Origin of the sequence: Pseudomonas gingeri, from assembly GCF_013385635.1 — a bacterium.
Taxonomy (GTDB): domain Bacteria; phylum Pseudomonadota; class Gammaproteobacteria; order Pseudomonadales; family Pseudomonadaceae; genus Aquipseudomonas; species Aquipseudomonas gingeri_A.
The window spans coordinates 1-115343 of the sequence record NZ_JACAPR010000032.1; the positions used below are offsets into that span (position 1 = coordinate 1).

104 protein-coding genes and 1 pseudogene (1 of these 105 running past the window's edge) are annotated in these 115343 nt (G+C 61.9%); 48 read left to right on the forward strand and 57 right to left on the reverse strand.

What is annotated here, in order from left to right:
* Positions 1-191: 191 nt before the first annotated feature.
* Positions 192-1304 (reverse strand): enoyl-CoA hydratase/isomerase DspII, encoded by a 1113-nt coding sequence (gene dspII / locus HX851_RS30665; RefSeq protein WP_177066445.1) that lies wholly within the window; start codon positions 1302-1304, stop codon positions 192-194.
* 134 nt (positions 1305-1438) lie between these two features.
* On the opposite strand from dspII, the gene ung reads away from it, so the two are divergent.
* The 4 genes from ung to HX851_RS30685 all read left to right on the forward strand — a co-directional run bounded on the left by ung (position 1439) and on the right by HX851_RS30685 (position 9215).
* Positions 1439-2131 (forward strand): uracil-DNA glycosylase, encoded by a 693-nt coding sequence (ung, locus tag HX851_RS30670; RefSeq protein WP_017125966.1) that lies wholly within the window; start codon positions 1439-1441, stop codon positions 2129-2131.
* 264 nt (positions 2132-2395) lie between these two features.
* Positions 2396-4357, forward strand: coding sequence for a hypothetical protein (locus HX851_RS30675; RefSeq protein ID WP_177066447.1), 1962 nt, complete (start codon positions 2396-2398; stop codon positions 4355-4357).
* Between the two features lie 429 nt (positions 4358-4786).
* Positions 4787-6730, forward strand: coding sequence for a hypothetical protein (locus tag HX851_RS30680; RefSeq protein ID WP_177066449.1), 1944 nt, complete (start codon positions 4787-4789; stop codon positions 6728-6730).
* Between the two features lie 298 nt (positions 6731-7028).
* Positions 7029-9215, forward strand: a complete 2187-nt coding sequence (locus HX851_RS30685; protein ID WP_177066451.1) for an autotransporter outer membrane beta-barrel domain-containing protein — start codon at positions 7029-7031, stop codon at positions 9213-9215.
* 78 nt (positions 9216-9293) lie between these two features.
* Here HX851_RS30685 and HX851_RS30690 read toward each other — a convergent pair whose 3' ends face one another.
* The 6 genes from HX851_RS30690 to HX851_RS30715 all read right to left on the reverse strand — a co-directional run bounded on the left by HX851_RS30690 (position 9294) and on the right by HX851_RS30715 (position 18392).
* The gene (locus tag HX851_RS30690) at positions 9294-12692 is read right to left on the reverse strand and encodes a hypothetical protein (RefSeq protein ID WP_177066453.1); all 3399 of its coding nucleotides are present in this window, start codon (positions 12690-12692) and stop codon (positions 9294-9296) included.
* Between the two features lie 336 nt (positions 12693-13028).
* On the reverse strand, positions 13029-14057 hold the full coding sequence (locus HX851_RS30695; protein ID WP_017127574.1) for an AbrB family transcriptional regulator: 1029 nt from the start codon (positions 14055-14057) through the stop codon (positions 13029-13031).
* The gene (locus HX851_RS30700) at positions 14050-15564 is read right to left on the reverse strand and encodes a tripartite tricarboxylate transporter permease (protein ID WP_017127575.1); all 1515 of its coding nucleotides are present in this window, start codon (positions 15562-15564) and stop codon (positions 14050-14052) included. The genes HX851_RS30695 and HX851_RS30700 overlap by 8 nt, the downstream gene beginning before the upstream one ends.
* Before the next feature lies 1 nt (position 15565).
* Positions 15566-16024, reverse strand: a complete 459-nt coding sequence (locus tag HX851_RS30705; protein WP_017127576.1) for a tripartite tricarboxylate transporter TctB family protein — start codon at positions 16022-16024, stop codon at positions 15566-15568.
* Between the two features lie 56 nt (positions 16025-16080).
* The gene (locus HX851_RS30710) at positions 16081-17061 is read right to left on the reverse strand and encodes a Bug family tripartite tricarboxylate transporter substrate binding protein (protein ID WP_017127577.1); all 981 of its coding nucleotides are present in this window, start codon (positions 17059-17061) and stop codon (positions 16081-16083) included.
* Positions 17062-17099: 38 nt separating this feature from the next.
* Complete coding sequence (locus tag HX851_RS30715; protein ID WP_177063348.1) at positions 17100-18392, reverse strand: OprD family porin; 1293 nt, start codon at positions 18390-18392, stop codon at positions 17100-17102.
* Between the two features lie 268 nt (positions 18393-18660).
* On the opposite strand from HX851_RS30715, the gene tctD reads away from it, so the two are divergent.
* A complete protein-coding gene (gene tctD, locus HX851_RS30720; RefSeq protein ID WP_177063349.1) occupies positions 18661-19332 on the forward strand; it encodes a response regulator in 672 nt (223 codons plus the stop codon).
* Positions 19325-20710 (forward strand): sensor histidine kinase, encoded by a 1386-nt coding sequence (tctE, locus tag HX851_RS30725; protein WP_177066455.1) that lies wholly within the window; start codon positions 19325-19327, stop codon positions 20708-20710. The genes tctD and tctE overlap by 8 nt, the downstream gene beginning before the upstream one ends.
* Positions 20711-20849: 139 nt before the next feature.
* Here tctE and HX851_RS30730 read toward each other — a convergent pair whose 3' ends face one another.
* Together HX851_RS30730 and ygfZ are read right to left on the reverse strand one after the other, a co-directional pair.
* The gene (locus HX851_RS30730; RefSeq protein WP_177063351.1) at positions 20850-21671 is read right to left on the reverse strand and encodes an HDOD domain-containing protein; all 822 of its coding nucleotides are present in this window, start codon (positions 21669-21671) and stop codon (positions 20850-20852) included.
* A gap of 23 nt (positions 21672-21694) precedes the next feature.
* The gene (gene ygfZ / locus HX851_RS30735) at positions 21695-22636 is read right to left on the reverse strand and encodes a CAF17-like 4Fe-4S cluster assembly/insertion protein YgfZ (protein ID WP_177063352.1); all 942 of its coding nucleotides are present in this window, start codon (positions 22634-22636) and stop codon (positions 21695-21697) included.
* Between the two features lie 151 nt (positions 22637-22787).
* Between ygfZ and HX851_RS30740 the strand changes: the two genes are divergently transcribed.
* Both HX851_RS30740 and HX851_RS30745 read left to right on the forward strand, forming a co-directional pair.
* Complete coding sequence (locus tag HX851_RS30740) at positions 22788-23042, forward strand: FAD assembly factor SdhE (protein ID WP_017127583.1); 255 nt, start codon at positions 22788-22790, stop codon at positions 23040-23042.
* Complete coding sequence (locus tag HX851_RS30745) at positions 23026-23478, forward strand: protein YgfX (protein ID WP_177063353.1); 453 nt, start codon at positions 23026-23028, stop codon at positions 23476-23478. The genes HX851_RS30740 and HX851_RS30745 overlap by 17 nt, the downstream gene beginning before the upstream one ends.
* On the opposite strand, the gene nadB is transcribed toward HX851_RS30745, so the two are convergent.
* A complete protein-coding gene (gene nadB, locus HX851_RS30750; RefSeq protein ID WP_177063354.1) occupies positions 23447-25063 on the reverse strand; it encodes an L-aspartate oxidase in 1617 nt (538 codons plus the stop codon). The two genes, HX851_RS30745 and nadB, sit on opposite strands and share 32 nt — an antisense overlap.
* Positions 25064-25600: 537 nt before the next feature.
* Here nadB and rpoE point away from each other — a divergent pair.
* The 4 genes from rpoE (at position 25601) to HX851_RS30770 (ending at position 29473) form a co-directional block, all read left to right on the forward strand.
* The gene (gene rpoE / locus HX851_RS30755) at positions 25601-26182 is read left to right on the forward strand and encodes an RNA polymerase sigma factor RpoE/AlgU (RefSeq protein ID WP_017127586.1); all 582 of its coding nucleotides are present in this window, start codon (positions 25601-25603) and stop codon (positions 26180-26182) included.
* Between the two features lie 31 nt (positions 26183-26213).
* Positions 26214-26801 (forward strand): sigma-E factor negative regulatory protein, encoded by a 588-nt coding sequence (locus tag HX851_RS30760; protein WP_177063355.1) that lies wholly within the window; start codon positions 26214-26216, stop codon positions 26799-26801.
* 12 nt (positions 26802-26813) lie between these two features.
* Entirely contained in the window at positions 26814-27794 is a 981-nt protein-coding gene (locus tag HX851_RS30765; protein ID WP_177063356.1) for a MucB/RseB C-terminal domain-containing protein, read from the forward strand.
* 245 nt (positions 27795-28039) lie between these two features.
* Entirely contained in the window at positions 28040-29473 is a 1434-nt protein-coding gene (locus HX851_RS30770; protein WP_177063357.1) for a DegQ family serine endoprotease, read from the forward strand.
* A gap of 68 nt (positions 29474-29541) precedes the next feature.
* Here HX851_RS30770 and HX851_RS30775 read toward each other — a convergent pair whose 3' ends face one another.
* The 12 genes from HX851_RS30775 to arcD (HX851_RS30830) form a co-directional block, all read right to left on the reverse strand.
* Complete coding sequence (locus HX851_RS30775) at positions 29542-30030, reverse strand: RDD family protein (RefSeq protein WP_177063358.1); 489 nt, start codon at positions 30028-30030, stop codon at positions 29542-29544.
* Positions 30031-30131: 101 nt separating this feature from the next.
* Positions 30132-30344, reverse strand: a complete 213-nt coding sequence (locus HX851_RS30780) for a cold-shock protein (RefSeq protein WP_010220199.1) — start codon at positions 30342-30344, stop codon at positions 30132-30134.
* A gap of 410 nt (positions 30345-30754) precedes the next feature.
* Positions 30755-31879 (reverse strand): glycine cleavage system aminomethyltransferase GcvT, encoded by a 1125-nt coding sequence (gene gcvT / locus HX851_RS30785; RefSeq protein WP_177066458.1) that lies wholly within the window; start codon positions 31877-31879, stop codon positions 30755-30757.
* 49 nt (positions 31880-31928) lie between these two features.
* Positions 31929-33305: an L-serine ammonia-lyase gene (locus HX851_RS30790; protein WP_177063360.1), complete on the reverse strand. Its 1377-nt coding sequence runs from the start codon at positions 33303-33305 to the stop codon at positions 31929-31931.
* A 181-nt stretch (positions 33306-33486) separates the two neighbouring features.
* Positions 33487-36336: an aminomethyl-transferring glycine dehydrogenase gene (gcvP, locus tag HX851_RS30795; RefSeq protein ID WP_177066460.1), complete on the reverse strand. Its 2850-nt coding sequence runs from the start codon at positions 36334-36336 to the stop codon at positions 33487-33489.
* A gap of 9 nt (positions 36337-36345) precedes the next feature.
* The gene (gene gcvH / locus HX851_RS30800) at positions 36346-36729 is read right to left on the reverse strand and encodes a glycine cleavage system protein GcvH (RefSeq protein ID WP_177066462.1); all 384 of its coding nucleotides are present in this window, start codon (positions 36727-36729) and stop codon (positions 36346-36348) included.
* A gap of 422 nt (positions 36730-37151) precedes the next feature.
* The gene (gene gcsR, locus HX851_RS30805) at positions 37152-38660 is read right to left on the reverse strand and encodes a transcriptional regulator GcsR (RefSeq protein WP_177063363.1); all 1509 of its coding nucleotides are present in this window, start codon (positions 38658-38660) and stop codon (positions 37152-37154) included.
* 227 nt (positions 38661-38887) lie between these two features.
* Positions 38888-39247, reverse strand: a complete 360-nt coding sequence (locus HX851_RS30810; protein ID WP_177063364.1) for a DUF5064 family protein — start codon at positions 39245-39247, stop codon at positions 38888-38890.
* 70 nt (positions 39248-39317) lie between these two features.
* Positions 39318-40247, reverse strand: coding sequence for a carbamate kinase (gene arcC / locus HX851_RS30815; protein ID WP_177063365.1), 930 nt, complete (start codon positions 40245-40247; stop codon positions 39318-39320).
* Between the two features lie 213 nt (positions 40248-40460).
* Complete coding sequence (locus tag HX851_RS30820; protein ID WP_177063366.1) at positions 40461-41471, reverse strand: ornithine carbamoyltransferase; 1011 nt, start codon at positions 41469-41471, stop codon at positions 40461-40463.
* A gap of 20 nt (positions 41472-41491) precedes the next feature.
* On the reverse strand, positions 41492-42748 hold the full coding sequence (gene arcA / locus HX851_RS30825; RefSeq protein WP_177063367.1) for an arginine deiminase: 1257 nt from the start codon (positions 42746-42748) through the stop codon (positions 41492-41494).
* Positions 42749-42779: 31 nt separating this feature from the next.
* The gene (arcD, locus tag HX851_RS30830) at positions 42780-44207 is read right to left on the reverse strand and encodes an arginine-ornithine antiporter (RefSeq protein WP_177063368.1); all 1428 of its coding nucleotides are present in this window, start codon (positions 44205-44207) and stop codon (positions 42780-42782) included.
* A 448-nt stretch (positions 44208-44655) separates the two neighbouring features.
* Between arcD (HX851_RS30830) and arcD (HX851_RS30835) the strand changes: the two genes are divergently transcribed.
* Positions 44656-46083, forward strand: coding sequence for an arginine-ornithine antiporter (gene arcD / locus HX851_RS30835; RefSeq protein ID WP_177066464.1), 1428 nt, complete (start codon positions 44656-44658; stop codon positions 46081-46083).
* Between the two features lie 211 nt (positions 46084-46294).
* On the opposite strand, the gene HX851_RS30840 is transcribed toward arcD (HX851_RS30835), so the two are convergent.
* The 10 genes and pseudogenes from HX851_RS30840 to mutS form a co-directional block, all read right to left on the reverse strand.
* Positions 46295-47647 (reverse strand): CoA transferase, encoded by a 1353-nt coding sequence (locus HX851_RS30840; RefSeq protein WP_177066466.1) that lies wholly within the window; start codon positions 47645-47647, stop codon positions 46295-46297.
* Positions 47648-47865: 218 nt separating this feature from the next.
* A complete protein-coding gene (locus tag HX851_RS45630) occupies positions 47866-48621 on the reverse strand; it encodes a methyl-accepting chemotaxis protein (protein ID WP_370590368.1) in 756 nt (251 codons plus the stop codon).
* A 102-nt stretch (positions 48622-48723) separates the two neighbouring features.
* Positions 48724-50004: pseudogene (locus HX851_RS45635) on the reverse strand (methyl-accepting chemotaxis protein); the annotation flags it as partial.
* 189 nt (positions 50005-50193) lie between these two features.
* The gene (locus HX851_RS30850) at positions 50194-50601 is read right to left on the reverse strand and encodes a YbaN family protein (RefSeq protein ID WP_177066471.1); all 408 of its coding nucleotides are present in this window, start codon (positions 50599-50601) and stop codon (positions 50194-50196) included.
* 261 nt (positions 50602-50862) lie between these two features.
* A complete protein-coding gene (locus HX851_RS30855; RefSeq protein ID WP_177066472.1) occupies positions 50863-51471 on the reverse strand; it encodes a biliverdin-producing heme oxygenase in 609 nt (202 codons plus the stop codon).
* A gap of 142 nt (positions 51472-51613) precedes the next feature.
* Positions 51614-54214 (reverse strand): TonB-dependent receptor, encoded by a 2601-nt coding sequence (locus HX851_RS30860; RefSeq protein ID WP_177066473.1) that lies wholly within the window; start codon positions 54212-54214, stop codon positions 51614-51616.
* A 115-nt stretch (positions 54215-54329) separates the two neighbouring features.
* Complete coding sequence (locus HX851_RS30865; RefSeq protein ID WP_177063375.1) at positions 54330-55298, reverse strand: FecR family protein; 969 nt, start codon at positions 55296-55298, stop codon at positions 54330-54332.
* Between the two features lie 85 nt (positions 55299-55383).
* Positions 55384-55902 carry an RNA polymerase sigma factor gene (locus tag HX851_RS30870; RefSeq protein ID WP_177063376.1) on the reverse strand — a complete coding sequence of 173 codons (519 nt, stop codon included), beginning with the start codon at positions 55900-55902 and terminating at the stop codon, positions 55384-55386.
* Positions 55903-56468: 566 nt separating this feature from the next.
* Positions 56469-56792, reverse strand: coding sequence for a ferredoxin FdxA (fdxA, locus tag HX851_RS30875; RefSeq protein WP_003222178.1), 324 nt, complete (start codon positions 56790-56792; stop codon positions 56469-56471).
* Between the two features lie 142 nt (positions 56793-56934).
* The gene (mutS, locus tag HX851_RS30880; RefSeq protein WP_177066474.1) at positions 56935-59514 is read right to left on the reverse strand and encodes a DNA mismatch repair protein MutS; all 2580 of its coding nucleotides are present in this window, start codon (positions 59512-59514) and stop codon (positions 56935-56937) included.
* 187 nt (positions 59515-59701) lie between these two features.
* Here mutS and HX851_RS30885 point away from each other — a divergent pair, with 187 nt between their 5' ends.
* From HX851_RS30885 to recX, 24 genes are all read left to right on the forward strand, one after another.
* Positions 59702-60445, forward strand: a complete 744-nt coding sequence (locus HX851_RS30885; RefSeq protein ID WP_177066475.1) for a LexA family transcriptional regulator — start codon at positions 59702-59704, stop codon at positions 60443-60445.
* Between the two features lie 706 nt (positions 60446-61151).
* Positions 61152-61499 (forward strand): phage holin family protein, encoded by a 348-nt coding sequence (locus tag HX851_RS30890; RefSeq protein ID WP_177063379.1) that lies wholly within the window; start codon positions 61152-61154, stop codon positions 61497-61499.
* 163 nt (positions 61500-61662) lie between these two features.
* Positions 61663-62247, forward strand: coding sequence for a phage tail terminator protein (locus tag HX851_RS30895; protein ID WP_177063380.1), 585 nt, complete (start codon positions 61663-61665; stop codon positions 62245-62247).
* Complete coding sequence (locus HX851_RS30900) at positions 62244-62426, forward strand: DUF2635 domain-containing protein (protein ID WP_177063381.1); 183 nt, start codon at positions 62244-62246, stop codon at positions 62424-62426. Before HX851_RS30895 ends, HX851_RS30900 begins: the two co-directional genes overlap by 4 nt.
* Positions 62426-63922, forward strand: a complete 1497-nt coding sequence (locus HX851_RS30905) for a phage tail sheath subtilisin-like domain-containing protein (protein ID WP_177063382.1) — start codon at positions 62426-62428, stop codon at positions 63920-63922. The genes HX851_RS30900 and HX851_RS30905 overlap by 1 nt, the downstream gene beginning before the upstream one ends.
* Before the next feature lie 34 nt (positions 63923-63956).
* Complete coding sequence (locus HX851_RS30910; protein WP_177066476.1) at positions 63957-64538, forward strand: DUF642 domain-containing protein; 582 nt, start codon at positions 63957-63959, stop codon at positions 64536-64538.
* Positions 64539-64623: 85 nt separating this feature from the next.
* Positions 64624-64971, forward strand: coding sequence for a phage tail tube protein (locus HX851_RS30915; protein WP_017127630.1), 348 nt, complete (start codon positions 64624-64626; stop codon positions 64969-64971).
* Positions 64968-65264, forward strand: a complete 297-nt coding sequence (locus HX851_RS30920) for a phage tail assembly protein (RefSeq protein ID WP_177063383.1) — start codon at positions 64968-64970, stop codon at positions 65262-65264. The genes HX851_RS30915 and HX851_RS30920 overlap by 4 nt, the downstream gene beginning before the upstream one ends.
* A gap of 130 nt (positions 65265-65394) precedes the next feature.
* The gene (locus HX851_RS30925) at positions 65395-67023 is read left to right on the forward strand and encodes a hypothetical protein (RefSeq protein ID WP_256262807.1); all 1629 of its coding nucleotides are present in this window, start codon (positions 65395-65397) and stop codon (positions 67021-67023) included.
* The gene (locus tag HX851_RS30930) at positions 67004-68290 is read left to right on the forward strand and encodes a DNA circularization protein (protein ID WP_177066477.1); all 1287 of its coding nucleotides are present in this window, start codon (positions 67004-67006) and stop codon (positions 68288-68290) included. The genes HX851_RS30925 and HX851_RS30930 overlap by 20 nt, the downstream gene beginning before the upstream one ends.
* Before the next feature lie 3 nt (positions 68291-68293).
* A complete protein-coding gene (locus HX851_RS30935) occupies positions 68294-69334 on the forward strand; it encodes a phage baseplate assembly protein (protein ID WP_177063385.1) in 1041 nt (346 codons plus the stop codon).
* Between the two features lie 18 nt (positions 69335-69352).
* Entirely contained in the window at positions 69353-69862 is a 510-nt protein-coding gene (locus tag HX851_RS30940) for a phage baseplate assembly protein V (protein ID WP_177063386.1), read from the forward strand.
* On the forward strand, positions 69862-70260 hold the full coding sequence (locus HX851_RS30945) for a phage GP46 family protein (protein WP_177063387.1): 399 nt from the start codon (positions 69862-69864) through the stop codon (positions 70258-70260). Before HX851_RS30940 ends, HX851_RS30945 begins: the two co-directional genes overlap by 1 nt.
* Positions 70250-71290 (forward strand): baseplate J/gp47 family protein, encoded by a 1041-nt coding sequence (locus tag HX851_RS30950; protein WP_177066478.1) that lies wholly within the window; start codon positions 70250-70252, stop codon positions 71288-71290. The genes HX851_RS30945 and HX851_RS30950 overlap by 11 nt, the downstream gene beginning before the upstream one ends.
* Complete coding sequence (locus tag HX851_RS30955; protein WP_177066480.1) at positions 71278-71877, forward strand: YmfQ family protein; 600 nt, start codon at positions 71278-71280, stop codon at positions 71875-71877. The genes HX851_RS30950 and HX851_RS30955 overlap by 13 nt, the downstream gene beginning before the upstream one ends.
* An 11-nt stretch (positions 71878-71888) precedes the next feature.
* Positions 71889-73460: a phage tail protein gene (locus HX851_RS30960; protein ID WP_177066482.1), complete on the forward strand. Its 1572-nt coding sequence runs from the start codon at positions 71889-71891 to the stop codon at positions 73458-73460.
* The gene (locus HX851_RS30965; protein WP_177066484.1) at positions 73457-73825 is read left to right on the forward strand and encodes a tail fiber assembly protein; all 369 of its coding nucleotides are present in this window, start codon (positions 73457-73459) and stop codon (positions 73823-73825) included. Before HX851_RS30960 ends, HX851_RS30965 begins: the two co-directional genes overlap by 4 nt.
* 334 nt (positions 73826-74159) lie before the next feature.
* Entirely contained in the window at positions 74160-75461 is a 1302-nt protein-coding gene (locus HX851_RS45230; RefSeq protein WP_246356521.1) for a hypothetical protein, read from the forward strand.
* Positions 75462-75471: 10 nt separating this feature from the next.
* A complete protein-coding gene (locus tag HX851_RS30975) occupies positions 75472-75834 on the forward strand; it encodes a tail fiber assembly protein (protein WP_177066486.1) in 363 nt (120 codons plus the stop codon).
* Between the two features lie 46 nt (positions 75835-75880).
* Positions 75881-76444 carry a glycoside hydrolase family 19 protein gene (locus HX851_RS30980; RefSeq protein ID WP_177066489.1) on the forward strand — a complete coding sequence of 188 codons (564 nt, stop codon included), beginning with the start codon at positions 75881-75883 and terminating at the stop codon, positions 76442-76444.
* On the forward strand, positions 76426-76962 hold the full coding sequence (locus HX851_RS30985; RefSeq protein ID WP_177066491.1) for a lysis system spanin subunit: 537 nt from the start codon (positions 76426-76428) through the stop codon (positions 76960-76962). The genes HX851_RS30980 and HX851_RS30985 overlap by 19 nt, the downstream gene beginning before the upstream one ends.
* 442 nt (positions 76963-77404) lie before the next feature.
* Positions 77405-77905, forward strand: a complete 501-nt coding sequence (locus HX851_RS30990) for a CinA family protein (RefSeq protein WP_177066492.1) — start codon at positions 77405-77407, stop codon at positions 77903-77905.
* Positions 77906-77988: 83 nt separating this feature from the next.
* Complete coding sequence (gene recA / locus HX851_RS30995; protein ID WP_017127646.1) at positions 77989-79050, forward strand: recombinase RecA; 1062 nt, start codon at positions 77989-77991, stop codon at positions 79048-79050.
* A gap of 8 nt (positions 79051-79058) precedes the next feature.
* Positions 79059-79526 (forward strand): recombination regulator RecX, encoded by a 468-nt coding sequence (recX, locus tag HX851_RS31000; protein ID WP_177066493.1) that lies wholly within the window; start codon positions 79059-79061, stop codon positions 79524-79526.
* Positions 79527-79680: 154 nt separating this feature from the next.
* On the opposite strand, the gene HX851_RS31005 is transcribed toward recX, so the two are convergent.
* A complete protein-coding gene (locus HX851_RS31005; protein ID WP_177063394.1) occupies positions 79681-80799 on the reverse strand; it encodes an LOG family protein in 1119 nt (372 codons plus the stop codon).
* A 323-nt stretch (positions 80800-81122) separates the two neighbouring features.
* On the opposite strand from HX851_RS31005, the gene HX851_RS31010 reads away from it, so the two are divergent.
* Positions 81123-81317 (forward strand): hypothetical protein, encoded by a 195-nt coding sequence (locus tag HX851_RS31010; protein ID WP_177063395.1) that lies wholly within the window; start codon positions 81123-81125, stop codon positions 81315-81317.
* Here the strand turns inward: HX851_RS31010 and HX851_RS31015 are convergent, their stop codons facing one another.
* Complete coding sequence (locus HX851_RS31015) at positions 81318-81743, reverse strand: PA3611 family quorum-sensing-regulated virulence factor (RefSeq protein ID WP_177063396.1); 426 nt, start codon at positions 81741-81743, stop codon at positions 81318-81320.
* Between the two features lie 229 nt (positions 81744-81972).
* Here HX851_RS31015 and HX851_RS31020 point away from each other — a divergent pair, with 229 nt between their 5' ends.
* The gene (locus HX851_RS31020; protein WP_177063397.1) at positions 81973-82692 is read left to right on the forward strand and encodes a tRNA-uridine aminocarboxypropyltransferase; all 720 of its coding nucleotides are present in this window, start codon (positions 81973-81975) and stop codon (positions 82690-82692) included.
* Here HX851_RS31020 and HX851_RS31025 read toward each other — a convergent pair.
* Entirely contained in the window at positions 82667-83569 is a 903-nt protein-coding gene (locus HX851_RS31025; RefSeq protein WP_177063398.1) for a DMT family transporter, read from the reverse strand. The two genes, HX851_RS31020 and HX851_RS31025, sit on opposite strands and share 26 nt — an antisense overlap.
* Positions 83570-83810: 241 nt before the next feature.
* Here HX851_RS31025 and erdR point away from each other — a divergent pair, with 241 nt between their 5' ends.
* Both erdR and HX851_RS31035 read left to right on the forward strand, forming a co-directional pair.
* The gene (gene erdR, locus HX851_RS31030; RefSeq protein WP_017127653.1) at positions 83811-84461 is read left to right on the forward strand and encodes a response regulator transcription factor ErdR; all 651 of its coding nucleotides are present in this window, start codon (positions 83811-83813) and stop codon (positions 84459-84461) included.
* Positions 84462-84535: 74 nt separating this feature from the next.
* A complete protein-coding gene (locus tag HX851_RS31035) occupies positions 84536-84901 on the forward strand; it encodes a diacylglycerol kinase (RefSeq protein ID WP_017127654.1) in 366 nt (121 codons plus the stop codon).
* Here HX851_RS31035 and HX851_RS31040 read toward each other — a convergent pair.
* Positions 84898-85827 (reverse strand): LysR family transcriptional regulator, encoded by a 930-nt coding sequence (locus HX851_RS31040; protein WP_177063399.1) that lies wholly within the window; start codon positions 85825-85827, stop codon positions 84898-84900. The two genes, HX851_RS31035 and HX851_RS31040, sit on opposite strands and share 4 nt — an antisense overlap.
* 136 nt (positions 85828-85963) lie before the next feature.
* Here HX851_RS31040 and fpr point away from each other — a divergent pair, with 136 nt between their 5' ends.
* Complete coding sequence (gene fpr, locus HX851_RS31045) at positions 85964-86743, forward strand: ferredoxin-NADP reductase (RefSeq protein ID WP_003443014.1); 780 nt, start codon at positions 85964-85966, stop codon at positions 86741-86743.
* 89 nt (positions 86744-86832) lie between these two features.
* Here fpr and tsaA read toward each other — a convergent pair whose 3' ends face one another.
* The 4 genes from tsaA to HX851_RS31065 all read right to left on the reverse strand — a co-directional run bounded on the left by tsaA (position 86833) and on the right by HX851_RS31065 (position 90721).
* Positions 86833-87528: a tRNA (N6-threonylcarbamoyladenosine(37)-N6)-methyltransferase TrmO gene (tsaA, locus tag HX851_RS31050; protein WP_177066494.1), complete on the reverse strand. Its 696-nt coding sequence runs from the start codon at positions 87526-87528 to the stop codon at positions 86833-86835.
* An 11-nt stretch (positions 87529-87539) separates the two neighbouring features.
* Entirely contained in the window at positions 87540-89153 is a 1614-nt protein-coding gene (locus tag HX851_RS31055) for an NAD(P)/FAD-dependent oxidoreductase (protein ID WP_177066495.1), read from the reverse strand.
* Positions 89154-89261: 108 nt separating this feature from the next.
* The gene (locus HX851_RS31060; RefSeq protein ID WP_177063402.1) at positions 89262-89933 is read right to left on the reverse strand and encodes a COG3650 family protein; all 672 of its coding nucleotides are present in this window, start codon (positions 89931-89933) and stop codon (positions 89262-89264) included.
* Positions 89934-90121: 188 nt separating this feature from the next.
* Complete coding sequence (locus tag HX851_RS31065) at positions 90122-90721, reverse strand: short chain dehydrogenase (protein WP_177063403.1); 600 nt, start codon at positions 90719-90721, stop codon at positions 90122-90124.
* Positions 90722-90825: 104 nt separating this feature from the next.
* On the opposite strand from HX851_RS31065, the gene HX851_RS31070 reads away from it, so the two are divergent.
* On the forward strand, positions 90826-91740 hold the full coding sequence (locus HX851_RS31070; RefSeq protein ID WP_177063404.1) for a LysR family transcriptional regulator: 915 nt from the start codon (positions 90826-90828) through the stop codon (positions 91738-91740).
* Here the strand turns inward: HX851_RS31070 and HX851_RS31075 are convergent.
* The 9 genes from HX851_RS31075 to HX851_RS31115 all read right to left on the reverse strand — a co-directional run bounded on the left by HX851_RS31075 (position 91731) and on the right by HX851_RS31115 (position 99443).
* Positions 91731-92234: a DoxX family protein gene (locus HX851_RS31075; RefSeq protein ID WP_177063405.1), complete on the reverse strand. Its 504-nt coding sequence runs from the start codon at positions 92232-92234 to the stop codon at positions 91731-91733. The genes HX851_RS31070 and HX851_RS31075 overlap by 10 nt on opposite strands.
* A complete protein-coding gene (locus HX851_RS31080; protein ID WP_177063406.1) occupies positions 92231-93007 on the reverse strand; it encodes an HvfC/BufC N-terminal domain-containing protein in 777 nt (258 codons plus the stop codon). The genes HX851_RS31075 and HX851_RS31080 overlap by 4 nt, the downstream gene beginning before the upstream one ends.
* Positions 93004-93894 (reverse strand): MNIO family bufferin maturase, encoded by an 891-nt coding sequence (bufB, locus tag HX851_RS31085; protein WP_177066496.1) that lies wholly within the window; start codon positions 93892-93894, stop codon positions 93004-93006. Before bufB ends, HX851_RS31080 begins: the two co-directional genes overlap by 4 nt.
* Before the next feature lie 26 nt (positions 93895-93920).
* On the reverse strand, positions 93921-94220 hold the full coding sequence (locus tag HX851_RS31090; RefSeq protein WP_177063408.1) for a BufA1 family periplasmic bufferin-type metallophore: 300 nt from the start codon (positions 94218-94220) through the stop codon (positions 93921-93923).
* A gap of 226 nt (positions 94221-94446) precedes the next feature.
* The gene (locus HX851_RS31095) at positions 94447-95148 is read right to left on the reverse strand and encodes an ABC transporter ATP-binding protein (RefSeq protein WP_177063409.1); all 702 of its coding nucleotides are present in this window, start codon (positions 95146-95148) and stop codon (positions 94447-94449) included.
* Positions 95149-95916 (reverse strand): high-affinity branched-chain amino acid ABC transporter ATP-binding protein LivG, encoded by a 768-nt coding sequence (livG, locus tag HX851_RS31100; protein WP_177063410.1) that lies wholly within the window; start codon positions 95914-95916, stop codon positions 95149-95151.
* Positions 95913-97178 (reverse strand): high-affinity branched-chain amino acid ABC transporter permease LivM, encoded by a 1266-nt coding sequence (locus HX851_RS31105; protein ID WP_177063411.1) that lies wholly within the window; start codon positions 97176-97178, stop codon positions 95913-95915. Before HX851_RS31105 ends, livG begins: the two co-directional genes overlap by 4 nt.
* Complete coding sequence (livH, locus tag HX851_RS31110) at positions 97175-98098, reverse strand: high-affinity branched-chain amino acid ABC transporter permease LivH (RefSeq protein ID WP_177063412.1); 924 nt, start codon at positions 98096-98098, stop codon at positions 97175-97177. The genes HX851_RS31105 and livH overlap by 4 nt, the downstream gene beginning before the upstream one ends.
* A 226-nt stretch (positions 98099-98324) precedes the next feature.
* Complete coding sequence (locus tag HX851_RS31115; protein ID WP_177063413.1) at positions 98325-99443, reverse strand: branched-chain amino acid ABC transporter substrate-binding protein; 1119 nt, start codon at positions 99441-99443, stop codon at positions 98325-98327.
* A gap of 348 nt (positions 99444-99791) precedes the next feature.
* Here HX851_RS31115 and HX851_RS31120 point away from each other — a divergent pair, with 348 nt between their 5' ends.
* The gene (locus HX851_RS31120) at positions 99792-100097 is read left to right on the forward strand and encodes a DUF2288 domain-containing protein (protein ID WP_177066497.1); all 306 of its coding nucleotides are present in this window, start codon (positions 99792-99794) and stop codon (positions 100095-100097) included.
* Positions 100098-100266: 169 nt separating this feature from the next.
* Here HX851_RS31120 and HX851_RS31125 read toward each other — a convergent pair whose 3' ends face one another.
* The 3 genes from HX851_RS31125 to HX851_RS31135 form a co-directional block, all read right to left on the reverse strand.
* Positions 100267-102441, reverse strand: a complete 2175-nt coding sequence (locus HX851_RS31125; RefSeq protein WP_177063415.1) for a hypothetical protein — start codon at positions 102439-102441, stop codon at positions 100267-100269.
* Between the two features lie 274 nt (positions 102442-102715).
* Positions 102716-104980: a putative bifunctional diguanylate cyclase/phosphodiesterase gene (locus HX851_RS31130; RefSeq protein WP_177066498.1), complete on the reverse strand. Its 2265-nt coding sequence runs from the start codon at positions 104978-104980 to the stop codon at positions 102716-102718.
* A gap of 126 nt (positions 104981-105106) precedes the next feature.
* Positions 105107-105475, reverse strand: coding sequence for a YkgJ family cysteine cluster protein (locus HX851_RS31135; protein WP_177066499.1), 369 nt, complete (start codon positions 105473-105475; stop codon positions 105107-105109).
* A gap of 223 nt (positions 105476-105698) precedes the next feature.
* Here HX851_RS31135 and HX851_RS31140 point away from each other — a divergent pair, with 223 nt between their 5' ends.
* Complete coding sequence (locus HX851_RS31140) at positions 105699-107045, forward strand: spinster family MFS transporter (RefSeq protein ID WP_177063418.1); 1347 nt, start codon at positions 105699-105701, stop codon at positions 107043-107045.
* 168 nt (positions 107046-107213) lie between these two features.
* Here the strand turns inward: HX851_RS31140 and rapA are convergent, their stop codons facing one another.
* The gene (gene rapA / locus HX851_RS31145; RefSeq protein WP_177063419.1) at positions 107214-110060 is read right to left on the reverse strand and encodes an RNA polymerase-associated protein RapA; all 2847 of its coding nucleotides are present in this window, start codon (positions 110058-110060) and stop codon (positions 107214-107216) included.
* Between the two features lie 255 nt (positions 110061-110315).
* On the opposite strand from rapA, the gene HX851_RS31150 reads away from it, so the two are divergent.
* Positions 110316-110657, forward strand: coding sequence for an aspartate-semialdehyde dehydrogenase (locus tag HX851_RS31150; protein WP_177063420.1), 342 nt, complete (start codon positions 110316-110318; stop codon positions 110655-110657).
* On the opposite strand, the gene HX851_RS31155 is transcribed toward HX851_RS31150, so the two are convergent.
* From HX851_RS31155 to HX851_RS31165, 3 genes are all read right to left on the reverse strand, one after another.
* Positions 110627-111871, reverse strand: coding sequence for an aminotransferase class V-fold PLP-dependent enzyme (locus HX851_RS31155; protein WP_177066500.1), 1245 nt, complete (start codon positions 111869-111871; stop codon positions 110627-110629). The genes HX851_RS31150 and HX851_RS31155 overlap by 31 nt on opposite strands.
* The gene (locus HX851_RS31160) at positions 111868-112338 is read right to left on the reverse strand and encodes a RidA family protein (protein ID WP_177063422.1); all 471 of its coding nucleotides are present in this window, start codon (positions 112336-112338) and stop codon (positions 111868-111870) included. Before HX851_RS31160 ends, HX851_RS31155 begins: the two co-directional genes overlap by 4 nt.
* 88 nt (positions 112339-112426) lie before the next feature.
* Positions 112427-113305, reverse strand: coding sequence for a LysR substrate-binding domain-containing protein (locus HX851_RS31165; protein WP_177066501.1), 879 nt, complete (start codon positions 113303-113305; stop codon positions 112427-112429).
* A gap of 187 nt (positions 113306-113492) precedes the next feature.
* On the opposite strand from HX851_RS31165, the gene HX851_RS31170 reads away from it, so the two are divergent.
* Together HX851_RS31170 and ccoM are read left to right on the forward strand one after the other, a co-directional pair.
* Entirely contained in the window at positions 113493-113654 is a 162-nt protein-coding gene (locus HX851_RS31170) for a hypothetical protein (RefSeq protein ID WP_177063424.1), read from the forward strand.
* A 144-nt stretch (positions 113655-113798) separates the two neighbouring features.
* Positions 113799-113915, forward strand: a complete 117-nt coding sequence (gene ccoM, locus HX851_RS45315) for a cytochrome c oxidase subunit CcoM (protein ID WP_017127681.1) — start codon at positions 113799-113801, stop codon at positions 113913-113915.
* A 138-nt stretch (positions 113916-114053) separates the two neighbouring features.
* On the opposite strand, the gene HX851_RS31175 is transcribed toward ccoM, so the two are convergent.
* A protein-coding gene (locus HX851_RS31175; protein ID WP_017127682.1) for an inorganic phosphate transporter crosses the window boundary here: on the reverse strand, positions 114054-115343 show its 3' portion. 186 nt of this gene lie beyond the right edge of the window; 1290 of the gene's 1476 nt are visible here — the last part of the coding sequence; its start codon lies beyond the right edge, outside the window; its stop codon occupies positions 114054-114056.

Below are 115343 nucleotides of genomic sequence, written 5' to 3' on the forward strand. Positions count from 1 at the left end.
CTTGACCAGTTCAGCTTGCCCACGAAGAGGCCCGTGAAGCTTGCATCGCCCTTACAGCCGCCTTCGCTGGCAAGCCAGCTCCCACAGGGTTCGTGCCGTAGCGCAGCACTGTGTCCGACGCAAACCCTGTGGGAGTGGGCTTGCCCACGAAGAGGCCGGTAAGGCTGATCGAAGACCCGGATCCGTGTGCTTCAGTAATTGGACAGGTCCGCCAGCGGGTGCCGGCCTTCCCAGGCCTTGTGGAAGTGCGCCTCGACCACCGCCCGCGGCACCGCCGTGACATCCGGCCAATGCCAGCGCGGTTGCTGGTCCTTGTCGATCAGGCGGGCCCGCACCCCTTCGCTGAATTCCGGGTGACGGCAGCAGTTCAGGCTCAAGGCATATTCCATCTGGAACACTTGGGCCAGCGACAGGTGCCGCGCCCGGCTGATCTGCTCCCACACCAGGTGAGCCGTCAGCGGACAACCGTCCTTGAGGTTCTTCGCCGCCCGGGCCAGGAGGTCGTCGGGGTCCTCGGTGCGCTGGGCCAGCATCCTCCAGGCACAGGCCACGTCACCGACGTCCAGCAGCGCGTCGATGGTTTCCCGGCGTGGCAGCCACTGCGCCGGCGGACGCTGCTCGCGTGCCTGGTGCTCCAGCGCCTTGAGCAGGCTGTTGAGTTGCACCGCCGTCTGTTCCTGCCAGTTGAGCCGCAGCAGGCCATCGATCAATTCGTCCTGCTGGTCGTCGCGCAACATCCGGTCGGCCAGGCCGAGGTCAAGCGCATCGCGGGCATTCATCCGCGCGCCGGTCAAGCCGAGGAACAACCCCAGCTTGCCGGGCAGGCGCGAGAGGAACCAACTGCCGCCGACATCCGGGTACAGGCCGATGCCGATTTCCGGCATCGCCAACTGGCTGCCGGGCGTGACGATGCGGATGCTGGCGGCCTGCAGCAAGCCCAGGCCACCGCCCAGCACATAGCCGTGGCCCCAGCAGATCAGCGGTTTGGGATAGGTGTGCAGGTGGTAATCAAGGCGGTATTCCGCGGCGAAAAATGCTGCCGCCAGCGGCGGAACCTCACCCGGTCGGGCGCGGCATTCCTGGGCCAGGCTACGCACCTCGCCGCCGGCGCAAAAGGCCTTGGCCCCGTTGCCGCGCAACAGTACGCAAGCGATCTGTGGATCCTTGGCCCAGGCCTCGAGCCGCTCATGAAGGGCCGTGATCATCGGCAGCGAAAGGGCGTTGAGCGTGTGTTCGGCATCCAGGCTGGCGACGCCGATTCGTGCGCCATCCGTGCCGATGAGTTCTTCGAAGTGCAGATTCATCGCGACCTCAAACTGCGGATTGAATGCTCAGTATGATCCCTGTGTGGGAAACTGCCGGTAATGCGTCGGATCAATTGACAAGCGTGGTCGGCTTTCCTAGTGTCCGCCCCATTGCTCATTCAGGACAGGATCTCATGACCGACGACGACCGCATCAAACTCGAACCGAGCTGGAAACACGCCCTGCGTGACGAGTTCGACAAGCCCTACATGGCCGAGTTGCGCGAGTTCCTGCGCCAGGAACATGCCGCCGGCAAGCAGATCTACCCGCCGGGCCCGCTGATCTTCAATGCATTGAACAGCACCCCGCTGGACCAGGTGAAAGTGGTGATCCTCGGCCAGGACCCGTACCACGGCCCGGGCCAGGCCCACGGCCTGTGCTTCTCGGTGCAACCGGGCGTGCCGGCGCCGCCGTCGCTGGTCAATATCTACAAGGAATTGCAGCGCGACCTGAACATCGACGTTCCCAACCACGGCTACCTGCAAAGCTGGGCCGAGCAGGGCGTGCTGTTGCTCAACACCACCATGACCGTGGAGCGGGGCAATGCCGCTTCCCATGCCAACCGGGGCTGGCAGTTCTTCACCGACCGCATCATCGAAGTGGTCAGCGAGCGCCAGGACAAACTGGTGTTCCTGTTGTGGGGCGCCCATGCCCAGGGCAAGCAGAAACTGATCGACGCCACCAAGCACCTGGTGCTCAAGTCGGTGCATCCGTCGCCCCTTTCGGCCTATCGCGGCTTTATCGGTTGCGGGCATTTCAGCCGGACCAACAAGTTCCTCGAGCAGAACGGCCTGGCGCCGATCGAGTGGACCCTGCCGCCGCTGTAAGCCCCGCCGCAACCACCCTTGTGTAGGAGCTGGCTTGTCAGCGAAGAGGCCCTCGAGGCCTCCAGAAAACTCCCAGGAAGTCCCCCGATCAGCCACCCCCGGTGCCTGCACTTTTCAGACGTAAGGCCCCGCGACCTGTCATTTCTGACAGTATCCGCCCCGGGCCTTTGCGCATTAAATGTTCTCCACGGCCTTGTCGGTTGGTCATGTGCCAACCCGGTGGTCAACGGCCGCTTCGTTGATCATTTCCCAAGGAGAATGCAAATGTCCGAATCCAAACCCGTGAGGGTTGCCTCCGTGGGGGCGCCTACCGATGGACGGTCTCGACCTGCCGAGGAGATCGAGTCGCCCCGTACATTGGACGCCCCGGCCTTTCCTGACGTGCTGGAGCGTGTATGGGGTGAAACCAGTTTCACATTGCCGATATATTTTCACCCATTGCCCTTGCGGGTCGTCATTGAACACCCATGGCCATACACCGCACACGAGGAGGAGGAACAGGAAACATGGGTCTATTTCATTCTGGATAATCAAGATATTCCAGAGTTGACGCTCTCCATCATCGGGGCCTACGAGCTCGACGATGTATTCCCCATTGAGGTGGATATACCTCCTGAGCTGCTGGGGCCAGGTGTGCACCGGGTATCTTATCGGGTCGTTGGCAACTTCATCGGCACCAATCCCTCTTTCGTCGCGGCCATCAACTACGATCAGACACAACCTAACCAGGGTAACCCCGGCGGTGAGCTGATTTTCGATGACGAAGTGAGCCTGTATGGTATTACCGAGGCCTATCTGAACACCCATCAGGGCGCGACAGCCCTGGTGCCCCGTTGGTCGGACGTCAGTGTGGAAGATGAGGTCTACTACTACTGGTCGCCAACGGCACACCTGGGGCGTGTGGGTGTTCTGCCGATCACGCAGGCGCAGGCGATGGGCGCGCCGATCGAGATCACCTTTTCCGAGTCGGACATTCGCACCCACGGTTCAGGCATCCGCTATGCCTCCTACCGTCTCGCGGACCGAGCCGGCAATATCGGGCCCTTTTGTGATCCGCCTTCGGAAATCAACGTGTCGCTGGTTGCGCTGCCCATCCGTTTGCCGCGACCCGAAGTGCCGCTTGCCGATAGTGACGGGCTGATCGATCTTGCCGATGCCCGCGCGCCCACGGTGGTGGTTATTCAGGAAATCGTCGATGCCGAAATCGGCGATATCGTACGTATCTACTGGAACATCCATGAGCTGGCCTCTTTCACTGTGGAGGGGCCGATCCCGGTATGGCCGGTTTCCCGACCCATTTCCTGGGATATCGTTTCTTCCGGTGGTTTTGATGCGCGGGTGCCCGCCGTGGTGTTTTATCGCCTTTATCGGGGCGTACCATTCGTCCCTTCCCCAAACAATTTTTTTGACGTCGACCTGACTGTCGCCGGTCCCGACCCCGAAGGCCCGGACCCGATCAATCGCCTGCTGCCCCTGGTAACCGTCAAGGGCATTACCGCTGATAACGTCATCACCCTGGCCGACCGCGACACCACCATACGGGTGGTGGTCCCGCTTTACGCGAGTGCGCAACCGGGCGAGCGGTTGGAGTTGATGTGGGGCGATGACAGCAAGCTGGCATCTTTTTATACCGTTCGCGCGGGTGACACGGAGGCTGTCTTTTTCGTGCCCTGGGAGTTTGTCGAAGCCAACGGCAGTCACTTGGCGCTGCCCGTCTACTACTGGACCGACAATGGCGTGAATCGCCAGCGTTCCGGGCCTACGTCGGTGCGTGTGGCTATCGATCGGATCACGGGGCTGAAGCCACCGCTGTTCACCCATGGCAACGATCGCTTCATCAACTGCAATACCTTGCCGCCCCCCTGGTTGGGCGTCCATGTAGAGATCCCCGGGGATTCGAGCCGCCTGGCGACAGGGGACGAGATTGTCCTGCACTGGAAAAGCTACCCAACTCCGAACACCACTGGAGAGCCTTTTCCCGAGACGGTGAAGTCTTTCCGACATGTTCTGGCGGACAATGAAGCGGCGAACGGTTATACCTTCATTATCCCATTCAGCCCTTACATCACCTTGCCAGGGTTGACTCCATCCTTTGGCTCGGCGGACACCTACTATGACCTGAACAAGGCCGACGGTGGTTTTGGCGGATCGGAAGACTCATGGATCCGTATCGATCTCACCCGATCCGGCTCGCCTCCCTGCCTGGGCGACGATGCTGTCGGTTGAATGGCATCGCGATAGATGCCACTGCTCAAAACGGGAGGGCTGGATGCCCTGCCGTTTTTATTTTTGAACAGCATGGAACCCAGTCCCGGTGCATAGCCATTAAGAAGAGAATGGTGGGTTTTTATTACTGAAAGTGATAATCACCGGCTAGGTTTTTTTGCAATGAAGGACCTGTTTATTATTCTCGGACTCAGCACCGGATGGCTGTTTTAGCGCAGTTTCCGGCGATGCATATTTTTCGGTTTTGCGCACCTGTCAAAGTTGACAGGATGTAATTTCTGCCAAAGCGCTTTTTAATGAGCTTCCCCCACTGTCGTATCACCGACGGATTTTCAGTACCAGCGAGTGGTAGCGGGTTCGATCCCTTACCGGCAGGTGTTCGGCGCGGCTAGCGCCTGATCACCTCCCCACTGCCCTGGAGTCATCGACATGCGGACACCCCAAAAAAATCTGGAGGCCGAACTGCAACGTGCTGAAGTTCGGAGTGCGGCCAATGCGCGCGCGCCCAAAAGTGGTCCCCAGGCGATCATCGACGCGCCTGATATTCACAATGCACTTCCGAACAGGGATGACGGTCAGCCGAATCTTATACATAAGGATGAACTATTGGCAAACGGAGTAAGCATCAGTCTACCTGGTTGGGACAACGCCGCACCGGACGGTGATTTTCCCGGAGAATTTTTCGACTCAGTGACGATATTTCTCAATGGCGTCATATTCGATGAATTTATTTTGAATGGACCCGTTGACCCCCTGTTTCCGATAGAGCGTACTTATACTGAGGATAGGTTTGGTAATAACGGCACGAATATATTCCGTTATGAAGTCGAAAGATGGGATGCACAGAAAGATATTTCCCGCGACTTGACGTTCACGATTGACCGCGTCAACCCCACGGGAGGCAGTCCGGCTGATCCGGTGGAGCTTCCCGGCTGGATCACCGAGGGCACGATCACCCCGGAAACACTGGCCGCCAATGACGATGAGGTGGTTCTTACCATTCCCCCATGGGCGGATCGCAAACCTTACGATATCGTCAAGGTCTATTGGAGTTTCTTCGATACTGTTCCTATTGCCACCATGGAGCTGACCAGCGCTACGGGTAACGTTCAGATTGCCATCCCTGCCGACGTGATCATTGACGCCGGGGAAGGTAACAAGTTGATCACCTATACGCTGGAGGATCGGGCGGGCAATGTCAGCCAGAAAACTACACACGTTACGGAGCTTCTGGTCTTATTGCATCCGCGGCCGGAAAATCTGCGGGCTCCTGTTGTGCCTTTGGCTCCCATTGATCGGGATGACGCCAACGTCCCGCCGCAAATCGAGATTGCCTATGACAAGGCCTATCCTGGGGACCGGCTCGAGATAGACTTTGGTGGTTATGTCTTTTTCCATGATATTCCCCGGCTCAGTCCGATTTATTATGTGGACCTGACATGGGCGGCGCTGACGTCGGGTGGTCTGCTGGCGCCATACACTGCTGTATTACGATACAGGGTGCATCGCGGTGACTATATGACGGATTGGAGTCCAACCCTCGATGTGGATGTTGATCTGTTCGTGCCCGGCGGCGATGACGAGACACCGGGGCCGGTCAACCCCGATCTTCCTATTCCCGTCATCGAGTCCACGGTCACCGGCGAACTCAACAAGTTGGGTCCATCGGACAGGGACGTAGATGCCCTTGTACATTTTCCCGTTCCCTCGGATGTGCTGGCCGGACACTTTGTCCAGGTGTATTGGGGCACTCATGAGGTTTTCGCAACGCCACATGAGGTGACTCCTGCGGAGGTCGCCGGCGGGACTTTCACCTTCGATGTGCCCTGGGATCTGATCGAACTGGAAAAAAACGGCTTGATTCCGGTCTACTACGAGTTCAGCAGTTCCAGCAACGCCAACCGTGCGCAATCAAATCCACAGGAAGTCAGGGTCAGTATTTTCGAACTCGTGGATCTGGCGTTACCGACATTTCGCAATGCACAGAATGCGATCGTTTCCGTCCTCAATTGTGACGACAAGCCCGAACTCGGTGTTCGGATCAATATCCTTGATCCGAAAAACATAAGGGCTGGTGACAAGTTGTTCTTGAACTGGGTTGTATGGGAACCGGTCAGTAACGGTGCCCCGGTGGAAGCTTCCCGAGGGGAAGATATACCGCTGCCGATTGTCACAGCCAATCATGATATTCCGGGACACCCGGGTGAAGCCTACCTGGTTCCTTATGATCCTTATATCTCGACAGTCATTGTCGGCAGGGCGGTCATTTTCTACCGACTGGAATCGGCTGACGAACTCAATGGCGGCCGTTCCGGCGAAAGGAGGGCCATCTTGAGTCGCCTCAACGGTGATAGTTCAGTCTGTTCGGCTTGAGGGAAGAGATTGTCAATCGAAAAATCTCCATTAAACAGAGGCCGTAGGAGGCCTCTGTTTTTTTATGAAATAAACTTAAAAGTACAATTATTCCTTCGCTGCAATGAGAAAAATCCTACATTTTAATTCGGAACCTCTCTGTACTTTATGCACCTCTGAAAGCCAAGCCCGTTATCGGTGGACTGTATTGGCTTTTATAGCCAGTAAAGCACTTGGAGGTTAATTTTAAATGTCCTGTTTCAATATTAAACTTTTCAATTATTCGCGTTTGATCAAGGCCACCGGCCTTTTTGCGTTCATGCCTTTGTCGCTGGTGAGCCTCGAAGCGCTCGCCCGGCCTATTATTGGCGGTAGTGAAATCATTGAGGAAGGTACTCTGCCCGATCGCTATGAACTGACCCGCGCGGCGACCTTGACCGTCAATGGTGCTACGACCCGTGAGATTGACGCACGGGACGGCTCCACGGTGAATTTCAACGGTGGTGCGGTGGCGGTCAGCGGAGCGAACGTCCATGGCATTTCCCTGTTTGACTCCAGCGCCGTACTCAATGACGTCAGGATTACCAGCGAGGGTGGTAACGGGCTGGTGGTCGGCTCCCACGGCAACGGTTCCGTCGCCGAGGTCAATCGGTCGGTGATCACCGGGGCCCTGGCGGGGGCCACTGTCAGTACCCTCAGCCATTTGATCCTGAACGCGACGGATGTCGTGGGCACCAACGCGACAAGCAGTGGCGTGACCATGTTCGGCGGCCAGCTTACCGCCAACGGTGGTAGCATCACGGGTGGAAATCACGGGATTCGGGTTGTCCGCTCCAGCGATGAGGGTGCCGCCATGACTCTCGACGGTGTGCAGGTGGTCGGACAGGCCGGTGCGGCGATTGCCGTCAGCCAGGCGATCACCGCCGAGATCGATGTGCGCAACGGCACGACCTTGACGGGCGGCAACGGCAACATGCTGCAGTTGAGCGGTGGGGCTGACGCCAACATGCGCGTCAGCAACAGCGCCCTGACCGGCAATATCCAGGTCGGCAACGCCAGCACCCTGGACCTGAGCCTGGACGGCGCTGCCATGACCGGCGATGTGGTCAAGGACGCCGGCGGTGTCGCCCACGTGGCCCTGAACAACGGTTCGATCCTCACCGGCCGCCTGGACAACGTCGACAGCCTGGCGCTCAACAGCGACGCCACCTGGGTCATGACCGACCACCAGAGCATCGGTGACCTGAACATGGCCGGTGGTAACGTCAAGTTCGGTGACCCGGGTGCGTTCTACCAGCTGGACGTGGAAAACCTCGCGGGCAACGGCACCTTTATCATGACCGCTGACTTCGCCCATCTGCAGGGGGATTTCCTCAACGTCACCGGTACTTCCGAGGGCGAGCACAAACTGTTGATCAGCAGCAGCGGTGCCGATCCGCTGTCCGAGGACCGCTTGCATGTCGTGCGCACCGCCGATGGTGGCGCGACCTTCAGCCTGTTGGGCGACCGCGTGGACGTCGGGACCTACTCCTACAGCCTGATCGCCGATGACGATGGCAAGGACTGGCACCTGGACCCGTCCACCAAAGTCATCAGCCCCGGCACCCGTTCGGTGCTGGCCCTGGCCAATGTCGCGCCGACCGTGATGTACGGCGAGCTGACTTCCCTGCGTTCGCGCATGGGTGAACTGCGCTTCAACGGCGGCCAGAGCGGTGGCTGGATGCGCACCTATGGCAACAAGCACAAGGTCGATGCCGGCAAGGGCGTTGCCTACGACCAGAACCAGCAGGGCCTGGCCCTCGGTGCCGACGGGCGCCTGCCGGTCGGTGACGGGCAATGGCTGGCCGGTGTGATGGCTGGCTACAGCAAGTCTGACCTGAACCTGGGGCGTGGTACCAACGGCACCGTGCACAGCACCTATATCGGTGGTTATGCCACCTGGCTGGATGAGCAGAGCGGTTACTACTTCGACGGCGTGGCCAAGCTCAACAGCTTCCACAACAAGTCTTCGGTGGCGCTCAGCGACGGCAAGACGGCCAAGGGCAACCACAAGAACATGGGTGTGGGTGTTTCCGGTGAGTTCGGTCGTCACATCAAGCTGGATAACGACTACTTCGTCGAGCCGGCGGTACAGCTCTCGGCCATGGCCGTGGGGGCCAAGGACTACAAGCTGGACAACGGCCTGAAGGCGGAAACCGGTCGCACCCTGTCGTTGCTCGGCAAGGTCGGCGTGACCGGCGGCCGCAACTTCGATATCGGCGACGGTCGTGTGGCCCAGCCTTACCTGCGCACCGCGTTCGTGCAGGAGTTCGCCAAGAACAACAAGGTGCAGGTCAACGACAACAGCTTCCACAACGACCTCTCGGGTTCGCGGGTGGAGCTGGGTACCGGTGTCGCGGTGTCGTTGAACGAAAAGTGGCAAGTGCATGCCGACCTGGACTTCAGTAAAGGCGAGAAAATCGACCAGCCCTGGGGGGCCAATGTCGGGATTCGCTATAGCTGGTAAGCGCTCCGTGTAAACAAAAAGAGGAAGCCTTGGCTTCCTCTTTTTGTTGGTGTGGTTTTCAGGTAGGTTTCGGTGCAATTAGCCCCACAAGGTAAAGAAGTCCAGGAGGGTATAATCATTGTTGCTGGTCACTTCGATGTAGGCAACGGGTCCATTAATCGAAGGCGCAGAGTAGTCAACCCAGTGGTGGCGAACTTGAGTTCCCCCGTCACCTCCTGCGAAGTCACGCTCTGCCAATAGTGCCCCAATTGAATTATAGAAAAAAACCTTCGCAGGAAGATTGAGATACGTAAAGGCAAATCTGACTCTCACATATCCCCGCTTGAACGTCAGACGCAAGCGTTGTACTCCTGAGTTTCCTCGGCTCAAGGCGATCGAATGTCCAGATTGCATATCTGGAACCTGGTTGCCCCTGTAATCAACTATCTCGGACTCCCCTGTTGATCCAGGCCGCAAGAGAATCACCATCAATGAGGTATCGATGCTTTGCCCTGCCGTGATTTTTTGCAAGGGCACCGTTTCGAATGTTTCATAGTAAACTTTGATAACCTTGAAGGTACGCGGTGGGGCTGACTCAGGATTGTTGCCATAGAGGCCACGCGCGGTGATGCTGTAGTCCTTGGTTGTCACCGTCAGTGCGGGTGTTGTGGTCCAGACGCCGCTGGCGTTAGCGGTGACCGTACGCATGACGTTGTTGCCGTCGCGAATCTCAACCAGCCCCCCATCGTTGGCTCTGCCCGTGAGCGTCACGGTCGTCGTTATCACGTTGGTACCGTTGGCGATGTCGTTGCCGCTGGCATCCTTGATTGAGGTGATTTGCGGAATGATTATCACGGAAGGCAGGTTTTGCACAGTTACTAGACGAGACGGAAAAGTCGTGGCGTTGGCCTCTACGCTGCTGTGGTCAAACGTCACCTTGAATGACGTCGATAGTGAACTGGCATGATCCAACCCATTCAGGTAGCTGGCCGGTACCGGTATTTCCCCATGGCCGTCGCTGACCCACGTCGGTGAAACCGTGGTGGCCTCCCATAGGGTGTGGCTATTCGGCTGCCCTGTCAGCCTCAACCAGACTTTCTGCCCCGCGGCGATCAACGGCCAGGAGGGCGCGCGCACTTTTATAGCCTTGGTGACATCAAGCGTAGCGCCGGTCACCAGGACATTGTCCGCGTAGAATTCGGGTCTTGGCAGGTCGCCGTCACTGAACGAGTCCACACTGACATGAAGCGTTCTTGAGGGCGTAGTGGCCCCGCCGCGCTCCACGCTGTAGCTCACTTCGCAACCTGCGCCAATGGCCGCCGCGACCGCACTGCTGTGCGCCGTGAAATCAACCTGGCCCGTGGTAAGACCAGGCTTGGGTTCGATATCGGGTGTACCGATACCGGGCTTGCCGATCCAATGCACGGTGATGTTGTCGCTGGCATACATCGGGCTGTATTGAACGCGAATCGTGACCACCGGCGGTGAATCGACATGCAGCGGATTGATGGTTGCGCTATCTGGCCCGGTTATCGTGCTTTCCAGGATATGAGGCACGGGCAGGTCCAATGCACTGCCGACCTTCATGATAAAGGGATGGGAAAAACGAATCCGTTCACCGGCCCGGGCCAGGGTGTAGTACAAGCGCATCGAACGATCCAGATTGGGCAGGATGTACTGGCGTTTGAGGGTGAAGGGCAGGTCCCGGCCGACCCAGGGTGCCGTCACGGGAAAGCTGAAGGGCGGTGCGCTGCCGCCGGGTGCACTGCCCTCGGCGTGGAGGTTGATGATGTCATTTTCGATGATGTCCACGTTCGCCTTGACCAGCACCCTGGCATCGAAGAGCGATACCTCGGGGTCGAAGACCTGATCGGGTGGCGGGGCTTCGTTCACCTCCACCGGTGGCAGCGAAGCCTGCGGTTCGCCCACATCGAGCAGCAGATCCTCGGACGGGATTTTACCCATCGCGTTTTCCACCCAGTAGTACAGCCGCAAGGTTCCGCCTTCGAGCCTGGCGATATCGCCATTGGGGCCATTCTGCAAACGGAAGACGATGTCGCCCTCACCGGCGATATCGTAGAGCTCATCGTAGTAGGACTGGCCATTGGCGAAGGTGCCGTCGAGTACCAGGGTGATCCGGTCGAACGGATCCTGGCCCAGATACTCCTTGATATTGACGATCAGGAAAGCGATATCCGGCGGCAGTACATCGCCGGGTGCTCCTTCGACCGTGGGCGGCGGCAGACCGGTGCCGGCCTGGGTCCCGGTGACATAGACGATCACGCTGCGGGAATTGCGGTCTGGGGCAGACGGGCGAATCCGTATATAGGAAATCTGTACCCGACCCTTGATCAGGGAGCGGATATCGGCGTTGTCCCAGGGGATTCGCGCAGTACGCCCCAGTTCATTGGCCGCGACGGGATGATCGATGTGGCGGACCACGGGCAAGCCCGTCGAAGTCCTGCCGTTGAGTCTCAGGCGGATAGTATCGCCGACAGCAAAATCCGCCCGATGAACCGCCACGACCACGGTAGCGTCAGCCCCATCGAGGGCATCGGCATCGAGCTCATTGTGCTCGTCGGACTCTTCCACATAAGGTTCGTAGAGCAGGGGCTCGGCCTGATCATCGAGGCGTACCTCCAGCAGTTGCGCTGGCGACCAGCCATCGGAATAGTTGCCGACCTCATCGACCACCTCGTACTCGCAAACGTGCTCGCCGCTGCCGATTTTTGCCCAGTCACCGGTATTGATCTGGAGGGTGATCGGCTCCTGGGTTTCGGCTTCACCCTCGGTGACCTTGTGCTCGACGATATAACCACCGATGCTCAGGCGGATGCGATCACGCACGGAGCGATTGATGTCCGTTGCCGGGTTGCTGACCGCCGGGTAGAAGTCGATACGGACGGGAACCGGTGTGCCGATATCGCCCTCGCCGACGCCAAAATCGATCAGGTCCTGGGGAAAGCCCGGCATGGCCAGGTTTTCGTTGTAGTAGGTGCTGGCAACGGGGTTGCGACCGCCGGGGGCGACGGTATCGACCTTGAGGCGGAAAGAATCGGTTTCATCGTCGTTGCCGCTTACGCGGGTGAGATGGAAAAACACCGGATCGGCGGGCCCGTCCGGCAAGCGTGCGCGAGGAATGAAAAGCGAGATTTGCGCGTTGTTGGCGGCTTCGATATCGCTGACGGTATGAAAGGCAACCGGTGTGACGGTGTCGCGGCAGAACAGTTCGATAAAGTCGTTTTCGGCTATGCCACGATAGGGCAGCAGGATGCATTGCAAGCCCTTGTCGCGGTGGGCATCGAGGGCCGCCCGGTTGATGCCGCCGTCGAAGCCGACCACGGGCGCGGTCATATTGGGAATGTAGAGATCGAGCTCGTTGAAGGGCACGGGGGTGATGGGTTCGGGCCGGCTCAGGTCGAAGGTGCGTGCTTGCGATGGAGCGTCGTCTTGCGATGGATCGTGGCTGGGGAGCAGGGGATCAACGTAGTCGTTCATGGTCGGGATCCTGACAAGTAACGGAAAAAGGCGACCCGAAAGCCCGGATGGCGAGTCGTAAAGACCATTCAACGCCCGGAGAGGAGGGCTGACTAGCTGTCAGAAATGACAGTGGCGACGAGCGGTGCATGGGCAGGGCGGCGAGAAACCGCCGGTCGATTTTCCAGCTTTTCCAGGACAGAACTGTCATTGATGATCGTTCCCACGCTCAGCAAAGGAATGTCTCTCTGGACGCTCCGCGTCCGCTTCAAAAGCTTCGCGGGCAAGCCCGCTCCCACAGCGTCACGGGCTGCATTCCCACGCGGAGCGTGGGAACGATCGGTACAGTGCTGTTTCTCACGCCTGTCGGTTCCACCAGCGAAACAACGGTTCGGCCAGAAACAGCACGAACAACAGCCGCATCACCTGCATCGCCGTCACCAGGGGGACCGACAGTTGCAGAGTCTCGGCGGTCAGGCTCATTTCCGCGATACCGCCGGGCATCATGCCCAGGGTCAGGGAGCGCAGGTCGAGGTGGGTCAGCGCACTCAGGGCCCACGCCGCGAGGCTGGCGATCAGCATGGTCAGAGCCGTGCCGATCAGCGTGCGGCCCATGAACGAGGGCGCGCGACGGAAGAACTCACGATTGAAATGACAACCCAGGCCGCTGCCGATCAGCCACTGGCCGATCTGGCTGCCGCCGTTGGGCAGGCCGATATGCAGGTCCCAGGCGATGCTTACCGTCGCACTCACCAGCAACGGCCCGAACAGCCACGGATTGGGCTGGCGCAAGCGCTGCCAGAGCCAGGCGAGCAGGGCGCCCAGGGGGAACAGCAGGGCCAGCCAGCGCCAGTCGACGACACTCGCACCGCCCAGCGGCACGCCATCGCCGAGCAGGTATTTGAAGGCGGCCGGTACACACAGCACCACCACCAGTACCCGCAGGCTCTGCCCCGCCGCGACCCGGCTGAGCACCGCGCCGTTGCGCGCGCCGAGGTTGACCATTTCGCCGGAGCCGCCCGGCATGCTGGAGAAGAACGCCGTGGGCCGGTCCTCGCCGGTACGCCGCAGCAACCAGACACCGAGCACGCTGGAGAGGCTGGTGACCAGCGCGCCGAAAAAGATCAGGCCGAAATGCGCCAGGACCTGCTCCATCACCACCGGGGTGAAGTGCAGGCCGATGCCGATGCCGACCACCCACTGGCCGGTCTTGCGCCCGCCGGGGATTTCCGCCAGTTGCCAGGAAGTCAGGCAGCGCACCAGGATGATCGCCAGCAACGAGCCGACCATCCACGGCAGCGGCCAGCCGACCTGGCTGGCGAGGTAACCGCCGACCAGGCCGACCAGGGGTGTGCCCCACCAGTCCCTGAAGCTTTTCTCACGCATTGGCCAGGGCACGACGCTGGGCGGCACGCTTGCGCCAGATGCGCAGCAGCGGCATCAGCAACATGACGATGGTCAGGCCCCAGACGCTCGCGGTGATCGGGCTTGACCAGAGGATCTCCAGCGCGCCGTTGGAGATCGACAGCGCCCGGCGCAGGTTCGATTCCATCAGGCCACCGAGGATAAAACCGAGCAGGATCGGCGACAGCGGGAAATCCAGCTTGCGCAGGATGTAGCCGAAGATGCCGATACCGATCATCAGGAACAGATCGAAGGTGGTGGCGTGCACCGCGTACACACCGATCGCGGTGATGATGGCGATCACCGGCACCAGCGCCCAGTTCGGCACGGCGAGGATGCGGGTGAAGATGCGGATCATCGGGATATTGAGGATCACCAGCATGATGTTGGCGATGAACAGCGAGGCGATCAGGCCCCAGACGATATCCGGTTGCTGTTGGAACAACAGCGGGCCGGGGGTGATGTTGTACAGCGACAGGGCGCCGATCATCACCGCCGTGGTACCCGAGCCAGGCACGCCGAGGGTCAGCATCGGCACCAGGGCACCGCAGGCCGCGCCGCCGATAGCGGTTTCCGGAGCGGCCAGGCCACGCTTGTCGCCCTGGCCGAAAGTGCCGCTGGCACCGGCGATTTTCTTCTCGGTCATATAGGCCACGGCGCTGGCGAGTGTCGCGCCGGCACCCGGCAGCACGCCCATGATAAAGCCGAGCACGCCGCAACGCAGGTTCACCACGAACACCGACGCGGCTTCCTTGAAGTTGAACATCATCCGCCCGGTGGCTTTCACCGCTTCCTGGCCGCGATGGGTCTTCTCCAGCAACAGGAGGATTTCGCTGATGGAGAACAGGCCCAGCACCAGCACGACGAACTGGATGCCGTCGGCCAGGTGCACGTTGTCACCGGTGAAGCGATAGACGCCGCTGTTGGCGTCGATGCCGATGCTCGACAGGAACAGGCCGATCAGCGCTGCGATAAAAGTCTTCAGTGGGCGGTCGCCGGCCATGCCGCCCAGGCAGACAATGGCGAAGACCATGAGCACGAAGTATTCCGCCGGACCGAAGGCAATCGCCCATTTCGCCAGCAGCGGGGCGAACAGCACCATGCCGCAGGTGGCGATAAAGGCGCCGATGAACGAGCTCCAGGCCGACAGCGACAGGGCGACACCGGCCAGGCCCTGGCGGGCCATCGGGTAGCCGTCGAGGGTGGTCATCACGGTGGAGGCTTCACCGGGGATATTGAGCAGGATCGAGCTGATGCGCCCGCCGTACTCGCAACCCAGGTAGACCGCCGCCAGCAGGATCAGCGCCGATTCCGGTGGCAGGCCGAGGGCGAAGGCGATGGGGATCAGCAGGGCCACGCCGTTGATCGGACCGAGGCCCGGCAGCAGGCCGACGATGGTGCCGATCAGGGTGCCGCTGAGGGCGGTGATCAGGTTGTAGGGGGTCAGGGCGACGCCGAAGCCCTGGCCCAGGTAGCTGAGGGTATCCATATCAATTCTCCAGGATGTCGAGCAGGCCCAGGGGCAGGGGCACGTCCATCAGACGGTCGAACAGCACGTACAGGCCGATGCTCATCAGGCTGATGATCACCACGCTGGGCAGCCAGCGCCCGCCGTACAGGCGCGCCATGGGCACGCCGATCAGGATGCTGGACAGGATGAAACCCAATGGTTCGAAGGTTCCGGCGAAGATCAGCAGCAAGCCGATGCAGAGAGCGATCTTGTTCAGGGTGGCGCGGTCCAGCGGTGGTTCTTCGTCGCTGTGGACGATAGGCGTGGGGCGAAAGATCAGGTACAGCAGGCCCAGGCCCATCAGGCCGAGCATCAGCAACGGATAGGCACGCGGGCCCACCGGTTCATAGGAAAACGCGGCCTGGTAGGGCCAGGCCATCAGTGCCAGGCCGGCGCAGGCCAGCAGCAGCACCGAGGCGAAGAGTCGTTGAACGAGCATGGTGAACTCCTGGGTCGGTCCCCACCTTGCGGGAACCGACCACTAGACGGGGGCGATCACTGGATCAGGCCGAATTCCTTGGCCAGCACTTTGTAGTCGGCGACCTGCTTCTTCACGTAGGTGTCCAGCTCCGGGCCGGTCATGGCGAAGGGGAACAGCTCGCGTTGGTCGCGCAGCTTGGCGAACTCTTCGGAAGCCAGGAGCTTGTCGAAGGCGTTTTTCCACCAGGCGTAGTCTTCGTCGCTGACCTTTGGACCGAGGTAGAAACCGCGTACGACCGGCCAGACAATGTCGTAGCCTTGCTCGCGAGCGGTGGGGATGTCCTTCATTTCCGGCTCGTCCAGGCGCTTCTCGGCGAACACCGCGAGCAGGCGCATGTCACCGCTCTGGATATGTGGCATGGAGTCGGAGATGTCGGTGCTGCCGACCTGGATATGCCCGCCCATCAGCGCGGTGACGATTTCGCCGCCGCCTTCGAGGGCCACATAGCGCAGGTCGCGCGGATTGATCCCGGCGGCCTTGGCGATCAGCGCGGTCTGCATCCAGTCCTGGCTGCCGACGGTGCCGCCGGAGCCGATCACCACTTTGCTCGGGTCGGCCTTGAGGGCCTTGACCAGGTCATCGAGGGTCTTGTACGGCGAGTCGCTTTTCACCGCGATGGCGCCATAGCTGGTACCGACCGCGGCCAGCCAGCGCACGGCGCTTTCATCGAAGCGGCCGAACTTGCCCTGGGCCAGGTTCAGCAGTGAGCCGCTGGACCAGGCCACCAGGGTGCCGCCGTCGGCCGGGCGCTGGGCGACCACGGCGTTGTAGGCCACGGCACCGACGCCGCCGGGCATGTAGGTCACGCGCATCGGCTTGCTCAGGACTTTCTCGTTGACCAGGGCGCTTTGCGCCAGCTTGCAGGTCAGGTCGAAGCCGCCGCCGGGGGAGGCCGGGGCGATGCATTCCGGGCGCTTGGGCTCGGCGGCGAAAGCTTGGCCGGCGAACAGCACGACGCTGGCGGCGAGGGCGAGTTTACGTAATGACAGGTCCATTGTTCTCTCCACGGGAGTTGTTGTTATGGGTTTTTCGATTACCACAGGGCAACGCTGTAGCTCACCAGCAAGCGCACTTCGTCGGCGTCGCGGGCGGAGTAGTTGGAGCGGTAGGTGGCATTGCGCAGGCGCACCGCGACGTCCTTGAAGGTGCCGCTCTGCACCACGTACTTGATCTCGCTGTTGCGTTCCCATTCCTTGGCGTCGTTGCCGTTTTTCAGGGCGATATGGTCGCCGCTGATATAGCGGCTCATGAAGCTCAGGCCGGGAATCCCGAGTTTGGCGAAGTCGTATTCGTACTTGGCCTGCCAGGAGCGTTCCTCGGCCTCGGCGAAGTCGTTGATCTGCACGAAGTTGACCAGGTACGGGTCGGCGCCATCGACGTAGGGAAAGGCATTATCACCGAACATGCGCTGATAGCCGGCACTGAGCTTGTGGCCGTTGAGACCATAGCTGAACAGGCTGCTGAAGGACTTGTTGTCGATCTTGCCGCCACGGGCTTCGCCCTGCTCGGCACTTTTGCTCAGGCGGACGTCGGCACCGAAGGTGCCCGGACCGAACGGCTGGGACAGCAGCAGGCCGAGGAAGTGTTGCTTGTAGACCTCGTCGAGCTGGGCGTAGTGGTAGCTGCCGGTGATCTTGTCGGTGAACTTGTAGTCCAGGCCGGTGAAGTTGAAGTGTTCACCGGTGGCGCCACCGACAAAACGGCCGTTCTTGTTGTTGAGGGCGATTTCCTCGTAGTTGCTGTCGTCGCGGTCCTTGGCCCGGTCCAGGCGGCCGCCGGTAAAGGTCAGGTTCTTGATTTCCTTCGACGTGAGCAGGCCGCCGTTGAAGGTCTGCGGCAGGATGCGGCCGTCGTTGGGCTTGAGGATCGGCAGTTCGGGAATCAGGCTGCCGACTTTCAGTTCGGTGGCGGAAATCTTCACCTTGGCGGTCACGCCGAGTTTCGAGTACTCGTCGGCGGCACGTCCGTCATCGTGGGTAGGCAACAGGCCGGTGCCGGTGCGATCGGGACTGGAGTCGAGCTTGACCCCGAGCATGCCCAGCGCATCGACGCCGAACTTGACGGTGCCGTCGGTGTAGCCCGATTGCAGGTTGAGCATGAAGCCCTGGGCCCACTCGTCACGCTTGGATTGCTGTTTGCTGGTGCCGTCGCGGAAGTCGCGGTTGAAGTACATGTTGCGGGTTTCGAAGGTGGCGGTGCTGTCTTCGATAAACGCGGCCTGGCTGACGGACGAGAAGCCGGCCAGGGCAGCGGCGCCGGCCAGGGCGGTGTGAGCGAAGCGGGAAAAGCGGGCAGGCGGACAAGCCTGGGGCTGTAGAGACAGCATCGTGTCGGACTCCGTTATTGTTCTTATTCTTGGCGAAAACGCATCGTGGCGTTTTTCGGGGTTTTACTATTCTGGATACAACGGTATTGCGTAGGAAACGGCAGCCGGAGCTGTCCGTAGCGAGACTCTAAAGGCTTAACCTTTCACCAACCTTTCAGTGTGGAAGGCCCGATAAACAAAGGGGGATGGTGGCTACCGGCGCCGGGTTTATTGGGTAAACTCCGCGCTCAGAAGGGCGTCTGACAGCCCCAGTCGAGGTAGGAAATTCATGCGTGTGCTTCTGGTCGAAGACCATCTGCAGTTGGCCGAAAGCGTGGCCCAGGCGCTCAAGGGCGCGGGCTTGACGGTGGACGTGCTGCACGATGGGGTCGCTGCGGACCTGGCCCTGGGCAGCGAGGAATACGCGGTGGCGATCCTCGATGTGGGCTTGCCGCGCATGGACGGCTTCGAAGTGCTGGCCCGCCTGCGCGCACGCGGGAAAAACCTGCCAGTGCTGATGCTGACCGCCCGCAGCGATGTGAAGGATCGGGTCCATGGCCTCAACCTGGGGGCCGACGATTACCTGGCCAAGCCGTTCGAGCTCACGGAGCTGGAAGCACGGGTCAAGGCTTTGCTGCGCCGCAGTGTGCTCGGCGGCGAGCGTCAGCAGCAATGCGGGGTGCTGGTCTACGACCTGGACACCCGGCGCTTCACCCTCGGCGACGAATTGTTGACCCTGACCTCCCGCGAGCAAGCGGTGCTCGAAGCGCTGATCGCCCGTCCGGGCCGGGTAATGAGCAAGGAGCAGCTGGCTTCCCAGGTCTTCGGCCTGGATGAAGAGGCCAGCCCCGACGCCATCGAGATCTACGTGCACCGCCTGCGCAAGAAACTCGATGGCCATGCTGTGGCCATCGTCACCTTCCGTGGTCTCGGCTATCTGTTGGAAAACCGCGATGCATAGGCCCAGCAGCCTGCGTTGGCGGTTGCTGTGGAACCTTGCGCTGCTGCTGGTGGTGTTGATGCTCGCCAGTGGCTGGAGTGCCTACTGGAATGGCCGCGAAGCCGCCGACACGGCATATGACCGAACCCTGCTGGCGTCGGCGCGAACCATTGCCGCCGGCCTGTCGCAGCGCGATGGCACCCTCAGCGCCGACGTGCCCTATGTGGCGCTCGATACCTTTGCCTACGACAGCGCGGGACGCATCTACTACCAGGTCAACGATATCCACCAGCAACTGATTTCCGGCTACGAAAACCTGCCGCCACCGCCGCCCGGCACCCCGCGCACCGATGACTATCCGGCCCTGGCGCGATTCTACGATGCGCAGTACCGCGGCCAGAACGTGCGGGTGGTGAGCCTGCTCAAGGCGGTCAGCGAGCCGAACATGAACGGCATGGCGGAAATTCGCGTGGCCGAGACCGACGAGGCGCGGGTCAATATGGCCCGTAGCCTGATGGCCGATACGCTGCTGCGCCTGGGCATGCTGGCGGTGGGCGCGTTGCTGCTGGTGTGGTTTGCCGTGAGTGCCGCGCTGCGTCCGCTGGAGCGCTTGCGCACGGCGGTGGAGGAGCGCCAGCCGGATGACCTGCGGCCCTTGCCGTTGGTGGAGGTGCAGCACGAGTTGTGGCCGCTGGTACGTGCCCTCAACCATTTCACCGAACGCCTGCGTCGGCAGTTCGAACGCCAGGGGCAGTTTATCGCCGATGCCGCCCACGAACTGCGCACGCCCCTGGCGGCGTTGAAGGCACGCCTGGAACTGGGGTTGCGTGCCTCTGACGCGGATACCTGGCGCAGCACCCTGGAAACCGCGGCCCAGGGCACCGATCGCCTGACGCACCTGGCCAACCAGCTGCTGTCGATGGCGCGGGTGGAAAATGGCGCGCGGGCGATTGCCGAGGGCGGCGCGCAGTTGCTCGACCTGAGTCAGCTGGCCCGGGAGCTGGGCATGGCCATGGCGCCCCTGGCCCATGCCCGAGGCGTGGCGTTGGCGCTGGAAGCGGACGAGCCGGTGTGGTTGCGTGGCGAGCCGACCCTGCTCAACGAATTGCTGAGCAACCTGGTGGACAACGCGCTGGCCCATACGCCGGTCGGCGGCAATGTGATCCTGCGGGTCAGTGCGCCGGCGGTGCTGGAAGTGGAAGATGACGGACCGGGGATTCCCCTGGAAGAGCGCGACCGGGTCTTCGAACGCTTCTATCGGCGCAACCAGCAGGGCATGGGCTCGGGACTGGGACTGGCGATTGTCGGCGAGATCTGCCGGGCGCATCTGGCGCAGATCAGCCTGCACGACGGCGAGCAGCGCGGGCTGAAGGTGCGGGTGAGTTTTATCGCGGGTTGATGTGTGGCCCGGACTTTCGCTTTCGCGGGCAAGCCCGCTCCCACAAGGTTCGTGGTCGATCATCGGCCTTGTGTGCGCTGGAAGACTGTGGGAGCGGGCTTGCCCGCGAAAGCGCCGGAACAGGCGCCACGCTAAAAGGCTAGTTGAACATCATTCGCGCATCGTTGAGTTTTTCGATCCAGGCCTCGCTGTCCGGGTCCAGGCCCAGCCGCTTGAAGGCCGGCAGGCTGCCGAGCGGGACGTTGGCATAGGCCTGCGTCGTGCCCTGGTGGCAGAACACCGTGGCGATCTGCACCAGGTCGACGTAGTCCACCGTACCGCTGTCGCGCTCCAGGTCCTGATACTGGCCCGGCAGCCTGACCAGCCGTTCGGGAAAATCCCAGACCCGCAGCAACTTGTCGCCCAGCAGCGGGTGAATGCTCTCGATCACATGGTCCAGGCTCAACGGGTCGGCGAGCAGTTCGTAGTGATCTTCGGCGTAGGTCAGGATCGGCAGCACGCCGATCTGATGTACCAGCCCGCCCAGCGCCGCCTGGTCCGGCTTGAGCGAGGTGTAGTCGCGGCACAGTACGTAGCTGATCCCGGCAATTTCCAGGCTCTTGCGCCAGACATCGCGCATTTTCTGTTCCACCACCTCGGAGCGGGCGTGGAAGATCTGCTCCATTACCAGGCCGATGGCCAGGTTGCTGCTGTAGTTCACCCCCAGCCGGGTGATGGCGGTGTGCAGGTCGGTCACTTCATGGCTGGCGCGCAACAGCGGGCTGTTGACCACCTTGATCAGCCGTGCCGACAGGGCGGTGTCACCACCGATCACCTTGCTCAGGGTGCTGACGCTGATTTCGGGATCTTCCGCCGCCTCGCGAATCTTCAGGGCGACTTCCGGGAGCGTGGGCAGAACCAGGTCATCGTTGTCGATGGCCGCTACCAAATCCTGTTGGACCTTTTCCGCCAGCTTGTTCATTTGTGTTCTCTAAGGCGGTGCAGTCAGCGCTGAATCTCGCGATCGCGGTCCAGTTGATAAGGTAGATCCAGCAACGTCAGGGTCGGGCCTTGCAGGTCGCCTAGATGGACGCTGCCTTCTTCGGCCGCGTCGGCCTGCAGTACCGCCAGCAGTTCGATCGAGTCGCCGGCCGTGGCCGCGATCACCACTTCGCCGATGGCACTGTTGTGGGACGGTGAGAACAGCGCGGTGCCGGGTTCCGGCAGTTGTCCGGCGGCGAGGGTCAGGCGATACAGGCGGCGCTTGAGCTTGCCCAGGTACTGCATGCGCGCGACGATTTCCTGGCCGGTGTAGCAGCCTTTCTTGAAGCTCACGCCACCGACGGCCTGCAGGTTGAGCATCTGCGGGATAAACAGTTCGCGGGTCTGCGCCATGACCTGGCCGATGCCGGCGCGAATCTGTCCGAGCAGCCAGGTATCGAGATCGGCTTCGTGCAGTTGGCCGGCCAGTTGCGCCCGCACGTCCTGTGCCTGGGCCGCCGGTGCCCAGAGCTCGCTGCGTCCGGTGGAGACACGGATGGCGATCAGGCCATTGGCCCGTGCCACGGCATCGGTTTCCTCGGGCAGGTCGAGGCCCAGGGCGCTCAGCACGCTGTCGGCCTGGCCCAGCCCGAAACGGACCCAGCCGGCGCTTTCATCGGTGAGCTTGGACTTGGAGAACACCGCATACTTCTTCAGGTCCGCCAACTGCGCTTCCAGCAACTCGCCAGCCATGGCCAACAGCACGCCGTCGCCTTCGAGCAGGATGCGGAAACTCGACTGCATGCGGCCTTTCTGCGTGCAGCGGGCGCCGAGGCTGGCCCGGGTCTCGCTGAGGTAGTTGAGGTTGCAGGTCAACTGACCCTGCAGGAACTTGCTGGCGTCGGAGCCGCGGACGGCGAGAACGCCTTCGTGGGAAAGGGTGCAGAAAAAAGCGGAATCGGCCATGGGTCTTCGCAGCATGAATAGGTCTGACGGACATCATAGAGGGGCGCCCTGGAAATGGGTAGTTCACAAAATGCCGCGTGCCCCCGACCAAAGCCGACTGTGCTGTGGCAATCGGGCCTGTATACTTGCGCACAAATTTGAGGAGCGCTCCATGGTCGAAGATGTAGAACTCAATCGCCTCTATTGGCACAGCCGCCGCGGCATGCTGGAACTGGACGTGCTGTTGGTACCGTTCGTCAAGGAGGTGTATGCGCATCTGAATGACGTCGACCGCGAGTGCTATCGCAAGCTGCTCGAATGCGAAGACCAGGATATGTTCGGCTGGTTCATGGAGCGTTCCGAATCGGAAGATCCGGAGCTGCAGCGCATGGTGCGCATGATCCTGGACCGTGTTCAGCCCAAGTAACACGTTCGAATGCCGCTGGCAGGCCTCACGGCTGTTGCTGGCGGCGTATCTCGGGGCCCTGGGCCTGGCGTTGCTGTCGTGTTTCCTGCTGGAAATTCCGCTCTGGGCGAGCCTGTCCGGGGTTTTGCTGTGTCTGCTCCACGGGGCCTGGGCGGTGCCGCGGCAAATACGCCTGGACCATCCGTCGGCTTTTACCGGTTTGCGCCGTGACGAGCGGGGCTGGCAGCTCTGGAGTCGGGCGGCTGGCTGGCAGCCGGTGCAGTTGCAGCGTGACAGCCTCGCATTGCCCTGGCTGGTGGTGCTGCGTTTGCGCAGGCAGGGCGACCGGTGGCCGCGCTCGATCTGCGTGCCCCGCGACGCGCTGGCGAGCGACCTGCATCGGCGCCTGCGCGTGCGGCTGAAGTTCAGTCGACGTAGGTGGGCGGCACCAGGATAGTGTCGAGGGCCTCGGGCAGCAGGTCCGGGTAGTCGAGGGTGTAATGCAGGCCCCGGCTTTCCTTGCGCTCCATGGCCGAACGAATCATCAACTCGGCCACCTGGGCCAGATTGCGCAGCTCGATCAGGTCGCGACTGACCTTGTAGTTACTGTAGAACTCGTCGATCTCGTCCAGCAGCAGGCGCACCCGGTGCTGAGCCCGTTGCAGGCGCTTGTTGGTGCGCACGATGCCGACGTAGTCCCACATGAAGCGCCGCAGTTCATCCCAGTTGTGGGCGATGATCACGTCTTCGTCGGAGTCGGTCACCTGGCTCGCATCCCAGCTCGGCAAGGCCACGGGTACGGCGACCTGCGGCAACTGCTGGAGAATGTCGGCGGCCGCCGAGCGGGCATAGACGAAGCATTCGAGCAGCGAGTTGCTGGCCATGCGGTTGGCACCGTGCAGGCCGGTAAAGCTGGTTTCGCCAATGGCATACAGGCCGGGGATATCGGTGCGCCCCTGCTGGTCGACCAGCACGCCACCACAGGTGTAGTGCGCCGCCGGGACCACCGGGATCGGCTGCCTGGTGATGTCGATGGAGAATTCCAGGCAGCGTTCATACACCGTCGGGAAGTGCGCCTTGATAAACGCTTCGGGCTTGTGGCTGATGTCCAGGTAGACGCAGTCGATGCCCAGGCGCTTCATCTCGTGGTCGATGGCCCGGGCGACGATATCCCGTGGCGCCAGCTCCGCCCGAGGGTCGAAGCGCGGCATGAAGCGTTCGCCGTTGGGCAGCTTCAGGTGGGCGCCTTCGCCGCGCAGGGCTTCGGTGATCAGGAAGCTCTTGGCCTGCGGGTGATACAGGCAGGTCGGGTGGAACTGGTTGAACTCCAGGTTCGCCACCCGGCAGCCCGAACGCCAGGCCATGGCGATGCCGTCGCCGCAGGCGCCGTCCGGGTTGCTGGTATAGAGGTAGACCTTGGCCGCGCCGCCCGAGGCGAGGATGGTGAAGCGCGCGCCGTAGGTGTCGACTTCGCCCGTACCGCGATTGAGCACATAGGCGCCCAGGCAGCGGTCGCCGTCCAGACCCAGGCGTTTTTCGGTGATCAGGTCGACCGCCACGCGCTGCTCCAGCAGCTCGATGTTCGGGCGTTGCCGGGCCTGCTCCAGCAGGGTCGTGAAGATCGCCGCGCCGGTGGCATCGGCGGCGTGGATGATGCGCCGATGACTGTGGCCGCCTTCACGGGTCAGGTGGAACTCGAAACCGCCGTCGTCGACGTTGGCTTCTTCGTCGCGGGTGAACGGCACGCCCTGGTCGATCAGCCACTGGATGGCCTCGCGGCTGTGCTCGACGGTGAAGCGCACCGCGTCTTCATGGCATAGGCCGCCACCGGCGTTGAGGGTGTCCTCGACATGGGACTGTACGGTGTCGGTATCGTCCAGCACGGCGGCGACGCCACCCTGGGCCCAGTAGGTCGAGCCGTTGGCCAGGTTGCCCTTGCTCAGCACGGCAATGCGCAGGTGGCCCGGCAGGGTCAGCGCCAGGCTCAGGCCGGCGGCGCCGCTGCCGATCACCAGCACATCGTGTTGAAAATGTTGGCTCATCTCTAGGAATCCGAAAAACGCCCGGGTGGGCCACGGAGCCCGCCACACAGCGCACTAGTATATGGCTGGGGGGATCGGCACAATAGCCGGGCCTTCGTGGCATTGTGAAACTACAGCGGGCAGGAAGTGTGCGCCACTCTGGGTCGCCGTGCATGTGCTTTTGCACGGTAAGACGATGATTTTTCGGCTATAACAAGGGTCAGGCACTCTGTGTTCGCTGAAGTAGCATAATGCTATTGCTTTCTGCGGCTCCCGGGAACTTTTGCACCCCCCCGGGTTCCATAGGCAGGCGCCTGGAAGAAGGGGACAGCGTCGGCTTTATGCGCAGCCTGATGAGAGGGCTTCGCAGGCTAATTCGACGACAAGATTATTCACGCAGTCGGCCAAGCCCGAGCTGCGTTTTTCGTGTGTGTCCGTTCAGCGGGCCGCAGGAAACTTGCTTGAAGGGGGAGAACTTTTGCCAAAAGCCCGAGTCTATGTTTGCAAGCCTGATCAATTAGCAATGGCAGCCTCCTTCAAGTCCTATGAGGAGTGTTCATGCTAACCCAGGAAGAGGATCAGCAGCTGGTCGAACGCGTTCAACGCGGCGACAAGCGGGCTTTCGATCTGCTAGTGCTGAAATACCAGCACAAAATTCTCGGGTTGATCGTGCGATTCGTGCACGACACCCATGAAGCCCAGGACGTTGCACAAGAAGCCTTTATCAAAGCCTACCGTGCGCTGGGTAATTTTCGCGGCGACAGTGCTTTTTATACCTGGCTGTACCGTATCGCCATCAACACGGCGAAAAACTATCTGGTGTCCCGCGGTCGCAGGCCACCAGACAGTGATGTGAGTTCCGAGGATGCTGAGTTCTATGACGGCGATCATGGCCTGAAAGACCTCGAGTCACCGGAGCGTGCGTTGCTCCGGGATGAGATCGAGGGCACCGTCCATCGAACCATCCAGCAACTGCCAGAAGATTTGCGTACGGCGTTAACTTTACGTGAATTCGATGGTCTGAGTTATGAGGACATTGCGGCCGTCATGCAATGTCCTGTGGGCACCGTGCGCTCCCGGATTTTCCGCGCTCGGGAGGCCATAGATAAAGCCCTGCAGCCGTTGTTGCAGGAAACCTGAGACAGCGGCGACAGCCAAGAGAGGAACCGTCATGAGTCGTGAAGCCCTGCAGGAATCGCTGTCCGCGGTGATGGATAACGAAGCGGACGAATTGGAATTGCGTCGGGTACTGGGTGCCCTTGACGATGCCGACACCCGTGCTACCTGGTCTCGTTACCAAATCGCCCGGGCAGTGATGCACAAGGAACTGTTGGATCCGCGCCTGGATATCGCTTCGGCCGTATCGGCAGCCCTGGCTGGCGAAGAAGTCCCGGCCAAGAGTTCCCGTGGTCCCTGGCGTACCCTCGGCCGCCTGGCCGTGGCTGCTTCGGTGACCGTGGCGGTGTTGGCTGGCGTGCGTTTCTACAACCAGGATGACATTGCCGGCGCGCAACTGGCCCAGCAATCGAACCAGCCTGGCCTGGCTGCTCCGACAGCCAAGGGCCCGGCGGTACTGGCCGGCTATACTGAAGGTTCCGAGCCCACCGGGCCGATGGCCAACGGCGTGCTGCAGCAAGGCCAGCCGGGCTGGGACCAGCGTCTGCCAGGCTACCTGCGCCAGCACGCGCAGCAAGCTGCCCTGAAAGGCACTGAGAGCGCTCTGCCCTACGCGCGTGCCGCCAGCCTGGAAAACCGCTAAGTAAGGAGGATCATGCGCGCGCTACCTCTTCTAACGCTTGCCCTGGCCGGTGGGTTCATCCTGACCGCCCAGGCCGACGAAGCCCAGGACTGGTTGGAACGTCTTGGGCAAGCCGAGCAGCAGCAAAGCTTCCAGGGCACTTTCGTCTACGAACGCAACGGCAGTTTCTCGACCCACCGCATCTGGCATCTGGTCCGGAACGGTCAGGTTCGTGAGCGCTTGCTTCAACTGGATGGCTCGGCACAAGAGGTCGTACGCGTCGACGGGCACACCGAGTGTGTCAGTGGCACCCTGGTCGCCGGACTCGGCGAGTCGCCCGATGCCCACGCCCGTGCGCTGGATCCGCAGAAACTCAACGCCTGGTATGACATTGCCGTCGTCGGCAAGTCACGCGTCGCCGGCCGTCCGGCGGTAATCGTGTCACTGACGCCGCGCGACCAGCATCGCTACGGTTTCGAATTGCACCTGGATCGCCAGACCGGCTTGCCGCTCAAGTCGTTGCTGATCAACGACAAGGGGCAATTGCTCGAACGTTTCCAGTTCACCGAATTGAATACTTCCGAAGTGCCCCAGGACAGCCAGTTGCAGGCCGGTGCCGAATGCAAGCCGGTGGTATTGCTCAGCAACCAGGCGCAGGCCAAGGTCCAGGTCCTGGGCAGCAAGGTGGCGCAACTGTGGCATTCCGACTGGCTGCCGCCGGGCTTCGAACTGGTGAGCAGCACGGCGCGCATCGATCCGCAGTCCAAGACCCAGGTCAACAGCCTCATGTATGACGATGGACTGGCGCGTTTCTCGGTCTTCCTCGAACCCCTCAACGGCGCCAGCATCACGGATACCCGTACCCAGCTGGGACCCACTGTCGCGGTTTCCCGGCGCCTGACCACCCCGAGCGGGGAAATCATGGTCACGGTGGTGGGCGAGATTCCCATCGGTACCGCCGAACGGATCGCCTTGTCGATGCGCGCCGGCGATGCGCAGGCCAGCAAGCAGTGAGTCGCTGATCCATGACCCTTGGTGACTCGATCCTGTCTTCACATGCAGCCGCCCCGGCGGTGGGATCGAGATGCCGAAATGTCCGGTGATCATTTTCATTTGCAAAACAAACCGAATTTTCCTATAGGTCAGGGCCCCAACGGCCCTGGCCTTGTTTGTTGTTCCCGGTCCGTAATCCAGGCTTAATCATCCTTGGGTTTTATGGTACCTGTCGCTTAACCATGCTCGTTGTTTACGGGAGCCGTATGTCGATACCAAGCTTGAAATCTTATCTGTCCATTTTCGCCGCTGTCCTGCTGCTCGGGCAGACAGTCGCGGCCCAGGCCGCGGAGCTGCCCGACTTCACCCAGTTGGTGGAGCAGGCCTCGCCGGCGGTGGTGAACATCAGTACCACCCAGAAACTGCCGGACCGCAAGGTTTCGGACCAGGTCCAGGGCCTTGAAGGCTTGCCGCCGGAAATCCAGCAGTTCTTCCGCGGTTTCCCGCAACCGCGCGGGAAAGGTGGCGGTGGTGGCGGTCGGCAGCGTGAAGCCCAGTCCCTGGGATCGGGTTTCATCATCTCCGATGACGGCTATATCCTCACCAACAACCACGTGGTCGCCGACGCCGATGAGATCCTCGTTCGCCTGGCTGACCGCAGCGAACTCAAGGCCAAGCTGGTCGGTACCGATCCGCGTTCCGACGTAGCCCTGCTGAAGATCGACGGCAAGAACCTGCCGACCCTCAAGCTGGGCAAGTCCAAGGACCTGAAGCCGGGCCAGTGGGTCGTCGCCATCGGCTCGCCGTTCGGCTTTGACCACACCGTGACGCAGGGCATCGTCAGTGCCGTTGGCCGCAGCCTGCCGAACGAAAACTATGTGCCGTTCATCCAGACCGACGTGCCGATCAACCCGGGCAACTCCGGTGGTCCGCTGTTCAATCTCAATGGTGAAGTGGTCGGTATCAACTCGCAGATCTACACCCGTTCCGGTGGCTTCATGGGCGTGTCCTTCGCGATCCCGATCGATGTCGCCATGGACGTTTCCAATCAGCTGAAGGCCGGTGGCAAGGTCAGCCGCGGCTGGCTGGGCGTGGTGATCCAGGAGGTCAACAAGGACCTCGCCGAGTCCTTCGGCCTGGACAAGCCAGCGGGTGCGCTGGTGGCCCAGGTACAGGACGATGGCCCGGCAGCCAAAGGCGGCCTGCAGGTCGGTGACGTGATCCTCAGCATGAACGGCCAGCCGATCGAGCTGTCGGCCGATCTGCCGCATCTGGTGGGCGCACTGAAGGCGGGCGAGAAGGCCAAGCTGGAAGTGGTTCGTGAAGGGCAGCGCAAGACCATTGACCTGACGGTCGGGGCGATCCCGGATGAAGGCAAGGAAATGGATATCGCCAAGTCCGCCGGTGCCGAGCGCAGCAGCAATCGCCTGGGCGTGTCCGTGGCTGACCTGACCGACGAGCAGAAGAAAGCCAACGACCAGCTCAAGGGCGGTGTGATCATCAAGGAAGTGCAGGACGGTCCGGCGGCCCTGATCGGTCTGCAGCCGGGCGACGTGATCACGCACCTGAACAACCAGGCGATCACCGATGCCAAGCAGTTCACCGATATCGCCAAGGCCCTGCCGAAGAACCGTTCGGTATCGATGCGCGTGCTGCGTCAGGGACGTGCGAGCTTCATCACCTTCAAGCTGGCCGAATAAGTCCGGATTGAAGTGCAAAAAAGCCCGCCTCGAATGAGGCGGGCTTTTTCATGGGCGGGCGAAAAGTGTCAGCGCGGCTGTTTGGGAATACGCACCAGCTGGCTGTTGGAGTAGATGTCGTGCCAGCTACGTTTGCGCTTGTCGAAGAGCACCCAGATAAAGCCCAGGCCGGCAAACAGCCAGGAGGCGATCGACACCATGAAGCGCAGCAGCGCCTGCAAGAGGCTGATGGCCGTGCCGTCGGCGTTCTGCACCCTGATGCCCCACACCTGCATGCCCAGGGTCTGACCCTTGTAGGTCCAGAATTTGGCGAAGAAAGCGAACAGCACGCAGAACACCACGGTCGAGAACAATGGGTCGCCGTCCAGCGCGCCGGCATCCGATAGGACCTTGAGTCGTGGCTCGCTGATGAAGACCATCTGCACCCCCTTGTAGATGAAGCCAGTGACGATCAGCAAGGCGGTGCACAGCAGGAAGTCATAGAACATCGCTGCCAGGCGACGGCCCAGGCCGGCGGCAGGAAACTCGCCCTGGGGGCTCAGCACGTGCTTTGGCATAGTGGCTCTCTCGGAACGGAAAAAGCCATTTTACGGAATTGCGCTCACAAAAAAGCCCCTGATGTCAGCATCAGGGGCTTTTAGTGTAATAAAGCTTGAAATCAGGCTTCGGCGATGACTTCGTCAGCCTGCATGCCTTTCTGGCCTTGCACGGCGATGAAGGTCACTTTCTGGCCTTCTTTCAGGCTCTTGAAGCCGTTGCCCTGGATAGCGCGGAAATGGACGAACAGATCCGGACCGCTTTCGGGAGTGATAAAACCAAAACCTTTCTCGTCGTTAAACCACTTGACGGTGCCGCTCTGACGTTGGGACATTTCTTATTTCCTTTGACGCTAAAAATTAATGACAGCCCCTTTCACCTGAAAGAGTACTGGGCTGGGTTGCAGGAAAGTAAGAGACGTCGAACGGGTTGTAGCAAACTTAGAGCTACTGCCCAGGTCACGATTCCAAGCGACCCATGCAAACACAGTAGGGAAACTCTACGCCAACTGTGGGAGAAAAAACAAGCCCCTGCCAAGCCCCCGGTTTGCGCCGGTTTGTCGCAGTTTTCGAGAGCTTTGGCGGGGGGATGCCGGACATACAAACATTCAGTTGGGTTCGACTGTTATAAGCCAAGTTCGCTAATGAATATATGCACTGTTTTGTGGCGGTTGCGTTACAGGCTAGTGCACTGTTTCACAACCGCCGTAGTTGTTACTGTAGGTATCAATCGCGCGCGATAGTTTCAACCGCGATAGTAACGTTGCGGAACAAAAGGCATTTTGCTCACTTTCAACGGTACACGTTTGCCGCGGACGATGGCCCAGACTTCGCTGTCCAGTGCGCAGTGGGCGTTGTCCAGGTAACCCATGGCCAATGGTGCACCGAGGGTAGGGCCGAAGCCGCCGCTGCACACATTGCCGATGACCGTCCCATCCTGGTCGACGATTTCCGCGCCTTCGCGTACCGGCGTGCGTTCCTGCGGTAGCAGGCCGACACGTTTGCGGCGTACCCCTTGTTGTTGCTGGGCGAAGACCTGCTCGGCACCCGGGAAGCCGCCGGCCCGTGCACCGTCGGCGCGCCGCGACTTGGAGATGGCCCAGAGCAGGCTGGCTTCGATCGGCGTGGTCTCGGTGTTCATGTCATGGCCGTAGAGGCACAGGCCGGCTTCCAGGCGCAGCGAGTCGCGCGCGCCGAGGCCGATGGCTTCGACTTCGGTCTCGGCCAGCAGGCTGCGGGCCAGGGATTCGGTGCTGGCCGCCGGTACCGAGATTTCGAAACCGTCTTCACCGGTGTAGCCGGAACGGCTGACGTAGCAGTCGACACCCAGCAGGCGCACGGCGGTGAACTGCATGAAAGTCATCCGCGTGACCTCCGGTGCCAGGCGTGCCAGCACGGTAACGGCGGCGGGACCTTGCAGGGCGAGCAGGGCGCGTTCCTCGAACAGCGGCTGCACTTCGCACAGATGCCCCAGGTGCTTTTGCAGGTGCGCCAGGTCCTGGTCCTTGCAGGCGGCGTTGACCACCAGGAACAGTTCGTCGTTGCCCAGGTTGGCGACCATCAGGTCGTCGAGGATGCCGCCGGTTTCGTTGGTGAACATGGCATAGCGCTGCATGCCCACCGGCAGGTCGATGATATCCACCGGCACCAGGGCTTCCAGGGCCTTGGCGGCCGCGGCACCGACCAGGCGGATCTGGCCCATGTGCGACACATCGAACAGCCCGGCCTGTTCGCGGGTGTGCTGGTGTTCCTTCATCACGCCCAGCGGGTACTGCACCGGCATGTCATAGCCGGCGAACGGCACCATGCGCGCACCGAGTTGCAGGTGAAGGGCGTGCAGCGGGGTTTTCAGCAGGTTTTCGGTGGACATCTTCAGCTCCTGGAAATTGCCGGGAGGCCGGTTGCGCCGGCCTTGTCGATCAGCATTCGATAATGTTTACGGCCAGACCGCCACGGGCGGTCTCCTTGTATTTGCTTTTCATGTCGGCGCCGGTCTGGCGCATGGTACGGATGACCTTGTCGAGGGAGACGAAGTGCTGGCCGTCGCCACGCAGGGCCATGCGCACGGCATTGATGGCCTTGACCGAGCCCATGGCGTTACGCTCGATGCACGGTACCTGGACCAGGCCGCCGATGGGGTCGCAGGTCAGCCCGAGGTTGTGTTCCATGCCGATTTCGGCGGCGTTCTCGACCTGTTGCACGGTGCCGCCGAGCACTTCGCACAAGGCGCCGGCGGCCATCGAGCAGGCTACGCCGACCTCGCCCTGGCAGCCGACTTCGGCACCGGAGATCGAGGCGTTTTCCTTGTAGAGAATGCCGATGGCGGCGGCGGTGAGCAGGAAGCGCACCACGCCGTCCTCATTGGCGCCGGGGATAAAGCGCATGTAGTAATGCAGCACGGCGGGGATGATCCCGGCCGCGCCGTTGGTGGGCGCGGTGACCACGCGCCCGCCGTTGGCGTTTTCTTCATTGACCGCCAGGGCGTACAGATTGACCCAGTCCAGCACCGACAGCGCATCGCGCAGGGCGGCTTCCGGGTTCTTGCACAGTTGCCGGTGCAGGGCCGCCGCGCGCCGCTTGACCTTCAAGCCGCCCGGCAGGATGCCTTCATTGCGACACCCGGCATCGACGCAGTCCTGCATCACCTGCCAGATCTTCAGCAGCCCGGTGCGGGTTTCCGCTTCCGGGCGCCAGGCGCTTTCGTTGGTCAGCATGACCTGGCTGATGGACAGGCCGTAGGTGCTGCAATGCCCCAGCAGTTCCTTGGCGCTCTTGAATGGGAAGGTCAGCGGCGTGCTGTCCTCGACGATGCGGTCGGCACCGGCTGCGTCTTCATCGACCACGAAACCGCCGCCGACCGAGTAGTACTCGCGGCTGCGGATCTGGATACCGGCCGCGTCGAAGGCGCGGAAGATCATGCCGTTGGGGTGATAGGCCAGGGGTTTCCTGATCATCGCCAGGTGGAGTTTTTCGTTGAATTCGATGGAATGTTCGCCGAGCAGATTCAGGCGTCCGTCGCTGCGAATGGTGTGCAGGCGGGCGGCAACGGTTTCTGTGTCGACGGTATCCGGGTGCTCACCTTCCAGGCCCAGCAGAACGGCCTTGTCGCTGCCGTGGCCCTTGCCGGTGGCGCCGAGCGAGCCGTACAGCTCGACTTTGACGCAGGTGGTCTGTTGCAGCAGGCTTTCGCGCCGCAGGCCCTCGACGAAACGCGCGGCTGCACGCATCGGACCGACGGTATGGGAGCTGGAGGGACCGATGCCGATCTTGAACAGGTCGAACACGCTCAGTGACATGGGATTCTCCGGGGTCGTTCTTATTATGGTGAGGATGCGATGATCGTTCCCACGCTCGGCGTGGGAATGCCTCTCTGGACGCTCTGCGTCCGCTTCGTGACGCGGAGCGTCACGGGCTGCATTCCCACGCAGAGCGTGGGAACGATCGGTTCTGGTGATCGACAGGGGTTGAGCTATGGTGTCAAGCGTAGTTCTCTATCGACGGGCAGGCGCAGACCAGGTTGCGGTCGCCGAACACATTGTCGACGCGACCGACCGGTGGCCAGTACTTGCCTTCGATCAACGACGCCACCGGGTAGACCGCCTGTTCGCGACTGTACGGGTGCGTCCACTCGCCGACGATTTCCGCCGCGGTGTGCGGGGCGTTCTTCAGCGGGTTGTCGTCCTTGTCCAGGCTGCCGTTTTCCACCGCGCGGATTTCCTCGCGGATACGGATCATGGCTTCGCAGAAACGGTCCAGTTCTTCCTTGGATTCGCTTTCGGTCGGCTCGATCATCAGGGTGCCGGCCACCGGGAACGACATGGTCGGGGCGTGGAAGCCGAAATCGATCAGGCGCTTGGCGACGTCATCGACGCTGATGCCGCTGCTGTCCTTCAATGGCCGCAGGTCGAGGATGCACTCATGCGCCACCAGGCCGTTGCTGCCGGTGTAGAGCACCGGGTAATGCTCTTCCAGGCGACGGGAGATGTAGTTGGCGTTGAGGATTGCCAACTGCGAGGCGCGTTTGAGGCCTTCGCCGCCCATCATGCGGATGTACATCCAGGTGATCGGCAGGATGCTCGCGCTGCCGAATGGCGCCGCGCAGACCGCGCCTTCCTTGCGCTCCATGACGCCGTGACCGGGCAGGAACGGCGTCAGGTGCGATTTCACGCCGATCGGGCCGACGCCCGGGCCACCACCGCCGTGGGGAATGCAGAAGGTCTTGTGCAGGTTCAGGTGCGACACGTCGCCGCCGAACTTGCCCGGGGCACACAGGCCGACCATGGCGTTCATGTTGGCGCCGTCGATGTACACCTGGCCGCCGTTGTCATGAATGATGCCGCAGATTTCGCGGATGCCTTCCTCGAACACGCCGTGGGTCGACGGGTAGGTGATCATCAGCGCGGCGAGGTGTTCGCGGTGCTCGATGGCCTTGGCCCGCAGGTCTTCGATATCGACGTTGCCACGAGCGTCGCAGGCGGTGACCACCACGCGCATACCGGCCATGTTGGCGGTGGCCGGGTTGGTACCGTGGGCCGACGACGGGATCAGGCAGATATCGCGACGGTCATCGCCACGGCTCTGGTGGTAGGCGCGGATCGCCAGCAGGCCGGCGTATTCGCCCTGGGAGCCGGCGTTCGGCTGCAGGGAAATGGCGTCATAGCCGGTGGCGGCGCAAAGCATCGCTTCCAGCTCGTCGGTCAGTTGCTGGTAGCCGGCGCTTTGTGCAGCCGGGGCAAACGGGTGCAGGGCACCGAATTCGGCCCAGGTCACCGGGATCATTTCGCTGGCGGCGTTGAGCTTCATGGTGCACGAGCCCAGCGGGATCATGGTGCGATCCAGGGCCAGGTCCTTGTCCGCCAGCTTGCGCAGGTAGCGCATCAGCTCGGTTTCCGAGTGATAGCGGTTGAAGACCGGGTGGCTGAGGATCGGCGACTGGCGAACCAGGGCCGCCGGAATGGTGCTGGCGACCGACGCGGCGAGGGCGGCGAAGTCCGGCAGCGCCTTGCCCTCGGCCAGCAGGCTCCACAGGGTTTCCACGTCTGCCTGGCAGGTGGTTTCGTCGAGGGACAGGCCCAGGCGCTGACCATCTACCACCCGCAGGTTGATCCGCTGGGCATGCGCCTTGTCGTGCAGGGCGGCAGTCTGTGCACCGGTATTGAGGGTCAGGGTGTCGAAGAAGCTGGTTTGCTCGACGTTCAGGCCCAGCGCGCCCAGGCCCTTGGCCAGGATGGCGGTCAGGTGATGGATGCGGTTGGCGATCTGCACCAGGCCTTGGGGACCGTGGTACACGGCGTACATGCTGGCGATATTGGCCAGCAGGACCTGGGCGGTGCAGATGTTGCTGGTGGCTTTCTCGCGACGGATATGTTGTTCGCGGGTCTGCATTGCCAGGCGCAGGGCCGGCTTGCCGAAACGGTCCACGGATACGCCGACCAGGCGGCCGGGCATATCGCGCTTGAACGCGTCACGGGTGGAGAAGTAGGCCGCGTGCGGGCCGCCGAAGCCCAGCGGGACGCCGAAGCGTTGGGCGCTGCCGATGGCAACGTCGGCACCGAACTCACCCGGCGGGGTCAGCACGGTCAGGGCCAGCAGATCGGCGGCGACGGCCACCAGGGCGTTGGCGGCGTGGAAACGCTCGGCCAGTTCGCGGTAGTCGAACAGGTCGCCGTTGCTGGCCGGGTACTGCAGCAGGGCGCCGAAGAAGGCGCTGACATCGCTCAGTTCACGTTCGTCACCGACCACCACGTCGATGCCCAGCGGCTCGGCACGGGTACGCAACACGTCGAGGGTCTGCGGGTGGCAGTGCACGGAGGCGAAGAAGGCGTGGCTGCCCTTGTTCTTGCTCAGGCGCTTGCAGAAGGTCATGGCTTCGGCGGCGGCGGTGGCTTCGTCGAGCAGCGAGGCGTTGGCGATCGGCAGGCCGGTGAGATCGCTGATCAGGGTCTGGAAGTTCAGCAGCGCTTCGAGGCGGCCCTGGGAAATTTCCGGCTGGTACGGTGTGTAGGCGGTGTACCAGGCCGGGTTCTCCAGCAGATTGCGCAGGATCGGCGATGGCGTGTGGCAGTTGTAGTAGCCCTGGCCAATGTAGGTCTTGAACAGTTGGTTCTTCGCGGCGATGGCCTTGATCGACGCCAGGGCGTCGGCTTCGCTTTGCCCGTCCGGCAGGTCGAGGACGCTGGTGCCCTTGATGCTGTCGGGAATCACGCTGGCGCTCAGCGCTTCGAGGGAATCGAAGCCGAGGGTGGCGAGCATGGCGCGTTCGTCATCCTGGCGCGGGCCGATATGACGGGAGATGAATTCGTTGGCGGTGCCGAGGTTGATGGTCATGGCGATTCCTCAGGCTTCGGCGTTGGCTTTGATCAGGCGGTCGTAGGCGTCCTGATCCAGCAGTTGGCCGACAGCGGCGGCGTCGGCGGGCTTGAAGCGGAAGAACCAGCCTTCGCCCAGCGGGTCTTCGTTGACCAGTTCCGGGCTGTCTTCCAGGGCCGGATTGGTTTCCAGCACTTCACCGTCCAGGGGCATGTACACGCCGCTGGCGGCCTTTACCGATTCCACGGTGGCGGCTTCGGCGCCCTTGTCGTAGGTCTGCAGTTCCGGCAGTTGCACAAACACCACGTCGCCCAGGGCATTCTGCGCGAATGCCGTGATGCCGACGGTGACGCTGCCATCGGCTTCGGTACGCAGCCATTCGTGGTCTTCAGTAAAACGCAACTCGCTCATGGAAACTCCTCAAGGGCCAGACTCGTCTGGTGGACGCGATAAAGGCGAGACCTGTGCCTCGCTTGCATGGGAGTTCCCTTAGCAAGTTTGTGGCCAATGTTGTTTGAGGCTTGTAAATCAAGGGTTTGAGGAAGATTTCAGCCAGTAGGAATGCTGTTGCTGTAGCGAAATCGCTACAGTCGCTAAGAGTAAAAAAAGCCCAACAGGATCAAAGCCTTGTTGGGCGTGGTCTGGCTACATGTGTAGCGAAATCGTTCCGCTGTAGCGCTTTCAGTACAGATGAAGGTCGCTTTTGGTGTGCCCGAGGATGACGCTTAACCCTGTGGGAGCGTGGTTTGCCCGCGAAGAGGTCAGTAAACCTTGCGCCCTGTGAGCGACCGTCATCGCTGGCAAGCCAGGCTCCTACAAGATTTTTCGGTGTATCAAGTCTTGCCCGGGATACCGTACTTGCGCAGGCGATGGGCAATCGCCGTGTGGGAGGTCTGCAGACGGCTGGCCAGTTGGCGCGTGGACGGATACTGGACGTAGAGTTTGCCCAGCAGATCCTTCTCGAACTCCTCGACCGCCTGTTCCAGGCTTTCGATTTCGCTGTCGCCCTGGCGGGCCACGGACGTTCCGGCAATATCCAGGTCACCGATATCCACCAGGCTGCTTTCGCAGATCGCCGCCGCGCGGAAGATCACGTTCTGCAACTGACGGACATTGCCCGGCCAGCGATTGCCCAGCAGTGCCGGATAGGTCCCCGGTGCCAGCCGGCAGACCGGGCGCTGGATCTGCGCGCAGGCCTGCTGCATGAAGTAGCGGGCCAGCAGCAGAATGTCCTGGCCGCGCTCGCGCAGGGGCGGAACCTCGACATTGAGCACATTCAGGCGATAGAACAGGTCCTCGCGAAAGCTGCCTTCGCCGACCATCTTTTCCAGGTTGCGGTGGGTGGCACTGAGGATGCGCACATTGACCTTGACCTCGCGGTCGCCGCCGACCCGGCGAAAGCTGCCGTCATTGAGAAAACGCAGCAGCTTGGCCTGCAGGTACGGTGACATCTCGCCGATCTCGTCGAGAAACACCGTGCCCTGGTTCGCCAGTTCCATCAGCCCCGGCTTGCCGCCGCGCTGGGCACCGGTGAAGGCGCCGGGGGCATAACCGAACAGCTCGCTTTCGGCGAGGTTTTCCGGCAGCGCCGCGCAGTTCAGGGCGAGGAACGGCGCGCTGTGACGGGCGCTGATGGCGTGACAGGCACGGGCCACCAGCTCCTTGCCGGTGCCGGTCTCGCCCTGGATCAGCAAGGGTGCATCGAGTGCCGCGACCCGCTGGGCGCGCGCCTTGAGGGTGCGAATCGCCGCTGACTCGCCGAGCAGGGCATCGAAGCCTTCGGCATGATCGTGATGCAGTGCCGACAGGCGTTCACCGATACGGTTGGGCTGGTACAGTGTCAGCAGCGCGCCGGCGTCGGTGATGGGCGTGGCATCCAGCAGCAGTGTCTGGCCGTTGACGGTGATTTCCCGCAGGGGCAGGCGAAAACCGTTTTCCAGCAGGGCTTCGAGCAAGCCGGGATCGGCGAATAGTCCGGCCACGCTTTCTCCGGCCGGTTCACGCCCGTAGAGGGCAATCAGCGCCGGGTTGGCGAGCAGCACCAGGCCTTCGCTGTCGAGTGCCAGGACCGGATCGGTCATGGCGGCGAGCAAGGCGTCGAGTTGCAGGTGCCGGCGCTGGCCGGGAAGGATGTCCACCACCGTCACCGCCTGCACGCCGCGGACGCTGAACAGCGCATCGCGCAACTCCTCGAGCACTTGCGGGCTCAGGGTCGGGGCATCGATATAGACGTTGGGCGGAACCATTTCCACCGCATCCAGGTTCAGGTTGCGGCCGCCGAGCAGGGCCAGGACTTCCTGGGTAATGCCGACGCGGTCGATGAAACTGACGTGGATACGCATGGGGCGCAATTCGGTTCTGGGCGAGAGGACGCCAAGTATGACATCTCTTGTGGGAGGGGGCTTGCCCCCGAAGCTTTTGATGCTCTTGCGGGCCTCTTCGCGCTCCCACAGGTTTCAGATTCACCACGGCCCCTTGTACGCAGGTTTGGCGGGACGCCGCACCGCCGCGAAGAGCCCATTGCGAGCTAAAAGCTTCCGGGGCAAGCCCCCTCCCACATGAACCTGGGTTATTCCAGGTGCTCGGGCTTCATCGGGTCGCCGGACTTGACGTGGAGTTGCGCCCGCACATCCTCGAACATCTCGTCGTAGTACTTGTGCATCGAAGCAATGCTGGCGCTTTTCGGCAGGCCGTATTGCTGGGCGATATGGGTGGCATGACGGGCGAAGTCGAAGGCCTGGTCCTTGGCCAGGAAGAACGACTCATCCAGGGTTTTTCCCTCGATGCTGCCATGCAAGGTGAACCGCATGCCCTTGCCTTCCCTGGGGTCCTGGGCGAGTTCATAGTCGATACACAGGTTGTAGCTGTAATCGTCCTTGTTCAGCGCGTGCCGCTCGATATGCAGGTGACCGGGCTCGAACTTGGCCATGGGAATTCTCCTTCAAAGCATGGGAGTAGGGCAGACCACGAATCTGCCCCGAGGGTTCAAGGGCAGCTTCTCATGAGTAGACGATACCGGGCTTGGCGGTACTGATCCGCGTCCCTGCCTTACCTTGGACGATCGCTTCGATATCCGCCAGTGAGCCGATCACCGCGACCTTGCCGGTATGTCGGGCGAACTCGCAGGCGGCCTGGACTTTCGGACCCATGGAGCCGGCGGCGAAGCCGAGTTTCTCGAGGTCGTCCGGGTGCGCCTGGACAATGGCTTTCTGGCTCGGCAGACCCCAGTCGACAAAGGCCGCGCTGACATCGGTGGCGATCACCAGCAGGTCGCTGTCCAGCTGTTCGGCCAGCAGCGCCGAGCACAGGTCCTTGTCGATCACCGCCTCGATACCCTTGAGTTTGCCGTCCTCGCCGTACAGGGTCGGGATACCGCCACCGCCGGCACAGATGACGATGCTGCCTTTCTCCAGCAGCCATTTGATCGGTCGGATCTCGAAGATGCGCTTGGGTTTCGGGCTGGCGACCACACGACGGAACTTGTCGCCGTCAGGGGCGATGCTCCAGCCTTTTTCCGCGGCCAGTTGCTCGGCTTCGGCCTTGGCATAGACCGGACCTATGGGTTTGCTCGGATGCTGGAAGGCCGGGTCGTCCGGGTCGACTTCGACCTGGGTCAGCAGGGTGGCGAAAGGCACCTCGAAATCCAGCAGATTGCCCAACTCCTGTTCGATGATGTAGCCGATCATGCCTTCGGTTTCCGCGCCGAGGACATCCAGCGGATAAGGGGAAACCTGGGTGTAGGCGGCCGCCTGCAACGACAGCAGGCCGACCTGGGGGCCGTTGCCGTGGGCGATGACCAGTTGGTTGCCGGCATGGACCTTGGCAATCTGTTCGGTAGCGATACGGATATTGGCGCGTTGATTGTCCGCGGTCATGGGTTCACCACGACGCAGGAGGGCGTTACCGCCCAGTGCTACGACGATACGCATAAGTATTGTCCTTCCAAAGCAAACGAAAGCGATCGAATCTTGTGGCGAGGGGGCTTACCCCCGTTCGGCTGCGAAGCAGTCGTAAAACCTGCAAACTCGGTTTACCAGATGCATCGAGTTGCCAGGTTTCAGGGGCGTTTCGCACCCCAGCGCGGGCAAGCCCGCTCGCCACAAAAGCCCGTTCGCCACATCTCCGGGTTTGATAGTGGCTCGTCAGATATCCGCCAGGGCCGCGACCAGGATCGCCTTGATGGTGTGCATGCGGTTTTCCGCCTGCTCGAAGGCAATGTTGGCGGGTGACTCGAACACCTCTTCGGTGACCTCGACGCCATTGGCCAGGTGCGGATAACGCGCGGCGATATCCTTGCCGACCTTGGTTTCGCTGTTATGGAACGCCGGCAGGCAATGCATGAATTTCACCCTCGGGTTGCCCGCGGCCTTCATCATTTTCGCGTTGACCTGATACGGCAGCAGTTGCTCGATGCGCTCGTCCCAGGCTTCCACCGGCTCACCCATGGACACCCAGATATCGGTGTGGATGAAGTCCACGCCCTTGACCGCTTCGCGCGGGTCTTCGGTGATGGTGATGCGCGCGCCGCTTTCCTCGGCGAACGCCTTGCACTGGGCGATGAAATCTTCATGGGGCCACAGCGCTTTCGGCGCGCCGATGCGCACGTCCATGCCCAGCTTGGCGCCGATCATCAGCAGCGAGTTGCCCATGTTGTAGCGGGCATCGCCGAGGTAGGCGTAGCTGATTTGATGCAGCGGCTTGTCGCTGTGCTCGCGCATGGTCAGGGTATCGGCGATCATCTGCGTCGGGTGGAATTCGGCGGTCAGGCCGTTGAACACCGGCACCCCGGCGAACTTCGCCAGTTCCTCGACGATTTCCTGTTCGAAGCCACGGTATTCGATGGCATCGAACATCCGCCCCAGTACGCGGGCGGTGTCCTTCATGCTTTCCTTGTGGCCGATCTGCGACGACACCGGGTCGATATAGGTGACGTGGGCGCCCTGGTCATGGGCCGCGACTTCGAAGGCGCAACGGGTGCGGGTCGAGGTCTTTTCGAAGATCAGCGCGATGTTCCGGCCCTTGAGGTGCTGTTGTTCGGTGCCGGTGTACTTGGCGCGCTTGAGGTCGCGAGACAGGTCGAGCAGGTAGTGCAGCTCGCGATTGGTGTGGTGCATCAAGCTCAGCAGGCTGCGATTGCGCATATTGAAAGCCATTTTTCAGATCTCCCTGAATATCAGTAATCGATCGGATCGCGAATGATCGGGCAGGTCATGCAGTGGCCGCCGCCACGGCCGCGGCCGAGTTCGCCGGCGCTGATGGTGATGACCTCGACACCGGCCTTGCGCAGCAGGGTGTTGGTGTAGGTATTGCGGTCATAGCCGATCACCACGCCAGGCTCCACGGCGACCACGTTGTTGCCGTCGTCCCACTGTTCGCGCTCGGCGGCGAAGGCGTTGCCACCGGTTTCCACCACGCGCAGGGCCTTGAGGCCCAGTGCCTGGGCGACGGTGTCGAGGAAGCTGGCTTCTTCGCGGCGCACATCGATGCCACCCGGCTTGCTCTCGTCCGGCCGCAGGCTGAAGGCGACGATCTGGTTCACCACTTCCGGAAAGATGGTCACCAGGTCGCGGTCGCAGAAGCTGAACACGGTGTCCAGGTGCATGGCCGCGCGGGACTTCGGCAGGCCGGCGACGATCACCCGCTCCACCGCCTTGTGCTTGAACAGGTTCAGCGCCAGTTGGCCGATGGCCTGGCGCGAGGAACGCTCGCCCATGCCGATCAGGACCACGCCCTTGCCGATCGGCATCACGTCGCCGCCTTCGAGGGTGGCGTTGCCGTGTTCCTGGTCCGGGTCGCCGTACCAGACCTGGAAGTCGGCCTCGGTAAACTGCGGATGGAACTGGTAGATGGCGCTGGCGAGCAGGGTTTCCTGGCGACGCGCCGGCCAGTACATCGGGTTGAGGGTCACGCCGCCGTAGATCCAGCAGGTGGTGTCGCGGGTGAACTGGGTGTTGGGCAGCGGCGGCAGGATAAAGCTGGAATGGCCGAGGAAGTCGCGGAACATCTCGATGGTCTTGCCGCCGAAGCTGTCGGGCAGGTCATCGGCGGAGACGCCGCCGATGAGGAATTCGGCGACCTTGCGCGGTTCCAGGCTGCGCAGCCAGGAGCCGACTTCGTTGACCAGGCCGAGGCCGACCTGGTTGGCGGTGATCTTGCGTTCGAGGATCCAGTCCAGGGCTTCCTTCTGGCCGACGATATCGGTCAGCAAGTTGTGCATTTCCAGCACGTCGATATCGCGCTCACGCATCTTGGTGACGAAGTCGAAGTGATCGCGCTTGGCCTGGGCGACCCAGAGCACATCGTCGAACAGCAGTTCGTCGCAGTTGTTCGGGGTCAGCCGCTGGTGGGCCAGGCCGGGGGAGCACACCATCACCTTGCGCAGTTTGCCGGCTTCGGAATGGACGCCGTACTTCACTTTTTCCGTGGTCATTGCAGATCCTCCAGATGGAACAAACAGGGTGTTACAGAGTCAGGAAGCCGTCGTAGAGCCCGTAGGCGGCCACCAGGGCGCCTGCGACCACTGCGGCGAAAATCAGCTTCTCGACGTTGGTGAAGATCGGTTTGCCCAGCTCATGCTTGGCCTTGGCGAACAGGATCGCGCCGGGGGCGTAGAGCAGGGCGGACAGCAGCAGGTATTTCACTCCACCGGCGTACAGCAGCCAGACTGCGTAGATCAGCGCGATAGCACCGATGACCAGGTCCTTGCGGCGCTCGGCGAAGGCGTTTTCATAGGACTCGCCGCGTACCGCCAGCAGTACGGCGTAGGCCGCCGACCACAGGTACGGCACCAGGATCATCGAGGTGGCCAGATAGATCAGCGACAGGTAGGTGCTGGCGGAAAACAGCGTGATCACCAGGAAGACCTGGACCATGGCATTGGTCAGCCAGAGGGCATTGGCCGGTACATGATTGGCGTTTTCCCGGCGCAGGAACTCCGGCATGGTGTGGTCCTTGGCGGCGGCGAACATGATCTCCGCGCACAACAGCACCCACGACAACAAGGCACCGAGCAGCGAGATGATCAGGCCGACGCTGATCAGCACCGCGCCCCAGTGACCCACCACATGCTCCAGCACCGCGGCCATGGACGGATTCTGCAGCTTCGACAGTTCCGGCTGGGTCATGATCCCCAGGGACAGCACGTTCACCAGCACCAGGAACAGCAGCACGGTGATGAAACCGATGACCGTGGCCTTGCCGACGTCCGAGCGTTTTTCCGCCCGGGAGGAAAAGATGCTCGCCCCCTCGATGCCGATAAACACCCAGACGGTCACCAGCATCATGTTGCGGACCTGGTTCATCACGCTGCCCAGGTCCGGATTCTTCACCCCCCAGATGTCAGCAGTGAAGATATCCAGCTTGAAGGCGAACAGCGCGATCAGCACGAACAGCAGCAGCGGCACGACCTTGGCAACGGTGGTCACCAGGTTGATGAAGGCCGCCTCCTTGATTCCGCGCAGCACCAGGAAGTGCACGCCCCAGAGCAGCAGCGAGGCGCCGATCACCGCCGCGACGGTGTTGCCTTCGCCGAAGATCGGGAAGAAGTAGCCGAGGGTGCTGAACAGCAGGACGAAATAGCCGACGTTGCCCAGCCAGGCGCTGATCCAGTAGCCCCAGGCCGATGAGAAACCCATGTAGTCGCCGAAACCGGCCTTGGCGTAGGCGTAGACCCCGCCGTCCAGGTCCGGCTTGCGATTGGCCAGGGTCTGGAACACGAAGGCCAGGGTCAGCATACCGACGGCGGTAATGGCCCAGCCGATCAATACCGCACCGACATCCGCGCTGGCGGCCATGTTTTGTGGCAGGGAAAAGATCCCGCCGCCGATCATCGAGCCAACTACCAGGGCGACCAGAGCGCCTAAACGTAGTTTTCCGGGAGATTCAGACATTGCATGACTCCAATCCAGGAGAAGTGAGGCTACAGGGTAGGTCCGGGAGTAATAACGGGAGGTGATTCAGATCAGTTCATTGGCACATTCCATTGAAAATGAATGACTTGAGTCTATTACGCGGGTACAACGTGGCCCTCGCTGAAAGGCTTGTTCCAGAGGCCTCGCGGGAGAATTAAAAGGAATAATTCGTATTGCCGTGGATGTTTAAACTAGACAGTTTTCAGGAGAGTGCAAATTCCTGGCGTCAAATTTTCAAACGCCCTTGATTAATCTCGAATCGCTCACAAAACTCTCTGTTCGAGCCGGGCATATAGTCGAAATCGATCTTAAGCTCTCGTGTTTATCAGCCCTATCCAATAAACGAACTCCTGCAGGCAATGATTAATCGAGTGAACACCCGTTCTCTCTTCGGTAACTGAAATAATTAGTAATACAGGGAGCGTATATGTCACAGCCGGCACAGAAACTGCGACTCGGCGCACTGATTGCCCTGGTGGTCGGCTCGATGATCGGCGGCGGGATCTTTTCCCTGCCGCAGAACATGGCCGCGCGGGCCGACGCCGGCGCCATACTGATCGGCTGGGGGATCACGGCGATTGGCATGCTGACCCTGGCCTTCGTGTTCCAGACCCTGGCCAATCGCAAGCCGGAACTGGATTCCGGGGTCTACGCCTATGCCAAGGCCGGGTTTGGCGACTACATGGGTTTCTCATCGGCCTGGGGCTACTGGATCAGTGCCTGGCTGGGCAATGTCGGCTACTTCGTCCTGCTGTTCAGCACCCTGGGTTACTTTTTCCCGGTCTTTGGCCAGGGCAATACCCCAGTGGCCATCGGTTGTGCCTCGGTGTTGCTGTGGGCGGTGCATTTCCTGGTCATGCGCGGGATCAAGGAGGCCGCCTTTATCAACCAGGTGACCACGGTGGCGAAGATCGTGCCCTTGGTGATGTTTATCGTGATCGCGGCGGTGGCCTTCAGGGCCGATATCTTCACCCGGGATATCTGGGGCCGTGGCAACCCGGATTTCGGCGGGGTGATCGACCAGGTGCGCAACATGATGCTGGTGACGGTGTTCGTCTTTATTGGTATCGAGGGCGCCAGTGTCTACTCCGGGCGGGCCGAGAAGCGCGCGGACGTCGGCAAGGCCACGGTCATCGGTTTTATCGGCGTGCTGGCCTTGCTGGTGCTGGTGAACGTGCTGTCCCTGGGGATCATGAGCCGGCCGGATCTGGCGCAGTTGCAGAACCCGTCCCTGGCGGCGGTGCTGGAGCATATCGTCGGGCCCTGGGGGGCCTTGCTGATCAGCATCGGTCTGGCGGTGTCGCTGCTCGGGGCCTTGTTGTCCTGGGCGTTGCTGTGCGCCGAAATCCTCTTTGCCACGGCGCGGGACCGGACCATGCCGGCCTTCCTGAAAAAGGAAAACGCCAACCATGTGCCGGTCAATGCGTTGTGGCTGACCAATGTGATGATCCAGGTGTTCCTGCTGATCACGCTGTTTTCGGCCGGTACCTACACCAGCCTGATCTACCTGGCGTCGTCGATGATCCTGGTACCGTACCTGTGGTCGGCGGCCTATGCGGTGTTGTTGAGCGGTCGTGGAGAAACCTACGAGGGGGCGGCGGGCGAGCGCGGCAGGGACCTGCTGATCGGCGCTGTCGCGCTGGTCTACGCGATCTGGCTGTTGTATGCGGGCGGGGTGAAATACCTGCTGCTCTCGGCGCTGCTGTATGCCCCGGGAGTGATCCTGTTTGCCCTGGCCAAGCGTGAGCAGGGCGAGCCGCTGTTCACGCGCGTGGAGAAGGGGATCTTCGGTTGTGTGTTGGCCGGGGCTTCGTTGGCGGCCTATGGGTTGTATAGCGGGGTGTTGAGCCTTTGAATCTTGGTGGTGCCTGTCCGGGCCTCTTCGCGGGCAAGCCCGGCTCCTGCAGGGCCCAGGTTGCACACCGATTTTGTGTACGGCGCAAACCTTGTGGGAGCTGGCTTGCCAGCGAAGGGCCCCGGCTCCTAAAGGGCCCGCGTTGCACACCGATTTTGTGTACGGCGCAAACCTTGTGGGAACTGGCTTGCCAGCGAAAGCGATTGCAGATTCACCACCACGTTGCGGGATGGGCACCCAGTTCCCCGGCCGGGAACTGCCAGCGCAACGGCGACCCTTCTATGTTCAGCGGTGCTGCCAGGCGATGCGCCGGCCCCCAGACGGTGTATTCCACCAGAGTGCTGCGATCGGCCGGCACTTCCCGACGCAAGGGCTCCGGCTCATTGACCGACCCCTGTTCCACCAGCAACTTCGCGGTCCGCGCCAATGACAATCGGGCCGAACCGCCGCGCCCGCTGTGCAATCGTTCGGTCAACGCCCTGATCGCCGTGGCCGCCATCAGGTAGCCGGTGCCCTGGTCCAGCGCCTGCACCGGCAGCGGCGTCGGTGTATCCGTCTGCTTCCAATGCATGCCTGCCTGGGCGATCCCGCAGCTCATCTGCACCAGGCTGTCGAAGCCGCGACGGTGCTGCCACGGCCCGCTCCAGCCATAGGCATTGAGACTGACGTCGATCAGTCCGGGCGCCAGTTGCCGGCGTCGCCGGGCGTCGTAGCCCAGCCGCTCCAGGGCATCGGCCCGATAACCGTGCAGGAGGATATCGGCCTGGCTCAACAGGCGTTCGAAGACCTCGCGGTCGGCGCTGTCGTGCAGGTCGAGCCGGGCACAACGCTTGCCCAGGGTGACTTCCGGGACCAGGGCGGGCTCGTCCCAGTCCGGCGGGTCGATACGCAGCACATCGGCGCCCAGGCCGGCGAGCAGGCGGCTGGCAACGGGCCCGGCCAGCACTCGCGTCAGGTCGAGGATCTTGATTCCGGCCAGCGGACGTGTGGTCGAACCCAGCCAGGCTTGTCGATGTCTGCTGTCGTCAGTGGCGCGCTGGATCAGCGCTTCGGCATTGACCGCCAGGCCCTGGGGATGGTTTTTCCAGTCGTTCCACCCGCGCATTTCGGCGGCGCAGCCGCCGGCCTCGACGACGGCCTGTTCCAGTTCTCCCTTGGCCCACTGGGCAACCAGGGCTGCCATCGCCTGGCGATCCGTGGCGCGGCCGAGGACCTGTTCGGCGGCGCCACGATGGTGCGGTGCATTGGTGTGCAGGCGGATCCAGCCGTCACGGGTGGCGTAGTCACCGGCAATCGGGTCCCATGGCGACGGGAGGGTCCAGTCGATGGGGCGCAGGGAGCTGGCGAACCAGAAGGAGGCCAGGCGCCGGTCGACGGCGATGTCCGGGCGTTGTCCGGTTTGCTGCTGGAGCAATTCGGCGACTGCTGCGCCGACGGCGGCGAGACTGGCGCTGGCCAGGTCGGTGACGGCAAAGGCCGAGGGCAGGGCGCCGCGTTCGGTGAAGGTCGGGGCAGAGACCGGCAGTTCGAGTGCGGTTTGAATGGACGTCAGCAGATCAGTCATTGAAAAGCCCTCCATGAGAAGGGCCATTGCACCGCAAATAGCCCGGACTGTCGAGATCGTTCCCACTGTCCATGGGAATGCCTCTGTGGGCTTTGATCGTTCCCACGCTCTGCGTGGGAATGCCTACCTGGACGCTCTGCGTCCCCTCAAAAGCTTCGCGGGCAAGCCCGCTCCCAGAGCGTCACGGGCTGCATTCCTTTGCTGCGCGTGGGAACGATCTATACCCGGAACTGATCCATCAGCTTCATCTGGTGGTTGGCCAGGGCATTGAGCTGGCTGCTGACCTGCGCCGATTCGTCGGCCTGCCCGGTCAGGGTTTCGGTCACGCTGCGGATTGCCGAGACATTGCGGTTCACTTCCTCGGCCACCGCGCTCTGCTGTTCCGCCGCGCTGGCGATCTGCAGGTTCATGTCGCTGATCACGGTCACCGCGTCGCTGATCTTGCCCAGGGCCTGCACCGCCTGCTGAATCTGCCCGGCATTGCTCTGGGCCTGGCTCTGGCTCGAGTGCATGGTCGCCACCACACCACGGGTGGCACTCTGGATCCGCTCGATCACCAGACGGATTTCCTCCACCGAGTCCTGGGTGCGCTTGGCCAGGTTGCGCACTTCATCGGCGACCACGGCGAAACCGCGTCCGCTTTCCCCGGCCCGGGCCGCCTCGATGGCCGCGTTCAGGGCCAGCAGGTTGGTCTGCTCGGCAATGCTGCGGATCACCTCCAGTACCGAACCGATCTGCTCGCTGTTGACCGCTAGGGCTTCGACTTCGCCCACGGCCTTGCTGACTTCCTCGGCCAACTGGTTGATATCGCGGGTGCTGCGCTCGATGATCGACATCCCGTCCCTGGCCGACTGATCCGCGCCCTTGGCCGCCTGGGCGGCGTTCGAGGCGCTGTTGGCGACATCGTGGGCGGTGGCGCTCATTTCGTTGGAGGCGGTGGCGACCTGGTCGATTTCGCGGAACTGGGTCTGCATGCCTTCGCTGGTCTGGCGGGCGATGGCCGAGGACTGGTCGGCGGTGCTGCGGGCATCGACGATGCTCTGCTTGATCTGGGCAATGGTCGGTTGCAGCTTGTCGAGGAAACGGTTGAACCAGCCGACCAGCTCGCCCAGTTCGTCTTTCCTGCTGTAGTCGAGGCGCTGGGTCAGGTCGCCGTCGCCGCTGGCAATCGCCTTGAGCATCGCCGCCACGCGGTTGATCGGCCGGGTCACGCCGGAGGCCGTCAGCCAGATCAGCAGCAGGCCGACCAGCCCGGCAACGGCGGCGATCAGCAGGGCTTGCAGGGTACCGCGGGACTGCGCTTCATCGAGCACCTTCTGCAGTTTCACCGAGTCGGCGAGCAGGACCTTTTGCGGCAGGTCGATCACCACGCCCCAGGACTTGGCCTCGGGAATCGGGCTGACCGGATACACCGCGCGGATCAGGTCGCCTTGCCTGAGGATCTTCGTCCCGCTGCCGGAGACGGCCTGGAGCACGTCCTTGCCTTCACCGCCGAGGACGTCGCCGATGTTCTTGCCGACCGCCGCCGGGTCACCACTGAAACCGGCGAGTACGCCGCTGCCGGAAACGATCAGCATGTTGCCGGCACCGTTGAACAGCTCGCGGCGCGAGTCGTTGGCGGCGGCCTGCAGGGAGTCCAGGGCGATGTCGATGCCGACCACGCCGATGACCTTGCCGTTGCTGACCAGCGGCAGGGAAATGGTGGTCATCAGCATCAGCTTGCCACCCACGGTGTCGGCGTACGGGTCCAGCAGGCAGGTCCGCTTGTTGTCGCGCGGGCAGGTGTACCAGCTGTTGTAGGGCGTACCGCTGAGGCTGAGGGTGGTCTTGTTCATGTCGTCCTCGACCATCACCGTATTCAACGCCTGGCCACCGGCGCGACTCCAGTAGCTGGCGAAGCGGCCGGCCTCGTTGGCGCCGCGCGGTGCGTCATTGAGGAATTCGCCATCCTTGCCATCGAGACCGTTGGGCTCGAAGGCCAGCCAGACACCGAGCACCCTGGCGTTGCGGTCGAAAGCGGTCTTGAGGCTCTGGTTGAGATCCTCGCGCAGGGCCGCTGCCGGTAGCGCATGCCTGTCGGCCTGGGTACGCATGTCGTTGATCTGGTCGGCCAGGGCGGTGATCACCAACAGGCTTTCGCCGAAGGTCTTCTGCAGGCGCACGGCCTGTTCGGCGGCCTTGGCCTGGAGCAGGTCCTGGACACTGGCGATCAGCATCTGGCTGCTGGAGGACTCGGTCAGTGCGTTGCTCTGGCGAGTCTGGTAGACATTCATGCCGACAATCAGCCCCACTACGCCAAGCAGGCACAGGCCGGACAGCAGGACGATTTTCAGGCGGATGGAGAGGGCGTCGAACATAGGCGTACTCGCGAGATGGAAAAGGGGGAAGACAGGCGAGTCCGGGCCGACTCCTGTTCGCCAACTCCATCCGGCGCTATTCCTGCAACATCGGCTACAGGCCTTGTTAAATGAGGCTTTGCCGATGAGCGGTGGTCGCAAACGGTTGCGTGGGAAGAACCAGCGGAGAGTACGGATGCAGCAGTGTTTTCAGGGTTGCCCGGCGACCGGCAGGTGCTCGGGACGGGACCAGATCCACAGATTGCCCAGGCTCATGCCGGCGATGGCCAGGTAGATCGGCCAGCCATGTTCGAGCATCACCAGCATCAGGGTGGCGCAGATCAACATGCTGACGGTGGCGCTGATCTTGGCCCGGCGGGCGATGATCTTGCCATTGCGCCAGTTGCTCAGGATCGGCCCGAACAGGCGGTGGTTTTCGAGCCAGGCACTCAGGCGCGGCGAGCTTCGGGTGGCGGCCCAGGCGGCCAGCAGGATGAACTCGGTGGTGGGCAGGCCGGGCACGACAATGGCGATCAGGCCGATGGCGAGGCTGACATAGGCGAGCACGCCGAACAGGATGCGCGCGAGTTTCGAGGACGAGGGTGTTTTGCTGGTCATGGCATCGATTGTGGTGCGCTGGATTGAATGGCTCAAGCCTTGGTGCAACGCTGTTCATTCAAGGAGTTTGCAGCGAAACACATTCTTGTGGCGAATGGGCTTGCCCGCGCTCGACTGCGAAGCAGGCGCAAAACCGGCTGTCTCGGCCTGTCTGATGGGCCGAGAGAGTCGGTGTTAGGGCCGCTTCGTACCCCAGCGCGGCGGTGCGGCGTGCCGACAAGCCCGCTCTTCACGACGTAGCGTCCACCAGGGGACCTCGTATCAAGCCAGTTCGGGCGCCGTGGCGTAGGCTTGTTCCAGCAGCACGGTGAAGCGGACGAAGGCATCGATGGCGCCTTTTTCCACCGCGGCTTCTTCTTCGGCGCTGAACTCCAGGCCGTCGAAGGTCTTGATAAAGCTCTTCCAGCCTTCGGCACGACCACCGGCCGGCTCGCCCAGGTGACGGGCACCGAAGGTTTCGCTCAGGCCCAGGCCAACGGCACGCTTGATCAGGAATGCGGCACCGAGCTTGGAGCCTTCGGAAACGAAGATCCAGCCCAGGGCTTCGGCCTTGCTCGGGTTGCTCACGGCACCGGCGACCGCTGCCGGTACTTCGGTGTCCAGGTCCGCCAGGTCGGCCTTGGCCTGTTCGGCACGGCAGCGGGCCGGCAGGTCCGGCACGATGGCGATCAGTTCGGGATCGTTGTACAGGGCGACCAGTTCCGATTGGAACAGGTACTGGGCGACGACGAAACGGGCGAAATTGGCCTGGGTTTCGAACGGTGCATGGGCCTTCACCAGATGGTCGAGCCTGGTGTGCGGCTCGTTGGTGATCTGGTTCAGGCGTTGGGAGCGCAGGTTCGGGCGCTGGGTGTTGTCCTGGGAGGTCATTGCGAAGTCCTTGGGAATGAGAGGCGCTTTCAATTGCTACACAAATAGATAGACGAATCAGAAGACGCGCCACAGTAAAAAAACCTCACCCCGCCGGTTCATATCGCGGCGGGGGAGGTGTGCAGGGGGCGGATTTGCGGGGTCAGATATCCCAGATCAGGTTGACCGAGACGTTGCGACCCGGAGCGGTCAGGCGGTCGAGGTTGGCCGGGCTGACGGCACCGGCCTCACCTACGCCGTCATAGCCGCGTACGTCATCCCAGTTCCAGTATTTCTTGTCGGTCAGGTTGTACAGACCGGCATTGACGGTCACGTCGTCGGTCACCTTGTAGAAGCCGGTCAGGTCGATCACGCCATAGCCCGGGGTCTTGAACTGCTTGCTGCTGGTCAGGCCGTCCGGGGCGTTGAAGGTGGTGTCATCGACCCGATCCTTGCGCTTGACCAGGGTCCAGCTCAGCAACGCGCCGTAGTTGTCTTGGTCGTAGCCGAGGCCGAACACGCCGGTGAGCGGGTTGACGCTGTTGATCGGCTCGCCGGTGTCATCGTTGCGACCGTAGGCATAGGCCACCGAGCCCTGGGTGTAGAGGCCCTGGGGGGCGCCGAAGCTGTCCAGGTCCAGGCGGCCCTTGGCTTCCGCGCCCTTGATGGTGGCGTGCTTGATGTTCGCGGTCTGGAAGGTCAGCTCGCTGTAGCCCGGGGCGACGGCGTCTTCGTTGATGAAGTCGCGATACTTGTTATAGAACACCGCCACGTCGAAGGAGCCGGCATCGAACTTGCCACGCAGGCCGGTTTCGTAGCTCTTGCTCTTTTCCGGTTCCAGGTTCGGGTTGGGCTCGACGTTATAGCCGGACGTGCTGTTCTGGAAGCGACCATAAAGGGCTTTGGCCGATGGCGTGCGGAAACCTTCGGCGTATTGGCCGTACCAGGTGTACTGGTCGGTCAGGGCATAGGTCAGACCGAACTTGGGCGACAGCCGATGCCAGGTCTTGTCGGAACCGTCGATGGTGCCGCCACCCGCGGCGTTGATGGTGTTGACGAATTCCTGGGTGATGTGCGGCTTGAGCTGGGTGTAGTCGTAGCGCAGGCCGGGCAGGAAGGTCCATTTGTTCCAGCTGATCTGGTCCTGGGCGAACAGGCCGTAGCTGTCGATGGTCGGGTCCGGGAAGTCGCTGGATTTCACCAGCCGGTCCCTCGGGCTATCGCCACCGATGACCGTACAGCCCTGCGCCAGGCTGCTGAGTGCCAGGCAGGTGCCGCTGCCGCTGCGCGAGCCGGTGACTTTCTGCTGCTTGATCGTGGTGCCATACGTCAGCAGATGGTCGGTTTCGCCGACGTTGAAGGCCTTGTCCGCCTGGGCGTCGAGCACCCACTGCTGTTCCTGGTAGACCGTGTCGCGGCTGCGCATCACATGGCGGACGAAGGGGAAGTAGTCTTCCAGGGTGCTCTCGTCGGTCTTGGCGGTCTGGTAGTTCAGGCTCAGCTTGACGTGATCGGCCAGGGCACTGTCCAGGCCGAAGCTGTTCTCGATACCGAAACGCTCGCGGGTCACCGTGTCGTTGCCCGTGCGCGAGAGGTACATGCCGACCGGGACGCCATTGCCGAACGGTCCGCCCACGGCGCTGCGCTGGTTGGTGTCGATGTCGCTCTTGAAGCGTTCGTAGGTCAGGCCCAGGCGGGAGTCGTCATTGTAGTTCCAGCCCAGCTTGGCCAGCACGTTGGTGGTCCGGGCGGTTTCCGGGTTGGCCTCGGTCCGCTTGAGGCCGGTGCCGCCGGTGTCGCCATAGGATTCGGTTTCGCGACCGTTGCGCTGGCTCAGGTGCAGCAAGCCGTCGAAGTCGCCGTTGCGACCGGCGACGGTGCCGGAGGTCAGCCAGCTGTTGTCGGCGGAACTGTAGCCGGTCTTCAGGCGCGCGCCGGTGTCCTGGCCGGGCTTGATGATGTCGTCCGGATCGAGGGTGTAGTAACTCACGGCGCCGCCGATGGCATTGCTGCCGTAGAGAACGGAGGCCGGTCCGCGCAGGATCTCCACGCGCTTGATGATTTCCGGATCGACGTAGTTGCGCTGGGTCTGCGCGTAGGGACCGTTGAAGAAACTGTCGGGGATCTCGACGCCATCGACCTGGGTCAGGATGCGGTCGCCGTCGATACCTCGGATGTTGTAGTTGCTGATACCGCCGCCGCGCTGACCGGCACCGCCGACCGAGACGCCGGGCTCATAACGCACCAGTTCCTTGATGGTGTTGACGTTCTGCCGGTCGAGTTGCTGGCGGTCCTGCACGGTCACGGTGCTCGGCACCGAGGACACGTCCTGCTCCTGGCGGGTGGCGCTGATGGTCACCTGCTGCAGGTTGAGAGTGCTGCCGCCGGCGCGTTTTTCCAGGACGATATTGTTGTCGCCCAGCTTGCGGTAACTCAGGTTGGTGCCGACCAGCAGGCGCTCCAGGGCCTTTTCCGGCGTCAGCGCACCGCGTACGCCCGGTGATGCCACGCCCTGGCCCAACTCGGCGGGCAGGCCGACTTGCCAGCCGGTGACCGTGGTGAACGCATTCAGGGCCGACACCAGCGGTTGCTGGGCGATCGCGAAGTTGTAGTTGCCCAGGCTGCGTGCCGGCTGTTCGGCGCTGGTGGCCGCGAGCACGGGAGTCGCCTGGGCACCGGCGAGCAACACGGCGACGGTGAGCAAGGACAGGGTGCACTGTTGCAGGCCGCCGCTGCGGGCCTTGGGCGTGAAACGTGTGGGCATCGATAGCGCTCCGGTGTACGAATCTTATAGTTGCAATGCGATTCTTTATGAGAATCACTTGCATTGGCTATAACGAGACGAATGGCCTATCGCTATCGAGTAAAAAAACTTTCAGCTAGTTGAGAATGACCAGCGCCGGGTATTCCGATACCCGCGCGGAGGTGATGTGGGCGAGGGAGCGGACCACGTCCAGAGGCTTGTCCAGGCGGTAGTTGCCGGTCACGGCGACCTGCGCCAACTGCTCGTTGTTGTTGACGATCCAGCCGGGGTAATAGCGCCGCAGTTCGGCCAGCACCTGGCTCATCGGGCAGTTCTCGAACACCAGCCGACCCTGGACCCAGGCCAGGTCCTTCTGTACGTCGAGCTTTTCCGGACGACCAAAGCCATGTGGACCGATCCGCACGCTGTTGCCGGCGGAGAGACGCAGACGGGCGCTGTCGTCGCGGGTGCGCAGGTCGACATCACCACGTTCCACCTGGACCTGCGCTTCGCCATTGAGGTAACGCACGGCGAAGGCGGTATCGCGCACGCTGGCCTGGACCGGGCCGGCATCGACTTCCAGCGGGTGTTCGCGCTGGCCGGACACCTCGAAAAACGCCTCGCCCTTGTACAGCCGGGCCACATGCCTCTGCTCGGTGAAGGAACTGGAGAACGCCGAGTTGGTATTGAGCAGGACCTTGGAGCCATCTTCCAGCTGCAGGTGCTGGCGCTCACCGACCACGGTCAGGTGATCGGCCTGCAGGCGCAATGGCAGGTTGCCGTAGGTGCCGATGGCGATCAGCAGCACGGCGGCGGTCGCCAGGGGTTTCCAGTGGGGGCGCAAGCGTCGTGGCAGCGACGGTCGACGGCGGGCTTGCAGGGCCTGGGCGGCGGCGATCACCGGTTCGGCATTCCAGGCGCCGCTGGCGCGGGCATAGGCCTGGGCGTGCGCCGGATCGGCGGCGAGCCAGGCATTGAATTCGACGCGCTGCTCGGCGCTCGGGCACTCCATCACGATCAGCCAGTCCAGTGCCTGATCCATGGCGTTGTCTTGCAACACCTGCCGAGCCGGCTCGGGGGAGTGCAGGTTGGGGCTGTCCGTCACGGGTGTTCCTCGGTAATCGCTGCCACGGTTCGATTCGATGATCCGCTGCTGTGCATGGACGGATCTTATAGGTCTGGTGCCAAGCTTAAGGGCGATCCAGGCGTTCGGCCACCCCGACACAGATGGCCATGATCAGCTTGAGTTCCTTCTGCACTGTGCTCAGGGACACGTCGAGCTGTTCGGCGATCTCCTGATAGCTGCAGCCGTGCAGGCGGCTGAGGATGAAGATCTGCTGCTGGCGGGCACTCAATTGACCAAGGCTCACACTCAGGCGCTCCAGCAGTTGTTCGGCATGGGTGGCATCTTCCGGGGTGCTCAGTGGCGCGGCGACATTCTCCACGACCTCCATGGGCACGTCTTCCATCAGGGTGCGCGACTGGATACGTCGTGCGCGCAGGTGGTCCAGCGCCAGGTTGCGGGCGGTCTGGAACACAAAGGGCTCGAGGTGATCGATGGAGCGTTCGCTCAACGCCCGGGTGACCCGCAGGTACGTCTCCTGCAACAGGTCTTCGGCGGTGCTGTGGTTGTGCACCATGCGTTGCAGCGTACGCAGCAGCGAGACCCGCTGGGTGAGGAAGACCTGATTGAACTGGGATTGCGTCACGACAGCACCGGAGCGATTACAAGCGAATGATAATGCTTATCATCTGTGTCGTTGGTCAAGCCCTAATGTGTCTGTCGGTGTCCCTGAGCGGGGCGCACTCCTTGGGGTTGCGCAGGCTGTCGGGACGCAAAAGGACTCTGTCTGGATCAGGAAGTTCTTTTTTATTGGCTTGGCTGTGTAAGCCTTTGCTTACGCGTTGCGTAAGCGATCAAGGATGAACGTAGGAATAGATTACCGCATATTTTATGTATCCTATTGAAATACATATATTTTTTATTTTTGTGGTGGATCCAAAGCGCTACGATACGTCGTTGGATCCACTTGCAGACGATCTGAAAACCCTTAATATCAGCCCTGTGTCGACGGATAGACACGGTGATCAAGGAAGGTCGCTGCAAGGAACATCGCAGGATGCGATTCATCAGGATGATGAAAGGGAAAAAAGGGATTAGGGAAAAAATGTGGGCGGGTCATACCGCCCCTTTTTTTTGCCCGCAGGAAAGTGAAGGCCCCTGCCCGGAAACGCAAAAAGGCCCGCAAGGGGCCTTTTCAGGAACGCTCTGCAATCAGCGTTCGAGGTCTTTGATCTTGCCTTTGACGCCATCCCACTCTTCGGCATCCGGCAGCGATTCTTTCTTCTCGGTGATGTTGGGCCAGATTTCGGCCAGCTCGACGTTCAGCTGAATGAACTCTTGCATGTCCTCCGGGACTTCATCCTCGGAGAAAATGGCCACGGCAGGGCATTCCGGCTCGCAAAGCGCGCAGTCGATGCACTCGTCCGGGTGAATCACCAGGAAGTTCGGGCCTTCGTAAAAGCAGTCCACCGGACAGACTTCTACGCAGTCGGTGTACTTGCACTTGATGCAGTTGTCGGTGACGACGAAGGTCATTTCTAATTTTCTCCTCAGGCGGCGGCAGCGAAACCCGGTCAAAATGGGCTCGCCAGGTTCGGGAGCGATAGTCTGCGAACCAGGCTAATAGCCCGCAGCATCCCAAACCGCGCGAGATTCTAGCAGCTTGCGGCCGTCTGCGTTAGATCCGTGTCTTCAATGTATAGAGCATTTCCAACGCGCGGCGTGGGGTCAGATTGTCCAGGTCGAGCTTGGCCAGTTCATCGAGCACGGGGTGTGGCAGGCTGGCGAACATGTCGCTCTGCATCGGTGCCGCCGGCTTGCCGGGCTTGGTCACGGGAATCTCGTGGGGCAGGCTGGTGGTTTCCAGGCGGCTCAGGTGCTCGCGGGCCCGGACGATCACATCGGACGGCACGCCGGCCAGTTGCGCCACCGCCAGGCCGTAGCTCTGGCTGGCCGGGCCGGGCAACACGTGGTGCAGGAAGACGATGCGCTCGTTGTGCTCGGTCGCGTTCAGGTGCACGTTGGCCACCAGCGGTTCGCTTTCCGGCAGCACCGTCAGTTCGAAATAGTGCGTGGCGAACAGCGTGTAGGCCCGCAGGTGCGCCAGGCGTTCGGCGGCGGCCCAGGCCAGGGACAGGCCATCGAAGGTACTGGTGCCGCGCCCGACTTCGTCCATCAGCACCAGGCTGCGTTCGCTGGCGTTGTGCAGGATATTGGCGGTTTCGCTCATTTCCACCATGAAGGTCGAGCGGCCGCCGGCCAGGTCGTCGCTGGAACCGATCCGGGTGAAGATCCGGTCCACCGGCGACAGTTCGCAGCTGGCGGCCGGTACGAAGCTGCCGATATGGGCCAGCAGCACGATCAGTGCGGTCTGGCGCATGTAGGTGGATTTACCACCCATGTTCGGACCGGTGATCACCAGCATGCGCGTATTGTCGTCGAGGGCCAGGTCGTTGGCCACGAACGGTGTGGTCAGCACTTGCTCGACCACCGGGTGGCGACCCTGGCTGATGCGCATGCACGGCTCGTCGACAAAGCGCGGGCAGTTCAGGTCGAGGTTCAGCGCGCGCTCGGCGAGATTGCTCAGGACGTCCAGTTCAGCCAGCGCCGCAGCGGTGTCCTGCAGCGGTGGCAGCTCGCCGATCAGGGTTTCGAGCAGGGCCTCGTAGAGCATCTTTTCCCGCGCCAGCGCCCGGCTCTTGGCCGACAGGGCCTTGTCTTCGAACTCCTTGAGTTCCGGGGTGATAAAGCGCTCGGCGCCCTTGAGGGTCTGGCGGCGGATATAGTCGGCCGGCGCCGACTCGGCCTGCTTGCTCGGCAATTCGATAAAGTAGCCGTGGACACGGTTGTAGCCGACCTTGAGGTTGGCCAGGCCCGTGCGGGCTTTTTCCCGGGCTTCCAGGTCGATCAGGAACTGCCCGGCGTTTTCACTGAGGGACAGCAGTTCGTCCAGTTCGGTATCGTAGCCGGTCTTCAGGACCCCGCCGTCGCGGATGATCGCCGGCGGGTTATCGATGATGGCGCGTTCCAGCAGGATCGCCAGTTCCGGGTAGGTGCGGGTGGTGGCGGCCAGTTGCTTGAGGTGCGGGGCGTCCAGTTCGAGCATCGCGTCCTGCAGTTGCGGCAGGGCGCCGAGGGCGTCGCGCAGGCGGGCGAGGTCGCGAGGACGGGCATTGCGCAGGCCGATCCGGGCGAGGATGCGCTCGATATCGCCGATTTCCTTGAGCTGCGGTTGCAGCTTTTCAAAGCGGTAGCTTTCCAGCAGGCAACTGATGGAGGTCTGGCGTGCCGTCAGGACCTTGAGGTCACGCAGCGGACGATTCAACCAGCGGGTCAGCAGGCGGCTGCCCATCGCGGTCTGGCAGCGGTCGACCACCGACTGCAGGGTGTTGTCGCGACCGCCGGCGAGGTTGGTATCCAGCTCCAGGTTGCGCCGAGTGGCGGCATCGAGCACCACGGTGTCGTCCAGACGCTCATGGCGCAGGCTGCGCAGATGCGGCAGGGCGGTGCGCTGGGTTTCCTTGGCGTAGCTGAGCAGGCAGCCGGCGGCACCGATGGCCAGGGTCAGGGTTTCGCAACCGAAGCCTTTGAGGTCCTGCACGGAAAATTGCTGGCAGAGACTTTTATGCGCGGAATCCCGCTCGAAGTCCCACGGCGCGCGACGACGTGTCCCACGGCGTTTTTCCGCCGGCAGCCCCTGCGGCCAGTCATCCGGAATCAGCAGCTCCACCGGGTTGATCCGCTCCAGCTCCGCCAGCAGGTTTTCCCAGCCCTTGATTTCCAGCACGCTGAAATTGCCGCTGGTGATATCCAGCACCGCCAGGCCGAACAGACGCTCATCACCGAGCAAGGCGGCGATCAGGTTGTCGCGGCGTTCATCGAGCAGGGCTTCGTCGCTGACGGTACCGGGGGTGATGATCCGCACCACCTGGCGTTCCACCGGGCCCTTGCTGGTGGCCGGATCGCCGATCTGCTCGCAGATCACCACCGACTCGCCCAGCTTGACCAGCTTGACCAGATAACCCTCGAGCGAATGGTACGGAATCCCGCACATCGGAATCGCCTGCCCGGCCGACTGCCCGCGGGCCGTGAGGGTGATGTCCAGCAGCTTGGCGGCCTTCTTCGCGTCTTCATAGAAGATCTCGTAGAAGTCGCCCATGCGGTAGAACATCAACTGGTCGGGGTGCTGGTTCTTCAGGCGCCAGTATTGCTGCATCATCGGGGTGTGGCTGGACAGATCGGAAGTCGTTTTACTCATCGGATACTTAGGCGGATTCGTTTTCAGTGGGGGGCAAGCTCGGGCGTCTGGCCCGCTGCTTTACGATGGGCGCAAGGTTACCACGGGCGGTCCGCAGTCCGCAGGCATGGCCTTTTGAGGCTAGTTCCAGTATTTATGCATAAAATATGCAAAACAGCATTTGCCATTGACGAAAAGCCCAAGCACTATGCGCGTTATGCAAATACGCAACGTTTCTTCCGTCCTCCGAGCACTGCTCGATCGTCACGGGATCTCCCCCACGGAGCTTCACCGTCGTACCGGCGTGCCCCAATCCACCCTGTCGCGCATCCTCAGCGGGAAGATCGTCGATCCTTCGGACAAGCACATCTCGAAGATCGCCGAGTACTTTCGCGTCAGCACCGACCAGTTGCGCGGACGTGCCGACATTGCCGGCGCCAGGGAGCCGGAACAGGCCACGCTTCATTCGGAACTCAAGGATATAAGCCTGTGGGACGATGATACCCCCGTCGATGAAGACGAGGTTTCCGTTCCCTTTCTTCGCGAGGTTGAATTGGCTGCTGGATCAGGAAGATTCGTCATCGAGGAAAGCGAGAAGGCCAGTCTGCGCTTCGGCAAACGCAGCCTTCGCCACAACGGCGTGCAGTTCGACCAGGCCAAGTGCGTGACCGTGCGCGGCAACAGCATGTTGCCGGTCCTGCGCGACGGTGCCACGGTTGGGGTCAACGCGGGCAAGAGCGCCATCGGCGATATCGTCGACGGCGACCTCTATGCCATCAATCACAACGGCCAACTGCGGGTGAAACAGCTCTATCGCTTGCCGACCGGGATCCGCCTGCGCAGCTTCAACCGCGACGAGCATCCGGATGAGGACTACAGCTTCCAGGAAATCCAGGAAGAGCAGATCACCATCCTCGGTCACGTCTTCTGGTGGGGCATGTACGCTCGCTAATCCACCCTGACTCAGAAAAAACCCACAGCAATGTGGGTTTTTTTTCGCCCTGAAAAAAGCCCCAACCCTTGATCCGTGTGGGTCCCATGCACAGATGCAAATGCCAATGCATAAATAAATGCATTTGTGCATTGACTGTATATGCATACATGCATATTCTTTGTCTCAAGCCGGCCGGAAAGGTTGGCAGCAAGGCAGCAATGCCAGGGGTAACCCGAAGCTCTTTAGTGGCACCGCTTCAAAGAACAGGCAGCGATGAACCGGCCTCAACGGTTCAGAGGGTTGGCAACTGACCCGGGTGTGCAGCGTAAAGCACCGTAAGCAGTTATCCGGCGGACAGGGTCGCGGTCGGAGGAACAATTCGAATCGATCCGTACCGCGCCAGTAGCGCCGAAGGATCAGGGACCGCATTACTGAAAAGCCTGGGCGACCGGGCTTTTTGGAATGCCCACCGAACCTGGGCTCCGACACAAACTGCATTCCCACATTGATCGTTCCCACGCTCCAGCGTGGGAATGCCTCACCGGACGCTCCGCGTCCCGCTTTACGGCAACGACGCAGAGCGTCGAGGGCTGCATTCCCACGCAGAGCGTGGGAACGATCCCCCCTCAACCATAGAATCTCCCAAGAGACCCTTTCATCTTGAAAGACAAGCGAAACCACCACCGGCCAATGAATGGCCCCTTTTTATTGCAGGAGGCGTGACATGACAAACGAGCAACAAGCGTTGGCCGACATGCCTGTCTGGCTGGTCATCGTACTGGCCGTGATCGGCGGCGTTTCCGGCGAGATGTGGCGCGCCGACAAGGAAGGCGCCCGCGGCTGGCCGCTGTTGCGCCGTCTGGCACTGCGCTCCGGTGCCTGCATGGTCTGCGGTGTGTCGACCATCATGCTGCTGTACGCAGCCGGCGTGTCGATCTGGACCGCAGGCGCCTTTGGATGCCTGACCGCCATGGCCGGTGCGGATGTTGCCATCGGCCTCTACGAGCGCTGGGCGGCCAGGCGGCTGGGGGTGGGCGAAGCGCCTCCCCCGGAGAGCAGACCCGGACAATAGTCCGACAGATTAGTGAACAAGGAGGTCGTCAGTATCGCCAATGGACTGGAGCTGTCGGGCCCGAGAGCAGGGTCCAGCCCGCATGGATGCGGGCTTTCTGGAGGCGAGTGATCGCCTGTCGAACCCGTCGATCGACGGGTTTTTTATTGCCCGGTGAAATCCCATGAACATCACCCCGATCCTCACGCAACTGCGTGCTCAATGCCCCAGTCTTGCAAATCGCATTTCTACCGGCCTTGATCTCGACCTGTTGCAAGCTAACACCACGCTGCAAACCCCGGCGGCATTCGTCACCGTTGTCGCCGACCTGGCGAGCAAGGATGCGTCGCAGAACGTCACCCGCCAGGGCATCCGCGATCGCCTGGAACTGACCCTGGTGCTCGACGCCGGCAACGGCCAGGTCGCCTTCGACCAACTGCATGCCCTGCGCGCCGAGCTCTGGCGCGCGCTGGTGGGTTTCAAGCCCGACACCTTCTACACCCCTCTCGAATATGACGGTGGCGAGTTGATCTCGATCAACGCCAGCCGCCTGCTCTATCGCCTGCATTTCTTCGCCGAGTTCCAGCTGGGACGCAATCGCTCCAGCGACCCGGCGGAAACCTGGCACGAGCGTGAATTGGACGGCTTGCCGTCTTTTACCGGGGTGACGGTGCGGGTCGATGCCATCGACCCGGCCGACCCCAATCTGCACCGCCCAGGCCCCGACGGGCGTCTGGAGCTGTTTTTTTCAGGAGACGTAAAGCAATGACTCAACGCATCACCGTAGTGCCGGCCGAAGGCCGCGCCGTACCGGATCCGGAAGCCGGCGATCTGCTGCCGGTCGCCGGTCGCGAAGTGGCTGACAGCGCCTGGTGGCGCCGTCGTCAGGCCGATGGCGATATCACTCTCTCCGCCGTGCAAGCGGCACAACCACAGGATGCCCAATAATGGCTATCGGATTCAGCAACATTCCCGCGGACCTGCGTGTTCCGCTGTTCTACGCCGAGATGGACAACTCGGCGGCCAATAGCGCGTCGTCGACCCTGCGTCGACTGATCGTCGCCCAGGTCAATGACAATGCCGCCAGCCCGGAAGTCGGCAGCCTGGTGCTGGTCTCCAGCGTCGCCCTGGCGAAAAGCATCGGTGGCCAGGGCTCGATGCTCGCCGCGATGTACGACACCTGGCGCAAGACCGACCCGATCGGCGAAATCTGGTGCCTGCCGCTGCGCAATACCACCGGCGCCATTGCCAAGGCCGATCTGAAGCTGACCGGCGCCGCCACTGAAAGCGGCGTGCTCAACCTGTATGTCGGCGGTGTGCGGGTCCAGGCCGCCGTGGTCAACGGCGCGACCGCCGCCCAGGTGGCAACCACCCTGGCCCTGCAAGTCAATGCCGCCGCCGACCTGCCGGTCAGCGCCGTGGCCACCGACGGCACCGTCACCCTGAGCTGCAAATGGACCGGTGACAGCGGCAACGACATCAGCCTGCAGTTCAATCGCCTGGGCAAGAGCAACGGCGAGGAAACCCCGGCCGGCCTGACCATCGTCACCGCCAAGATGGCCGGCGGCGCCGGTGTGCCGGATCAGGTCGCGGCCCTCGCGGCCCTGGGCGACGAACCGTTCGAGTTCATCTGCCAGCCATGGTCCGACGCGGCCAGCCTGAGCACCTGGCAGGCGGCGATGGACGACAATGTCGGTCGCTGGTCCTGGTCCAAGCAGCTGTTCGGCCATGTCTACACCGCCAAGCGCGGCACCATCGGCACCCTGGTGGCCGCCGGTCAGACCCGCAACGACCAGCACATGACCATCCAGGCCCTGGAGCCCGGCGTTCCGCAACCGTTCTGGATCCAGGCCGCCGCGCTGGCCGCGCGCACCGCGGTGTTCATCTCCGCCGACGCCAGCCGTCCGACCCAGAGCGGCAGTCTGCCGGGTATCGATCCGGCCCCGGCCAGCGAGCGCTTCACCCTGACCGAGCGCCAGTCGCTGCTCAGCTACGGCATCGCCACCGCGTACTACGAAGGCGGCTACGTGCGCATCCAGCGTGCGATCACCACCTACCAGAAAAACGCGTACGGCCAGGCGGACAACTCCTACCTGGACAGCGAAACCATGCACCAGTCGGCCTTTATCGTCCGTCGCCTGCAAAGCGTGATTACCAGCAAGTACGGTCGCCACAAGCTCGCCAGCGATGGCACCCGCTTCGGCGCCGGCCAGCCGATCGTCACCCCGAGCACCATTCGCGGCGAGCTGATCGCCCAGTACGCCAAGCTCGAACTGGAAGGTCATGTGGAAAACGCCGAGCTGTTCGCCGAGCACCTGATCGTCGAGCGCGACAGCCAGGACCCGAGCCGGATCAACGTGCTGTTCCCGCCTGACTACATCAACGGCCTGCGCGTGTTCGCGCTGCTCAACCAGTTCCGTCTGCAGTACGACGCGGTGGCCTGATCGCCACCCCGTCTTTCAACTCAAAGGTGAAAACATGAAAACGATCAAACGCTATCTCGGCGCCGGTCTCGTTTCGGTTGTGCTGCTGGCAACCGGTACCCCGGCGTTCGCCGCCAACCTGTTGGTCAATGGCAGTTTCGAGTCTCCTGGTTGCGCTTACAACTGCATCCTGGATACCCCTGCCCAGGCCGACTTTATTTCGGGCTGGACGACTTTTCTCTCCGGCGTCGAATACTTCAGCGTACCGGCGACGGTCCCCGGCTCGGCTGCTGCCGACGGGGTGAACGCCGTGGACCTGGCGAACTACGTCTACATGAATGGCGGCGGCATCCAGCAGAATTTCAAGACTGCTGTCGGTCAACGTTATCGCCTGACCTTCAGCGCGGGCAACAGCGCAGCGAGCGGTCGTACCGGTACGGGCGTCATTCAGGTCAAGGTGGCAGGGCAGGCAGTGAGTTTCGATACTCCCGTGGTGACCACCCAGGCTGTGGCCTGGAAAACCGTCACCTATGACTTCACCGCGACCACGCCCCAAACCACGTTGAGCTTTTTCAACGAAGAGAACCCTTACACGCACTTTGCCCTCATCGACAACGTCATCGTCGAGCCGCTGTAAGTCGCACTCACTTCACTGATCCGCCCCTTTGTCTAGTTGCACGGCATCGACAGGGGGCGTCATTTTTATTGCAAGGAGATACACCATGGGTCAACTGATTGCGGGCACCTGCTACGTCAAAGTGGACGGCGCTCAACTGACCATCAACGGCGGCTGCGAAGCGCCCCTGATGGCTGTCAAACGGGAAACGGTCGTACCGGGTTTCTACAAGGAAACCGATATCACCCCGTCCTTCAAGGTCACTGCGCTGCACACCCCGGACTTCCCCCTCAAACAACTGATCGCCGGTTCCGACATGACCGTCACCTGCGAATTCAGCAACGGCAAGGTCTATGTACTGGCCGGTGCCTACCTGGTCGAAGAGCCGGTCGCCAAGGGCGATGACGCGGCCATCGAGCTGAAATTCGAAGGCATCAAGGGGACCTGGCAATGACCGATCCGGTGAAGTTGCAGGTGCCCATCGAGGCCCACGGCGAGCCGCTGGTCGAACTCACCCTGCGCCGTCCGACGGTGCAGGAAGTGCGAGCGATCAAGGCACTGCCATACAAGATCGACAAGAGCGAAGAGGTCAGCCTCGACATGGATGTCGCGGCCAAGTACATCGCGGTCTGCGCCGGTATTCCGCCGTCGTCGGTCAACCAGCTCGACCTGTCCGACCTCAACACCTTGAGCTGGGCGGTGGCGGGTTTTTTCATGAGTGCGGCATCGCAGCCATCGGTGAGCTGATTGCGATCGCCTATGACCTGGCCTGGTTCTGGAAGGTTGACCCCGAACAGATGATGGCCAGGCCACTGGATGTGCTCCGGGAGTCCCTGGAGCACGCGCAACGGATCAATGCGATGCAGCAGGTGCAGTGATGGCCAAGAAAAAAGTAAGTGTCAGTTCCGAGGATCTGCAGTCCCTCGTGGCGGCTGCGGCCGCGGCTTTAGCAGCCAAAAAGGCCAGTGAAGAGACGAGCAAGGTCGGCAATCTCAAAAAAAGCCTGGAAGACAGTGGCCTCAACAAGTTGAACCTGACCGGTGGCGGCTTGCTGACGCCTTTCACCAGCGGCCTCAAGGCCGCTATCAAGGAGCAGGACCGACTGGCCAAGACGGCCAATGTCAGCAAGGCACCGGCACTGCCCAAGGCGGCAATACTACCCAAGGCACCGATAGCCCCCAAAGTCCCGGCAGTTGCGAAAGCACCTGCGGTTCCGAAATTGTCTGCCGTGCCGAAAGTGCCTGCAGTACCGAAAGTAGCAGTACCAAAAGTGCCGCAGGCCGCGAATAACGGGCTGGGCGAAACCTCGCAGCATCTGGAGGCGCTCGGCAAGGCGCTGGACAAGATTTCGCTGAAGATCGGGCAGGCGCTTTTGCCGGCCTTCGACAGCATCGTCACCGCGCTGATCCCCCTGGCGACGAGCTTCGGGCAATTCGTCGCGGACAATCCGGCGTTGGTGCAGGCGCTGGCTGTCGGAGCGGTGGCGTTTACGGTGATTACCGCGGCGGCAATCGGCCTGGCGACGGTGATAGGAGTGCTGACTTCGCCTATCGGATTGATCGCCGCAGCGATTGCGGTGACGGCGGTGATTATCATGTTGGCATGGAAGCCACTCACCGGCTTTTTCAATTGGGCCATGAGGCTGATCACGGTCGCGGTAATCGCCACGGCGGATGCTTTCAAGGCGCTGCCGGCGGCCATTGCGGCAGTCTGGGGCAAAGTGACCGCTACCTGGGACAGGGCCATCTCTGAGGCCGGCAAGTTCCTCGGTGAACTCAAGACCCGATTCGTCAGCGGTTGGAATGAGCTCAAGAGCACGCTTACCAGTTGGTCGCCTCTGGATGATCTGAAAAAGCTCTGGGACGAGGCGAAGGCTTACGTCCTGGGGATCGGGAGCAGCATCAGCGATGGCTTCCGTCAATCCTGGAATAGCCTCAAGGAGATGTTCAACTGGTCACCCATGGACGCCCTCCGGGCGCTTGGGACTGGCGTCACTACCGTCTTGGGTGATCTGGGGAGTCAGTTGGGCGAACTCGCGGCGCCTTTCGGCAACTTCATGAGGACGCTGTTCGACGGCGATCCCCTGGAGGCGTTGAGGACCAGGCTGGGGGCTATTCCCGAGTTCTTTTCCTCATTGCTGGAAAAACTGAAGCCGCTTATCCAGCCGATCAAGGACCTGATCAGCAGTGTCGTGGATGGCGTCAGCGGATTTTTTGGCGGCGGCGACAAGCCTGTCGTCAAGCCTGCGCTGGCGGGTGTCGGCAGTGCGCAAGACAGCGCGTTGCTATCCGGTGGCCTGGCGCGCAACTCGAACCTGCTTATCCAGCAAACCGCCGCCAACAACCGTACGCAGCTCGAGGGCGGCCTGACCGTCAGTTTCACCAATGCGCCAGCGGGCCTGCGGGTCGACCAACCCCAGACCAATCAACCGGGCCTGAGCCTGACGCCTCGCGTCGGCTATCGCTCACTTTCCTTCGGAGGTGCCTATGGCGAGCAACTGGCGTGATCGTTTGTTGCCGGCGTCGTTTCGCGGCGTGCCGTTCTGGGTCGACCAGGCGAAAACCCCGGTCGGCCAGAAAGGCCAGTTGCATGAATACCCTCAGCGCGACCAGCCGTTCTTCGAGCGGCTCGGCCAACAGGCGAAGATCCATGACCTGACGGCATTTATCGTCGGTGCCGATTGCCTGGAGCTGCGTGACAACCTGCTCAAGGCCCTGGAGCAGGGCAGTGGTGAACTGGTCCACCCCTGGTTGGGACGGATGCAGGTCAAGGTCGGTGAATGCGACATGACCCAGACCCGCCAGGATGGCGGGCTGGTGACCTTCAACCTGAAGTTCTACCCGGACGAGCTGCTGCAGTTCCCCAAGGCCGTCGTCGATACCAAGGAGCAGTTGCAGGTGGCGTCGAGCAAATTGCTCGACGCTTCGGTGGTGCGCTTCGATGGGGCGATGGCGCTGGTCAATCAGGCGCGGGTCAGCGTGGAGAACCTGCGCAAGGGGATTACCCTGGCGTATCACGTGATCGAGCAGGAGTTGCAGCCGCTGATCGAGACGTACGCAACGGTCTATGCCCTGGTCCGCACGGTCAAGGAGTTCCCGCAGCAACTGAGTGCGGCGGTCAAGGGTGTGCTGGGCGAGTTCAAGGGTGTGGTGGGTGAAGTCCGTGGCCTGGTGGGCGAAGTGCGAGGCTTGAAAGACTTTGCTGTCCAGGGCTATCGCGGGATGCTGGCCGACCTTTCGAAACAGGTGGAGGAAGCCAAGTCACTCGACACCTCACAGCTGACCATTGGCAAGGACTCCGCCGCGGCCTCGCAGGCCACGGTGAACCTGATCCAGGACGCCATGCTGGTGCAGATCTCCCAGCTTGTGTCGATGATCCCGGTGGCGACGCCGCCGGTGAAACTGGCGACGACGCCATCGCTGGCCCAACAGGCCCAGCAGCCGGTGCAACGCGCCGATGTGCCGGTGGTCGACGACGTGCTGGCGCTGCGCGACAGCCTCAATGAGGCGATCTGGCAGGCGGCACTCAAGGCCGACTCGGTGCATTACCAGGCGCTCAATACCGTACGCCAGACACTGGTGCAGCATCTCAACGCGGTGGCGTCCACCGGGGTGCGGCTGATCGACCTGACGCCCAAGAGCAATCTGCCGGCGCTGGTCGTGGCTTACCAGAACTTCGGTGATGCCACGCGGGTGGGTGAAGTGGTGCAGCGCAACCGGATTGCGCATCCCGGCTTCATACCGCCGGTGCCGCTGCAGATCTCCCGGGAGTAAGCCATGAACGACATCGACAATGCCGTCGTCCTGCTGGTCGACGGCCTGAGCTACGAAGGCTGGAAGGCCATCGAAATCAGCGCCGACCTGGAGCGTCAGTTCCGTACCTTCAAACTGGGCATCACCTGGCAATGGCCGGGGCAGACCCTGGCCGTGCCGATCAAGGCCGGGGCGCGTTGTTCTGTCCTGATCGGCTGCGACCTGGTGCTCACCGGACATGTCTACCAGGCGCCCATCAGCTATGACGGCAACCAGATCAGCCTGACCATCGAGGGCAGTTCGCTGACCCGCGACCTGGTGGATTGCGCGGCCATCAACCAGCCGAGCCAGTGGCGCCAGCAGAGCATGCTGACGATCGTCAAGGCGCTCGCCAAACCCTACCAGGTCAACGTGCGCAGCGAGATCCCGGAGACCACCAAGTTGCAGACCCACAGCATCGTGCCGGGGGAAACGGTGTTCAAGTCCATCGACCGCCTGCTGACCTTGTACCGGGTGTTTTCCACCGATGATGCCGACGGCAACCTGGTGCTCGCCAGGCCGGGAAGCGGCGGGCGCGCCAGCGATGTGCTGGAGCTGGGCAAGAACATCCTTTCGGCCAATACCGCGCGGGATTACAGCGCGGTGTTTTCCGAATACCGGGTGATCGGCCAGCACAAGGGCAGCGACCAGAAAAGCGGCAGCGCGGTCAGCGAGGTGTCCGGTGTGTCCAGCGAGGCCAATCCGCAGCGCAGGCGGGTCACGGTGATCAGCGAAAGCGTGCAGCTCACCCCGGAGCTGGCCCAGCAACGGGCCGACTGGGAGCGTGCGACCCGCACCGGCAAGGCCCTGGCCACCACTTACACCGTGCAGGGTTGGCGCCAGTCCAACGGCGATCTGTGGCGACACAATCTGCTGGTGCGGGTGAAGGACCCGGTACTGGGGCTGGACCAGGACATGCTGATTTCCAAGGTCACCTATTCGTTGTCCGCGCAGGGTTCGATCACCACCCTGGACGTAGCGCCACCGCAGGTCTTCGACGCCACGCCGGCGCCGACCAAGAAGTAGTCATCCAAGGAACAAACCATGAGCCTACTGACACGCCTACTGGCGCGCGGCACCGTCGTGCTCGCCAGCTCGGCCAATAAACTGCAATCGCTGCAAATGCGCCTGACCGCCGGCGAAGTGAACGACGACATGGAGCACTTCGAACCCTACGGTTTCACCAGCAATCCGCTGGCCGGCGCCGAAGGCATCGCGACCTTTCTTGGCGGCGATCGCTCCCATGGCATCGTGCTGGTGGTCGCCGACCGCCGCTACCGCCTGCAGAACCTCGCCCCCGGCGAAGTCGCCCTGTACACCGACGAAGGCGACCGAATCCATTTCAAGCGCGGCCGGATCATCGATATCGATACCGGCACCCTGAACATCCGCGCCAGCACCGCCATCCACCTCGACAGCCCGACCCTGACCCAGACCGGCAAGATCGTCTCCCAGGGCGACCAGGTCGCCGGCGGCATCAGCCAGATGCAGCATGTGCACGGCGGCATCCAGCCGGGCAACGGCCAGACCGGCGTGCCGGCGGGAGGTGCCTGATGTTCGTCTCCAACAACCTCAAGGCGGCGCTGACCCGCTCGGTGTTGATCAGCCTGTTCACCTGGCGTCGCGCCAACTCCGACGACCCCCTCGACGACGATGAGCGTTTCGGCTGGTGGGGCGACAGTTTTCCCGCGGTGACCGACGACCGCATCGGCTCGCGGCTGTGGCTGTTGCGGCGGGTCAAGCTGACCGCGCAGACCCAGCTCGACGCCGAATTCTATGCCCGTGAAGCCCTGCAATGGCTGATCGACGACGGTCATTGCAGCGCCATCGAAATTCAAACCGAACGGCTCGACGCCCAGCGACTGAACCTGCGAACGGTTCTGACCCTGGCCGGCGGCGAGCGCCTGGATATCAACCCGAACAACAGTTGGCAGGTGACTTATGCCGTTTGAAACCCCTTCGCTGCCGGTGCTGATCAACCGCACCCAAAGCGACCTGGCCAGCGATTCGCTGCGCCAGTCCGATGCCCAGGTCCTGGCCCGCACCCTCAGCGGCGCGGCCTTTGGCCTGTACGGTTACCTCGACTGGATCGCCGAGCAGATCCTGCCCGACACCGCCGATGAAACCACCCTGGAACGCATCGCCGCCCTGCGCCTGCATCAACCGCGCAAGGCCGCCCAGGCTGCCAGCGGCAGTGTCAGCTTCACCGCTGCCGCCGGCGCCGTGCTGGATGCCGACACCCTGCTGCAGACCAGCGATGGCCGCAGCTACAAGGTGACCCTCGGCGGTACCACCAGCAGCGGCACCAACACCACGCAGATCCAGGCGCTGGATGCCGGCAGCCTGGGCAATGCCGACGCCGGCCTGACCCTGTTCCCGGTGCAGCCGGTGCAAGGTGTCGGCAACACCTTCACGGTACTGGCTCCGGGCCTGACCGGCGGGGTCGCGCAGGAAAGCCTCGAGTCCCTGCGGGCGCGGGTCATTCGCTCGTACCGCGTCACGCCCCATGGTGGTTCGGCGGCCGACTACGAGACCTGGGCCCTGGAGTGCCAGGGCATTACCCGGGCCTGGTGCCGTGGCAACTACCTCGGACCGGGGACCGTCGGCTTGTTTGTCATGCGTGACGACGACCCCGTGCCGCTGCCGGATGCCGGGCAACTGGCGCTGGTCCAGGCCTATATCGAGCCGTTGCGGCCGGTGACGGCGGAGCTGCATGTGCTGGTGCCGGTGCTGGTGCCGGTCACCTACACCCTGCGCCTGGTGCCGGATACCAGCGCCACCCGCGCCGCGGTCGAAGCGCAACTGCGCGACCTGCATGACCGTGAAGGCGGCCTCGGGGAAACCCTGTTGCTGACCCATATCGCCGAATCCATCAGCAGCGCCAGTGGCGAGAACGATCACCTGCTGGTCACGCCGTCCGCCGATGTGCCAGCAGCCACCAACCAGTTGCTGACCTTCGGAGGCTGCGTATGGCTGGAGTAAGAACCGCCGCGCAATACCAGGAGCAACTGCGCAGCCTGCTGCCGGCCGGTCCCGCCTGGGACCCGGAACAGGTGCCGGAGATCCAGCAGGTACTGCTGGGCATTGCCCAGGAACTGGCCCGGGTCGATGCCCGGGCGGTCGACCTGATCAACGAAGTGGACCCGGTGACCGTCAGCGAACTGGTGCCGGACTGGGAGCGGGTGATGAACCTGCCCGACCCGTGCCTGGGCCCCAAGCCGCTGTTCGACGACCGCCGCCTGGCGGTGCGTCGGCGGCTGCTGGCGGTGGGTGACCAGAGCATCGGCTACTTCATCGACATCGCCCGCAGCCAGGGCTACCCGAATGCCAGCGTCACCGAACTGCAGACCCCGCGCATGGGCCGGGCACGGTTCGGCAAGGCGCGCTTCGGCACCTGGAGGGCGCAGTTCATGTGGACGCTCAACACCGGCGGCCGCTTGCTCATGGGCCGTCGTTTCGGCGCCAGCTACTGGGGCGAGCGCTTCGGCGCCAACCCCGGCAGCGCCCTGGAATGCCTGATACATCGCACTGCTCCGGCGCACACGCTGGTGCACATAAATTACGACTAGAGGATAGACGCGTGGATTACCCAAAAAGCGTACCCAGCGTTGGGCTGGTAAATGGCAAGTTCGTCGACGAGAACCCGGTGAACGGTTCGCCGGGATCGTTGATTCCGGCGGTATGGGGCAACGCGGTCACCGAGGAACTGCTCAATGTGGTCCAGGCCGGTGGCCTGCAGCCTTCGGAAACGGCCCGCGATCAGTTGCTGACGGCGATCCGCACGATCATCCAGAGTTCATTGCCGGTGGAGCAGGTGCGTACGACGCTGGCGGCATACGGGATTACCGATGCCTACACCAAGGCCGAGATCGAGGAAAAGCTGAAAAACACTTCTGCCTTGCCGGTGGGGGTGATGGTGCCGTTTCCGAAAGGGACCGTGCCGCCAGGGTATCTGGAGGTGGACGGCAGTGTGCAGAGCGCCGCGACTTATCCTGAGCTGTATGCGTACCTGGGGACGACCTTCAACACGGGGAGCGAGCCCGCGGGCTTCTTCCGGTTGCCGGAGTCGCGGGGGGAGTTTCTGCGTGGGTGGGATCATGGGCGGGGGGTGGACTCGGGACGGCTGATCGGTAGTTGGCAATCCGATGAGTTCAAAAAGCACCGTCATCCTCAGTATGAATATGACTCCGGCAACAATGTGCCGATCCCCGATGGTTCTTACGCCGCCGACCTGAATGCAGGCGTTGCAGTTGGCTATGAACGTACCGCCTTGATCGGATATGCAGGTGGGAGCGAAACTAGGGGCCGAAACATCGCTGTCATGTGGTGTATCAAGGCCTGGAACGCGCCGACCAACCAGGGGAATATCGATGTTGCGGCGTTGGCGGCTCAGGTTCAGAACGTGCAGAAAGTAGCTATTGCAGGTTCGCACAAGGGGTTGAAAGCCTCGGCTTCTGGCGTGAACTCCATGGTGAGCATTTCAGCGGATCAATTGGTTGTGGGGAACGAGGTATCCTTCAAAACGCTGGGGGCGTTCACCATTACCGTAAACACTGCTGTCACGGGCCTCAATGGTCTGGACATCGGTGCCTTGATTGCATCAACCTGGTACAGCCTCTGGGTGATCTGGAACGGGTCCGAGTATGCAGGATTGATTTCCCTTTCGGCCACCGCCCCGCAGCTGCCCGCCGGATATACCCATAAGGCCAGGGTCGGCTGGATACAAACTGACGCCACCAATAAATACCCACTCGGGTTTGTTCAGCTCGGTCGAAAGGTTCGTTACCGGGTCGCTACGGGCAGTAATGTTCCCGCATTGCGGCAGATGGCATCGGGGGCGCAGGGTGCTCCAACAACGCCAACCTGGGTAGCGGTTTCCACTGCTCAGTTTGTTCCACCAACCGCTTCAATGATTGCGGTCTCTCTTTATGCTGTGGGGGCCAGCGTCCAGGCGATTTTTGCACCAAACCAATCATATGGCGCGGTCAGCAACGCAGCTAACTTGCCTGCCATCAATATAAATTCTGGAACTTCAAACTCGAATGCGAACAATTATTTTTCGGAGGTGATTTTGGAGTCGTCCAATGTGTTTTATGCGTCAAATGCGTCTATTTCTTCATTAAGTGTAATTGGTTGGGAGGATAGTCTATGAGTGGTTATGCAGTGAGGAATGACCTCTGTGGTTGGCGGGCAGTGGATGGGAGAGAGGCTGATCCCGATGATCTGAGCAAAACCTATCCAGATCCGGACACGGAGTATTATTCTGAATATGTGCCTGCTCCACCCGTGCCCTCAAAATCCGAGCTGAACTCCTCCGCTTTGTATAAGCGCGATGAGCTTCTAGCTGTGGCTTCCCTGAAAATATCGCCGCTACAGGATGCCATTGATCTGGGAGATTCAACCGATTCCGATATCGAGAGTTTGAAAAAATGGAAAAAGTATCGTATTGCGTTAAATCGTATCGAACAGCAGTCGACGTTTCCAATGGATATCGCCTGGCCGGTATCCCCGGAGTGATTCGTACGGAATGACCGTGCCCGCCTTGTGCGGGCATTTTTCTACCGTGAGAAAAGTATACCCAGTCTCGTGCAGGTAATAGCTTATATTTTCATGGCTATGTTTCGATGGCCGTATCTATTCTTTCTCGACCTGCAGCACGGCTGGGTATCCAGTCGATTGTTGAACGAGCGATCACTTTGGGGTTTTTTCGAATGAAGAACTTTTTATCAGGCAAGAGTGTTGCGGGTGATAGGGCGTGCAAGTTAAGTATTTCAGGGTGTAAGTACCCGGAACAACGCACTTTGCCAGTCAAGTGGAAGGTGCATATCAATGATGGTTAGAGGAAGTAAGAATGGATTATCCAAAAAGTGTACCTGGGGTCGGGCTGGCAAATGGAAAATTTGTCGACGATAACCCGATTACCGGTGCGCCCGGTTCGCTGATTCCAGCAGAGTGGGGAAATGCCGTCACCGATGAGATACTGGGGGTTATTCAGAAAGCAGGGCTAACACCTGATGAGACCGATCACTCTCAGTTGGCCGGCTCGATTCTGGCGATTATCGCGAAAGCTACGCCGAATGCTGCGACCGAGAGTACGGCCGGTATTCTGAAACTGTCCACTGGGGATCAGGTCATTGCAAGCACGGACGACACAACCGCAGTGACCCCCAAGAAGCTTTTGCAGAAACTGGCGGCTACCACTCAGGGGCAGTCTCTGAGTGCCTTTACGACTGCCGGTGCGGCACCGTTGTTTACGCTGTCTCCCGTACCAGCGATCACTGCATACACGGTGAATCAGCGGTTTCAAGTGAAATTCCATTCGGGGGGCGCCGGCTCTGACAAGATGAATATCTCGGGCCTCGGCCCGAAAAACATCATGCAATACGATGGCAGCGGCAATAAAGTCGCTGCTGCCATCCAAGGGCAGTTAACTGATGCTGTGTATGATGGCACCGATATTGTTTTGCTCGATCAGTTGCCAAATGCATCTGGTGTAACCCCTCCGCAATTCGATAACTCAACAAAAATCCCGACTACTGCTTTTGTTCAAAGTGTTGGATTTCAGTTTAGCGGTGCATTTGGTATCAATACAAGCACCGTACTTACTGCGGCGGCTCATGCGGGCAGTCTTGTTGTTGCTACAAGCGCAACGCTGATTAACGTGACTTTGCCGCTCGCGTCTACCATGCCAGCAAAGACAACGATAAAGTTCTGGAGCTTTGGGAGCGGAGGGATGTCGATTGTCACTACAGGCTCCGATAGTATTCTCGTGCCAACCGCTACCACGGCGCTTCCGCTTCCCACTGGCGCTTGGGTTACTCTTGCCTCGAATGGGGCGGCAGGTTGGTATGCCATTGAGATGTCTGGAATTGGGGTTGGGCAGACACGACAGACTTTTGCTGTCGGAACTACACGAGTCGCTGGAACAACGTATTACAACACCACTGGGCGCCCTATTTGGATTTACTTGCAAAACGCTGTATCGAATACAGTTGGTGGAGCAGGGACCCTGACAGTCGGGGGGAGTGCTATGGAATTTCCAACGAGTTGGTATTCCACCCCTACATCGGGCGGTGGTGGAATTTCGGCTATGGTTTTACCCGGTGAGTCATACGTGGCAAGCGGCGCCACTCGTTGGATAGAAATTCGATAAGGAGATAAATATGTCATATTACAAAGATACAAAAAATGGGCTTCACTTCCTCGATGATGCCGCTTTCGCATATATGTTGCCAGACGGATCCTTAGAGATTACTGATACAGAGGCGCGTGCTGCTCAAGCCGCTGCGAACGAACCAAGTCCTGAGCAAGTGTTAGCTGCTACAAATTCTGAGCGCGACTCTCTGCTTGCCACTGCCAGTCTGCGCATCGCACCTCTACAAGATGCAGTTGACCTTGGCACGGCGACCTCCGACGACACGGCGAAGCTGAAGCTTTGGAAGGAATATCGGGTTGCTGTGAATCGCGTGAGCACTCAGACAGGTTTCCCCACAACTATCGATTGGCCGGCAGCTCCCGAGTCCTGATCACCACCAGCCGTAGTGAGCGGCTTTTTTGTGTCTGGAGAAAGACATGCCTGTTACAGAGCAGCAAATGCTGCAAATCATGCCCAACGCCCGCCCCCAAGCGGGCGTTTTTGTACCTGCTCTCAACACCGCCATGTCCCGCCATCAGATCAACACTCCCAAGCGCATTGCCGCTTTCCTGGCCCAGTTGGGCCATGAGTCCGCGCAACTGCGCTATGTGCGGGAACTGGGCAGTGACCGGTACCTGAGCAAGTACGATACGGGTGCCCTGGCGCTTCGCCTGGGCAATACCCCGGACGCCGACGACGATGGCCAGCGCTATCGCGGTCGTGGGCTGATCCAGATCACCGGGCGCAGCAACTACCGTCAATGCAGCCTCGCGCTGTTCGGCGACGAGCGGCTGCTGCAACAACCGGAACTGCTGGAACAGCCACAATGGGCCGCCGAGTCGGCGGCCTGGTTCTGGGAGCAGCAAGGGTTGAACGCGTTGGCCGATGCCGACCAGTTCAACAGCATCACCCGCAAGATCAACGGCGGCCTCAACGGCCTCGAGGATCGATTGCAACTCTGGGCACGGGCGAGGGCGGTGCTATGCGCCTCCTCGACCTGATCCCGGCGCCTTACCGTCTGTTCGCTATCGTCGTGCTGCTGGCCATTCTGGCCGGCGGTTCGGCGGCACTGGCCTGGCGGGTTCAGGACTGGCGTTATGGCCTGCAACTGGAGCATCAAGCCAGGCTGCAGGCCGATACGCTCAAGCAGATTTCCCTGGCCGCGGCGACGCAACAGCGTGCCGAACGGGACAAACGCCTGGCCCTGGAGCAACGACTCCAGGCCAGCGACCAGACTCATTCGAAGGAACTGAGCGATGTACAACAGGATCAGGCTCGCCTGCGTGATCGGATTGCCACTGCTGACCTGCGGCTGTCAGTCCTCCTCGACAGCGGCGATCCCGCCAGTGGCCGTGCAGTGCCAGCCACCACCGCCACCGGCGGCGTGGTTCATGCAGCCCCACGCGCCCGACTTGACCCGGCGCATGCTCAACGAATTATCGCCATCACCGACGACGGCGACCGCGCCCTGATTGCCTTGAAGGCCTGTCAGGCGTATGCCGGAGCGGTGTCGCGCTGACATCCGGACGCAAGTCGCGGCTTGAAAGTCCGACGCGCTCCTGTAGGGTGTTCATTTTGCCCAGGCGGTCCAGGTGTTCGAAACCTGCAGGAGCCGGCTGGCTGGCGATGACGGCGGTGAATTCACCCTCGCTATCGCTGGCAAGCCAGCTCTCACAATGACCCGGTCGAATCTGTAGGAGTGGGCTTGCCCGCGAAAGGGCCCTCAAGGTCGCCTGAAGCTTCGCTGACAAGCCAGCTCCCACAATGACCCGGTCGAATCCGTGGGAGTGGGCTTGCCCGCGAAAGGGCCCTCAAGGTCACCTGAAGCTTCGCTGACAAGCCAGCTCCCACAATGACCCGGTCGAATCCGTGGGAGTGGGCTTGCCCACGAAAGGGACCTCAAGGTCGCCTGAAGCTTCGCTGGCAAGCCAGCTCCCACGCCGTGAAAAGGAGAGAGCAACGTGGACGACATCACCCGGCTTGCCGCCGAACTCGGCAAGCGCTTGCAAAACCTCAAGGCCCAGGTCACTACCGCCGAGTCCTGCACCGGCGGCGGCATCGCCGAGGCCATCACGCGGATTCCCGGCAGTTCGGCCTGGTTCGAGGCGGGCTACGTGACCTATTCCAATCGGCAGAAGACCTTGCAGTTGCAGGTCCCCGAGGCCTTGTTCGGCCAGGTCGGCGCTGTCAGCCGGGAAGTGGTCGAAGCCATGGCCCGTGGCGCCCAGGCCCACGGCAACGCGCGGTTCGCCGTGGCGGTCAGTGGCGTGGCCGGGCCGGACGGCGGCTCGCCGGAAAAGCCGGTGGGTACAGTGTGGCTCGCCTGGGGTGTCGGCGACCAGGTCGATACCGAGCGCCGGCAGTTCCCCGGCGACCGCGACGCGGTCCGCCGACAGACGGTGCAGGCCGCGCTGGAAGGGCTGTTGCGACGGGCGGAAGCAGAAATCGCAAATCAGGGGTAGGCGATCCGCCAACGCTGTGGAATAATACTGGCTACTTATACAGGTGTTGGCCGTCAGGCCTTATTGATTACGTGAGGACTTTAATGGACGACAACAAGAAGAAAGCCTTGGCTGCGGCCTTGGGTCAGATCGAACGTCAATTCGGCAAGGGTGCCGTGATGCGTATGGGCGATCATGACCGTCAGGCGATCCCTTCGATCTCCACCGGTTCCCTGGGCCTGGACATCGCCCTCGGCATCGGCGGCCTGCCAAAGGGCCGTATCGTGGAAATCTACGGTCCGGAATCCTCGGGTAAGACCACCCTGACGCTTTCCGTCATCGCCCAGGCGCAGAAAGCCGGTGCGACCTGTGCCTTCGTCGACGCCGAACACGCCCTGGACCCGGAATACGCCGGCAAGCTGGGCGTCAATGTCGACGACCTGCTGGTTTCCCAGCCGGACACCGGCGAGCAGGCCCTGGAAATCACCGACATGCTGGTGCGCTCCAACGCGGTTGACGTGATCATCGTCGACTCCGTGGCCGCCCTGGTGCCAAAAGCGGAAATCGAAGGCGAAATGGGCGATATGCACGTCGGCCTGCAAGCCCGCCTGATGTCCCAGGCACTGCGCAAGATCACCGGTAACATCAAGAACGCCAACTGCCTGGTGATCTTCATCAACCAGATCCGCATGAAGATCGGCGTGATGTTCGGCAGCCCGGAAACCACCACCGGTGGCAACGCGCTGAAGTTCTACGCTTCGGTTCGCCTGGACATCCGTCGTACCGGCGCGGTGAAGGAAGGCGACGAAGTGGTGGGCAGCGAAACCCGCGTCAAGGTCGTCAAGAACAAGGTGGCTTCGCCGTTCCGTCAGGCCGAGTTCCAGATCCTTTACGGCAAGGGTATCTACCTCAATGGCGAGATGATCGACCTGGGCGTGCTGCACGGCTTTGTCGAGAAGTCCGGTGCCTGGTACAGCTACAACGGCAGCAAGATCGGTCAGGGCAAGGCCAACTCGGCCAAGTTCCTGGCGGACAACCCGGAAATCGCCGCTACCCTCGAGAAGCAACTGCGTGACAAGTTGCTGACTCCAGGTGTTGATACCAAGGCCAACTCCGGTGCTGCTGTCGTCGAAACCGAAGACGACCTGGCCGACGCTGACCTCTGAGTAAAGCGATGACCGCCGTACTGGATACCCCGGTCGCCGTACGGCGCACTGCCATGGACCTGCTCGCGCGACGCGAGCATGGTCGAGTCGAGCTGACGCGCAAATTGCGTCAGCGCGGCGCTTCTCCCGAAATGATCGACACCGAACTCGACCGCTTGACGGAAGAGGGGCTGCTGTCCGAATCCCGTTACCTCGAAAGCTTCGTTTCCTACCGTGCCCGTTCCGGCTATGGGCCTTTGCGTATTCGCGAGGAACTGAGCCAGCGCGGTCTGCAGCGTGCCGATATTGAACAGGCCCTGCGTGAAAGCGGTCTGGACTGGCAGGCGCAGTTGGAAGAGACCTGGCGGCGCAAGTTTGCCGGGCAACTGCCGGTCGACGTCCGTGAGCGTGCCCGGCAGGGCCGCTTCCTGAGTTATCGGGGGTATTCCATGGAAATGATCGGCCGCCTGTTCAGCGGCCGAGGCATGGACGACTGATCCGGTTCAGATCGTTCCCACGCATCAGATCGTTCCCACGCTCTGCGTGGGAATGCCTCTCAGGACGCTCTGCGTCCGCTGCTGTGACGCGGAGCGCCACGGGCTGCGTTCCCACGCGGAGCGTGGGAACAATCATCAGTGTGGGAACGATCCATCAGGTTGCCTTGATCGGCTCCCTGGCTCGCTGTTGCTCGGGGACCCAGGCCTTGCTCCAGTTCTCCGGCAGGTTGATGAAGTCCACCAGTTCGCGCAAACGTCCCTGATCCCGCGCGGTAAAGTGAAACGCCAGCCGCGACAGGTGACTAAATTGCGGCTCGTCGTGTTCCTGGCCGCTGTACGCATGCTGATGAAAGCCGCCACTGACACACAGGTCGCTGAACTGCTCGTCCAACTGGGCCAGTGCCTGTGGGTTGAGCGGATGGTTCATGCGGATCACGAACTGGTTCTTCAGCCAGCGGCTTGAATGGAAGTTGCTGTAGAACTGGTTGATTTGCGCCACCGCCTCATCGGCGCTATACACCAGGCGGGCCAGTTTCAGGTCCTTGGGCAGGATGTAGTGATTGGCCTCCAGCTGATTGCGGATGAAGTCGATGGCGCCTTGCCAGAAGCTGCCACCCGGTGTATCCAGCAACACCACCGGTACCAGCGGGCTTTTGCCGGTCTGGATCAGGGTCAGGACTTCCAGCGCTTCATCGAGGGTGCCGAAACCGCCCGGGCACAGCACCAGCGCGTCGGCTTCCTTGACGAAGAACAGCTTGCGGGTAAAGAAGAAATGGAAGGACAGCAGGTTGACGGTGCCGTCGACCGTAGGATTGGCATGCTGCTCGAAGGGCAGGGTGATATTGAATCCCAGGCTGTGTTCCAGGCCCGCACCAGCATGGGCGGCGGCCATGATGCCACCGCCGGCACCGGTAATGACCATCAGGTCGGACTGGGCGAGCGCGGCTCCCAGCTCCTTGGCCTGCGCGTACAGCGGATGTTCGATGGGCGTGCGGGCGGAGCCGAACACCGTGACCTTGCGGCGGCCCTTGAACTGATCCAGCACCCGGAAGGCGTGCTCCAGTTCGCGCAAGGCTTGCAGGACGATCTTGGCATTCCAGCGATTGCGGTCGTCCTGGGCCATGCGCAGGACGGTCAGCATCATGTCGCGATAAAGCGGTAGGTTCGGGCTGTCGGGTGCAACCCGCTTGAGTTGTTCTTCGACCTTGCTGGTCAGGTCGACACCATTGCTCTGGAAATGACGGGACAGGAAGTCATCCGGTTCGTAAGGCATTCAGCTTCTCCTTCATATACAGAACTGCTGGCGCGGTCGAAATATTTCACCGTCGCCGCGACACTGCATGTGTCGCTGTATAGCCAGCTTGATGGCTTTGCATGACAACTGGCGAATTGATCATGGGCCTATAAAGTCTTGTCTGGCAACAGCTTGTTGCATCGCCGCGGATGACTTGCACCGCTCGTCAGAAGCTACGCCCGGGCCTTGCGGCTCTGATTTACTTAATCACAAACCGGCCAGAAGCGTTTCACGGGTGTGACAGCTCCAGGCCGGTGTTTTCAGAGGGTGGGATCTGCATCGGGATGGCAGGGAGGCGGGTGATGGCGAGGATGACGCTGGAAGTCGATAGCGAGTTGTATCAATTGTTGAAGATGGCCGCGCGGGCCAATCATCTCAGCCTGGAAGACGAATGTCGGCGGCGGCTGGAGGGCGCGGAACGACGCTCGCGCTACATGCAGGCGCTGGTGGCCGAGCTGCGCGCCGATGATGAACAACGGCGCCAGGCACGGCAGTGATCATTTCTTCTTCGGCGGCGTGGCTTTCGGGCAATCGCTTTCCACGAAGTGTGCGGAAGCGACGGGGCGATTGCTCTTGTTCTCGGTGAACTCGTAGCGCATCACCGCGCCCTGGGCCATCAGCTTGCGATAGTTGGGGTTGCGGCAGACGCTGGCGCCCAGTTGCAGGTAGACCGCCTTGGGATTGGCGCGCATGCCTTCGGCATAGTCCGATTGCACGCTGAGATGGTCGATCAACTGGTTGCCCTCCACCGTGTAGGCGACTTCGAGGATATTTTCGTCGAGTTCACGAGGCAGGGTTTCGTTGCTCTTCTGCGCGACGTCCTTCAGCATTTTGTTCAGTTCGAAATCCTTCAGCGAGGCCGCCTGGGCACTGAAGGGTAACACCAGCAAAAGGGCGATGGACGGTACGGTAAGGCGCAGCATGAAACTCTCCTGGTTCGGTAACTGGTGCTTCGACCCGTTACCGGGCTGTGCGTTCAGTGGTCGCGAAGTATAGAGGGCGGTTGTAGGCCCTACTACCCAGGGGGTGAAGGAAATGTCGACGGCCCGCCGCGCAAACACCGTCGTTGCCTCTGTTAGACTTCGCGCACTTTTTATCGTCATGAGTCGTACTTTTCGTGTTCAGCCCTTCTGTTTGCCGGCGTTGCAGCTTATGAGCCACGCTGTTTCCCGTCTGCGCACCCAGCGCCTGGCCCGTGCGAAAGCGCCGTTCACCGCCCGGGGCTCAAGGGCCGAGCGTTGCGAGGGTTGTCGGGTGATTCCGGAATATTGCCTGTGTGAATGGCGTCCGCGGGTCGCGGCGCGCTCGGCGATATGCCTGCTGATGCATGATGTCGAGCCAATGAAACCGAGCAACACCGGTTGGCTGATCGCCGATGTGATCGCCGATACCACCGCCTTCAGCTGGTCGCGTACCGAGGCTGACCCTCAATTGCTGGCGCTGCTGGACGATCCGCAATGGCAGCCGTTTATCGTGTTCCCGGGAGAGTTCGTGGCAGCGGAGCGGGTGGTCACCGAGGTGCAGCCGATGGACGGCAAGCGCCCGCTGTTCATCCTGCTGGACGCGACCTGGACCGAAGCGCGCAAGATGTTCCGCAAGAGTCCGTACCTGGAGCGTTTCCCGGTACTGAGCCTGGAGTCGGAGCAGTTGTCGCGCTACAAGTTGCGCCGTTCCAAGCGTGACGATCACTTCTGCACGGCGGAGGTCGGTGCCTTGTGCCTGGAACTGGCGGGCGACACCCGCGCCGGTGAAGCGGTGAGTGCCTTGCTCGAAGTCTTCACCACTCACTATCTCGGGGCCAAGTTCCAGCTGCCACTGGACCTCGACGACGAAGTCCATCGTCAGCTCAGGCCTTTTCTCCAGGCGCCGTAGCGGCTGTTCTCGGCCACAGCTGGGCGATCAGCATGCCGGCGAGCATCAGCGCGCAGCCCAGATAACCGCGCAGGTGCAGCGATTCGTTGAGCAGCAGGGCGCCGGCGATGGCGGCAAACACCGCTTCCAGCGAGAAGATGATCGCCGCATGGGAGGCAATCGCGTCCTTCTGGGCGATCACCTGCAAGGTGTAGCCGATACCCACGGCAACCACGCCGCCGTAGACAATCGCCGGGCCGGCGGCAACGATGGCCGACCACTGGATGGGTTCCAGGCACAGGGCAAGCAGCAGGCTGACCAGGGCGCAGGTGGTGAATTGCAGGAACGCCAGGCGAATCACATCGTGACGCTTGGCGAATACCCCCACCAGAACCACATGCCCGCCCCAGACAAACGCGCCGATCAATTGCAGCCAGTCCCCCGGTGATACGTGGAACTGATCACCGACGCTCAGCAGGAACATGCCGACCACGGCGAGCATAGCCCCCAGCCAGGTGCCCATGCCGGTCTTGTGGCCGATGAAGAGTCCCAGCAACGGCACTACAATCACATAGAGGCCGGTGATAAAGCCGGCGTTGGTGACGGTGGTGAACAGCAGGCCTACTTGCTGCAGGTTGATGCCCAGCGCCAGGGCCAGTCCCATCAGCACGCCGCCGAGCAATAGGCCTCGGGTCAGAAAGGGTTCGGGGCGGATCTGCCGGGCGTCGCCGCGCAGCACCAACGGCAACAGGCAGAGTGAACCCAGGGCGAAGCGCAGTCCGGAGTAGAGGAAGGGCCCCACATGATTCATGCCCGCGGTTTGTGCGACAAAGCCGCTACCCCAGATCGCGGCGGTCAACAGCATGAGGATATCGGCACGCAGGGCTTGGCTTCGCATGATGGCACTCTTATTGGTCTGCCGCTGACTGTGCCGTAAAGCATCGAACTTGACCACCCTGGTTTCGCTGGTCATGCTTGGCGCCGAATCGGGTGTGGCAACGTGTTGAAGCACCGGTTTTCCGGGCCTCTGGCGTGGAACCTGCCCTTTGGCGCACGGGCCCTTGCAGGCTGTCGCTTCGAGATGCTTCGGCGAGTCGCGAACCGATCGACGCTCGCCTAAAAACAGGATCATTGGAAAAATGACCACATACGAAATCCTGATCGCCGACGACCATCCGCTTTTTCGCAGTGCATTGCACCAGGCGCTGACCCTCGGGCTCGGGCCCGATGTGCGGCTGGTGGAAGTGGCGAGCATTGCCGAGCTGGAAACCCGCCTGACCGAGAAAGCCGATTGGGACCTGGTCCTGCTGGACCTGAACATGCCCGGCGCCTATGGTTTTTCCGGGCTGGTGTTGTTGCGCGGTCAATATCCGCAGATTCCGGTGGTGATGGTTTCGGCCCAGGAAGAGGCCTCGGTGGTGGTGCGTTCCCGCGAGTTCGGCGCCAGCGGCTTTATCCCCAAATCCAGTTCCCTGGAAGTGATCCAGAAGGCCGTGCGCACGGTGCTCGACGGCGATGTCTGGTGGCCGCCGCAGGCCTTCGAGGCCGTCAGTGTTTCCGATGAGGCCAAGGCCGCCAGTGCCGGCCTGGCCAGTCTGACACCCCAGCAGTTCCGGGTCTTGACCATGGTGTGCGAAGGGCTGCTGAATAAACAGATCGCCTACGAGCTGAGTGTGTCCGAGGCGACCATCAAGGCACACGTGACGGCGATCTTCCGCAAGCTGGGCGTGCGTACCCGTACCCAGGCCGCCTTGCTCCTGCAACAACTTGAGTCAATTTCGAGTCAGTAAGACAGCGGCTATTCACGCTTTTTTGACTTTTGTTGAACTAGCTTTCCTACACCTTTTTGCTCAGTTGCCTACTTATGTCTTCGCCTTTCAAAGGTCAAACCGGTTTCAAACGTATCCTCAACGCGTCGGGATATTCCCTCGATGGCCTGCGCGCGGCATTCACTGGCGAGGCGGCATTCCGTCAACTGGTGCTGTTGAACGTGGTGTTGATTCCCGTGGCGTTCTTCCTCAACGTCAGCCGCGTAGAGCGTGCACTGCTGATTGCCGTGTGCCTGTTGGCGCTGATCGTCGAGTTGCTCAACTCGGCGGTGGAAGCGGCCATCGACCGGATTTCCCTGGATCGGCACCCGTTGTCGAAAAATGCCAAGGACATGGGCAGCGCCGCCCAGTTCGTCGCCCTGAGCATGATTGCCCTGGTCTGGGCCGTCATCCTTCTTTAGTAGGCGATCGTCGGCAACACGATCTCATCGCTGCGCTGTACGCCGGCGGTGAGGTTGCGGCACAGGTCGAGGAATTCGCGCATCGCCGAGGTCTGGTACTTCTGCTTGTGCCAGATAAAGTAGAACTGCCGCGCCAGGTCCAGTTCCGGGGTTTCCACCGCCACCAGGCTGCCGCGACGGAACGCGTCGCGCAGGGCCAGGCGCGAGATGCAGCCGATCCCCAAGCCTGATTCCACTGCCCGCTTGATGGCTTCGGTGTGCTCCAGCTCCAGGCGGATATTCAGCGCGCTGCGGTGATGACGCATGGCCTGGTCGAAGGTCAGTCGCGTCCCCGAACCCTGCTCACGCAGGATCCAGGCTTCCCGGGTCAACTCTTCCATGCTTGCGTGACCGCGTTTTGCCAGCGGATGCTGCGGGGCGCAGAACACCACCAGTTCGTCCTCGACCCAGGTCTGCACTTCGATATCCGGGTGGCTGCAGTCGCCCTCGATCAGACCCAGGTCAATTTCGTAGTGGGCGACCTGATGCACAATGTTCGCCGTGTTCTGCACATGCAGCTTCACCTGGCTCTCCGGGTGCAACTGCATGAAGCTGCCGATCAACAGGGTCGCCAGGTAATTGCCGATGGTCAGGGTGGCGCCCACCGCCAGCGAGCCGAAGCCGGACTTGCCGTTGAGCAGGTCTTCGATTTCCTTGGCCTGGTCCAGCAGCGCCACGGCCTGCGGCAGCAGCTGCTTGCCCAGGGCGTTGAGGCTCAGGCGCTTGCCGGCGCGGTCGAACAACTGGCAGCTCGATTGCCGCTCGAGCTCGGTGATCGAGGTACTCGCGGCGGATTGTGAAAGGGCCAGCAGCCCGGCGGCGCGTGAGACGCTTTCCTGCTGGGCGACGGTGACGAATACCTGAAGCTGACGGAGAGTGAATCGCATATCTATATAACCGATAACCCTTATCTTGATAATTAATTTAACAGATATTGTCGCTGGCATTAGAATGCTATGCAATCGCGCGTGTTGATAGCGGCTTGCTGACAGCGCAGACCCAATTTCCAGGAGCCCCACCCCAATGAGCAACATGAATCACGAGCGTGTCCTCAGTGTTCACCACTGGAACGACACTCTGTTCAGCTTCAAGTGCACCCGCGACCCGGGCCTGCGCTTCGAAAACGGTCAGTTCGTGATGATCGGCCTGCAACAGCCTAACGGCCGGCCGCTGATGCGTGCTTATTCGATCGCCAGCCCGAACTGGGAAGAACATCTCGAGTTCTTCAGCATCAAGGTGCCGGATGGTCCGTTGACCTCCCAGTTGCAGCACCTGAAGGAAGGCGATGAGATCATCATCAGCAAGAAACCCACGGGGACCCTGGTACTCGACGACCTCAAGCCGGGCAAGCACCTGTACCTGCTGAGCACCGGTACCGGCCTGGCACCGTTCATGAGCGTGATCCAGGACCCGGAAACCTACGAGCGTTTCGAAAAAGTGATCCTGTGCCACGGCGTGCGTTACGTCAACGAAGTCGCCTACCGCGAGTTCATCACCGAGCACCTGCCGCAGAACGAGTTCTTCGGCGAGGCCCTGCGTGACAAGTTGATCTACTACCCGACCGTGACCCGCGAGCCGTTCGAGAACGAAGGTCGCCTGACCGATCTGATGCGCAGCGGCAAGCTGTTCAGCGATATCGGCCTGCCACCGATCAACCCGCAGGACGACCGCGCCATGCTGTGCGGCAGCCCGAGCATGCTCGACGAGACCAGCGAAGTGCTCAACAGCTTCGGCCTGAAGGTTTCGCCACGTATGCGCGAGCCAGGTGACTACCTGATCGAGCGCGCCTTCGTCGAAAAATAGGCCCCGACCTATTTATGTGGGAGCCGGCTCCCACAAAAAAGCCCGCGTTGCCTTCCCAGGCAACGCGGGCTTTTTCGTTTCCGGTGGTCCTAGCGGGCGGGAATCACTTCCAGCACGCGGATCACCCCCGTCTGCGGGTAATGCCAGCGCACGTCCAGGTCCCAGAACCGGGCGCCGTACTCGCGTTCGGGCGTCGGGGTCTGGTAGGCCGGACGCGGGTCCTGCGCCAGGCATTGTTCGATCAGGGCCACCAGGGGCTCTTCCAGGCGCTGGGCATGGCCCTGGGCCTGTTGCAGGGCGCTGTCCGTCCACTGCACGGGAATCAGCTCCGGCGCCGCGCTGGCGATGTCGTTGACGGCACCGGCGACATTGTCCGCGTAGGGCACATACGGCTTGATATCGAGAATCGGCGTGCCGTCCAGCAGGTCGATGCCCGAGATCCACAACCGATGACCTTCGACCTTGTCCAGCTTGACCACGGACTGGCCGATGCCATTCGGTCGGTGGGTGGCGCGGGTGGCGAAGACGCCGATGGCTTTGTTGCCCCCCAGGCGGGGTGGGCGGACCTTGAGCCGTGGCTTGTCCTCCAGGGCCTGGTGGAACAGGAACAGCAGCCAGACATGGCTGACCTGCTCCAGTCCCTGCACCGCGTCGCCCTGGTCGAACGGCGCCACCAGTTCCAGTATGCCCCGTGCCGCCGGCGCCAGTTGGGGCTGGCGTGGGATAGCGAATTTCTCCTTGAAGCAGGAGCGGACGAAACCGATGGGCGAGACGCTATAGGTCATGACGGCCGGCCTCAGGCCTCGATCCCCAGGATATCCCGGGCCACGGCTTCGGCGATGCGGATGCCGTCGACGCCAGCCGAGAGGATCCCCCCGGCATAACCGGCACCTTCGCCGGCCGGGAACAGGCCCTTGACGTTCAGGCTCTGCATCGACTCGTTGCGGGTGATGCGCAGTGGTGAAGAGGTGCGGGTTTCGATGCCGGTCAGAACCGCATCGTGCAGCGAGTAGCCCTTGATCTGGCGTTCGAAGGCCGGCAGGGCCTCGCGAATGGCTTCGATGGCGAAGTCCGGCAAGGCCAGCGCCAGGTCACCCAGGGCCACGCCCGGCTTGTAGGACGGCTCGACGCTGCCCAGCGCGGTGGACGGTTTGCCGGCGATGAAGTCGCCGACCAACTGCGCCGGCGCCTCGTAGTTGCTGCCGCCCAGCACGAAGGCGTGGGATTCCAGGCGCTCCTGCAGCTCGATACCGGCCAGCGGGCCGCCCGGATAATCCACTTCGGGCGTGATGCCGACCACGATGCCGGAGTTGGCATTGCGCTCGTTGCGCGAGTACTGGCTCATGCCGTTGGTCACCACCCGGTTCGGCTCCGAGGTGGCTGCCACGACGGTGCCGCCCGGGCACATGCAGAAGCTGTAGACCGAACGGCCATTCTTGGCGTGGTGCACCAGCTTGTAGTCGGCGGCGCCGAGTTTCGGGTGCCCGGCGTACTTGCCCAGGCGCGCGCTGTCGATCAGCGATTGCGGGTGTTCGATACGGAAACCCACCGAGAACGGCTTGGCTTCCATGTACACGCCACGGCTGTGGAGCATGCGGAACGTATCGCGGGCACTATGGCCCAGCGCCAGGATCACATGGCGCGAGTCCAGCTGTTCGCCGCTGTCGAGCACCACGCCGGTCAACTGGCCGTCGTCGATCAGCACATCGGTGACCCGTTGCTGGAAACGCACTTCGCCGCCCAGGGCTTCGATCTGCTGGCGCATGTTCTCGACCACGCCGGTCAGGCGGAAAGTGCCGATATGCGGTTTGCTGACGTAGAGGATCTCTTCCGGCGCGCCGGCCTTGACGAACTCGTGCAGGACCTTGCGACCGTGGTGTTTCGGATCCTTGATCTGGCTGTAGAGCTTGCCGTCGGAGAAGGTCCCGGCGCCGCCCTCGCCGAATTGCACGTTGGACTCGGGGTTGAGCACGCTTTTGCGCCACAGGCCCCAGGTGTCCTTGGTGCGCTGGCGCACTTCCTTGCCGCGTTCGAGGATGATCGGCTTGAAGCCCATCTGGGCCAGCAGCAGGCCGGCGAAGATCCCGCAGGGGCCGAAACCGACGACGATCGGACGGGCGCCGAGGTCGGCTGGTGCCTGGCCGACGACCTGGTAGCTGACATCCGGCGCCGGGTTGACGTTGCGGTCGTCGGCGAACTTCTTCAGCAGGGCGTCTTCGCCGCGGGCCGAGAGGTCGATGGTGTAGATGAAGCACAGCTCGGACGACTTCTTGCGGGCATCGTAGCTGCGCTTGAACAGGGTGAAATCGAGCAGGTCATCGCTGGCGATGCCCAGGCGCTGCACGATGGCGGGCCGCAGGTCTTCATCGGGATGGTCGATCGGCAGCTTGAGTTCGGTGATTCGTAACATGACAGGGTCCAGTGTGCGGGCCACGCGGGCGCGCCGGCTTTACAACAAACCGGTGATTATAAGCCCCAACGGGGTTTTTCCGTGAGGCTTGAATGGCAGTTCGTCGAATCAGTCGTTGCGCGCGCCGCCGAAGACGCCGCAACCGCGCTGGACCTCGCCATTGACCCGCAACTCGGCGCTCAGGCTCTGCACGCTGCCGGTGACGCTGTCGACGCAGCGCTGGGGCGCGACCCACAACTCGATACGCTGGTTGTTGCCTTCGGTGCTCAGGCTGAAACGACCGTCACCCAGTTGTTCTTCCAGGTAGGGGAGGACGATGGCCGGTTGCTTGTCGCGCTCCAGGACCAGACCGCTGCCGCTGGCCTTGAACGACCAGTCCGGATTGTGGCCGCTGGCAATCACGGTCTGGCGCTTGAAGTCGGGGTCGCCACAGCTACCGGCGCCGCGTTCCAGGCGATAGATCTGTTGCAGGTTCATCTGCCCGTCGGAGCCGTCGGCCTTGCTCGCGGAAAAGCTGCCGCGCAGGTCGGCGAACAGTTTGCCGGGCTTGCTTGCCAGGCTGGCGGCTTCCTGGGCGATGCTGGTGTTGCCGCTGTCGTTGACGACAAAGCGACGTTGTTCCTGGCACGGCTGGAACACCAGCTTGCCGTCGACGCGGCTGAGTTCGCCTTGCATGCGGCTCAGGCCGGCAGTGGAATTCGACGATTGCGGGGCGAGCATCTGGCACCCGGCGAACAGGGGCAGCAGGGCAAGGAACATGAGGGAACGGGCGGCATGCATCGTGGGGTCTCCTGGCAAGTGCCGCCACGTTACTCAGGCTGGGCGAGCATCACAAGTCCGGCAGACGATGACGCCCCGTGGGAGCCGGCTTGCTGGCGAGCCGCCGCAGACGGCCATTCAGTGAGATCTTCCGGTGGCGGCATGACTGCAATCGCCAGCAAGCCGGCTCCCACGGGGTGTGTTTCCTTTCAGCCGACGTGATAGGTCTGGCCGGTTTGCAGGCCTTCCACGCTCTTGGCATAGGCGAGTGCCACGTCCACCGCAGGCACCGGCTTGAAGCCGCGGAAGTAGGGGGCATAACTGCCCATGGCTTCCACCAGCACGTTCGGGCTGACCGAGTTCACCCGCAGGCCGCGAGGCAGTTCGATGGCGGCGGCCTTGACGAAGCCGTCGATGGCGCCGTTGACCAGGCTCGCCGAGGCGCCGGTGCGGATCGGATCGCGGTTGAGGATGCCGCTGGTCAGGGTGAACGACGCACCGTCGTTGGCGTATTCGCGGCCGATCAGCACCAGGTTGACCTGACCCATCAGCTTGTCCTGCAGGCCAAGGGCGAAGTCTTTTTCGCTCATCTCGGCCAGCGCTACGAAGTTGACGTTGCCAGCGGCGCAGACCAGGGCGTCGAACTTGCCGGTCTGCTCGAACAGTTGGCGAATCGACGCGCTGTCGCTGATATCCACGTGCAGGTCACCGCTGGTGCGGCCGATCCTGATGATTTCGTGACGTGGGGCCAGTTCTTTTTCGATGGCCGAGCCGATGGTGCCATGGGCGCCAATCAAAAGAATTTTCATCCTGCGGTTCCTCCAGTGGGGGGTTGAGCTTTCAGTCTAGAGTGGATTTTTCCGCAGATAAGCGTGCTAATAGGCAACCTTTGGTTTTCTTTTGGAAACAATCCGTGAGCGAGATGGATGATCTGGCGGCCTTTGCCGTGCTGGTCGAGGCGGGCAGTTTCACCCTGGCCGCCCAGCAACTGGGCTGCAGCAAGGGACAGTTGTCCAAGCGCATCAGCCAGTTGGAGGCGCAGTTCGCCGTGGTGCTGTTGCACCGCACCACGCGACGCCTGAGCCTGACCGCCGCCGGTGCCGCCTTGTTGCCCCAGGCCCAGGCGCTGGTGGTGCAGGTGGAGCGGGCGCACCAGGCCCTGGCCCGGCTCAAGGACGATATCGCCGGTCCCGTGCGCATGACGGTGCCGGTGTCCCTGGGGGAAACCTTTTTCGATGGCTTGTTGCTGGAGTTTTCCCGGGATTATCCCGACGTCCAGATCGAACTGGACCTGAACAATGGTTTCCGCGATCTGGCTCGCGAAGGCTTCGACCTGGCGATCCGTACCGAGGTCGGCAGCGACGAACGCCTGGTGTCCCGGCCCTTGCTGGTCATGACCGAGTTGACCTGCGCCAGCCCCGCGTATCTGGAGCGCCACGGTGAGCCGCGCACGCCTCAGGAGTTGTCCAGCCATCGTTGCCTGCTCAACAGCCACTACAGCGGTCGCGAGGAGTGGCAGTACCACCGCGAACATGAACTGTTGCGGGTGAGGGTCGGCGGTCCCTTTGCCAGCAATCACTACAGCCTGCTGAAAAAGGCCGCGCTGGTGGGCGCCGGTATCGCCCGCCTGCCGTCCTATGTCCTGCCCGCGGAACTGGCCGACGGTCGCCTGCGTTGGCTGCTACGGGACTACCGCACCCGCGATATGCCGTTGTACCTGGTGCATCCTTACCAGGGCGGCTTGCCGCGACGAACCCAGGTCCTGGCCGATTATCTGATCGGCTGGTTCAAGCGCAGCGGCGAGGCCCTGGACCGGCTTCAACGGTAACGCTTGGCAATCAGGTGATCGATGGAGAATATCCCCGGTCCCTTGGCCATCAGCAGCAACAGGATGGTCATCCAGGTGCCATGGGTCGGGTAGGCGTCCGGGTAGACGAACAGCTGGATGGTCAGGGTCATGCCGAACAGCGCCAGCGCCGAGAAGCGCGTGGCGAAACCCAGCAGGATCAGCAGCGGGAAAAAGTGTTCGCCAAACGCGGACAGGTGGGCGGCGATTTCCGGTGACAACAGCGGCACCTTGTATTCGCTCTCGAACAACGGAATGGTCGAGCTCGCCAGCCGCGGCACCCCGAGGTCAAACGTACCGGAAACCAGGTCGATGGCAAACCCCTGGACCTTGGTCTGCCCCGACTTCCAGAACACGGCGGCGATGGAGAAGCGTGCGACAAAGGCAATCAGGCTGTAGGGAATCATCTCGAACAGCTGGATGATCCGCCCGATCAGGCGCGCGACAGGGTTCTGCGGTTCAGTGCGAGTGTTCATGGTCGGGCCTTTTCTTCTGATTGCAGGTGGATGATGGCGCTGTGGCGAATCAACAGGGCGAGCGCCTGGCTTGGATCGAACCCGGCGCCGGCCTCGCAGGCGCCGGCAATGGCCTGTGCCAGCGGCGCGTCGTTTTGCAGGCTGCGGATAAACGCCAGGGTGCCGCTATCGATCCGGAACACCTCGACTTGCCAGTGCTGGCGCAGGATCAACGCCGCTTCGCCCCGGGTCGGATCGATCTGCTCCAACCGGCCTTCGCCTTGATGCGCCTGCCACAACGACACCACGGCATGGGCTGAGTCCAGCACCGCGAGACTGGGGTGCAAGTGCATCCGCAAGGTGATCAGTGACTCGGGGTCAGCCAGGTAATGGCCGAGCTGCTCAGGGCTTACCGGTGTCGCATCGGCGGCGTGATAGGCGTTGATCCGCAACCGCTCCAGGCGCGCGACATCGGCCAGGTAAGGTACGCTCGCCGCCGGCGCGAAGTCCTGGATAAAGTCGCCGAAGTCCTGGCCGTAGTGGTTGAGGATCGGGCTGGCGGGCGGGCAATGCTGGACATAGACACCGGCCATGGCGCGGAAGAATGCCTCGCCAACCAGTTGCATGACCACCGGGTAGCTGTCCGCCAGGGCATTGCTCAGCGAACTCTGCACGTTGTTGCGGTACACCGCGAAACGACTGGCCGGGTCGGCCCCGTTGCTGCTGCACAGACCGTGCGGGCAAGGCAGTCTAGGGTCGAGCAGTGCGGCGCTGAAGCGGGTCTGATCGCTCATCGGCGCACCTCGACCCGATCCAGCAGCGATTGCGCCTGGGCGGCTTCGGTCAACAGCACGGCAAAGGCGGGCAACTGGTTGTCGCGTTCGATCAGGGTCGGCATCGCGCCGATCTTCGCCAGCACCTGTTGGTACAGGGTCCAGACCGCCTGGTCGACGGGCGCGCCGTGATCATCGATCAGCAGGCGGTCACCGAGGTTGTCGGCGTCTTCGGCAAATCCGGCCAGGTGGATTTCTCCCACCGCGTGCAGTGGCAGCGCCTCGATATAGGCCAGCGCATCGCGCTGGTGGTTGATGCTGGAGACATAGACATTGTTCACGTCCAGCAGCAGCCCGCAGCCGGTACGGCGGATGACTTCGCTGATGAAGTCCGCTTCGTCGAGGGTCGAACGCTCGAATTGCAGATAGGTCGCCGGATTCTCCAGCAACATCGGGCGCTTCAAGGTGCTTTGCACCTGGTCGACATGTTCGCAGACCCGCTGCAGGGTGGCCGGGTCATAGGCCAATGGCAGCAGGTCGTTGAGAAACACCGGGCCGTGGGTCGACCAGGCCAGGTGTTCGGAAAAGGATTGGGGCTGGTAACGCTCGATCAGCCTCGCCAGGCGCTGGAGATGCTGCTTGTCCAGCGGGCCTTCGGCGCCGATGGACAGGCCGACACCATGCAGCGACAGCGGATACTGTTCGCGGATCAAACCCAGGTAATGGTGAAACGGTCCGCCGGCGACCATATAGTTTTCGGCGTGGACCTCGAAGAAGCCGAGGTCGGGACGGGTCTCCAGGACCACCTGGAAATGTTCGGCCTTGAGCCCCAGCCCGGCGCGGGCTGGGAGCTCGGCGCCAACGACCTGAGCGTGAGGATGGGGGGCGGATTGCAGTAGCGTGGACATCTTCGGCGCTCAGGCTGGAGGGAGGATCAGGCTGCTGGGCCTTGTTTCAGGCTACCCATGCCGTTAGGGGTCTTGGTGGTTTCGCAAGTGCCTGCCGGGACGAGTTTCCAGGCGTTGGCCTGGTAGTCCTTGGCCGAAGTACCGGCGCAGGTGGTGCCGGCGCCTGCGGCGCAATCGTTCTGGCCCTTGAGGGCCACGCCGTAGCATTTTTCCATTTTGGCGGCGTCGTCGGCATGCGCGGTCATCGGCAACGCGGCCATGCTCAGGGCAGAACCCAGGGCCAGGGCGAGGGTGGCGGCGGACAGGGTGCGGGAAGTAGTGCTCATGGTCGATCTCCGAGGGTTATCAATAATGGAAGCAGTGGTTGGATGGGTTTCATTGCTTTCCTGCCTTACTTGAGCGGCGAGGGCAGGGTTTGTTACAGCATGCTGCAAAAATAATCGATTATTTTACGGGAGGGTATCAAGGCCGGGCCTCCAGGCGTTTTCACGAGCAAAGAAAAGCCCCGGATCATCGGGGCTTCTCATCACAGCGTTGCAGCAGGGCGTGTTATCAACCGCCCAGGTACGCCTCGCGGACCTTGGGATCGGTCAGCAGGTCGTTGCCGCTGCCTTCCATCACCACCCGGCCGTTTTCCAGCACGTAGGCGCGGTCGGCGATTTTCAGCGCCTGGTTGGCGTTCTGCTCCACCAGGAACACCGTCACACCGTCCTTGCGCAGTTGTTCGATGATATCGAAGATCTGCTGGATGATGATCGGTGCCAGGCCCAGCGAGGGTTCGTCGAGCAGCAACAGCTTGGGCTTGCTCATCAGCGCCCGGCCGATGGCGAGCATCTGCTGTTCGCCGCCGGACATGGTGCCGCCACGCTGGCTGAAGCGCTCCTTGAGCCTTGGGAACAGCTCCAGGACCTTGTCCATCTGCGCCTGGTAGTCGCCCTTGTCGGTGAAGAAACCGCCCATGGAGAGGTTCTCCTCCACGGTCAGGCGCGAGAACACGCGACGGCCTTCCGGCACCACCGCGATGCTCTTGCGCATGATCTGCGAGGATTCCTGCCCCACCAGTTCCTCACCCATGTAGCGGATGCTGCCGCTATGGGCCCGTGGCGAGCCACAGAGGGTCATCAACAGGGTCGACTTGCCCGCGCCGTTGGCACCGATCAGGGTGACGATTTCGCCCTGGCGCACCTCCACGTTGACGCTGTGCAGCGCCTGGATCTTGCCGTAGAAGGTGGAAACGTTTTCGAATTGCAGCATTTACGCTTCCCCCAGGTAGGCTTTGATCACTTCAGGATTGTCGCGGATCTGTTGTGGCGTGCCGTTGGCCAACGGCGTGCCCTGGTTGATCACGACGATATGGTCGGAAATGCTCATGACCAGTTTCATGTCGTGTTCGATCAGCAGGACCGTGACGTTGTGTTCTTCGCGCAGCACGCTGATCAGCGCCTTGAGGTCGTCGGTTTCACGCGGGTTGAGGCCCGCCGCCGGTTCGTCGAGCATCAGGATCCGCGGGCGGGTCATCATGCAGCGGGCGATTTCCAGGCGGCGTTGCTGACCATAGGCCAGAGTGCCGGCCGGACGGTTGGCGAACTCGGTCAGGTTGACCTTTTCCAGCCAGTATCCGGCGTACTCCATGGCTTCGCGTTCGCTCTTGCGGAACGACGGGGTCTTGAACAAACCGGCGAGGAAGTTGGTGTTGAGGTGGCGGTGCTGGGCGATCAGCAGGTTCTCGACCGCGGTCATGTCCTTGAACAGACGCACGTTCTGGAAGGTCCGCACCACACCCTTGCGGGCGATCTCATGGCCGGCCAGGCCCTGGATCGGCTGGCCGTCGAGCAGGATGCTGCCGGCGCTCGGCTTGTAGAAGCCGGTCAGGCAGTTGAACACCGTGGTCTTGCCGGCGCCGTTCGGGCCGATCAGTGCCACCACCTGCTTTTCCAGGACGGTCAGGGCCACGCCATTGACCGCCAGCAGGCCGCCGAAGCGCATGCTCAGGTTTTCTACTTTCAGGATCTGGCGGCTCATTTGCTCAGCTCCGCTCTTAGTTTAAGTTCGGGCCGTTGCATGGGCAGCAGGCCTTGTGGACGCCAGATCATCATCAGCACCATCAGGGCGCCGAACATCAACATGCGGTATTCACTGAACTCACGCATCATTTCCGGCAGCAGGATCATGACGATGGCCGCCAGGATCACGCCCAGTTGCGAGCCCATGCCACCCAGCACGACGATGGCGAGGATGATCGCCGACTCGATGAAGGTGAAGGACTCCGGCGTCACCAGCCCCTGGCGCGCGGCGAAGAAGCTGCCGGCGAAACCGGCGAACGCGGCGCCGAGAGTGAAGGCCGACAGCTTGATCACGGTCGGATTCAAGCCCAGGGCACGGCAGGCGATTTCGTCTTCACGCAGTGCTTCCCAGGCACGGCCGATCGGCATGCGCAGCAGGCGGTTGATCACGAACAGCGCGAGCAGGGCCAGGACCAGGGCCACCAGGTACAGGAACACCACCTTGCTCACCGGGTTGTAGTCCATCCCGAAGAACTCGTGGAAGGTCCGCATGCCTTCGCCGGCGGTGCGGTCGAACGACAGCCCGAAGAAGGTCGGCTTGGGAATGTTGCTGATGCCGTTGGGGCCGCCGGTGAGGTCGGTGAGGTTACGCAGGAACAGCCGGATGATTTCGCCGAAGCCCAGGGTCACGATGGCCAGGTAGTCGCCACGCAGGCGCAGCACCGGGAAGCCCAGCAGGAAACCGAAGGTGGCGGCCATCAGGCCGGCGATCGGCAGGCAGATCCAGAAGCTCCAGCCGAAGTAGTGCGACAGCAGCGCGTAGCTGTAGGCGCCGACGGCGTAGAAACCCACGTAGCCCAGGTCGAGCAGGCCGGCGAGGCCGACCACGATGTTCAGGCCCAGGCCCAGCAGCACGTAGATCAGGATCAGGGTGGCGATGTCGACCGCACCGCGCGAGCCGAAGAACGGCCAGATCAGGGCGGCCACGATCAGGCCGATGATGATCCAGCGCTGGGTGCGCGGCAGGGTCAGGAACTGGCCGACCTTGGGCGAGACCAGCGGGCCCCGGGACGACTTGAACATCGCACTGAACTGTTCGCTGAACAGCACGCGCAGGAACATCAGCACCGAGCAGAGGGCGATGATGGTCAGGGTTACCGGACCGGTGCCGTGCACTTCGAGGTTGATCCCGACGATGCTCAGCTTGAGACCGAGTACCGGAAAGGCCACGGCCCATACCAGCAAGGCGCTGAAGAACGCCGATTTGAGATATCTGTTCATACTTTCTCAACCTCCGGACGGCCCAGAATGCCGGTCGGCCGGAACAACAGCACCAGAACCAAAAGACCGAACGCCACCACGTCCTTGTACTGGTCGCCGAACACGTCGGCGCCAAAGGCTTCGGCCACCCCCAGCACCAGCCCGCCGAGCATGGCGCCCGGAATGCTGCCGATGCCGCCCAGAACTGCCGCGGTGAAAGCCTTCAGGCCCACCAGGAAGCCGGCGTTGGGGTTGATCACGCCGTATTGCATGCTCAGCAGCACGGCCGCGACCGCCGCGAGGGCGGCGCCGATGACGAAGGTCAGGGCGATGATGTTGTTGGTATTGATGCCCAGCAGGTTGGCCATCTTGATGTCTTCGGCACAGGCGCGGCAGGCGCGACCCAGGCGTGAACGGGAGATGAACAGGGTCAGTCCGGTCATGGCCACCAGGGTGACGACGAATACCAGGATCTGCATGTAGGAAATCATCACCTCTTCTGCACCCCCAGGACCGAAGGAGAAGCTCCCCGGGATCAGGTTGGGGATGGACTTGTCCTTGGAGTCCTGGGACAGCAGTACGGTGTTCTGCAGGAAAATCGACATGCCGATGGCGGAAATCAGCGGGATCAGACGGTTGCTGCCGCGCAGGGGGCGGTAGGCGACGCGTTCGATACTGTAGCCATAGGCACTGGTCACGACGATCGTCGCGAGGAACGCGGCGGTCATCAACAGCGGCAGTGAGTGGATACCCAGCATGGCCAGCCCGGCAAGGACGATGAAGGCCACGTAGGAACCAATCATGTACACCTCGCCATGGGCGAAGTTGATCATTCCAATAATGCCGTAAACCATTGTGTAGCCAATGGCTATCAAGGCATAGGTGCTGCCAATGGTCAGGCCATTAACCAGCTGTTGGAAGAAGTGATAGATCTCAGGCATTACAGCGCTCCTAAAAACCCGATACGCATTTCACTGGTGGAGTCATGTTCCGGCCCGGTGCCGTGGTCTGTGGCCACGTCGGCACGAGCGTTTGCCAGCGAACCGCTGGTGACGGTTTTAAGATTTTCAGGTGAGCCAGCTCCCGGATCGCGGGTGTCGGGCCCATAACCTCGTAAAACAAAGCCCACTGCTTGCACAGTGGGCTTCTTGACCTTTCAGGCCTTGCTTACTGAGGAGAAACTTCGGTTTTCGGTTTGCCGAAGTGCCACTGGTAGACCACGAACTTGAAGTCCTTCAGGTCGCCCTTGGCGTCGAAGCTCAGGTCGCCGGTCGGGGTCTTGAAGGTACCGGCGTGGATGGCGGCTGCCACCTTGGCGGTGTCTTCGCTCTTCGCCGCGGTGATGCCACCGGCGATCAGCTCGACAGCGGAGTAGGCCGGGAACACGAACGGGCCGCTCGGGTCCTTGCCATCCGCCTTGATGGCGTCAGCGATGGCCTTGTTTTGCGGATCCGCATCGAAGGACTTCGGCAGGGTCACCAGCAGGCCTTCGGAAGCGTCCTGGGCGATCTGCGAGATGGAGTCGTTGCCGACGCCTTCCGGACCCATGAACTTGGCGTTCAGGCCTTTTTCCTTGGACTGGCGCAGGATCAGGCCCAGCTCAGGGTGGTAGCCGCCGTAGTAGACGAAGTCGACGTTGGCTTGCTTGAGTTTCTGGATGATCGACGAGAAGTCCTTGTCGCCGGCGTTCAGGCCTTCGAAGACGGCAACCTTCACGCCTTTCTTCTCGAGGGTCTGCTTGACCGCGGTGGCGATGCCTTCACCGTATTGCTGCTTGTCGTGCAGCACGGCAACCACTTTCGGCTTGACGTGGTCGGCGATGTAGTTACCGGCGGCAGGGCCCTGGGCGCTGTCGAGACCGATGGTGCGGAAGATCATCTTGTAGCCGCGAGCGGTGATTTCCGGGCTGGTGGCAGCCGGGGTGATCATGATCACGCCTTCGTCTTCGTAGATGTCCGAAGCCGGTTGGGTGGAGCTGGAGCAGAGGTGACCGACCACGAACTTGACGCCGTCGTTGACCACTTTGTTGGCTACGGCCACGGCTTGTTTTGGATCGCAGGCATCATCGTATTCAACAGCTACGAGTTGTTTGCCATCGACGCCGCCCTTGGCGTTGATGTCCTTGATGGCCTGTTTCGCGCCCATGAACTGCATGTCACCGTACTGGGTAACCGGACCGGTTTTCGGGCCGGCGATGCCGATCTTGATGGTGTCTGCAGCGAAAGAATGGCTGGCGATACCGGCCAGAACCATAGCGGCGAACAGTTTGGAAATCTGCTTAGTCATTAGTGCTCCACTCTTGCTGTTGTAATTTTTATAGTCCTGACGCCAAGGCAGCAGAACCGGGTTTGAGAACCCCGATTTTCCCCGGCAACTGTACCGATACAGTTTAGAGCGCCCGTTAATCGCTTGAATAGCGGGCAGCCAAGGGCAAAATCGGGAGATGTCGCTTAAATGAAAGAAAAAGACAGAATAGCGGCGGATTGCCATGCAGATTGTTATCTGAATGTTGCTGACCTTCACGGGCAATCCCTGGCTTCCTGGTTCCTCTTTCACCCCAACCATTTGCATCCGGGTTTTTCTGCCTGAGTCTCGACGTTATGATTGCGCCGATTTTTTCTCAGGTAGAAACCCATGATTCAAGAACCTAGCACCCTCTATGCCAAGCTGCTTGGTGAAACTGCATCTATCCGCTGGGAAGAGCTGCAACCGTTCTTTGCCCGGGGTGCCCTATTGTGGGTCGAACCCTCGCTGGATTTGATCGCGGCGGCCGAGGCCATGGCCGAGAACCAGACCGACAAAGTGGCGGGCTGGCTGGCCGGTGGGGAGCTTGCCAAGGTGTCTGAAACGCGGGCGCAGGATCTTTTCGAGCGTGATCCTGGCCTTTGGGCGGTGGTGGTATCGCCTTGGGTGATGATCCAGGAAAGGGCAGAAAAATAATCTTGCGCACTGCAATGGTGCATATGGCTTGTGCGTTTATGGCCTACGAGTGTGTAGGCCAGTAACCGCGCCGAACGATAATGGCAGTTTGCCCGTGGAGAAAATCCACAGTCCTGCTCTCACCTGTATTTCGATCGCTCCCACGCAGAGCGTGGGAGTGATCCTCTGCTCAATACTCGGTCTTGCCCGTGTGGTTGTTCAACGAAATGACCCGGGTCTTGCCGATGCGATGACGATAGATCTCGCGCAAGTACTTGATGGCCTTCTTCACGCAATCGCGGGACAGGCGGATATCGTTGATCGAGACGAACTTGTCCTTGTCGTTGATCAGTTCGCGGTACTTCTTCTCGTACATCGGCTTGATTGCATACCAGTTGGTATCGAGGATCTTCGCCGGGTTCTCGAACTCGTTGAGCAGATCGTCGATATGCCCTTCGTCGAACTCGTCCCGGGTGATGAAGTCCAGCATCGAGTTGTCCAGCGTATCGTCGAAACGGTACGGGTTGCGAGCGAAGCAACGCTTGATGAACGCCACGATCAGGGTCAGGAAGTCGTCCGACAGGCACGGACTCTTGGCGATCAGGGTGGTCAGCGACAGGTTGGCCGAAGCGCCGATCACCAGCGCGTAGCGCTTGAGCGTGGTGTTGGGGAACAGGCTGTTGAGATGGGTCTTGAGCCGGTTCAGGTCCATGTAGGACAGTTTGTAGTCCTTGGGCAGCGAGACGATCGACACCACCGACGAGCAGTTCTTGAAGAAGTGCAGGTCGTGCAGGGCCGCGGCGTCATAACCCGAGGCCTTGTACTGCTCCAGGGCCGCGCGGTAGCGCTTGGACTCGATCGGCAGCAGACTGATGCCTTCGATCGCCTGGGTGACCTTGTTGAAGTGCGGCAGGTCGATGGAACGGAAGAACAGGTCGTCGATGTTCAGGCGCTGCGGTTCTTTCTCGAACACTTTGAATTTATCGCTGCTTGGCGCCGGCTGTTCCGGTACCACGGACTCGGCATAGGCAATCGCCACCGGACCGGCCAGGCTCATGAACAGGTCGTTGGCATCAAGGCGGATGGTCTCGCCGATGTCGATGCCGGCACGCCGGAAATAGTTCTGGTCGTAGTCGGTGGTCACTGCCTGGGCGGTGAGAATGTTGAAGATCTGCTGGGAGATGTACTGGTTGGCGTGCTTCTCCATGGCGTTGACATCGATGTTCTGGATATTGCCGTCATCGTTCTCTTCGGCGTACCGCATGATGTCGTTGGAGATCAGCATCATCGCGTTCCATGGGCGGATGCGGCCCATGACGCTGGCTTCGCTGCTGTCTTCGTTGTCGAAGTTGTACGAGAAGTCCCATTCTTCGGAGAGGTACTTGCAGAGCAGGCGACCAGCGTTGATATGCAGGGCCTCGGACATTTCGCTGCGATGATCGGAAATGTTCGGCAGTACGCAGATGCCGCTGGTGAAGATCGGCTCGAAGACGAAGGAGTGACCGCTCTTGCTGTCGTGCTCGTCCATCGGCTTGGTGTCGAACGTCTTGTTCATGTACGAGTACTGCTGGGCCAGTCCGAACTCCGAGGCCATGCCCGAACCGGTACCGCCGCCGGCACTGAAGATCGAGAAGTACAGGCGCGACTGGTTGGCCTTGATGCCGCAGGAATCGATCAGGTACGAATGGATCATTTTCCAGTCGGGGCTGGAGAAACGCTGGGTGTCCTTGTTCAGGATGATCTTGGCCAGGTACTGGCCGAGGATCGGCGCGTTACCTGCACCACCGGCATGGACTTCCGACAGGTCCATGATTTTCATCTTGCTGTAATCGCGGATAAAGCCGCTTTTCTCGCCCTTGCGGGAGAAGCGGATACGTCCGGCGATGTCCTTGTCCAGGTCGCCGAGCATCACCAGCGGTTCGACCAGGAACACCGGCTTGGCGGACTTGTTCTGCACCAGGCGCAGGTTGTTGCGGATCCACTGGGCGGGGCGATAGCCCTTGTCGGTGGATTTGTCGTCGTTGTTGAACTCGTTGAGGTAGAACTTGCGGGCGTTGTACACCAGTTCGGCGACGTCCAGCGCAATGTTCGAGCCGCAGCGGCCCAGGCCGATCAGGCAGACCGAGGGGAATTCCTGTTCGCGGCGCGCCTCGTTTTCACCTTCCAGGTGCGGCGAACGCGGGAAGACCATGTCGCGCAGACCGTCGAGGTTATCGAGAATACGATCCGTATTGGTTTCGGTGAAATAAAGGTACTGCTGCGTCGCCAGTGGACGCGGCGGGGAATAGGCCTTGTAGGGTTTTTCCGCGACCGTGGGCAACATCAGATCGGATACTGGGTTGGCCGGGTTGTTTTTAGAGGTCATTGTGCGCCATATACCTGGTCTGGTTGGGCGGTCGAGAGGATGTCAACGCGCCATCACGGAGTGAGAGATCGCGACTTTACCGCGCGATTTTGGCTTGAGCGATAGGGTTTTGCCCTAGGCTCACCTAGGGGCAATCCTTGCTTGAATACCGTTGAATCGGCCAATAATTGGCGTTCTTTAATTGACGGGGAACTTTTTGTGAATTTTGTACTACCTTCCCCGGGCGTCGTCAGTCACGGCCTGTCGGGCCGTGGACGCCGTCAACGAATGTCTGTCAACGAATAGGGCGCACGGTTGATACGCCGGCATGGGCGCAAGGGGGGTCGGCAAATGTGTCGCGAGCCGTGGTCACCGGAGTGAAGGGCGCGGGGCTGTGTTGTCGGCGCTGGTTGAGCTGCCTGAGTACCGGTTGCAGCTCTTCCAGTGGCACCGGCCGGCTGAGCAGGTAGCCCTGGACGTAGTCGCAATTGTACTGGGCCAGGAAGTCGTATTGCTGCGGCGTCTCGACGCCCTCGGTGACCACCTGCAAATGCAGGGTGTGGGCCATGACGATGATCGCCTGGACGATCTCCATATCCTGGGTCGACTTGGGAATGTCGAGGATGAACGAACGGTCGATCTTCAGGGTGTTGAGCGGCAGGCGCTTGAGGTAGGCCAGGGATGAATAGCCGGTGCCGAAGTCGTCGATGGACAACGAGACGCCGAGGGTGCGGATCTGTCGCAGCAGTTGCAGGGTGTTGGCGATGTTGCCCATCAGGGCGTTTTCGGTGACCTCCAGTTCCAGTCGGGCGGGGGGAACGCCGGCGGCGTGCAGTGCGCTTTCGATTTCATCGGCGAGCTCTTCGCGAGCCAGGTTCAGCGCCGAGCAGTTCACGGCGATTTTCAGTTCGTCGCAACCCTGCTCGGAGAGGCTTGCCAGGTCCTGACAGGCCTTGCGCAATACCCAGTTGTCCAGCTCGGCGATCAAGCCGTTGGCTTCGGCGATACCGATGAAACGATCCGGCGACAGCAGCCCATGCTGGGGATGTTGCCAGCGTACCAGGGCTTCGAGCTTGGCGACCTGGCCGGTCTTCACTTCATAGATCGGCTGGTAGAACAGCTGCAACTCGTTGCCCTCGCGCAGGGCCTGGCGCAACTCTTCCTCCAGTTGCAACTCCAGGGTGGCGCGGGTTTTCAGGTTGGAACTGAAGAAATGCAGGCTGTTGCGCCCCGCACCCTTGGATTGGTATAGCGCCAGGTCGGCGTTTTTCAGCAGTTCTTCGCAGGATTTGCCATCTTCCGGGAAGACGCTGATGCCGATGCTGGTGGTCATCACCATGCGTCGGCCGGCCAGTTCGATGGGCTCCTTCATCTTCTGCATGATGCGCTGGGCCATGTGCCGCGCCTCGTCACGGTTGTGCAGGCTGATCAGGATGCAGAATTCGTCGCCGCCAAAGCGCGCGACCACGTCGTCATGACTGCGGGTGGCGGCCTTGATATGCCCGGCGATGACCTTGAGCAACTCGTCGCCGGCGTCGTGACCGAGGCTGTCGTTGATCCGCTTGAAATGGTCGATATCGAGGAACATCACCGCCAGCATGCCGCCGTTGCTGCTGCGCTCGATCAGCTTCTCGGCGAAGATCTGGTTGAAGCCGCGACGGTTGATCAGGTTGGTCAGGGCATCGTAGTGAGCCACCTGGGCCAGGGACATGCGGGCCTGGTCCAGTTGGCTGAGCAGGGCGTTGACCCGGCGCAGGTCGTGCTCCTTGTTCTGCAGTTTCTTGTCCGCCAGGGCTGCGCTGATGCTGCTGCCGATGATCAGCAGGGCAATCAGGGCGATGGTCAGGCCCAGTTGCAGGTGGTTGTTTTCCACGGCGGCGGGCAGGACGCTGCCTGCGGGCAGCATCAGGTGCAGTGACCACATGCCGGTGAAGTGCATGCTGACGATACCGGCACCCATGACCAGGCTGGCGGTGTACTTGAGCAACTGATGCCACATGCCGCTGCCGTTGGTGAAATGCCGGGCCAGCAACAGCGCGGCGAGACTGGCGCCGATGGCAATCGCTACCGACAGGCCGACCAGGCCCGGTTGGTAGTACTGCACCGCGCTCGAACGCATGGCGGACATGCCGACGTAATGCATGGCGGCGATGCCCAGGCCCATGAACACGGCGGCCCGCAATGTCTGCGAGGGGCGCAGTTCGGAACGGCCGAGGGTGTGCATGGCGAGGAACGAGGCGAACAGGGCGATCAACAGCGAAGCCAGGGTGGTGGGCAGGTCGTAGTGCACTTCGATGGGCGTCTGGAACGCCAGCATGCTGATGAAGTGCATGGTCCAGATCCCGCCTGCCAGGCAGCAGGTACCGATCCAGCGCCAGAGCCGTTGTTGTGCCGGTTTCTCCACATGGCCGACGCGTTCGGCCATGTCCAGCGTGGCGAAGCTTGCTGCGCAGGCGACCAGATAGGCCAGCATGACCAGTAACGGATTATGGCTGCAGTTGAGCAGTAGTTGCCCACTGTCGGGAAGCCCGTTAACAAAATGCAAACCCTGCCATTCCATAGCATGCCCTATACAGACGCGTTGGACAGCCGACGCTTCAAGCATCGACCAACGCATTGGAGTATAGAGTGTCACTCATGGCTGCAAGCGCTAATGGCAGAGTGCTGCCAATGATTTGGCAATGAGCTAAATAGCGATTGGTACTAAGGCGGCTTTCTGTTCGGGCTCCAGGGGCGTCAGGCCGAAGGCGGCCCGGGCGGCGTCGCAGTGGTCGTTGGGTTCGTCATTGACCCAGGCGGCTTCGAATTCACGGCAGGTGCTGGAGCGCTCATGATAGATCGAGCAACTGACCTGCTCCCCGACTTCGCCCCTGAGTGCCGTGCAGCGCGGGTTGCACGCTTCGGTGCCGAGCATGGCGACGCGGCTCGGGCTGATCTGGGTGACCAGTTCGTCGGGCACCAGGCCGCCGCCCGAGATGCATTCACCCCAGTAGAACGACACGCGGAAATAGGCACAGCAGGCACCGCAATTCAGACACGGATTAGCATCAGGCATGGAAGGCCAACGGAGGAAGGAGGGAGGGGGAATCCGTCGCCATTCTAGGCTTCGTCCACGGCTTTGTAAGGGGGGATTACAAGTATTTTTCGAGGCCCGGAGCAGGGCCTCCATTGCCCGGTATCAGCGCCGCGAATGGTGGCAGACAGACGCGATCGCGCTGACTAGATTGAGGACTCCGGGCCTGGCATTGACGCCCTTATAACAATAAAGAGACGGACCCATGCAGAACTCGACCCAAGCGGCGAATGCCTGGCGCATTCTGTTCCTGCTGTTCCTCGCCAACCTGTTCAACTTCTTCGATCGGACCATTCCGGCGATCATCATCGAGCCGATCCGCATGGAATGGCACCTGAGCGATTTCCAGATCGGCATCATCGGTACCGCCTTCACGATCGTCTATGCCATTGCCGGCCTGCCCCTGGGGCGCATGGCCGACAACGGCTCGCGCAGCAAACTGATGGGCTGGGGCCTGGCGGTGTGGAGCGGACTGACGGCGGTCAATGGCCTGGTGGGCAGCTTCTGGACCTTCCTGCTGGTGCGCATGGGCGTGGGGATCGGTGAAGCCAGCTATGCCCCGGCGGCCAACTCGCTGATCGGCGACCTGTTCCCGGCGCACCGGCGCGCCAGGGCCATGGGGATCTTCATGCTCGGCCTGCCGCTGGGGCTGTTGCTGGCGTTCTTTACCATCGGCGCGATGGTCAAGGCCTTCGACAGCTGGCGGGCGCCGTTCTTTATCGCGGCAGTACCGGGATTGCTCCTGGCCGTATTCATGTTCTTCATCAAGGAACCGAAGCGCGGCGCGGCGGAAACCGTGCAGGTTTCCCAGGAGCGGATCGAGCGTCCGGTGCGGCGCCTGATGGCGATCCCGACCTTTCTCTGGCTGGTCCTGGCCGGGTTGACCTTCAACTTCGCCACCTATGCCTGCAACTCGTTCCTGGTACCGATGCTGCAGCGTTATTTCCTGATGCCGTTGCAGGAGGCGGCGGTGGCCACCGGCGTGATTGTCGGGGTGACCGGCCTGTTCGGGCTGACCCTGGGCGGCTGGGTGGCGGACAAGATCCACCAGCGTGTCGCCAACGGCCGCCTGTTGTTCGCGGCCGGGAGCCTGGTGATCTCGACCCTGACCACCGCCTGGGCGCTGCATGCCGGGCGGGTCGAGATCGGCGTGTTCGTGGCGGTGTTCAGCGTCGGCTGGCTGTTTGCCTACAACTTCTACACCTGTGTCTATACCGCGATCCAGGATGTGGTCGAACCACGGCTGCGGGCAACGGCGATGGCGGTGTATTTCGCGGGGTTGTATCTGTTGGGTGGGGGCCTGGGGCCGGTGGTGGTCGGGCTGCTGTCCGATCATTTCGCTCATGCGGCGATGCTGGCGGCGGGCGCGCAGCAGATGACCGAGGCGTTCAAGGCGGTAGGCCTGCATGACGCGATGTACCTGATTCCAGGGGCGTTGTTGCTGACCTTGCTGTTCCTGTTCCAGGCGGCACGGTGTTTCAGCAAGGATGCGCAGCGCATGCGCGAGGGGATGGCGGCGGATGAGCCGGGGGCCGCGCCCGTGGCGGTTTGAAACCGGGTCGCCTGCTTCGCGGGCAAGCCCGGCTCCTACAGTAGATCGTTCCCACGCTCCAGCGTGGGAATGCCTCACTGGACGCTCCGCGTCCGTTGTTGTGACGTAGAGCGTCACGGGCTGCATTCCCACGCGGAGCGTGGGAACGATCATCTGCCAACCAGCGGGTCAACCGGCGACCAGCACCCGGATCGCTTCCAGGCGCAGCGCGGCTTTTTCAAGCATCGCCAAACCCTGTTCACGTTGCTGACGCAGCGCCACCAGCTCGCTGTCGCGCACGGTCGGGTTGACCGCCTGCAACGCGGTCAGGCGCGCCAGTTCTTCATCGGTATCGGCCGCCAGGCGACGTTGCGCTTCGGCCACGCGTTCGGCGTGGCGTGGGGCGATCTTCGCTTCACCGGCGTTGATCTTCGGCGTCAGGCTGTCGCGCTGGGCCTGGATGAACTTGTTGGCGCTGGCCCGTGGCACGCTTTCCAGCTGGTCGTTCAGGGTTTCGAAGGCGACGCGGGTCGACAGGTCGTTGCCATTGGCATCCAGCAGGCAGCGCAGGGCGGCCGGTGGCAGGTAGCGGCCCAATTGCAGCGAGCGCGGCGCGACCACTTCGCTGACATACAGCAGCTCCAGCAACACGGTGCCCGGTTTCAGCGCCTTGTTCTTGATCAGCGCCACGGCGGTGTTGCCCATCGAGCCGGACAGCACCAGGTCCATGCCGCCCTGCACCATCGGGTGTTCCCAGGTGATGAACTGCATGTCTTCGCGCGACAGCGCCTGGTTGCGGTCGTAGGTGATGGTCACGCCTTCGTCGTCGCCCAGCGGGAAGCTGGCGTCGAGCATCTTCTCGCTCGGCTTGAGGATCAGGGCGTTTTCCGAGTGGTCCTCGCTGTCGATGCCAAAAGCGTCGAACAGGGTTTCCATGTAGATCGGCAGGGCGAACTGATCGTCCTGTTCATGGATCGCCTCGACCAGTGCATCGCCTTCGCCGGCGCCACCGGAGTTGAGTTCCAGCAGGCGGTCGCGACCGGTATGCAGCTCGGCTTCCAGGCGCTCGCGCTCGGTCCGGGCTTCGTCCACCAGCGCTTGCCATTCGCCATCGTCGCCACCTTCGAGCAGCGGCAGCAGGCGCGGGCCGAACTGGTGCTGCAGGGCATTGCCGGTCGGGCAAGTATTGAGGAAAGCGTTCAGCGCTTCGTGGTACCACTGGAACAGGCGCTCTTGCGGGCTGGTTTCCAGGTACGGCACGTGCAGTTCGATAATGTGTTTCTGGCCGATCCGGTCGAGACGACCGATGCGCTGTTCCAGCAGGTCCGGGTGCGACGGCAGGTCGAACAGCACCAGGTGATGGGAGAACTGGAAGTTGCGACCTTCACTGCCGATTTCCGAGCAGATCAGTACCTGGGCACCGAATTCCTCGTCGGCGAAATACGCCGCGGCACGGTCACGTTCGAGGATATTCATGCCCTCGTGGAACACCGTGGCCGGGATGCCGGAACGTACGCGCAGGGCGTCTTCCAGGTCCATGGCGGTTTCGGCGTGGGCGCAGATCACCAGGACCTTGGTGCGCTTGAGCATTTTCAGCTGGTCGATCAGCCATTCGACGCGCGGGTCGAAGCGCCACCAGCGCTCTTCGTCGCTGGCGTCCGGCTGGGACTGGAAGCTGACTTCCGGGTACAGCTCGGCATGTTCGCCCAGCGGCAGCTCCAGGTATTCGTCCGGGTTCGGCAGCGGATAGGCGTGCAGCTTGCGTTCCGGGAAACCCTGCACGGCGGCACGGGTGTTGCGGAACAGCACGCGGCCGGTGCCATGGCGGTCCAGCAGTTCGCGGACCAGGCGGGCACTGGCTTCGGTATCGCCGTCGTTGACCGCGGTGAGCAGGGCTTCGCCTTCGTCACCGAGGAAACCCTGGATGGTCTTGTGCGCCGCCGGGGACAGGCGACCCTGGTCCAGCAGTTCCTGCACCGCTTCGGCCACCGGGCGATAGTTCTCGCTTTCGGCGCGGAAGGCCGCCAGGTCGTGGAAACGGTTCGGATCGAGCAGGCGCAGACGGGCAAAGTGGCTGTCCTGGCCCAGTTGCTCGGGGGTGGCGGTCAGCAACAGGACGCCGGGAATGGTTTCGGCCAACTGTTCGACCAGGGCGTATTCCGGGCTCGCTTGCTCTTCATGCCAGACCAGGTGGTGCGCTTCGTCGACCACCATCAGGTCCCAGCCGGCGGCGAACAGCGCATCCTGGGCTTTCTCGTCCTCGACCAGCCATTCCAGGGCCACCAGGGCCAGTTGGGTGTCTTCGAAGGGGTTGGTGGCATCGCTTTCGATAAAGCGTTCGGCATCGAACAGCGCGACCTGCAGGTTGAAGCGCCGGCGCATTTCCACCAGCCACTGGTGCTGGAGGTTTTCCGGCACCAGGATCAGGACGCGATTGGCGCGGCCGGAGAGCAGCTGGCGGTGGATCACCAGGCCGGCTTCGATGGTCTTGCCCAGGCCCACTTCGTCCGCCAGCAGGACCCGTGGCGCGATACGGTCGGCGACTTCACGGGCGATGTGCAACTGGTGCGCGATGGGTTGCGCACGCACGCCGCCCAGGCCCCAGAGCGAGGACTGCAACTGGCGGCTGGTGTGTTCCAGGGTGTGATAGCGCAGGGAGAACCAGGCCAGCGGGTCGATCTGTCCGGCGAACAGGCGGTCGCTGGCCAGGCGGAACTGGATGAAGTTCGACAGCTGGGTTTCCGGCAGCGTGACGACTTCGTTCTGCGCGTTGAGGCCGTGGTAGACCAGCAGCCCGTCGACATCGTCGACTTCGCGCACGGTCATCTTCCAGCCTTCGAAGTGGGTGATGGTGTCCCCGGGCGAGAAACGCACACGGGTGAGAGGCGCATTCCTTAGCGCGTACTGGCGAGTGTCGCCAGTGGCCGGATAGAGCACGGTCAACAAGCGGCCGTCCTGTGCCAGAACGGTGCCCAAACCCAGCTCGGCTTCGCTGTCACTGATCCAGCGTTGCCCCGGTTGATACTGCTGCGCCATGCTGCCTGACTCCCGCCTTGAAAAAGCCGACTATCTTAACGGAATCGGCGCTTTCAGGCCAAAGGCTCTTGATGTCTTGATTGAAAGGACGGGACTCTTGTCGAAGAAAACTGCTGAACAAGACTAACGGTAGTCCACGATGACGTTCGTCGGGGCGTATTGCACCTTTGAGCGATAACCGGGTCACACTTTCGCGACTGACGGCTCAAGTCGCTGATCCCGCAGCCGACAGCCTGCCGACAGGAGAGAAAAATCATGCTGCCACCGCTGCTACCCCTGAGCGTCCTGCCGGTGACGTCCCAACAGGACCCAATCCGGCCACGACCGGATATCCCGCCCGTGGTGCCGGTTCAGGAAAGCTCCAACGAAAGCACCATCGACCTGCAAAAACGCGACCCCGAAGAGGCCGCGTGGCTGCTGCGTGAAGAACAGCGGCGCCAGCAGGAACAGCAGCAGCGTCGGCGCGAGGCCGACGACGATCCCGAACGCCACCTGGCGGTGCCGGGCGACGAGTTGAACGCCGACAACACCGTACCGGTGGTGGCGTTGATGGAAGAACAGCCGCGTCAGGGCCTGCTGGTCGACGTCGAGGTCTGAGGGCCGTCACTGGCCAACTGACGCAAGGCCTGCAGCAGCAGGTCGATTTCCTCCCGGGTATTGAGATGACTCACGGCAATCCGGGCGATGGCCGACAGATCGCGGGCCTGCATATCCAGCGGCGTATAGGCTGTGCCGTTGGCACCCAGGTTGATGTTGCGTTCGGCCAGTGCCTGCTTCAGTGCAAATACATCCCAACCCTTCAAGGTGAAAGCGATCAGCCCTGACTGTTGCCCGGACAACCCCAGGTCATGCAGCTCAAGGCCGGGGATCTCGCGTAGATCATCGCGCAGCGGGTCGCTCAGAGCCTGGATCCGGCGGCGAATGCGTCCGATACCCATCTGATTGGCTTCTTCCAGTGCATTGGCCAGGCCGGCCATCAGCACCAGCGAGCGTTCGCTGGTTTCAAAGCGCCGGGCATCGTTGCGCAGGGTGAACGCCTTGCCATCCCAGGGCGCCGACAGCACATCGAGCTGACGCGGTACCAGTTGTTCGAGAAAACCCCGACGCACATACATCAGCGCGGTGCCGCGCGGGCCACGGAGGAATTTGCGCGTGGCGCCCTTGAGCACGTCGCAGCCCAGGGCCTGGACATCGCAAGGCAGCTGCCCAAGGGCCTGGCCGGCATCGATGAAGTAGGCAATGCCGTGACGCCGGGCTACTTCGCCGATGGCCGCGGCCGGATTGATCAGGCCGCCATTGGCCGGCAGCCAGGTCAACGCTATCAGGCGCACGCGGGCGTCGATCATCTGTTCCAGGGACGACACCGATACCGCGCCGGTTTCATCGCAAGGGATCACTTCAAGATGGGCCCCGGCCTTGATGGCTTCGGCCATGCAGGCCAGATTACCGGCCCATTCATGGCGTCCGACCAGAATCCGCTCGCCGGCGCGCCAGGGTCCCAGTGCCGCGAAGGCCGTGCTCCAGGCGGCGGAGCCACTGCTGGCGAAGGCGATGCTGTCTTCGCGGGTATTGAGTAGACGGGCGGCGGCCTGCCGGGCCTGTTCCTCCAGGCGTGCGCCGTGGACGCCGGCCTCCATCGGGCCGAGGCTTGCTTCGAGTTGCAGTTGCCGGCTCATGGCATCCAGCGTGGCCTGGCTCGGCAGCGAGGCGCCAGCGTGATTGAAGTGGATCACGCGTGCGCAGCCCGGCGTGGCAGCGCGCAGGCGGCTGATTTGCGCTTCAGACAGCTCGGTCGAGACGTCGACGTTCATGGCCGCAGCTCGAAAATCGCGTCGATCTCCACCGCGACGCCGCTGGGCAGGCTGGCTACACCAACGGCCGTGCGGGCGTGACGACCTTTTTCCCCCAGCGCATTGACCAGCAGGTTGGAAGCACCATTGGCGACCACGCCCTGGCGCTGGAAATCAGGAGCGGCGGCAACGAACACCCCTAGGCGGATGATGCGCACCAGCTTTGACAGGTCGTCATCAATGGCCTGGCCCAATTGTGCGAGCAGGCCGAGGGCGGCCAGTTCCGCCGCCTTCGCCCCCTCTTCCTCGCCCAGCGTATCGCCGAGTCGGCCGATATAGGCGGGTTTGCCTTCTCGCAACGGAATCTGCCCGGAGATAAACAACTGGTTGTTGCTGATCACATGGTTCACGTAGTTGGCAATGGGCTGGCTGGGCATCGGCAGGCTCAGGCCCAGTTGGCTGACACGGTCGAACAGGGAATGGGTCATGCTGAAACCTCCTGGAAGAGGATGCCAGCATGCTCGGCGGGCAATGGGCCGACAAACGGATAGATTCAATCGGACGTATCTGATTGGCTCATGTGTCCGTCTCAGCGCATTGTTCCGTCAGCCAGGCACAGAAGCACTCGGCCTCCGGGGAAAGGGCGGCATTGGGCTTGATCAGCCAGTAGCCGATCTCGCTTTCAAAGGTCGGTGTGTCGAAGGCCGGGACCAGCGAGCCGTCCTTGAGCCTGCGCCCGATCAGGCGCTGGCGACCCATGGCGATGCCCTGGCCGGCCACGGCGGCTTCGACGACGATGTTGTAGTCATGAAGCATGACCGTGGGGTAGTGCTGCAGGTCGAAGTGATGGTGCCGCGACCAGTCGATCCATTCGAAGGGCTGCCGGGCCTGGGCCATCAGCAGTGGGCCCTGTGCGACCGAGCGAGCCTTGAACGCCGGGCTGCAGACCGGTGTCAGGCGTTCGGTCATCAGGCGCCGGGCATCGACGTTGGTCCAGCCGCCCTTGCCATAACGAATGGCCAGGTCAACCTGGGCGCCGGCGACATCGGCCAGTTGGATGGACGGTTCCAGCGCTACCTGGATGTGCGGATGGCGGCCGATGAAGTCGGCCAGTCGTGAGGCCAGCCAGAGGGTAGCGAAGGAGGCGAGCAGGCCGATGCGCAGCACCCGGCCCGGTGCGGGCGCCCGCAATCGCTGTGTAGCCTCGGCTATCTGTTCCAGCGCCGGGCGGATCTGCTGGTAATAGTGCCGGCCGGCGTCGCTGAGGTCGATGGCACGGGTGCGGCGAATAAACAGACGCTGGTCGAGATACTGCTCCAGCTTCTGGATCTGATGGCTGACCGCGCTCTGGCTGACGGACAACTCCTCGGCTGCCTTGATAAAGCTCAGGTGACGGGCCACCGACTCAAAGGCGCGCAGGGCCAGCAGCGGTGGGAGGTCCTTGTGCAGTGTCACGTCAACGCTCCTTGGCAGCCATTCGGATGGGCGATTTTGCGCGGAAACCGCTGTTGCGGACACACTTTAATGGCAAGAAGACGGCTTCACGACTGGTCAGCGCTGGCGCTTGCCCGCATTATTAAGTCATTGCGCGGGTCGAAGTGGATGACTTCGGCTGAATTCGACGGATAGCGATGTAGTGATCATGAGCCAAGACGACAAGTTGATCGACCTGAATACCGAGCGGGCCAAACGCGTCCACGACCTCAACGAGAAGCGCCTGAATGAAGTTCGCCAGGCCTTCGAACAGGCGATGCCTTTGGGCAAGGCCAAGAAAAAATCGAAGAACAAGCCGAAAAAACGCTGATAACCGCGCTGAAACTTGATGTACGTCAGTTAATTTCCTTTCCCCGCGCCCGGTTCCGGGCGGCATTGACCTCGGTCAATTTTCCTCCGCGCCCGTTTGGGTAACTTAGCCCTATCGCAACAGGGCAAGCGCAGGAGGCCAGTCATGTTTTTCGATAACGTGGTAATCGCCGGAGTGCTGACAGTTGGCCTCATGGTGATGTTCTTCGCAGGATTCGGTTTTTTTATCTGGAAAGACTCACATAAGCGGAAAAAACCCTAGATCTTTCCAGGGAACGAGCACGCAAGGCATTTTGGGCGACTTCGGTCGCCCTTTTTTTTTCCTTCGTTTTCCCTTTGAACGGGCAAAAAAAAGGTGCGATCCGAAGATCACACCTTTTTCCGCATTACTGTAAACGACTCAACTGCCGAGCATCTTCGAGGCGATCCAGAACAACCCGGCGGACAACGCCACGGTCGCCGGCAGGGTCAGCACCCAGGCCAACAGGATGGTCTTGATCGTGCTGCTCTGCAGGCCGCTCTTGTTCGCCAGCATGGTGCCAGCGACACCCGACGACAGCACGTGAGTGGTCGAGACCGGCAGGGCAAAGATGTTCGCCAGGCCGATCATGCAGGCGGTGGTGATCTGTGCCGACATGCCCTGGGCATAGGTCATGCCCTGTTTGCCGATCTTCTCGCCGATAGTCAGTACCACCCGCTTCCAGCCGACCATGGTGCCCAGGCCGAGAGCCAGCGCCACTGCCAGAATCACCCAGAACGGCGCGTATTCGGTGGTGGTGGTCAGGTCCTTGCGCAGCTTCTCCAGGTCCGCCTTCTCACGCGCGTCCAGGCCCGGCAACTTGCCGACTTTCTTCGCCGTGTCATCCAGGCAGAGCAGGTAACGACGTACTTCGATGCGCTTTTCCGGCGACAGCGAATGGTAGTCGGTTACACCCTTGAGGTTGTTCAGCAGGGCGGCGATGGTCGGCTCGGTCTGCTGCGGGTTGCAGCGGAACTTGCCTGGCAAGTCGTCCTGCACGCTTTTGCCCAGGGCCAGGAACTCGCTCAGGGTGGCGTTGTTGCGCTGGTAGAACTGGCTCAGGTGCAGGGTCGCGTCACGGGTACGCTCGATCTGGTAGGTGGTGGTGCTCAGGTCGAGGACGAACTGCGCGGGGACGATACCGATCAACACCAGCATGATCAGGCCGATACCTTTCTGGCCATCGTTGGAACCGTGCACGAAACTCACGGCCATCGCGGAAATCACCAGTACCAGGCGGTTCCAGAACGGCGGATGCTTCTTGTCGTCGATCTTGCGACGCTGGTCCGGGGTCTTGTGCATCTTCGACAGCGGACGCCACCACTTCAGGCCCACCAGCACCAGGCCGGCGACCAGCATGCCGGCCAGCGGCGAGAACACCAGCGAGGCACCGATGTCGATCGCCTTCTGCCAGTTGACCCCATCGCCCAGCGGGATGTCGTTGAGCAAGGCGTTGGCCAGGCCGACACCGAGGATCGAGCCGATCAGGGTGTGGGAACTCGACGCCGGGATGCCGAAGTACCAGGTACCCAGGTTCCAGGTGATGGCCGCGGCCAGCAGCGAGAACACCATGGCCAGGCCATGGCCGGTATTGACGTTGATCAGCAACTCCACCGGCAGCAGGTGCACGATGGCATAGGCTACGCCCACACCGCCGAGCAATACGCCGAA

Bases quoted from the DNA above. Each gene is read 5' to 3' on its own strand.
- rpoE (WP_017127586.1), top strand. From the start codon at position 25,601: ATGCTAACCCAGGAAGAGGATCAGCAGCTGGTCGAACGCGTTCAACGC.
- HX851_RS30690 (WP_177066453.1), bottom strand. From the start codon at position 12,692: ATGAACGACTACGTTGATCCCCTGCTCCCCAGCCACGATCCATCGCAA.
- HX851_RS30730 (WP_177063351.1), bottom strand. From the start codon at position 21,671: ATGAACAAGCTGGCGGAAAAGGTCCAACAGGATTTGGTAGCGGCCATC.
- HX851_RS30905 (WP_177063382.1), top strand. From the start codon at position 62,426: ATGGCTATCGGATTCAGCAACATTCCCGCGGACCTGCGTGTTCCGCTG.
- HX851_RS30975 (WP_177066486.1), top strand. From the start codon at position 75,472: ATGTCATATTACAAAGATACAAAAAATGGGCTTCACTTCCTCGATGAT.
- HX851_RS30715 (WP_177063348.1), bottom strand. From the start codon at position 18,392: ATGCTGTCTCTACAGCCCCAGGCTTGTCCGCCTGCCCGCTTTTCCCGC.
- HX851_RS30820 (WP_177063366.1), bottom strand. From the start codon at position 41,471: ATGGCTTTCAATATGCGCAATCGCAGCCTGCTGAGCTTGATGCACCAC.
- HX851_RS30705 (WP_017127576.1), bottom strand. From the start codon at position 16,024: ATGCTCGTTCAACGACTCTTCGCCTCGGTGCTGCTGCTGGCCTGCGCC.
- HX851_RS30710 (WP_017127577.1), bottom strand. From the start codon at position 17,061: ATGGACCTGTCATTACGTAAACTCGCCCTCGCCGCCAGCGTCGTGCTG.
- dspII (WP_177066445.1), bottom strand. From the start codon at position 1,304: ATGAATCTGCACTTCGAAGAACTCATCGGCACGGATGGCGCACGAATC.
- livH (WP_177063412.1), bottom strand. From the start codon at position 98,098: ATGCCTGAGATCTATCACTTCTTCCAACAGCTGGTTAATGGCCTGACC.
- HX851_RS45630 (WP_370590368.1), bottom strand. From the start codon at position 48,621: ATGCAGACCCAGTTCCGCGAAATCGACCAGGTCGCCACCGCCTCCAAC.
- arcC (WP_177063365.1), bottom strand. From the start codon at position 40,247: ATGCGTATCGTCGTAGCACTGGGCGGTAACGCCCTCCTGCGTCGTGGT.
- tctE (WP_177066455.1), top strand. From the start codon at position 19,325: ATGCATAGGCCCAGCAGCCTGCGTTGGCGGTTGCTGTGGAACCTTGCG.
- HX851_RS31080 (WP_177063406.1), bottom strand. From the start codon at position 93,007: ATGAGCGATCAGACCCGCTTCAGCGCCGCACTGCTCGACCCTAGACTG.
- HX851_RS31105 (WP_177063411.1), bottom strand. From the start codon at position 97,178: ATGAACAGATATCTCAAATCGGCGTTCTTCAGCGCCTTGCTGGTATGG.
- HX851_RS31055 (WP_177066495.1), bottom strand. From the start codon at position 89,153: ATGTTACGAATCACCGAACTCAAGCTGCCGATCGACCATCCCGATGAA.
- HX851_RS30910 (WP_177066476.1), top strand. From the start codon at position 63,957: ATGAAAACGATCAAACGCTATCTCGGCGCCGGTCTCGTTTCGGTTGTG.
- arcA (WP_177063367.1), bottom strand. From the start codon at position 42,748: ATGACCACGGAAAAAGTGAAGTACGGCGTCCATTCCGAAGCCGGCAAA.
- HX851_RS31160 (WP_177063422.1), bottom strand. From the start codon at position 112,338: ATGACCCATTCCCTGTTCGACCGTGTCAGCCAACTGGGCCTGAGCCTG.
- recA (WP_017127646.1), top strand. From the start codon at position 77,989: ATGGACGACAACAAGAAGAAAGCCTTGGCTGCGGCCTTGGGTCAGATC.
- HX851_RS30780 (WP_010220199.1), bottom strand. From the start codon at position 30,344: ATGTCCCAACGTCAGAGCGGCACCGTCAAGTGGTTTAACGACGAGAAA.
- HX851_RS30890 (WP_177063379.1), top strand. From the start codon at position 61,152: ATGACAAACGAGCAACAAGCGTTGGCCGACATGCCTGTCTGGCTGGTC.
- HX851_RS31005 (WP_177063394.1), bottom strand. From the start codon at position 80,799: ATGCCTTACGAACCGGATGACTTCCTGTCCCGTCATTTCCAGAGCAAT.
- HX851_RS30965 (WP_177066484.1), top strand. From the start codon at position 73,457: ATGAGTGGTTATGCAGTGAGGAATGACCTCTGTGGTTGGCGGGCAGTG.
- HX851_RS31115 (WP_177063413.1), bottom strand. From the start codon at position 99,443: ATGACTAAGCAGATTTCCAAACTGTTCGCCGCTATGGTTCTGGCCGGT.
- HX851_RS31065 (WP_177063403.1), bottom strand. From the start codon at position 90,721: ATGAAAATTCTTTTGATTGGCGCCCATGGCACCATCGGCTCGGCCATC.
- HX851_RS30840 (WP_177066466.1), bottom strand. From the start codon at position 47,647: ATGACTGATCTGCTGACGTCCATTCAAACCGCACTCGAACTGCCGGTC.
- HX851_RS31140 (WP_177063418.1), top strand. From the start codon at position 105,699: ATGCAGAACTCGACCCAAGCGGCGAATGCCTGGCGCATTCTGTTCCTG.
- HX851_RS30915 (WP_017127630.1), top strand. From the start codon at position 64,624: ATGGGTCAACTGATTGCGGGCACCTGCTACGTCAAAGTGGACGGCGCT.
- HX851_RS30895 (WP_177063380.1), top strand. From the start codon at position 61,663: ATGAACATCACCCCGATCCTCACGCAACTGCGTGCTCAATGCCCCAGT.
- HX851_RS30810 (WP_177063364.1), bottom strand. From the start codon at position 39,247: ATGGCCAAGTTCGAGCCCGGTCACCTGCATATCGAGCGGCACGCGCTG.
- recX (WP_177066493.1), top strand. From the start codon at position 79,059: ATGACCGCCGTACTGGATACCCCGGTCGCCGTACGGCGCACTGCCATG.
- HX851_RS31155 (WP_177066500.1), bottom strand. From the start codon at position 111,871: ATGAACGTCGACGTCTCGACCGAGCTGTCTGAAGCGCAAATCAGCCGC.
- HX851_RS31010 (WP_177063395.1), top strand. From the start codon at position 81,123: ATGGCGAGGATGACGCTGGAAGTCGATAGCGAGTTGTATCAATTGTTG.
- ung (WP_017125966.1), top strand. From the start codon at position 1,439: ATGACCGACGACGACCGCATCAAACTCGAACCGAGCTGGAAACACGCC.
- HX851_RS31120 (WP_177066497.1), top strand. From the start codon at position 99,792: ATGATTCAAGAACCTAGCACCCTCTATGCCAAGCTGCTTGGTGAAACT.
- HX851_RS30700 (WP_017127575.1), bottom strand. From the start codon at position 15,564: ATGGATACCCTCAGCTACCTGGGCCAGGGCTTCGGCGTCGCCCTGACC.
- HX851_RS45230 (WP_246356521.1), top strand. From the start codon at position 74,160: ATGGATTATCCAAAAAGTGTACCTGGGGTCGGGCTGGCAAATGGAAAA.
- livG (WP_177063410.1), bottom strand. From the start codon at position 95,916: ATGAGCCGCCAGATCCTGAAAGTAGAAAACCTGAGCATGCGCTTCGGC.
- HX851_RS30985 (WP_177066491.1), top strand. From the start codon at position 76,426: ATGCGCCTCCTCGACCTGATCCCGGCGCCTTACCGTCTGTTCGCTATC.
- HX851_RS30885 (WP_177066475.1), top strand. From the start codon at position 59,702: ATGCGCGTTATGCAAATACGCAACGTTTCTTCCGTCCTCCGAGCACTG.
- gcsR (WP_177063363.1), bottom strand. From the start codon at position 38,660: ATGCGTATCCACGTCAGTTTCATCGACCGCGTCGGCATTACCCAGGAA.
- ygfZ (WP_177063352.1), bottom strand. From the start codon at position 22,636: ATGGCCGATTCCGCTTTTTTCTGCACCCTTTCCCACGAAGGCGTTCTC.
- HX851_RS30860 (WP_177066473.1), bottom strand. From the start codon at position 54,214: ATGCCCACACGTTTCACGCCCAAGGCCCGCAGCGGCGGCCTGCAACAG.
- HX851_RS30740 (WP_017127583.1), top strand. From the start codon at position 22,788: ATGGTCGAAGATGTAGAACTCAATCGCCTCTATTGGCACAGCCGCCGC.
- HX851_RS30675 (WP_177066447.1), top strand. From the start codon at position 2,396: ATGTCCGAATCCAAACCCGTGAGGGTTGCCTCCGTGGGGGCGCCTACC.
- arcD (WP_177066464.1), top strand. From the start codon at position 44,656: ATGTCACAGCCGGCACAGAAACTGCGACTCGGCGCACTGATTGCCCTG.
- HX851_RS30925 (WP_256262807.1), top strand. From the start codon at position 65,395: ATGGCCAAGAAAAAAGTAAGTGTCAGTTCCGAGGATCTGCAGTCCCTC.
- gcvP (WP_177066460.1), bottom strand. From the start codon at position 36,336: ATGACCATCAACCTCGGCACCGCCAACGAATTCATCTCCCGTCATATC.
- arcD (WP_177063368.1), bottom strand. From the start codon at position 44,207: ATGTCTGAATCTCCCGGAAAACTACGTTTAGGCGCTCTGGTCGCCCTG.
- HX851_RS30945 (WP_177063387.1), top strand. From the start codon at position 69,862: ATGTTCGTCTCCAACAACCTCAAGGCGGCGCTGACCCGCTCGGTGTTG.
- HX851_RS30900 (WP_177063381.1), top strand. From the start codon at position 62,244: ATGACTCAACGCATCACCGTAGTGCCGGCCGAAGGCCGCGCCGTACCG.
- tsaA (WP_177066494.1), bottom strand. From the start codon at position 87,528: ATGACCTATAGCGTCTCGCCCATCGGTTTCGTCCGCTCCTGCTTCAAG.
- HX851_RS30695 (WP_017127574.1), bottom strand. From the start codon at position 14,057: ATGCGTGAGAAAAGCTTCAGGGACTGGTGGGGCACACCCCTGGTCGGC.
- ccoM (WP_017127681.1), top strand. From the start codon at position 113,799: ATGTTTTTCGATAACGTGGTAATCGCCGGAGTGCTGACAGTTGGCCTC.
- rapA (WP_177063419.1), bottom strand. From the start codon at position 110,060: ATGGCGCAGCAGTATCAACCGGGGCAACGCTGGATCAGTGACAGCGAA.
- gcvH (WP_177066462.1), bottom strand. From the start codon at position 36,729: ATGAGCGAGTTGCGTTTTACTGAAGACCACGAATGGCTGCGTACCGAA.
- HX851_RS31150 (WP_177063420.1), top strand. From the start codon at position 110,316: ATGCTGCCACCGCTGCTACCCCTGAGCGTCCTGCCGGTGACGTCCCAA.
- bufB (WP_177066496.1), bottom strand. From the start codon at position 93,894: ATGTCCACGCTACTGCAATCCGCCCCCCATCCTCACGCTCAGGTCGTT.
- HX851_RS30955 (WP_177066480.1), top strand. From the start codon at position 71,278: ATGGCTGGAGTAAGAACCGCCGCGCAATACCAGGAGCAACTGCGCAGC.
- fdxA (WP_003222178.1), bottom strand. From the start codon at position 56,792: ATGACCTTCGTCGTCACCGACAACTGCATCAAGTGCAAGTACACCGAC.
- HX851_RS30680 (WP_177066449.1), top strand. From the start codon at position 4,787: ATGCGGACACCCCAAAAAAATCTGGAGGCCGAACTGCAACGTGCTGAA.
- HX851_RS30920 (WP_177063383.1), top strand. From the start codon at position 64,968: ATGACCGATCCGGTGAAGTTGCAGGTGCCCATCGAGGCCCACGGCGAG.
- HX851_RS30940 (WP_177063386.1), top strand. From the start codon at position 69,353: ATGAGCCTACTGACACGCCTACTGGCGCGCGGCACCGTCGTGCTCGCC.
- HX851_RS31130 (WP_177066498.1), bottom strand. From the start codon at position 104,980: ATGGAATGGCAGGGTTTGCATTTTGTTAACGGGCTTCCCGACAGTGGG.
- HX851_RS31125 (WP_177063415.1), bottom strand. From the start codon at position 102,441: ATGACCTCTAAAAACAACCCGGCCAACCCAGTATCCGATCTGATGTTG.
- HX851_RS31040 (WP_177063399.1), bottom strand. From the start codon at position 85,827: ATGCGATTCACTCTCCGTCAGCTTCAGGTATTCGTCACCGTCGCCCAG.
- HX851_RS31090 (WP_177063408.1), bottom strand. From the start codon at position 94,220: ATGAGCACTACTTCCCGCACCCTGTCCGCCGCCACCCTCGCCCTGGCC.
- gcvT (WP_177066458.1), bottom strand. From the start codon at position 31,879: ATGTCCACCGAAAACCTGCTGAAAACCCCGCTGCACGCCCTTCACCTG.
- HX851_RS30790 (WP_177063360.1), bottom strand. From the start codon at position 33,305: ATGTCACTGAGCGTGTTCGACCTGTTCAAGATCGGCATCGGTCCCTCC.
- HX851_RS31135 (WP_177066499.1), bottom strand. From the start codon at position 105,475: ATGCCTGATGCTAATCCGTGTCTGAATTGCGGTGCCTGCTGTGCCTAT.
- mutS (WP_177066474.1), bottom strand. From the start codon at position 59,514: ATGAGTAAAACGACTTCCGATCTGTCCAGCCACACCCCGATGATGCAG.
- HX851_RS31060 (WP_177063402.1), bottom strand. From the start codon at position 89,933: ATGCATGCCGCCCGTTCCCTCATGTTCCTTGCCCTGCTGCCCCTGTTC.
- HX851_RS30930 (WP_177066477.1), top strand. From the start codon at position 67,004: ATGGCGAGCAACTGGCGTGATCGTTTGTTGCCGGCGTCGTTTCGCGGC.
- tctD (WP_177063349.1), top strand. From the start codon at position 18,661: ATGCGTGTGCTTCTGGTCGAAGACCATCTGCAGTTGGCCGAAAGCGTG.
- HX851_RS30775 (WP_177063358.1), bottom strand. From the start codon at position 30,030: ATGCCAAAGCACGTGCTGAGCCCCCAGGGCGAGTTTCCTGCCGCCGGC.
- HX851_RS31095 (WP_177063409.1), bottom strand. From the start codon at position 95,148: ATGCTGCAATTCGAAAACGTTTCCACCTTCTACGGCAAGATCCAGGCG.
- fpr (WP_003443014.1), top strand. From the start codon at position 85,964: ATGAGCAACATGAATCACGAGCGTGTCCTCAGTGTTCACCACTGGAAC.
- HX851_RS30980 (WP_177066489.1), top strand. From the start codon at position 75,881: ATGCCTGTTACAGAGCAGCAAATGCTGCAAATCATGCCCAACGCCCGC.
- HX851_RS30685 (WP_177066451.1), top strand. From the start codon at position 7,029: ATGCCTTTGTCGCTGGTGAGCCTCGAAGCGCTCGCCCGGCCTATTATT.
- erdR (WP_017127653.1), top strand. From the start codon at position 83,811: ATGACCACATACGAAATCCTGATCGCCGACGACCATCCGCTTTTTCGC.
- HX851_RS31020 (WP_177063397.1), top strand. From the start codon at position 81,973: ATGAGCCACGCTGTTTCCCGTCTGCGCACCCAGCGCCTGGCCCGTGCG.
- HX851_RS30855 (WP_177066472.1), bottom strand. From the start codon at position 51,471: ATGACCTCCCAGGACAACACCCAGCGCCCGAACCTGCGCTCCCAACGC.
- HX851_RS30765 (WP_177063356.1), top strand. From the start codon at position 26,814: ATGCGCGCGCTACCTCTTCTAACGCTTGCCCTGGCCGGTGGGTTCATC.
- HX851_RS30950 (WP_177066478.1), top strand. From the start codon at position 70,250: ATGCCGTTTGAAACCCCTTCGCTGCCGGTGCTGATCAACCGCACCCAA.
- HX851_RS31035 (WP_017127654.1), top strand. From the start codon at position 84,536: ATGTCTTCGCCTTTCAAAGGTCAAACCGGTTTCAAACGTATCCTCAAC.
- HX851_RS30935 (WP_177063385.1), top strand. From the start codon at position 68,294: ATGAACGACATCGACAATGCCGTCGTCCTGCTGGTCGACGGCCTGAGC.
- nadB (WP_177063354.1), bottom strand. From the start codon at position 25,063: ATGAGCCAACATTTTCAACACGATGTGCTGGTGATCGGCAGCGGCGCC.
- HX851_RS31075 (WP_177063405.1), bottom strand. From the start codon at position 92,234: ATGAACACTCGCACTGAACCGCAGAACCCTGTCGCGCGCCTGATCGGG.
- HX851_RS31170 (WP_177063424.1), top strand. From the start codon at position 113,493: ATGAGCCAAGACGACAAGTTGATCGACCTGAATACCGAGCGGGCCAAA.
- HX851_RS31015 (WP_177063396.1), bottom strand. From the start codon at position 81,743: ATGCTGCGCCTTACCGTACCGTCCATCGCCCTTTTGCTGGTGTTACCC.
- HX851_RS30770 (WP_177063357.1), top strand. From the start codon at position 28,040: ATGTCGATACCAAGCTTGAAATCTTATCTGTCCATTTTCGCCGCTGTC.
- HX851_RS30760 (WP_177063355.1), top strand. From the start codon at position 26,214: ATGAGTCGTGAAGCCCTGCAGGAATCGCTGTCCGCGGTGATGGATAAC.
- HX851_RS30850 (WP_177066471.1), bottom strand. From the start codon at position 50,601: ATGACCAGCAAAACACCCTCGTCCTCGAAACTCGCGCGCATCCTGTTC.
- HX851_RS31025 (WP_177063398.1), bottom strand. From the start codon at position 83,569: ATGCGAAGCCAAGCCCTGCGTGCCGATATCCTCATGCTGTTGACCGCC.